Annotated in this window: 111 protein-coding genes and 2 pseudogenes (1 of these 113 only partly in view); 75 read left to right on the top strand and 38 right to left on the bottom strand. The window is 39.9% G+C overall.

All coding sequences use genetic code 11. The features are described from left to right. Positions 1–11: 11 nt before the first annotated feature. Both nudK and IF202_RS09870 read left to right on the top strand, forming a co-directional pair. A complete protein-coding gene (gene nudK / locus IF202_RS09865; protein WP_191594739.1) occupies positions 12–590 on the top strand; it encodes a GDP-mannose pyrophosphatase NudK in 579 nt (192 codons plus the stop codon). A gap of 340 nt (positions 591–930) precedes the next feature. Next, entirely contained in the window at positions 931–1,491 is a 561-nt protein-coding gene (locus IF202_RS09870) for an LOG family protein (protein WP_191594740.1), read from the top strand. An 84-nt stretch (positions 1,492–1,575) separates the two neighbouring features. Here the strand turns inward: IF202_RS09870 and IF202_RS09875 are convergent, their stop codons facing one another. Continuing rightward, positions 1,576–2,271, bottom strand: a complete 696-nt coding sequence (locus IF202_RS09875) for an aspartate/glutamate racemase family protein (RefSeq protein ID WP_191594741.1) — start codon at positions 2,269–2,271, stop codon at positions 1,576–1,578. Positions 2,272–2,294: 23 nt separating this feature from the next. Next, positions 2,295–3,650, bottom strand: coding sequence for a D-serine ammonia-lyase (locus tag IF202_RS09880; RefSeq protein ID WP_191594742.1), 1,356 nt, complete (start codon positions 3,648–3,650; stop codon positions 2,295–2,297). Positions 3,651–3,869: 219 nt separating this feature from the next. On the opposite strand from IF202_RS09880, the gene IF202_RS09885 reads away from it, so the two are divergent. The 10 genes from IF202_RS09885 (at position 3,870) to IF202_RS09930 (ending at position 15,275) form a co-directional block, all read left to right on the top strand. Then, positions 3,870–4,640, top strand: coding sequence for a M90 family metallopeptidase (locus IF202_RS09885; RefSeq protein WP_191594743.1), 771 nt, complete (start codon positions 3,870–3,872; stop codon positions 4,638–4,640). 106 nt (positions 4,641–4,746) lie between these two features. Then, a complete protein-coding gene (locus IF202_RS09890) occupies positions 4,747–5,652 on the top strand; it encodes a LysR substrate-binding domain-containing protein (RefSeq protein ID WP_191594744.1) in 906 nt (301 codons plus the stop codon). Between the two features lie 401 nt (positions 5,653–6,053). Further along, positions 6,054–6,845, top strand: coding sequence for a class II aldolase/adducin family protein (locus tag IF202_RS09895; protein ID WP_191594745.1), 792 nt, complete (start codon positions 6,054–6,056; stop codon positions 6,843–6,845). A 69-nt stretch (positions 6,846–6,914) separates the two neighbouring features. Further along, positions 6,915–8,465, top strand: a complete 1,551-nt coding sequence (locus tag IF202_RS09900; protein WP_191594746.1) for an ABC transporter substrate-binding protein — start codon at positions 6,915–6,917, stop codon at positions 8,463–8,465. Between the two features lie 68 nt (positions 8,466–8,533). After that, on the top strand, positions 8,534–9,517 hold the full coding sequence (locus IF202_RS09905) for an ABC transporter permease (RefSeq protein ID WP_191594747.1): 984 nt from the start codon (positions 8,534–8,536) through the stop codon (positions 9,515–9,517). Beyond that, entirely contained in the window at positions 9,514–10,353 is an 840-nt protein-coding gene (locus IF202_RS09910) for an ABC transporter permease (RefSeq protein ID WP_191594748.1), read from the top strand. Before IF202_RS09905 ends, IF202_RS09910 begins: the two co-directional genes overlap by 4 nt. A gap of 1 nt (position 10,354) precedes the next feature. Further along, positions 10,355–12,007, top strand: a complete 1,653-nt coding sequence (locus tag IF202_RS09915; protein ID WP_191594749.1) for an ABC transporter ATP-binding protein — start codon at positions 10,355–10,357, stop codon at positions 12,005–12,007. Then, on the top strand, positions 12,007–12,945 hold the full coding sequence (locus IF202_RS09920) for a 2-hydroxyacid dehydrogenase (protein ID WP_191594750.1): 939 nt from the start codon (positions 12,007–12,009) through the stop codon (positions 12,943–12,945). Before IF202_RS09915 ends, IF202_RS09920 begins: the two co-directional genes overlap by 1 nt. A gap of 13 nt (positions 12,946–12,958) precedes the next feature. After that, on the top strand, positions 12,959–14,215 hold the full coding sequence (locus IF202_RS09925; RefSeq protein ID WP_191594751.1) for a M20 family metallo-hydrolase: 1,257 nt from the start codon (positions 12,959–12,961) through the stop codon (positions 14,213–14,215). Positions 14,216–14,249: 34 nt separating this feature from the next. Further along, positions 14,250–15,275 carry a histone deacetylase family protein gene (locus tag IF202_RS09930; protein WP_191594752.1) on the top strand — a complete coding sequence of 342 codons (1,026 nt, stop codon included), beginning with the start codon at positions 14,250–14,252 and terminating at the stop codon, positions 15,273–15,275. 200 nt (positions 15,276–15,475) lie between these two features. On the opposite strand, the gene gloA2 is transcribed toward IF202_RS09930, so the two are convergent. Together gloA2 and IF202_RS09940 are read right to left on the bottom strand one after the other, a co-directional pair. Beyond that, the gene (gene gloA2, locus IF202_RS09935; protein WP_191594753.1) at positions 15,476–15,865 is read right to left on the bottom strand and encodes an SMU1112c/YaeR family gloxylase I-like metalloprotein; all 390 of its coding nucleotides are present in this window, start codon (positions 15,863–15,865) and stop codon (positions 15,476–15,478) included. Positions 15,866–15,877: 12 nt separating this feature from the next. Next, positions 15,878–16,195 carry an antibiotic biosynthesis monooxygenase family protein gene (locus IF202_RS09940; RefSeq protein WP_191594754.1) on the bottom strand — a complete coding sequence of 106 codons (318 nt, stop codon included), beginning with the start codon at positions 16,193–16,195 and terminating at the stop codon, positions 15,878–15,880. Between the two features lie 196 nt (positions 16,196–16,391). Here IF202_RS09940 and IF202_RS09945 point away from each other — a divergent pair, with 196 nt between their 5' ends. After that, positions 16,392–16,919, top strand: coding sequence for a hypothetical protein (locus IF202_RS09945; protein WP_191594755.1), 528 nt, complete (start codon positions 16,392–16,394; stop codon positions 16,917–16,919). A 261-nt stretch (positions 16,920–17,180) separates the two neighbouring features. Here IF202_RS09945 and ppsA read toward each other — a convergent pair whose 3' ends face one another. Beyond that, positions 17,181–19,595, bottom strand: a complete 2,415-nt coding sequence (gene ppsA / locus IF202_RS09950) for a phosphoenolpyruvate synthase (protein ID WP_191594756.1) — start codon at positions 19,593–19,595, stop codon at positions 17,181–17,183. A gap of 242 nt (positions 19,596–19,837) precedes the next feature. On the opposite strand from ppsA, the gene ppsR reads away from it, so the two are divergent. The 8 genes from ppsR to cobO all read left to right on the top strand — a co-directional run bounded on the left by ppsR (position 19,838) and on the right by cobO (position 28,366). After that, complete coding sequence (gene ppsR / locus IF202_RS09955) at positions 19,838–20,641, top strand: posphoenolpyruvate synthetase regulatory kinase/phosphorylase PpsR (RefSeq protein WP_191594757.1); 804 nt, start codon at positions 19,838–19,840, stop codon at positions 20,639–20,641. Positions 20,642–21,103: 462 nt separating this feature from the next. Then, positions 21,104–23,644 carry a ribonuclease R gene (rnr, locus tag IF202_RS09960; protein ID WP_191595153.1) on the top strand — a complete coding sequence of 847 codons (2,541 nt, stop codon included), beginning with the start codon at positions 21,104–21,106 and terminating at the stop codon, positions 23,642–23,644. A gap of 114 nt (positions 23,645–23,758) precedes the next feature. Beyond that, complete coding sequence (gene rlmB / locus IF202_RS09965) at positions 23,759–24,526, top strand: 23S rRNA (guanosine(2251)-2'-O)-methyltransferase RlmB (RefSeq protein WP_191594758.1); 768 nt, start codon at positions 23,759–23,761, stop codon at positions 24,524–24,526. Between the two features lie 10 nt (positions 24,527–24,536). Then, complete coding sequence (gene cobT, locus IF202_RS09970) at positions 24,537–25,598, top strand: nicotinate-nucleotide--dimethylbenzimidazole phosphoribosyltransferase (RefSeq protein WP_191594759.1); 1,062 nt, start codon at positions 24,537–24,539, stop codon at positions 25,596–25,598. Between the two features lie 20 nt (positions 25,599–25,618). Then, on the top strand, positions 25,619–26,404 hold the full coding sequence (locus IF202_RS09975) for an adenosylcobinamide-GDP ribazoletransferase (protein ID WP_191594760.1): 786 nt from the start codon (positions 25,619–25,621) through the stop codon (positions 26,402–26,404). Between the two features lie 10 nt (positions 26,405–26,414). Further along, on the top strand, positions 26,415–27,017 hold the full coding sequence (locus IF202_RS09980) for a histidine phosphatase family protein (protein WP_191594761.1): 603 nt from the start codon (positions 26,415–26,417) through the stop codon (positions 27,015–27,017). A gap of 100 nt (positions 27,018–27,117) precedes the next feature. Continuing rightward, positions 27,118–27,768, top strand: coding sequence for a trimeric intracellular cation channel family protein (locus tag IF202_RS09985; protein WP_191594762.1), 651 nt, complete (start codon positions 27,118–27,120; stop codon positions 27,766–27,768). After that, the gene (gene cobO, locus IF202_RS09990) at positions 27,737–28,366 is read left to right on the top strand and encodes a cob(I)yrinic acid a,c-diamide adenosyltransferase (RefSeq protein ID WP_191594763.1); all 630 of its coding nucleotides are present in this window, start codon (positions 27,737–27,739) and stop codon (positions 28,364–28,366) included. Before IF202_RS09985 ends, cobO begins: the two co-directional genes overlap by 32 nt. A 108-nt stretch (positions 28,367–28,474) precedes the next feature. Here the strand turns inward: cobO and IF202_RS09995 are convergent, their stop codons facing one another. After that, on the bottom strand, positions 28,475–29,374 hold the full coding sequence (locus tag IF202_RS09995; RefSeq protein ID WP_191594764.1) for an adenylate kinase family protein: 900 nt from the start codon (positions 29,372–29,374) through the stop codon (positions 28,475–28,477). Positions 29,375–29,671: 297 nt separating this feature from the next. On the opposite strand from IF202_RS09995, the gene IF202_RS10000 reads away from it, so the two are divergent. From IF202_RS10000 to IF202_RS10020, 5 genes are all read left to right on the top strand, one after another. Then, positions 29,672–30,163: a tetratricopeptide repeat protein gene (locus tag IF202_RS10000; RefSeq protein ID WP_235963452.1), complete on the top strand. Its 492-nt coding sequence runs from the start codon at positions 29,672–29,674 to the stop codon at positions 30,161–30,163. A gap of 70 nt (positions 30,164–30,233) precedes the next feature. Continuing rightward, the gene (locus IF202_RS10005; RefSeq protein ID WP_191594765.1) at positions 30,234–30,455 is read left to right on the top strand and encodes a hypothetical protein; all 222 of its coding nucleotides are present in this window, start codon (positions 30,234–30,236) and stop codon (positions 30,453–30,455) included. Next, a complete protein-coding gene (gene sodN / locus IF202_RS10010; RefSeq protein WP_191594766.1) occupies positions 30,445–30,948 on the top strand; it encodes a superoxide dismutase, Ni in 504 nt (167 codons plus the stop codon). The genes IF202_RS10005 and sodN overlap by 11 nt, the downstream gene beginning before the upstream one ends. Positions 30,949–31,022: 74 nt before the next feature. Next, the gene (locus IF202_RS10015) at positions 31,023–31,319 is read left to right on the top strand and encodes a S24/S26 family peptidase (RefSeq protein ID WP_191594767.1); all 297 of its coding nucleotides are present in this window, start codon (positions 31,023–31,025) and stop codon (positions 31,317–31,319) included. Positions 31,320–31,456: 137 nt separating this feature from the next. After that, positions 31,457–32,122 (top strand): YitT family protein, encoded by a 666-nt coding sequence (locus IF202_RS10020; RefSeq protein WP_191594768.1) that lies wholly within the window; start codon positions 31,457–31,459, stop codon positions 32,120–32,122. A 566-nt stretch (positions 32,123–32,688) separates the two neighbouring features. Here IF202_RS10020 and IF202_RS10030 read toward each other — a convergent pair. Beyond that, a complete protein-coding gene (locus IF202_RS10030; RefSeq protein ID WP_191594770.1) occupies positions 32,689–33,573 on the bottom strand; it encodes a hypothetical protein in 885 nt (294 codons plus the stop codon). A gap of 768 nt (positions 33,574–34,341) precedes the next feature. Between IF202_RS10030 and IF202_RS10035 the strand changes: the two genes are divergently transcribed. Together IF202_RS10035 and IF202_RS10040 are read left to right on the top strand one after the other, a co-directional pair. Next, on the top strand, positions 34,342–35,022 hold the full coding sequence (locus tag IF202_RS10035; protein WP_191594771.1) for a DUF4145 domain-containing protein: 681 nt from the start codon (positions 34,342–34,344) through the stop codon (positions 35,020–35,022). A gap of 85 nt (positions 35,023–35,107) precedes the next feature. After that, on the top strand, positions 35,108–35,761 hold the full coding sequence (locus IF202_RS10040; protein WP_191594772.1) for a hypothetical protein: 654 nt from the start codon (positions 35,108–35,110) through the stop codon (positions 35,759–35,761). A gap of 28 nt (positions 35,762–35,789) precedes the next feature. Here IF202_RS10040 and IF202_RS10045 read toward each other — a convergent pair. Continuing rightward, positions 35,790–36,173, bottom strand: a pseudogene (locus IF202_RS10045) (transposase); the annotation flags it as partial. Positions 36,174–36,672: 499 nt separating this feature from the next. Here IF202_RS10045 and IF202_RS10050 point away from each other — a divergent pair. From IF202_RS10050 to IF202_RS10080, 7 genes are all read left to right on the top strand, one after another. Then, complete coding sequence (locus IF202_RS10050) at positions 36,673–37,110, top strand: GNAT family N-acetyltransferase (protein ID WP_191594773.1); 438 nt, start codon at positions 36,673–36,675, stop codon at positions 37,108–37,110. Positions 37,111–37,235: 125 nt separating this feature from the next. Then, positions 37,236–37,643, top strand: a complete 408-nt coding sequence (locus IF202_RS10055) for a GFA family protein (RefSeq protein ID WP_191594774.1) — start codon at positions 37,236–37,238, stop codon at positions 37,641–37,643. Positions 37,644–37,913: 270 nt separating this feature from the next. Continuing rightward, positions 37,914–38,429 (top strand): P-loop NTPase family protein, encoded by a 516-nt coding sequence (locus IF202_RS10060; protein ID WP_191594775.1) that lies wholly within the window; start codon positions 37,914–37,916, stop codon positions 38,427–38,429. Between the two features lie 581 nt (positions 38,430–39,010). After that, entirely contained in the window at positions 39,011–39,541 is a 531-nt protein-coding gene (locus IF202_RS10065) for a GNAT family N-acetyltransferase (RefSeq protein WP_191594776.1), read from the top strand. A gap of 48 nt (positions 39,542–39,589) precedes the next feature. Then, positions 39,590–40,279 (top strand): 16S rRNA pseudouridine(516) synthase, encoded by a 690-nt coding sequence (locus tag IF202_RS10070; RefSeq protein WP_191594777.1) that lies wholly within the window; start codon positions 39,590–39,592, stop codon positions 40,277–40,279. A gap of 63 nt (positions 40,280–40,342) precedes the next feature. Then, entirely contained in the window at positions 40,343–40,711 is a 369-nt protein-coding gene (locus IF202_RS10075; RefSeq protein ID WP_206705456.1) for a DUF2750 domain-containing protein, read from the top strand. An 85-nt stretch (positions 40,712–40,796) separates the two neighbouring features. Then, positions 40,797–41,429: a TetR/AcrR family transcriptional regulator gene (locus IF202_RS10080; protein WP_191594778.1), complete on the top strand. Its 633-nt coding sequence runs from the start codon at positions 40,797–40,799 to the stop codon at positions 41,427–41,429. Positions 41,430–41,431: 2 nt separating this feature from the next. Here IF202_RS10080 and IF202_RS10085 read toward each other — a convergent pair whose 3' ends face one another. Beyond that, positions 41,432–44,890, bottom strand: coding sequence for a hybrid sensor histidine kinase/response regulator (locus IF202_RS10085; protein WP_191594779.1), 3,459 nt, complete (start codon positions 44,888–44,890; stop codon positions 41,432–41,434). Positions 44,891–45,080: 190 nt separating this feature from the next. On the opposite strand from IF202_RS10085, the gene IF202_RS10090 reads away from it, so the two are divergent. Next, a complete protein-coding gene (locus IF202_RS10090; protein ID WP_191594780.1) occupies positions 45,081–45,443 on the top strand; it encodes a DOPA 4,5-dioxygenase family protein in 363 nt (120 codons plus the stop codon). A gap of 347 nt (positions 45,444–45,790) precedes the next feature. Next, positions 45,791–46,273, top strand: a complete 483-nt coding sequence (locus IF202_RS10095) for an FKBP-type peptidyl-prolyl cis-trans isomerase (protein WP_191594781.1) — start codon at positions 45,791–45,793, stop codon at positions 46,271–46,273. 165 nt (positions 46,274–46,438) lie between these two features. On the opposite strand, the gene IF202_RS10100 is transcribed toward IF202_RS10095, so the two are convergent. The 4 genes from IF202_RS10100 to IF202_RS10115 form a co-directional block, all read right to left on the bottom strand. After that, positions 46,439–46,762, bottom strand: a complete 324-nt coding sequence (locus tag IF202_RS10100) for a glutathione S-transferase N-terminal domain-containing protein (protein ID WP_235963454.1) — start codon at positions 46,760–46,762, stop codon at positions 46,439–46,441. Between the two features lie 182 nt (positions 46,763–46,944). Further along, the gene (locus IF202_RS10105) at positions 46,945–47,400 is read right to left on the bottom strand and encodes a GNAT family N-acetyltransferase (RefSeq protein WP_191594783.1); all 456 of its coding nucleotides are present in this window, start codon (positions 47,398–47,400) and stop codon (positions 46,945–46,947) included. Between the two features lie 204 nt (positions 47,401–47,604). Beyond that, positions 47,605–47,808 carry a hypothetical protein gene (locus IF202_RS10110; protein ID WP_191594784.1) on the bottom strand — a complete coding sequence of 68 codons (204 nt, stop codon included), beginning with the start codon at positions 47,806–47,808 and terminating at the stop codon, positions 47,605–47,607. Between the two features lie 385 nt (positions 47,809–48,193). Then, on the bottom strand, positions 48,194–48,379 hold the full coding sequence (locus tag IF202_RS10115) for a hypothetical protein (RefSeq protein ID WP_191594785.1): 186 nt from the start codon (positions 48,377–48,379) through the stop codon (positions 48,194–48,196). 233 nt (positions 48,380–48,612) lie between these two features. Here IF202_RS10115 and IF202_RS10120 point away from each other — a divergent pair, with 233 nt between their 5' ends. From IF202_RS10120 to IF202_RS10135, 4 genes are all read left to right on the top strand, one after another. Continuing rightward, the gene (locus tag IF202_RS10120) at positions 48,613–50,793 is read left to right on the top strand and encodes a YHYH protein (RefSeq protein ID WP_206705457.1); all 2,181 of its coding nucleotides are present in this window, start codon (positions 48,613–48,615) and stop codon (positions 50,791–50,793) included. 12 nt (positions 50,794–50,805) lie between these two features. After that, positions 50,806–51,327 (top strand): hypothetical protein, encoded by a 522-nt coding sequence (locus IF202_RS10125; protein WP_206705458.1) that lies wholly within the window; start codon positions 50,806–50,808, stop codon positions 51,325–51,327. A gap of 139 nt (positions 51,328–51,466) precedes the next feature. Beyond that, positions 51,467–52,861, top strand: a complete 1,395-nt coding sequence (locus tag IF202_RS10130; protein WP_191594786.1) for an ATP-binding protein — start codon at positions 51,467–51,469, stop codon at positions 52,859–52,861. 3 nt (positions 52,862–52,864) lie between these two features. Continuing rightward, entirely contained in the window at positions 52,865–53,545 is a 681-nt protein-coding gene (locus IF202_RS10135) for a response regulator (RefSeq protein ID WP_191594787.1), read from the top strand. Between the two features lie 155 nt (positions 53,546–53,700). On the opposite strand, the gene IF202_RS10140 is transcribed toward IF202_RS10135, so the two are convergent. The 3 genes from IF202_RS10140 to IF202_RS10150 form a co-directional block, all read right to left on the bottom strand. After that, on the bottom strand, positions 53,701–54,225 hold the full coding sequence (locus IF202_RS10140; protein WP_191594788.1) for a hypothetical protein: 525 nt from the start codon (positions 54,223–54,225) through the stop codon (positions 53,701–53,703). A gap of 135 nt (positions 54,226–54,360) precedes the next feature. Beyond that, positions 54,361–56,127, bottom strand: coding sequence for a sodium:solute symporter family protein (locus tag IF202_RS10145; protein WP_191594789.1), 1,767 nt, complete (start codon positions 56,125–56,127; stop codon positions 54,361–54,363). A 5-nt stretch (positions 56,128–56,132) separates the two neighbouring features. Beyond that, positions 56,133–56,393: a DUF4212 domain-containing protein gene (locus tag IF202_RS10150; protein WP_191594790.1), complete on the bottom strand. Its 261-nt coding sequence runs from the start codon at positions 56,391–56,393 to the stop codon at positions 56,133–56,135. A gap of 191 nt (positions 56,394–56,584) precedes the next feature. Here IF202_RS10150 and IF202_RS17345 point away from each other — a divergent pair. From IF202_RS17345 to IF202_RS10165, 4 genes and pseudogenes are all read left to right on the top strand, one after another. Beyond that, a pseudogene (locus IF202_RS17345) lies at positions 56,585–56,737 on the top strand (DUF6500 family protein); the annotation flags it as partial. A 6-nt stretch (positions 56,738–56,743) separates the two neighbouring features. Beyond that, the gene (locus IF202_RS10155; protein WP_191595157.1) at positions 56,744–57,187 is read left to right on the top strand and encodes a VOC family protein; all 444 of its coding nucleotides are present in this window, start codon (positions 56,744–56,746) and stop codon (positions 57,185–57,187) included. Then, positions 57,187–57,648 carry a GNAT family N-acetyltransferase gene (locus IF202_RS10160; RefSeq protein WP_191594791.1) on the top strand — a complete coding sequence of 154 codons (462 nt, stop codon included), beginning with the start codon at positions 57,187–57,189 and terminating at the stop codon, positions 57,646–57,648. Before IF202_RS10155 ends, IF202_RS10160 begins: the two co-directional genes overlap by 1 nt. A gap of 55 nt (positions 57,649–57,703) precedes the next feature. Beyond that, on the top strand, positions 57,704–58,162 hold the full coding sequence (locus IF202_RS10165; RefSeq protein WP_191594792.1) for an MOSC domain-containing protein: 459 nt from the start codon (positions 57,704–57,706) through the stop codon (positions 58,160–58,162). A 93-nt stretch (positions 58,163–58,255) separates the two neighbouring features. On the opposite strand, the gene IF202_RS10170 is transcribed toward IF202_RS10165, so the two are convergent. Further along, on the bottom strand, positions 58,256–59,917 hold the full coding sequence (locus IF202_RS10170) for an aminotransferase class V-fold PLP-dependent enzyme (RefSeq protein WP_191594793.1): 1,662 nt from the start codon (positions 59,915–59,917) through the stop codon (positions 58,256–58,258). A 39-nt stretch (positions 59,918–59,956) separates the two neighbouring features. Further along, positions 59,957–60,427 (bottom strand): Lrp/AsnC family transcriptional regulator, encoded by a 471-nt coding sequence (locus tag IF202_RS10175; protein ID WP_191594794.1) that lies wholly within the window; start codon positions 60,425–60,427, stop codon positions 59,957–59,959. A 273-nt stretch (positions 60,428–60,700) separates the two neighbouring features. On the opposite strand from IF202_RS10175, the gene IF202_RS17705 reads away from it, so the two are divergent. Beyond that, a complete protein-coding gene (locus tag IF202_RS17705) occupies positions 60,701–62,593 on the top strand; it encodes a methyl-accepting chemotaxis protein (RefSeq protein WP_191594795.1) in 1,893 nt (630 codons plus the stop codon). A gap of 128 nt (positions 62,594–62,721) precedes the next feature. Here IF202_RS17705 and IF202_RS10185 read toward each other — a convergent pair whose 3' ends face one another. Continuing rightward, on the bottom strand, positions 62,722–64,074 hold the full coding sequence (locus IF202_RS10185; RefSeq protein ID WP_191594796.1) for a YdgA family protein: 1,353 nt from the start codon (positions 64,072–64,074) through the stop codon (positions 62,722–62,724). Positions 64,075–64,523: 449 nt separating this feature from the next. On the opposite strand from IF202_RS10185, the gene IF202_RS10190 reads away from it, so the two are divergent. Further along, positions 64,524–65,708, top strand: a complete 1,185-nt coding sequence (locus tag IF202_RS10190; protein ID WP_206705459.1) for an amino acid aminotransferase — start codon at positions 64,524–64,526, stop codon at positions 65,706–65,708. Between the two features lie 133 nt (positions 65,709–65,841). Here the strand turns inward: IF202_RS10190 and IF202_RS10195 are convergent, their stop codons facing one another. Both IF202_RS10195 and IF202_RS10200 read right to left on the bottom strand, forming a co-directional pair. After that, on the bottom strand, positions 65,842–67,452 hold the full coding sequence (locus IF202_RS10195; RefSeq protein ID WP_191594797.1) for an NAD(P)/FAD-dependent oxidoreductase: 1,611 nt from the start codon (positions 67,450–67,452) through the stop codon (positions 65,842–65,844). 202 nt (positions 67,453–67,654) lie between these two features. Then, entirely contained in the window at positions 67,655–69,106 is a 1,452-nt protein-coding gene (locus tag IF202_RS10200) for an SLC13 family permease (protein ID WP_191594798.1), read from the bottom strand. A 170-nt stretch (positions 69,107–69,276) separates the two neighbouring features. On the opposite strand from IF202_RS10200, the gene IF202_RS10205 reads away from it, so the two are divergent. Then, on the top strand, positions 69,277–69,633 hold the full coding sequence (locus tag IF202_RS10205) for a Fis family transcriptional regulator (protein ID WP_191594799.1): 357 nt from the start codon (positions 69,277–69,279) through the stop codon (positions 69,631–69,633). 36 nt (positions 69,634–69,669) lie between these two features. Here IF202_RS10205 and IF202_RS10210 read toward each other — a convergent pair whose 3' ends face one another. From IF202_RS10210 to hemG, 3 genes are all read right to left on the bottom strand, one after another. After that, positions 69,670–70,710, bottom strand: coding sequence for a hypothetical protein (locus IF202_RS10210; RefSeq protein ID WP_191594800.1), 1,041 nt, complete (start codon positions 70,708–70,710; stop codon positions 69,670–69,672). Between the two features lie 175 nt (positions 70,711–70,885). Continuing rightward, a complete protein-coding gene (locus IF202_RS10215; RefSeq protein WP_191594801.1) occupies positions 70,886–72,754 on the bottom strand; it encodes a cation:proton antiporter domain-containing protein in 1,869 nt (622 codons plus the stop codon). A gap of 49 nt (positions 72,755–72,803) precedes the next feature. Continuing rightward, positions 72,804–73,331 carry a menaquinone-dependent protoporphyrinogen IX dehydrogenase gene (hemG, locus tag IF202_RS10220; RefSeq protein ID WP_191594802.1) on the bottom strand — a complete coding sequence of 176 codons (528 nt, stop codon included), beginning with the start codon at positions 73,329–73,331 and terminating at the stop codon, positions 72,804–72,806. 491 nt (positions 73,332–73,822) lie between these two features. On the opposite strand from hemG, the gene IF202_RS10225 reads away from it, so the two are divergent. Further along, complete coding sequence (locus IF202_RS10225) at positions 73,823–74,095, top strand: hypothetical protein (protein ID WP_191594803.1); 273 nt, start codon at positions 73,823–73,825, stop codon at positions 74,093–74,095. Positions 74,096–74,193: 98 nt separating this feature from the next. Here IF202_RS10225 and IF202_RS10230 read toward each other — a convergent pair whose 3' ends face one another. After that, entirely contained in the window at positions 74,194–75,552 is a 1,359-nt protein-coding gene (locus tag IF202_RS10230; protein WP_191594804.1) for a sigma-54 interaction domain-containing protein, read from the bottom strand. Between the two features lie 242 nt (positions 75,553–75,794). Here IF202_RS10230 and IF202_RS10235 point away from each other — a divergent pair, with 242 nt between their 5' ends. Continuing rightward, positions 75,795–76,280 carry a hypothetical protein gene (locus tag IF202_RS10235; RefSeq protein WP_191594805.1) on the top strand — a complete coding sequence of 162 codons (486 nt, stop codon included), beginning with the start codon at positions 75,795–75,797 and terminating at the stop codon, positions 76,278–76,280. Between the two features lie 119 nt (positions 76,281–76,399). On the opposite strand, the gene IF202_RS10240 is transcribed toward IF202_RS10235, so the two are convergent. Both IF202_RS10240 and hisA read right to left on the bottom strand, forming a co-directional pair. Continuing rightward, positions 76,400–77,122 (bottom strand): hypothetical protein, encoded by a 723-nt coding sequence (locus tag IF202_RS10240; RefSeq protein WP_191594806.1) that lies wholly within the window; start codon positions 77,120–77,122, stop codon positions 76,400–76,402. Between the two features lie 229 nt (positions 77,123–77,351). Further along, positions 77,352–78,113: a phosphoribosylformimino-5-aminoimidazole carboxamide ribotide isomerase gene (gene hisA / locus IF202_RS10245; protein ID WP_191594807.1), complete on the bottom strand. Its 762-nt coding sequence runs from the start codon at positions 78,111–78,113 to the stop codon at positions 77,352–77,354. A 206-nt stretch (positions 78,114–78,319) separates the two neighbouring features. Here hisA and arfB point away from each other — a divergent pair, with 206 nt between their 5' ends. Together arfB and IF202_RS10255 are read left to right on the top strand one after the other, a co-directional pair. Next, positions 78,320–78,733 (top strand): alternative ribosome rescue aminoacyl-tRNA hydrolase ArfB, encoded by a 414-nt coding sequence (gene arfB, locus IF202_RS10250; RefSeq protein WP_191594808.1) that lies wholly within the window; start codon positions 78,320–78,322, stop codon positions 78,731–78,733. Positions 78,734–78,752: 19 nt separating this feature from the next. Next, on the top strand, positions 78,753–78,941 hold the full coding sequence (locus IF202_RS10255; RefSeq protein ID WP_191594809.1) for a DUF1289 domain-containing protein: 189 nt from the start codon (positions 78,753–78,755) through the stop codon (positions 78,939–78,941). A 116-nt stretch (positions 78,942–79,057) separates the two neighbouring features. Here IF202_RS10255 and IF202_RS10260 read toward each other — a convergent pair whose 3' ends face one another. Next, the gene (locus tag IF202_RS10260; RefSeq protein WP_191594810.1) at positions 79,058–79,663 is read right to left on the bottom strand and encodes a carboxymuconolactone decarboxylase family protein; all 606 of its coding nucleotides are present in this window, start codon (positions 79,661–79,663) and stop codon (positions 79,058–79,060) included. 339 nt (positions 79,664–80,002) lie between these two features. Here IF202_RS10260 and IF202_RS10265 point away from each other — a divergent pair, with 339 nt between their 5' ends. From IF202_RS10265 to IF202_RS10315, 11 genes are all read left to right on the top strand, one after another. Next, positions 80,003–81,652, top strand: coding sequence for an ankyrin repeat domain-containing protein (locus IF202_RS10265; RefSeq protein ID WP_191594811.1), 1,650 nt, complete (start codon positions 80,003–80,005; stop codon positions 81,650–81,652). Between the two features lie 862 nt (positions 81,653–82,514). Beyond that, positions 82,515–84,089, top strand: coding sequence for a cytochrome ubiquinol oxidase subunit I (locus tag IF202_RS10270; RefSeq protein ID WP_191594812.1), 1,575 nt, complete (start codon positions 82,515–82,517; stop codon positions 84,087–84,089). 1 nt (position 84,090) lies between these two features. Then, complete coding sequence (gene cydB, locus IF202_RS10275; RefSeq protein WP_191594813.1) at positions 84,091–85,227, top strand: cytochrome d ubiquinol oxidase subunit II; 1,137 nt, start codon at positions 84,091–84,093, stop codon at positions 85,225–85,227. A 73-nt stretch (positions 85,228–85,300) separates the two neighbouring features. Further along, positions 85,301–85,411: a cytochrome bd-I oxidase subunit CydX gene (cydX, locus tag IF202_RS10280; protein WP_191594814.1), complete on the top strand. Its 111-nt coding sequence runs from the start codon at positions 85,301–85,303 to the stop codon at positions 85,409–85,411. A gap of 5 nt (positions 85,412–85,416) precedes the next feature. Continuing rightward, positions 85,417–87,183 (top strand): thiol reductant ABC exporter subunit CydD, encoded by a 1,767-nt coding sequence (cydD, locus tag IF202_RS10285; RefSeq protein ID WP_191594815.1) that lies wholly within the window; start codon positions 85,417–85,419, stop codon positions 87,181–87,183. After that, positions 87,161–88,897, top strand: coding sequence for an amino acid ABC transporter ATP-binding/permease protein (locus IF202_RS10290; RefSeq protein WP_235963457.1), 1,737 nt, complete (start codon positions 87,161–87,163; stop codon positions 88,895–88,897). Before cydD ends, IF202_RS10290 begins: the two co-directional genes overlap by 23 nt. Before the next feature lie 292 nt (positions 88,898–89,189). Next, positions 89,190–90,881, top strand: a complete 1,692-nt coding sequence (locus IF202_RS10295; RefSeq protein WP_191594816.1) for a methyl-accepting chemotaxis protein — start codon at positions 89,190–89,192, stop codon at positions 90,879–90,881. 215 nt (positions 90,882–91,096) lie between these two features. Continuing rightward, positions 91,097–92,035 carry a sensor domain-containing diguanylate cyclase gene (locus tag IF202_RS17710; RefSeq protein WP_191594817.1) on the top strand — a complete coding sequence of 313 codons (939 nt, stop codon included), beginning with the start codon at positions 91,097–91,099 and terminating at the stop codon, positions 92,033–92,035. A 300-nt stretch (positions 92,036–92,335) separates the two neighbouring features. Then, positions 92,336–92,743, top strand: a complete 408-nt coding sequence (locus tag IF202_RS10305) for a GFA family protein (protein ID WP_191594818.1) — start codon at positions 92,336–92,338, stop codon at positions 92,741–92,743. A gap of 53 nt (positions 92,744–92,796) precedes the next feature. Continuing rightward, entirely contained in the window at positions 92,797–93,204 is a 408-nt protein-coding gene (locus IF202_RS10310) for a hypothetical protein (protein WP_191594819.1), read from the top strand. A gap of 218 nt (positions 93,205–93,422) precedes the next feature. Next, positions 93,423–94,019, top strand: coding sequence for a DUF938 domain-containing protein (locus tag IF202_RS10315; RefSeq protein ID WP_191594820.1), 597 nt, complete (start codon positions 93,423–93,425; stop codon positions 94,017–94,019). 106 nt (positions 94,020–94,125) lie between these two features. Here the strand turns inward: IF202_RS10315 and IF202_RS10320 are convergent, their stop codons facing one another. Both IF202_RS10320 and IF202_RS10325 read right to left on the bottom strand, forming a co-directional pair. Then, entirely contained in the window at positions 94,126–96,099 is a 1,974-nt protein-coding gene (locus IF202_RS10320) for a methyl-accepting chemotaxis protein (RefSeq protein ID WP_191594821.1), read from the bottom strand. Positions 96,100–96,290: 191 nt separating this feature from the next. Continuing rightward, on the bottom strand, positions 96,291–96,779 hold the full coding sequence (locus IF202_RS10325; protein ID WP_191594822.1) for a YgjV family protein: 489 nt from the start codon (positions 96,777–96,779) through the stop codon (positions 96,291–96,293). A gap of 219 nt (positions 96,780–96,998) precedes the next feature. On the opposite strand from IF202_RS10325, the gene lhpI reads away from it, so the two are divergent. The 7 genes from lhpI (at position 96,999) to IF202_RS10360 (ending at position 102,430) form a co-directional block, all read left to right on the top strand. Further along, positions 96,999–98,747 (top strand): cis-3-hydroxy-L-proline dehydratase, encoded by a 1,749-nt coding sequence (gene lhpI / locus IF202_RS10330; RefSeq protein ID WP_206705460.1) that lies wholly within the window; start codon positions 96,999–97,001, stop codon positions 98,745–98,747. Positions 98,748–99,106: 359 nt separating this feature from the next. Then, a complete protein-coding gene (locus tag IF202_RS10335; protein WP_191594823.1) occupies positions 99,107–100,060 on the top strand; it encodes a P1 family peptidase in 954 nt (317 codons plus the stop codon). 42 nt (positions 100,061–100,102) lie between these two features. After that, on the top strand, positions 100,103–100,507 hold the full coding sequence (locus IF202_RS10340) for a GFA family protein (RefSeq protein WP_191594824.1): 405 nt from the start codon (positions 100,103–100,105) through the stop codon (positions 100,505–100,507). A gap of 61 nt (positions 100,508–100,568) precedes the next feature. Further along, positions 100,569–101,228 (top strand): NADPH-dependent FMN reductase, encoded by a 660-nt coding sequence (locus IF202_RS10345; protein WP_191594825.1) that lies wholly within the window; start codon positions 100,569–100,571, stop codon positions 101,226–101,228. A 46-nt stretch (positions 101,229–101,274) separates the two neighbouring features. Then, positions 101,275–101,583, top strand: a complete 309-nt coding sequence (locus IF202_RS10350; RefSeq protein WP_191594826.1) for a DUF1272 domain-containing protein — start codon at positions 101,275–101,277, stop codon at positions 101,581–101,583. 92 nt (positions 101,584–101,675) lie between these two features. Further along, positions 101,676–102,122: a thioredoxin TrxC gene (gene trxC, locus IF202_RS10355; protein WP_191594827.1), complete on the top strand. Its 447-nt coding sequence runs from the start codon at positions 101,676–101,678 to the stop codon at positions 102,120–102,122. Positions 102,123–102,202: 80 nt separating this feature from the next. Further along, a complete protein-coding gene (locus tag IF202_RS10360; protein ID WP_235963459.1) occupies positions 102,203–102,430 on the top strand; it encodes a DUF1330 domain-containing protein in 228 nt (75 codons plus the stop codon). Between the two features lie 184 nt (positions 102,431–102,614). Here IF202_RS10360 and IF202_RS10365 read toward each other — a convergent pair whose 3' ends face one another. From IF202_RS10365 to rnt, 4 genes are all read right to left on the bottom strand, one after another. Then, positions 102,615–102,875: a YdcH family protein gene (locus IF202_RS10365; protein WP_191594828.1), complete on the bottom strand. Its 261-nt coding sequence runs from the start codon at positions 102,873–102,875 to the stop codon at positions 102,615–102,617. Positions 102,876–103,085: 210 nt separating this feature from the next. Next, positions 103,086–106,112 (bottom strand): DUF748 domain-containing protein, encoded by a 3,027-nt coding sequence (locus tag IF202_RS10370; protein ID WP_191594829.1) that lies wholly within the window; start codon positions 106,110–106,112, stop codon positions 103,086–103,088. Between the two features lie 69 nt (positions 106,113–106,181). Continuing rightward, the gene (locus IF202_RS10375) at positions 106,182–106,592 is read right to left on the bottom strand and encodes a YbaN family protein (protein ID WP_191594830.1); all 411 of its coding nucleotides are present in this window, start codon (positions 106,590–106,592) and stop codon (positions 106,182–106,184) included. A 68-nt stretch (positions 106,593–106,660) separates the two neighbouring features. Then, positions 106,661–107,329: a ribonuclease T gene (rnt, locus tag IF202_RS10380; RefSeq protein ID WP_191594831.1), complete on the bottom strand. Its 669-nt coding sequence runs from the start codon at positions 107,327–107,329 to the stop codon at positions 106,661–106,663. A gap of 95 nt (positions 107,330–107,424) precedes the next feature. Between rnt and IF202_RS10385 the strand changes: the two genes are divergently transcribed. The 5 genes from IF202_RS10385 (at position 107,425) to IF202_RS10405 (ending at position 112,280) form a co-directional block, all read left to right on the top strand. Next, positions 107,425–108,312 carry a flagellar protein MotY gene (locus IF202_RS10385; protein WP_191594832.1) on the top strand — a complete coding sequence of 296 codons (888 nt, stop codon included), beginning with the start codon at positions 107,425–107,427 and terminating at the stop codon, positions 108,310–108,312. A 181-nt stretch (positions 108,313–108,493) separates the two neighbouring features. Continuing rightward, positions 108,494–109,726, top strand: a complete 1,233-nt coding sequence (locus IF202_RS10390; protein ID WP_191594833.1) for an argininosuccinate synthase — start codon at positions 108,494–108,496, stop codon at positions 109,724–109,726. 232 nt (positions 109,727–109,958) lie between these two features. Continuing rightward, positions 109,959–110,855: a ribokinase gene (locus IF202_RS10395; protein ID WP_191594834.1), complete on the top strand. Its 897-nt coding sequence runs from the start codon at positions 109,959–109,961 to the stop codon at positions 110,853–110,855. Between the two features lie 33 nt (positions 110,856–110,888). Next, positions 110,889–111,830 carry a nucleoside hydrolase gene (locus IF202_RS10400; protein WP_191594835.1) on the top strand — a complete coding sequence of 314 codons (942 nt, stop codon included), beginning with the start codon at positions 110,889–110,891 and terminating at the stop codon, positions 111,828–111,830. A gap of 183 nt (positions 111,831–112,013) precedes the next feature. Then, positions 112,014–112,280 (top strand): RNA recognition motif domain-containing protein, encoded by a 267-nt coding sequence (locus tag IF202_RS10405; RefSeq protein WP_191594836.1) that lies wholly within the window; start codon positions 112,014–112,016, stop codon positions 112,278–112,280. A gap of 50 nt (positions 112,281–112,330) precedes the next feature. Here IF202_RS10405 and IF202_RS10410 read toward each other — a convergent pair whose 3' ends face one another. The 4 genes from IF202_RS10410 to IF202_RS10425 all read right to left on the bottom strand — a co-directional run. After that, positions 112,331–112,657: a hypothetical protein gene (locus IF202_RS10410; RefSeq protein WP_191594837.1), complete on the bottom strand. Its 327-nt coding sequence runs from the start codon at positions 112,655–112,657 to the stop codon at positions 112,331–112,333. A gap of 209 nt (positions 112,658–112,866) precedes the next feature. Next, positions 112,867–114,204, bottom strand: coding sequence for an aspartate aminotransferase family protein (locus IF202_RS10415; protein ID WP_191594838.1), 1,338 nt, complete (start codon positions 114,202–114,204; stop codon positions 112,867–112,869). 147 nt (positions 114,205–114,351) lie between these two features. Continuing rightward, on the bottom strand, positions 114,352–114,987 hold the full coding sequence (nth, locus tag IF202_RS10420; protein ID WP_191594839.1) for an endonuclease III: 636 nt from the start codon (positions 114,985–114,987) through the stop codon (positions 114,352–114,354). A gap of 49 nt (positions 114,988–115,036) precedes the next feature. Further along, positions 115,037–115,343, bottom strand: partial view of an electron transport complex subunit E gene (locus IF202_RS10425; RefSeq protein ID WP_235963461.1) — the end only. Its footprint extends 473 nt past the window's final position; the window shows 307 of its 780 coding nt (coding positions 474–780); the start codon falls outside the window, past its right edge — the gene reads right to left on this strand; the stop codon is at positions 115,037–115,039.

Below are 115,343 nucleotides of genomic sequence, written 5' to 3' on the forward strand. Positions count from 1 at the left end.
ATAGGAATGATATGAGCGCTAAAATTAAAAATATCGAAAAAACATTATTGTCGGATAACTGGTACACGCTCAATAAATATTCATTCGATTATCAAAAGCCTAATGGCGATTGGGAGCGACAAGATCGCGAAGCATATGATCGAGGTAATGGCTCAACGATACTCCTTTATAACGCACAAAAATCTAGTGTGATTTTGACACGACAATTTCGTCTTCCAACATTTGTAAATGGCAATGCCAGTGGTCTGTTAGTTGAAACATGCGCTGGATTGCTTGATCAAGATAATGCAGAAGATTGCATTAAGAGAGAAGCGGAAGAGGAGACGGGCTATAAGATTGATAGTGTCAGAAAAATATTCGAAGCCTATATGTCGCCTGGGTCTGTTACCGAGATATTATATTTCTTTATTGCTGAATATTCAGATGCTATGAAGGTGTCTGAGGGTGGCGGTTTAGAACATGAGCAGGAAAATATTGAGGTTCTAGAGCTCGACTTTAATGATGCCTACAAGATGATTGAGTCAGGGGAAATAATAGACGGTAAAACAATTATGTTGCTTCAATATGCGAAACTAAACAATCTTTGTTAATTTTGATGGTTGTACCTAAATTCAGATAAATAATTCGATTAAACATTGCCTCAGCTTTATAAGATGAAGAGCGTATATGAATATCAATTTAGTACATAAAACTAGCTGTCATTGTGGTGCTGTTCAATTAAGGTTGAAAATGCCTAATAGTTTAGAAGATTCAAAACGGTGTTTATATGCTATGAGTCGGATTAGAAGGTGTAAACCCTTATGAGTTGGAGCCTGTTAAAATTTACAATGGAATACATTATCCAAAAGATACGATCAAATTATAACAATTATACGGTGTGTTCGACATCGGTATGACGATCAAAGAGTAATTCTGAATTTAGGAATAACTATGAAAATCGCGGTATTTTGTGGTTCAAGTACAGGGAATAACCCTTCTTATATTAACGAAGCCAAAAAACTAGGCCTGTTTTTTGGAAAAAATGGCATTGACCTAGTGTATGGAGGAGGAAAGGTCGGGTTGATGGGGACTATTGCTGATGCGGTTCTAGAGAGTGGCGGAAACGTTTTTGGTGTTATTCCTGAATATTTGAAAGAAAAAGAAATTGAGCATACAGGTTTAACCGAGTTATTCGTTGTCGCAGATATGCATGAAAGAAAAGCGAAAATGGCTTCGATGGCTGACGCGTTTGTCGCATTACCAGGTGGCGCAGGAACACTAGAAGAATTCTTTGAAGTATGGACTTGGGCACAACTAGGTCATCATTCGAAACCGTGTGCGTTGTATAACACCAATGGTTTTTATCAGGATTTATTAGCCATGATAACCAATATGACAAACTCTGGTTTTTTGAATGAAGAATACGCTAATATGCTTATTTTAGCTGACACACCAAAAGAGCTTGTTGATTGCATTGAGGCATATCAGCCACCTCTCAAAAAATGGTCTTAGTGCCAATTTAAAGAAACCAGAACCCTTAAAGAATATTTATACAATACATCTATACATGATTTGATATTAAAAGGTTCTTGGTGGTTAGTGGCTAATTGCTCGAAGCAATGCCTCTTCGGCATGAATTGTTGCAGTATCAATAATAGGTATGTCGCAATCGGCTTGCTTTATTAGTAATGGAATTTCAGTACACCCTAAAATTACGCCTTCAGCGCCTTCAGATCTTAGCTTATTAATAATGTCAATATACTGCTTTCTAGACGCATCAGATATTATGCCACGTACTAGTTCATTCACTATTATACTGTGAATGACTTGTTGATCATCAAAAGAAGGAACGATTGTCGATATGTCTTGTTTCTTTAATCCTTCAACATAAAAGTCTTCGCCCATCGTAAACTTTGTACCCAAAAGAGCCACTTTTGAAATCGATTTCTTTTTAACGTCGAGGGCTGTCGTGTTAATCAAATTGATTAACGGAAGCGAGGTAAGATTTTGCACATCATCAAATACTTTATGCATCGTATTCGTTGCGATAAGGCCAAAATCAGCACCTGCTGTTTTTAGTTCATTTGCGACTCTGGCTAAATCTTCCGCGATTAAATCCCATCTGCCTTCGTCACGCCTCTGATGGAAGTTTTTTAGATTCACGCTGTAAATTATTATTTCTGGGTAGCCATAATTACCATATTTTTCAACATAAGAGCGCGTGATATGAAGATAATAACTCACTGTTGATTCAGGGCTTAAGCCACCAATAATACCAATTTTTTTATGCATAGATGAAATTCCATTTTTTGACATTAAACTTTTGCCTTCTCATGTCGAGCTTTTTCTAAATAAGATAACATTTCTTGTTTTGGTACCATGCCACCGCCTGTTGCCCACACTAGGTGAGTAGCGTTGCACATTTTTGTATCATCCAGTTTTAAGCGATTTCTGTACTCTGTATTGTTTGTAACAATACTGGGGCCAATTAGTCCTGCGAGTGCGGAAGGTTCTAACTGAATATGTTCATACGTATTCATATCACCTAAATGTCGGTACATACGTTTGTCAGAAAGAGTGTAATAACCGTCTAGTAGTCTTTCCATGGCTCTTCCGACGAAGCCTGATGCTCTCCCTACCGCCAACCCATCCGCAGCGGTTATGTTATCAATGCCTATGTCTTGTACTGAAATATAATCATGAAGACCTGTATGAACGCCTAACATCATACAAGGGGAGTGTGTCGGTTCTGCAAAGATGCAATGAATATGGTCTCCAAATGCCATTTTGAGTCCAAAGGCAACGCCACCAGGGCCACCACCAACACCACAAGGTAAATACACAAAAAGAGGGTGGTTTTCGTCAACGAGTATATTCATTTCATTAAATTGCGTTTTTAGTCTTTCTCCTGCTACCGCATAACCAAGAAACAGTGTTTGAGAGTTTTCATCATCGATGAAAAAACAAGTCGGATCGCTTTCAGCTTCTTTGCGGCCCTGTTCTACGGCAACGCCATAATCCTGTTCATACTCCACCACCTTAACTCCGTGTTCGCGAAGCTTGTCTTTCTTCCACTGACGAGCATCCGCTGACATATGCACAGACACAGAAAAACCCAATTTGGCACTCATGATGCCGATGGACATTCCTAGGTTTCCTGTTGAACCTACAGCAATGCTGTGTTGTTTGAAGAAGTTTTTGAACTCAGGAGATGCGAGTTTTTTATAATCGTCTGAAGTGGATAGTAGCTCTGCGTTTATAGCTAGTTTTTCTGCGTGAGTCAGTACTTCATAGATGCCACCGCGCGCTTTAATTGAACCTGATATAGGAAGGTGACTGTCTTTCTTCAGTAATAGCTTGCCAGAAATAGGTGTTTTATATTCTTCTTCTAGTTTGGCTTTTATTGTTGGAATGGGGACAGTATCAGACTCTATTATGCCATTGGTTATCGCTGTTTCAGGGAAAACGAGCGCTAAATAGGGTGCGAACCTTGTCAGTCTATCACTTGCTTCTTTGATGTCGTCAGCACTCAAACCCACATAAGGTAAAGCTTCTTTTAAACTGGTGATATTTGGGTTAAACCAGCTGACTTCTTGCAACGCTATTAACTGTGTAATCAAAGGGTATTTTTGAGTTAGCTGTTGAATAAATTGTTGATTATCCGTTGTCATTTTATTGGCCTGAATGAAGTGACATGGGCATAAAGGTATTCTCGGTGGATAGGCTAGAAAGAACAAGTTGAAACTATAGTTTATACTGAATGTTGGTTAATAAGTAATATTGGATTTAAGGTGAAAGGTAGTAGAGTTACATTGATCTTGCTACAGTTTTTTAAAAGCCTCAGAATCAGAATTAACAGCATTCACCTATCATTTAATAATGAGCTAAACATGTTCAAACGACTTAGTTATTGGCTAGAAAATAAACGCATTAAAAGAATGGCGTTTACAGAACAGCAGTGGGAATCTTCCATTGCTGATTGGCCTGTGATGAACCGCTATCAAGGAGCTGAACGTGATGCATTGCGGAATATGACCTTTCGTTTCTTGGCTCGTAAGAACTTTGCTTCAGGTGGTGGCTTTCAGTTTACTAACGATATGTGTTTGAAAATCGCAACCATGGCTTGTGTACCGATTCTACACCTTGGTTTAGATTGGTATAACGATTGGTATACCATCGTTATTTACGAAGGTGATTTTGTACCTAATCGTCCGTATCGCAGTAGTGACGGTGTAGTTCATACAGGCAGCCAAGTGTTGAGTGGTGAAGCTTGGCTAAAAGGACCGGTGATATTATCGTGGCAGGCTGTGTGTGAAACGGGTGCTCATGCTCGCCATTCTAAGGCCAGTAATGTTGTCATTCATGAGTTAGCACATAAGCTTGATATGCTTCGTGATGGCGCCAATGGCGCACCGCCTATGCATCCAGATATGCGTTCAGGTGAATGGCACGATATATTTACAACTGCATGGGACAGGCTGCAGCGTGATTCGAATAAACATCGTCGATTACCTCTTGATGAGTATGCGTTAACCAATCCAGCTGAATTTTTTGCGGTATGCAGTGAAACGTTTTTTGAAGACCCTAAAAAAATGAAAGAACATATGCCAGAGGTACATCGGCTGTTGTGTCAGTTTTACCGCCAGCTGCCTGCTTTTTAATTTAATTGGAATGATTTCTTTTAGCCTTAATTCTCAACCTTACCGATTTACTGAGTAACTTAGTGTTACATTATGACGTTGTCGTGATTTATTTATATGGAGTTTTATGAAGCGTTATCCCTCGACTACCGCACTGCGGGCATTTGAAGCAATTTCCCGTCTTGGAAGTGTTTCTGCTGCTGCAGCAGAACTTAATCTAACTCGTAGTGCGGTTAGCCATCAGTTAAATATGTTGGAAGAGGTTGTGGGATTCCCACTGACACAACGAGACGGTAGAGGCTTGGCGCTTACACAGAAAGGCAAGGCTTATGCTTTAGAGACAAAAAAAGCACTCACTATTTTGTTAGAAGCATCCCATGTTAGTGATGGTGAAGAGGTAACGGGATCATTAACGATTAGCTGCGCTCCAGGTCTTGCTAACTATTGGCTGTGTCATAAAATTGCGGCCTTTACAAAAAAATATCCTAAGTTATCGCTTCATATTTTATCTCCAAGTTTTCCTGGTGATATCTCAAATGAAGATGTGGATTTATTCATCACCTATGGCAACGGTAGTTGGCCTGAAAAATATGTTAAACAGTTGATGACGATTCGATTGTTTCCAGTGTGTAGTCCGCACTTTTTTCATCAACAAGGCGGCTTAGGGCATCCTTCTAACTTAATAAAAATGCCTCTTCTTCATCTTATGAGTAATACAGATTGGCGTGTTTGGCTCGCGGCTAATGGTGTCAGTAATACGCAGTTGGAAGGTGGTGTTGTTTTTTCGGATGCTAACTTTGTACAGTCGGCGGCGATTGCCGGTCAAGGTATTGCGATTGGCGATAATATGGTTAGTGGGGATGCGCTTGCAAAGGGGCTATTAATACGTCCTTTTGAAAAAAGCATTGAATCACCAAGAGCATATTATTTAGTTACGTCTCCAGAAAAAGTGGAACGAAAAGAAGTTTTTGCCTTTATTGAATGGTTAGAAGGCCTCATTGCAGACGCTCAATCTCGTTATGATAGGCAATGAATTATCATTATTTAGATGGCGCTAAAAGTGTGCGATCAGCTTCTGGCGTGCACTTATTTATTCTAAACACCATCAGAAAGCTTTAAAAATGAAATCGGAAATCACGTCTAAAAGCCTCTCTATCAAGTCTTAGTTATATTTTTCAGGAAAATACATCTCACTGTCTTTTATCCTTAATAAAGCCCTATTTTTGTGCATCACCTCAAGTCATTTCGAATTTACTAAACACAAGCTTATAAAATGAAGGTAATTGTCAAATAATATTGAACAATAACGTCAATATTATTCGATTGTTATTGCCTTTTTTCTGATCAAGAATCGATTAAAGGCATAAGGTTGATCTGATTTAACTGAGCCTAATTCCTATTAATAAGCATTAGCGTTTTTTTAAAGGCAGCATTATGAGTCAGCTATCAGGAACGGACTTCGTAACAGACATATATCCAAACCTCTCAGAGGAAGAACGAGTCAGAGTGGATTTAGCCGCGGCGTATCATTTGATCGAGCACTTCCAAATGAGCGACAGTATTTATACGCATATTTCAGCTCGTGTTCCTGGCGATAATGAATATTTTTTGATTAACCCTTATGGCACGCGTTTTAGTGAAGTCAAAGCGAGCCAGTTAGTCACCATTGATCTGGATGGAAAAATCATAGATGACCCATGTCAGATGGGTGCGAATCCCGCTGGTTTTACTATTCATTCAGCCATACATGCAGCACGTCATGATCTGAAATGCGCATTGCATACTCATACTGTTGCCGGTGTTTCGATTGCGTCAACACAAACTGGAATTTTACCGATTAACCAGTGGTCTTTGCAGTTTTATCACGGTGTGTCCCGTCATGCTTATGAAGGCATTGCCTTAAATTTAGAAGAACGAGAGCGTTTAGTTAATGATCTTGGTTCTGAAAATAAAATTATGATTCTAGATAACCATGGACTAATGACCATGGGAGAAAACGTCGGGGAAGCGTTTACCTTAATGTTTAATTTAGAGCGTGTTTGCAAGGTGCAAATGTCCGTTCTCGCAAGCGGTCAAGCAGTCAATCAAATTGACTCATCAGTATGTGATTTAACCTATCAGCAATATAAACAGTTCGCCGAAATGAGTCTACGTGATGGTTTTCATGTGGAGTGGTTAGCGTATCTAAGATTGTTAGAAAAAGTGTCACCGTCTTACAAAGAGTAATGCTCGTCAATATCGAAACCGGTTATTAGCCTAATTTAAATCTGAATATTTTGAACCTAGGAGAGAAATATGAAAAAAATTATTATGGGTGCTGTAATTGCTTGTTTGCCTTTTACTGCAAGTGTTTATGCACAACCTCAAAATGGCGGAACGATCAACGTCGTTGTTCAGCCTGAGCCACCAAGTTTAATGATTGGCATGTACTCAAATGGTACGACTCAGCAAGTGGGTGGTAATATTTTTGAAGGTCTAATGCGCTACGACAAAAAGCTGGTTCCTCATCCACTTTTAGCCACTTCTTGGGAAAATTCAGAAGATGGTAAAACTTGGACTTTTCATCTTAAAGAAGGCGTTGTTTGGCATGATGGACAACCTTTCACTTCAGCCGATGTTGTTTTCTCTATTGATGTGTTGTTACGTGAAACCAATGCTCGTTTAAGAACCTCTTTAGCGTTTGTTGATAGCATTACTGCACCGGATGATTTCACCGTTGTGTTCAAGCTTAATCAGCCATTTGGTCCTTTTATTCGTTTGTTTGAAGTAGGCACAACACCTATGTTGCCTAAACATATTTATGAAGGCACAGATTTCAAAATGAATCCGGCTAACCACCATCCAATCGGAACTGGACCATTTGTATTTAAAGAGTGGCAAAAAGGGTCATTTATTCATTTAGCCAAAAATGAAAATTATCATGTGAAGGGTTTACCTCATATCGAGGAGCTTTATTGGCATGTTATTCCCGATGCTGCATCTCGATCAGTCGCCTTTGAAACGGGAAAAATTGATGTATTACCGGGTGGCTCCGTCGAGAACTTTGATGTGCCACGTTTAAGTGAACTGGACAATGCTTGTGTTACGACAGATGGTTGGGAGTTTTTCTCTCCACACGCTTGGTTATGGTTAAACAACCAAGAAGGACCGACTGCAGATAAACGTTTCCGTCAAGCCGTTATGTACGCGATGGATCGTGAGTTTGCCAAGTCAGTACTTTGGAATGATTACGGCAAAATTGCTAAAGGACCTGTAGGTTCAAAAACTACTTTCTTTGATGACACTCTGCCTGAATATGAATACAACCCGAAAAAAGCCAAAGCGCTTTTGAAAGAAATGGGCTACGACGGTACACCTGTACGTTTGATGGCTATGCCATACGGCGAAACGTGGCAGCGTTGGACTGAAGTTGTTAAGCAGAATCTAGAAGAAGTTGGCATTAAAACGAAACTTGTTGCTACTGATGTCGCTGGTTGGAATCAGAAAATTTCGGACCGAGATTACGACATTTCGTTTACTTACTTATATCAATACGGTGACCCTGCATTAGGTGTTTCACGTACTTATCTGTCAAGCAATATGGCCAAAGGTTCTCCTTGGAATAACGCTGAAGGCTACGTAAATAAGCAAGTTGACCAATGGCTTAATGAAGCTGCTGTCGTTTTCCCTGACTCTAAACGAGCTGAATTATACAGCAAAGCCCAGCATCAACTGGTTGAAGATGTACCGGTTGCTTGGTTAATGGAGTTGGAATTCCCAACAATTTATAACTGTAAAGTACAAAATCTTGTTGATTCTGCCATTGGTATTAATGATGCCTTCGGTACCGCTTGGATTAAACAATAATCTAATGGGAGTAGGCCGTTAGGTCTGCTCCATTAATAAGATTTGTCATTTTAAGAGTTATCATTTTTATGAGTATTCAAACCTTACTTTATATCGCTGGTCGTTTGGTTAAAGGGGGTGTGGTGCTATTAGTCATCGCAATCTTTAACTTCTTCCTAATTCGCATGGCTCCAGGTGATCCTGCTCAAGTATTAGCTGGTGAAGCTGGTGCGACGGATGAGATCTTTCTCCAACAATTACGAGAGCAATTTGGACTTGATCAGCCACTTTATTATCAACTCTGGATCTATGTCAGTAACTTGATGCAGTTTGATATGGGGATAACGTATCGTCAACAGATGCCAGTGTTTGACCTTATTATGGAACGTATGCCGGCAACCTTATTACTCACTGGCGCGGCTTTTTTGTTGTCTCTTGTATTGGGTATTTTAGCGGGAGTTGTTGCAGCGGCGAAACATCGACAATGGCTGGATTCAGTGATCACTGTCGCGGCGTTGATTTTTTACGCGACGCCTCTTTTTTGGCTCGCCATGATGGCTGCCTTATTCTTTTCAGTTTACTTAGATTGGTTACCTAGTTTTGGTATGCAAACAGTCGGAGAAAACTTCACCGGTTGGCAGAAAGTGAAGGACATCGGCTTGCATTTGATATTACCGGCGGCCACGTTAGGACTGTTTTTTACCGCTGTGTATGCCCGCATGACACGAACTTCAATGATAGAAACCAGTCGATTAGATTTTGTTAAAACCGCAAAAGCCAAAGGTATGAAACCGTCACGAGTAACTACTCATCATATATTGCGTAATGCCTTGTTACCTGTCGTTACGTTAGCGGGACTGCAAGCGGGTCAGTTGATTGGTGGCGCAGTGCTAACAGAAACAGTGTTTGCTTGGCCGGGTATTGGTCGGCTGATGTTTGAAGCCTTATTCCAGCGAGACTATAACTTGTTGTTAGGAGTGTTCTTTATATCTTCTGCGATGGTTGTTCTCTTCAACTTGGTTACTGATGTTATCTACTGCATCGTTGACCCACGAATCGAGCTATCAAAATGAATGTAATTAAATCTCTAACACAAAACAAAGTGGCGATGGTTGGCTTTAGCATACTGTTTATCTTCGTTGTCATCGCTTTAATTGGACCTTACCTTTACGACGGAAGTCCTTGGCGTATGGTGCAAAGACCATTTTTACCGCCGTTTCAAAATAGTAATTACTTATTAGGTACGGATACATTAGGACGAGATGTATTGGCGGGCTTAATTTATGGTGCTCGAATTTCACTATTGGTGGGCTTTGTTTCAACCATTATTGCGCTGTTGATTGGTATCCCATTGGGTGCTTATGCTGGCTATTACGGTGGCTGGGTTGATGAAGTTCTGATGCGCTTTACGGAAATATTTCAGACGGTACCAAGCTTTGCATTAGCCGTTGTGCTTGTGGCTATTTTTGAACCTTCTGTTTATTCCATCACGGGTGCGATTGCCATTGTAAGCTGGCCTCCTGTGGCACGTTTGGTACGTGGTGAGTTTTTATCCTTGCGCAGTCAAGAGTATGTGTTAGCCGCTAAATTAAATGGCCAAACCAATCGCAATATTATTCTGCGTGAAATTCTACCAAACAGCCTTTCTCCTATCATAGTGTTGGCTTCCTTAATGGTGGCAAGTGCCATTTTGCTTGAGTCTTCTTTGTCCTTTTTAGGCTTGGGTGATCCAGCAATTATGTCTTGGGGTTACATGATAGGAGCTGCTAAAACGGTGATAAGACAAGCTTGGTGGTTAAGTTTTATTCCAGGTGTTGCCATCGCAATTACTGTTCTTTCTCTTAACTTATTAGGTGAAGGCTTAAACGAAGCTCTAAATCCTAAGCTGTCAGGTAATCGGGAGAACTAGTATGAAGCCTTTATTAAAAGTAGAAAACCTGAGCATTCGTCTTCCTGCAGGTGGTGATCGTGAATTTGCTATTCGTAATGTGAATTATGATCTTATGCCAGGTGAAATATTATGCGTGGTTGGTGAATCTGGATCAGGAAAATCCATGACAGCCAATGCCATTATGGGATTGTTGCCGAAAGTGATTACTGTCGATAAAGGGGCAGTCATCTTTGATGGTTATGATCTGGCTTCTTTAGAAGAGCACAGAGCAAGAACCCTACGTGGTAACCGCATCAGTATGATTTTCCAAGAGCCGATGACGGCGCTTAATCCATTGATGCGGGTTGAAGATCAGATTGCAGAAGTCTTCTTAGTTCATACCAAAATGACTCGAAAACAGCGACATGATAGAACGTTGGCATTGTTAGAGGATGTTGGCCTACCTGATCCACATAAAATGCTACGAGCTTATCCTCATCAGCTTTCAGGCGGTCAACGTCAGCGCGTAATGATAGCGATGGCGCTGGCACTTGAGCCTTCTATTTTGATTGCTGATGAACCGACAACCGCCTTAGATGTAACCACTCAAGCGCAAATTTTAAAACTCATCAAAGAATTACAGCGTAAGCACAACACCGCCGTCATGTTCATTACTCATGACTTTGGCGTGGTCGCCGAAATTGCCGACCGAGTGGCTGTGATGGAAAAAGGTGAAATGGTTGAGCTTGGAAATCGAGATGCGGTGTTGAATAACCCGCAACATGATTATACCAAAAAGCTAATTGCCGCAGTGCCGCCACTGGTGTCACCTAAGCGTGAGATAAAACCACTTCAAGTGCCTCCAATTTTGAGTGTTGAAAACCTATGTAAGACTTACCGTACTGGTGGTAGCTGGTTGTCTAAAGCTCGAATCGTAAAAGCGGCAGATGATGTTAGTTTTGAATTGCACCGAGGCGAAACACTAGGTTTAGTGGGTGAATCTGGATCTGGTAAATCAACCGTTAGTCGATGCGTTGTTCGCTTACTTAATTCTGATAGCGGCAAAATACGATTAAGTGGCAGTGAAATTCAGTCTTTAGGCACAAAAGAATTAGCCCCTTTTCGTAAGCGAATTCAAATGGTTTTCCAAGACCCTTATGCGTCACTTAATCCTAGAAAAACCATTGGTCAAATTATTGCCGATGGCCCGATTGCCCAAGGCATGCCTCGCAAAGACGCTTTTGCTAAAGCGGCAGAGTTACTGGCATTGGTGGAACTACCCATTGCGGCGATTGACCGTTACCCACATGAATTTTCGGGCGGACAAAGACAACGAGTTGGCATCGCTCGTGCGTTGGCTCATGATCCAGAAGTACTGGTGGCAGATGAAGCCATATCCGCGCTTGATGTGTCTGTTCAGGCTCAGATATTAGACCTTATAGAAACGCTCAAAAAACGACTTAATTTGGCGGTTCTTTTTGTGGTTCATGATTTACGTGTTGCGGCTCAAGTATGTGACCGAGTGATTGTGATGCAAAAAGGCAAAATCGTTGAAATGGGTGATACTCGTCAAGTTTTTGAGTCTCCAGCACATGACTATACCAAAAGCCTTATTGCTTCTATTCCAGGGGCAAATTGGCGTTCTGATACCACAGCTGTGACAGCTTCTGGAGTACAGGAGGGCGCTGCCTAATGTTGTATGGCATTGCTCACAGTAGCTTTTTGAATATGTTGCCGTATTTACCGCATTTTGATGCTTACGCAGAGGAAGTAACTGTAGTAACAAGCGATATGGAGCATGATCCAGCGCAGATTACGTTTGCCTTACTGTGGTTTCCTGATGATGACTTCTTCGAACATTATCCCAATGTCCGTGTTGCCGCATCGATTGCGGCAGGCGTCGATAGTTTACTGGCATGCCCAAGTTTGCACGATGATGTTTTAGTGTGTCGGAATAGGGACTCAGAACAAGCGTCTATTATGAGTACTTTTGCAATCTGGCACGTTATTAACCATCAAAGAAATTTCCCATTGTATCGACAGCAGCAACAAGAAAAGTGTTGGTTACGTCAGCCAATGAGAGCGCCCAGTGACGTGAGTGTCGGGGTGCTGGGTTTAGGCTTCATGGGAGAGAAAATGGTAAATGATTTATATCAGTTGGGTTTTGATGTTGCGGGCTGGCGTAAGAGCCAAAGGCAGCTAGAGAACAACAATATTCCAGTGTTTAGCGGTACAGACCAATTGGGAGACTTTCTAAAACGTACTGAAGTGCTTATCTGTGTGTTGCCACTTACCGATGACACGCGTGGAATTCTCAATAAAGCGTTATTCGACCAATTAAAGCCAAATGCTTACTTAATACATCTAGGGCGTGGTGGTCATTTACAGGCAGAAGACCTTTTAAATTCGATTGATGAAGGTAAATTGCAAGGTGCATCATTGGATGTTTTTGACGAAGAACCCTTGCCTAAAAACAATGTATTTTGGACTCACCCAAACATCATAGTAACCCCTCACACTGCGAGCGATGTACGACCAGAGGCCGCTGTTCTTAATATGGTCGAGGAAGTAAGACGATACTCTGCCGGTGAAACGCCAAAAAATAAAGTTGAAGCCGCTATTGGCTATTAAGTAGAGATTTATTATGACTGTTGAAAAATGTAACCCTGATCGGTTGTGGAACTCCATTATGGAGATTGGCCAAATTGGTCATACGGAAGTAGAAGGAAGCAAAGTCGGGGGCTGTCATCGCCTTGCTTTGACCGATAAAGATAAACAAGCACGAGACTTGTTTGTTGGCTGGGCAAAAGCGTTAGGTTGTTCTTTACGAGTGGATGCGATTGGCAATTTATTTTTACGTCGCAATGGATTAGATAACACCTTAATGCCCGTTATGACCGGTAGCCATTTAGATACTCAACCAACAGGCGGTAAGTTTGATGGTGTATATGGATGCTTAGCAGGTTTGGAAGCGCTGCGCTGTTTAGAAGAGAAAAATATTCAAACGTTAAGACCGATTGAAGTTGTGGTTTGGACCAATGAAGAAGGCGCTCGTTTCAAACCTGCGATGCTAGGATCGGGAGTGTACGCTGGGGTTTTCAAACTTAATGATGTATTGGCAACCAAAGATGAAGCCGGAATTAGCCTTGGGGAAGAACTTGATCGTTTAGGCTATAAAGAACAAACAAGCGTCGATACTCCTGAGTGCTATCAGTATTACGAATTGCACATAGAACAAGGCCCAGTATTAGAAGCCTTAGATATCGATCTAGGGATTGTTGCGGGTGTGTTAGGCATGCGTTGGTATGAAGTCGAAGTGACGGGGCGATCTTGTCACGCAGGACCTAGCCCAATGAATCTGCGTAACGATGCTTTGGTCGGGGTAGCCGAAATGATTAGCGAGCTAACAAAAATCGCCGCCAACCATAGCCATGATAGCCGCTGTACTATTGGTGAACTCAATATTCCAAATGCATCGACAAATGTATCTGCTGGCAAAGTTAAGTTTTCATTGGATCTTCGCGAAGGGCGTTTAGCAGATTTAGATGAACTGCAAACAAAGGCTTTTGAGACAATTCACCGTATTGCCTTTCATCACAAACTCGAAATTGGAATCAAAGAAACCTGGTCATTACCACCATGCCCTTTTGATGAAACCTGCTTGGTGAATATTCAACAAGCGTGTGCGGCAAGCTATCCAAATCTGAACCCTCATACCTTGATTAGTGGTGCAGGTCATGACGCTGTTTATGTCAGTCGAGTGGCACCTACCGCAATGATCTTTGTGCCATCAGAGGATGGGTTAAGTCATAACGAGCGTGAATACACGAGTCCCGAACAGCTTGAGAAAGGCTGCGATGTACTACTAAATACACTTATATTGTCTGCAAACAGCAACTGAATATAAGCATTTTTTTTATAGGGAGAACGTTGCCATGAAAGCTTTTTACCATGAGGATCAAAGTCAGCATGATCCTAAATTTTATATGAAAAACGGTCAGTCTATTCCAGCGCGCGAGACGCCAGAACGTGGCGATATTTTTCGTAAAGTTCTGATGGATCTGAATGTATCCATTAGTCCAGCGAGTGATTTTGGTTTGTCTTATATTGCCGAAGTGCATTCGCCTGATTATGTGAACTTTTTACAATCGGTTTATCCTGAATGGGAAAAGTTACCGGATGCGAGTAAAGAAATTATTCCTAAGAGTAACCCTGGGCGATACGCGGCTACCTACCCAAGTGACATTATTGGTCGGGTAGGTTGGCACTTAATGGACACTTCTTGCCCATTAGGAGAAGGAACTTGGAAAGGAATATACGCTTCTGCTCAAACCGCAACCAGCGCCGCTGATGCGCTAGCAAATAACGAATGTACATCGGCTTATGCGGTATGCCGTCCGCCGGGTCATCATGCTTTTAGTGATGGCGCAGCGGGTTTTTGTTTTTTAAATAATTCCGCGATTGCGGCACAACGTCTATTAAAAGATTTTAATAGAGTGGCCATTTTGGATGTGGATTTACATCATGGTAATGGAACTCAAGCTATTTTCTGGCAGCGTAAGGACGTGATGACTCTTTCAATCCATGCTGATCCAGCCTATTGCTACCCTCATTATTGGGGGTATGCCCATGAGAAAGGTGAAGGAGAGGGTTATGGGTATAATTTAAACTTACCGATTACTGAAGGAACAGGGGATAGCGAGTTTTTAGAAACGCTTGAAATCGCACTTGAGCAGTTAAATGCTTATGCTCCAGACGCCGTGATTCTTGCTCTCGGGCTGGATGCTTCTGAACAAGACCCATTTGCTGTACTTAATTTAACAACAGAGGGTTTTGGTCAGATTGGTAAACGTGTAAAAGCCTTGAATAAGCCAACGCTTATTGTTCAAGAGGGTGGTTATATTTCTCCTATATTGGGTGACAATTTAGCCGCAGTATTGAAGCCCTTTACCAAGACGTAGACTCGGTTCAGCTTTGTCTATCTCTGATATTAAATGACTTAAGAGAGAATGCTGCGATGGTTGCATTCTCTCTCTTTAATTTTTCTACCTAGATTCTGATATACCAAAATATTACCCATTACGAGGCGTTGTATAAGTCTGCTAGTATTTTCAGATGGGAGAATATATGTAATTTATTGTATTAATTATTAACCTCCAGTTTAAGATTCTTGCTCATACAGTTCTAATGGCAGTCCATCTGGGTCACTAAAAAATGTGAATTTTTTATTCGTGTATTCATCGACTCGAATTGGCTCAACATCAACACCCTTAGAGATAAGGTAATCTTTAACGGATTCTACCGATTCAACGTTAAACGCCAAATGCCTTAGACCTAGTGCTTCAGGGAAGCTTGGTCGATCAGGTGAACTAGGAAAAAAAAATAACTCTATTTGTCCACCATCCGGTAACTTCAGGTCGAGCTTAAATGAATCTCGTTCTTCTCGATAATTCTCAGCGATAACTTCCAGCCCAAGAATTGAAGTGTAAAAGAGCTTAGACTTTTCATAATCTGAGCAAATGATAGCGGCATGATGAATCGACTTAAGCATCTGTCTTCCTTGTTATACCCAACTATTTTCACGCACTTTATAATGTAAAACGTAATCATCAGGCTTTAATTCATATTGCTCATCTTCAGGGTATAATTTGGCAATATCAATGCTTTCTCCAGAAAATGCTTTGATACACTCTAAGTCTTCCCAGTATGTGATGAGTGTTATTTCTACTTCATTGCCTGAATCTGTATCGCGATTAAAAATTTGAGCCCCAATGAACCCTTTAGTCGCAGATGTGTCTTTTACCCCAGTTTCATAAAGATATGAAATAAAGCCTTCTTCATGCTTTTTAGGGCATTTAGCTTTCCATTCTCTCGCTATCATAAAAAAATCCTCAATTGAGAGCTAATCTTAATAAAAATCAGTGTCAATGGCTTTAACTATTAAGGTTGATTGCCCCTGAGCCTTAATACAGAAAATACAGGTTGAAACGAACCAATAAATGTTTCGTTTGTTGGTGAACTTAATTGGAAAAAATAGCGTATAAGTAACTAATTCAACTTTAAAAATTGGTGTTTAAATGCGTATCATTATTTTAGCTATCATTTTACCCTTACTATCAGCCTGTAGCACATCCTATCCAAACCAATCTGTTAAAGGGCAAATATTTCCATCTATTACAGGGCAAACACTAGAACAAAATGAGTTAAAAATTCCTGCTGATTTTGATCAAGACGTCGTGTTGCTGTTAATAGGCTACAAACAAGATTCACAGTTTGATATTGATCGTTGGCTAATTGGTTTAGACATGACAAACACCTTGGTTGATGTATATGAACTACCCACCATTCAAGGAATGTTACCTAGAATGTTTAGTACGGTTATCGACAGTGGTATGCGTAAAGGCATACCGAAAGAACTATGGAAAGGTGTCGTAACAGTTTATGAAGATGGTGAAAAAGTACAAAAATTTACCGGCAATGAAAACGCAAACAACACCAGAGTCACATTGATTACAAAAGAGGGTGAGATCCTGTATTTTTATGATCAAGGCTTTTCCGTAAGTGCATTGAATACATTGAGAGATGTACTAGAAAGCGCAAGGTGAACCCATAAATTTTAATGGTTTTCTGCCAATGCTACATTTTTCGTCTCTCTTATAAGGACATAAATTTTTTTTAGGCTTAGCTAATCAAAGGATAGATTTTGATTAGCTCTAAAATGTTCTTAGATTATTGATAGTGCTTATAAATCGAACCTAAAGAACGTTACTTTTAACGGTTACAGCCATTCTGAAAACAAAAAAAGCCCCGCAAATGCGGGGCTATCAAACTAGAGTGTGACATCACAATAAGGTCACATGCTGCTGTTACACAGCATTCTGATCTAATGAAGCGCCTTTCAACACTTCATCAAGATGCAGCCAGGTTTCGACAACAGTGTCAGGGTTAAGAGACATACTCTCAATGCCTTGAGCCACAAGCCAATCTGCGAAGTCGGCGTGGTCTGATGGGCCTTGCCCACAGATTCCCACGTATTTACCTTGTTCGCGGCAGGCTTGAATCGCCATCGTTAGCAGCTTTTTCACTGCTGGATTTCGTTCGTCGAATTTGTCTGCGATCAATCCTGAATCGCGGTCAAGTCCGAGGGTTAATTGTGTTAAATCGTTTGAACCAATTGAGAAACCGTCGAAGTATTGAAGGAATTCATCCGCCAATAATGCGTTAGAAGGCAGTTCGCACATCATGATGACTTTTAAGCCATTTTCGCCGCGAGCTAAGCCTTGTTCAGCAAGTAATTCCGTTACTTGTTGTGCTTCTTCTAACGTACGTACAAATGGAATCATGATTTGTACGTTGGTTAATCCCATTTCATTTCGAACTCGGCGAATGGCTTCACATTCTAGGGCGAAGCAATCACGGAAGGAGTCGTCGATGTAACGGGCCGCACCACGGAAACCAAGCATTGGATTTTCTTCGTCTGGTTCAAACAAAGGTCCACCAACAAGATTATGGTACTCGTTCGATTTAAAGTCAGATAACCGCACGATTACAGGTTTCTTCGAGAACGAGCACGCCAATGTCGCAACGCCTTCAACGAGTTTGTCGACGTAGAATTCTACTGGGCCATTGTAGCCAGCGATCCTGTGGTCGATTTCTTCTTTCAGAGCTGGCGTCATGTCTGCGTAGTTAAGCAGCGCTTTAGGGTGAATGCCAATCATACGGTTAATTATAAATTCCAATCGAGCCAAGCCAATGCCTGCGTTGGGTAGCATGGCGAAGTCGAAAGCGCGGTTCGGGTTGCCCACGTTCATCATGATTTTCACAGGTAGTTCTGGCATGTTGCCCACTTCCGAGGTGATGACATCGAATGGCAACTCGCCTTGATAAACAAAGCCCATGTCGCCTTGTGCACAAGACACGGTAACTTTTTGTCCGTCTTTCAAAACCTCGGTGGCATCGCCACAACCAACTACGGCTGGAATGCCAAGTTCACGTGCAATGATCGCCGCGTGACACGTTCGACCGCCACGATTGGTGACAATCGCAGATGCGCGTTTCATGATGGGTTCCCAATCAGGGTCAGTAATGTCAGTGACTAATACGTCGCCCGGTTTGATGCGATCCATTTCAGCAATAGAAGACAAAACCTTAACTTCACCCGTGCCAATTTTGTGACCAATAGCACGGCCTGTCATCATTACTTGTGACGTTTTCTTCAGGTTGTAACGTTCCATGCTTTGGGCGTTGCCTTGGCTGCGAACGGTTTCTGGTCGAGCCTGAACAATGTAGATTTTTCCATCGATGCCGTCTTTCGCCCATTCAATATCCATCGGACGTTGGTAATGGTCTTCTATGATGCAAGCTTGTCGTGCAAGATCTTGGATCTCGTCATTGGTCAACGCAAAGCGGTTTTGATCATCTAATGCCACTGGAACGATTTTGACAAATTCGTCGTCGCTACCGACTTCTGCGTATTCCATTTTTTGTGCTTTACTGCCAAGGCTTTTTCGCACAACCGATGGACGATTCGCTGCAAGTGTTGGCTTGTGAACATAGTATTCGTCTGGGTTTACCGTACCTTGTACAACCATTTCACCAAGGCCGTAAGCTGCGGTAATAAAGACAACTTCATCAAAGCCTGATTCTGTATCTAGGGTGAATAATACACCGGATGCGCCAATGTCGCTGCGTACCATTTTTTGAATACCAGCAGACAGTGACACGCCTTGGTGTTCAAACCCTTGGTGAACGCGGTATGAAATCGCACGGTCATTAAACAAAGAGGCAAATACGCGTTTGATAGAGGCTTTGATGTCTGCCAAACCAACGACGTTTAAGTAAGTCTCTTGTTGTCCTGCGAAAGAGGCGTCTGGTAAATCTTCCGCTGTGGCAGATGAACGCACAGCAAATGATGTGTCGTTAGCCTTGTCTTCACTGTCGTTATTGACAGACAAGACAGCAAAAGCGGCTTCAATTTCTTGGTCGAATTCAGCAGAAAAATGCGCTTCTTCAATCCAGGTTCGGATTTGCTCGCCAGTTTTGGCAAGAGCCTTAACGTCGTCCACGTCGAGTGCGTTGAGTGCGTCGTGAATTTTATCGTTTAGGCCGCTTTCTGCTAGGAAACTTTGATAGGCATAGGAAGTGGTAGCGAAACCATTTGGTACTTGAATACCAAGGTCTGTCAGGTTAGAAATCATTTCTCCCAAAGAGGCGTTTTTGCCGCCGACTTCACCGACATCTTCTAAACGAAGATCTTTAAACCACTTAACGAATTTGCTCACGAAGGACTCCGGTTATTGTTATAAGTTTGTTTTGTTTGGCTGGTTTGCCAACGAGACATCAAACGCTCATTCCTAGAAGTTGATAGCTTTTTTTCTAGGTAATATTGGTACTTGTCAAAGCGCTGTGTCTGAGTTCATTGTATGTAGCTAAGTGGTTTTGAATAAAATCGATTATTCGATGTAGTTTTATTTCAATCGAAAAACTAAATGTCGTTAGATAACAACAAAATGGGTAAAAACGCATGAAAGTGTATTTTGTTTCAGATGGGACAGCGATCACCGCAGAGGTGTTTGGATCGGCTATGTTGTCGTTTTTTGATGTGGCAGTAGAGACGCAAAGTGTGCCGTTTTTGACGACCAAAGATCAGGCCGAAGGATTGAAGCAACAAGTGAACTTAGAGATGGAGCAGGGTGTTAAATTACTGGTGTTTTACACCATTTCTGATGTTGCCATTCGTGAAATTATTCAGTCTTGTGATTGTCATTGTTATAACTTGTTTGGTGACTTGTTATCGCCTATCGAGAAGGCGCTTGGAGTCAAAGCACAACCAACGGCGCAAAAAGCTCACGGTATGAAAGAGGGCGTTTACGATGGCCGTATAGATGCCATTAACTATGCGTTAGCGAACGATGATGGTGTTTCGGTAAAGAACTTTGAGCAGGCAGATATTATTTTATTAGGTGTGTCTCGTTCAGGGAAAACGCCAACCAGTTTGTATCTAGCAATGCAGTATGGCATTAAAGCGGCGAACTATCCGATTACCGAAGATGACTTTTCTTCTCCTGGTTTACCTAGGGTCTTAAAAGCCCATAAGAAAAAACTGTTTGGGCTGACTATAGATGCGTTACGTTTGCAGGAAATTCGTAGCGGTCGAATGGCAGAAAGTAAGTACGCGTCAGCTCGCCAATGTCGCTATGAAGTAGACGAAGTAGAATCTTTATATCGTCAAGAACGTATCCCTTTTTTGGATTCGACAAAACTGTCTGTGGAGGAAATTTCCACCAAAGTGATGGCGGAGATGCATTTAGTGCGTCATAGACAATGAGTTTTACAGATAAACCTATCGAATAATTCGATAGATCGAGACTTTTTAGACAAAAAAAAGGTAAAAAAGTGATAAAAAGAAATTGGTTAGGCCAAAAAGGCATCAGGAGTGAAAAGGTGATCGCTTCGAAATAGAGGTAATACGCCTGTTTTGTTGTGTAATTACCAAATAAACCCCAAGAGAGTGTGCAGATAATGATAAGAGCCGCGCTTACTGGGAGAGTATTTGATGAGAATGCTCTATAATGTCAATTAATTGAACGCGTAAGCGACTTGGTTCGGGGTGCTGTTTGTAGCGATGTCTATAGAAGTACGGATCATAACGATACTGAAAGTGACACCAAAGCGCGGAACACGTTCTGAATAGTAAGATGTTCACAATTCTATTTTATAAAGGATGCATCTTATTTAAAACACCAAGGATAAATATACATTGAGTAATAAAAAAATTAACGATCCACACATGAAACGAGAAGCGTCTAAGTACGAAAATCCCGTACCGAGTCGTGAATTCATTCTAGAGTTTCTAGCTACCCAGAACCGAAGCATTGGTCATCTTGATTTATGCACAGATTTTAATCTTACAGGTGAAGACGAAATAGAAGCACTTCGCCGCCGATTGATCGCTATGTGCCGCGATAATCAGTTAACAAGTAATCGCAGTGACGAATATTCACCTATCCAAGAAAGTGACCTAATAGAAGGTTATGTCCAAGGCAATAAAGAAGGGCACGGTTTCTTATTACGTCCAAGTGATGACGATGTCTTTTTGTCTGCTCGCCAAATGCAGAATGTTATGGATGGCGACAAGGTAAAAGCACGCCTTTCTGGTCGTAGTGTAAAAGGTCGTTTAGATGGTGTTGTGGTTGAAGTGCTAGAACGTAAGCACTCCCAAATGGTTGGCCGTTACTATCTAGAAAGCGGCACTGCATTTGTTACACCAGAAAACCCTCGTATTGCGCAAGACATTCAAATCACCACAGACTCTGGTTTAACACCAAAGCACGGCCAATATGTTCTGGCTGAAATTGTGTCTTATGCAGAACGTGGTAAACCGGCTCAAGGTCTTGTTAAAAAAACCTTGGGTGACTTTATGGCGCCGGGTGTAGAAATTGAAGTGGCGATGCATCGCTATGAAATTCCTAACGAATGGCCAGCAGCGGTTGAGAAACAAGTTAAAAACTTTGTTGCCGAAGTGGCAGAAGAAGACAAAGCACACCGAGTTGATTTACGCGAAACACCATTTGTTACGATTGACGGCGAAGACGCCCGTGATTTTGATGACGCTGTGTATTGTGAGAAAACACCGGGCGGTTGGAAACTGTTCGTCGCCATTGCCGATGTTTCTCATTATGTGAAAAAAGACTCTGCATTGGATGAAGAAGCGATTGTACGTGGTAACTCTGTGTACTTCCCAGGTCGTGTTATTCCTATGTTGCCTGAAGTGTTGTCGAACGGTTTGTGTTCATTGAATCCAGATGTTGATCGTTTGGCGATGGTGGCAGAAATTTCGTTGACGACAAAAGGTAAGATGCGTGGTTTCAAATTCTATGAAGGCTTGATTCGATCTCATGCACGTTTAACCTACTCTAAAGTAGCGAAAATGATCGCGGCTGAGCCAGAAGAGCAAGGTTTAGAATTACGTGAGCGTTACTCATCTATCATTTCTCATATCGATGATTTGAATGGTCTTTATCACACATTAAGAGGCGCTCGTGATGAGCGTGGCGCGATGGAGTTCGATACAGTCGAAACTCGCATGGTGTTTGATGAAAACTCTAAGATTGAACATATCATTCCCGTTGAGCGTAACGATGCTCATAAATTAATCGAAGAATGTATGTTGTGTGCCAATGTGGCGACAGCAGAGCTTTTGATTAAAGCTGATCTGCCGGCTTTGTTCCGTGTTCATGAAGGACCAAAAGACGACCGTTTACTAACCTTGCGTACTTATCTTGGCTTGCTTGGATTAGAGCTAATGGGTGGCGCTAAACCAACGCCTGCCGATTATGCTGCGTTGTCTGAAAGCATTAAAGATCGTGCGGACGCTCGTAGTATTCAAACTATGATGTTGCGCTCTATGTCGCAAGCAGTTTATCAAGCGGATAACTTAGGTCACTTTGGCTTGAATTATGAAGCGTATACACACTTTACATCGCCTATTCGTCGTTACCCAGATTTATTGGTGCATCGTGCGATTCGTTATTTAATACGTGGTGAAGGTCGTCCAGATGTTCGACAAGCGCATCGTGTTGTGGGGAGTGAAACACTAAAAGAACGTAAGATTTACGGCTATAACCATGCGGATATGGATGGTTTTGGTGATTCCTGTTCTATCACAGAGCGACGTGCAGACGAAGCAACACGTGACGTGGAAGCTTGGTTGAAGTGTCAGTATGTAGAACAGCATCTTGGCGAACCTTTTGATGGCATTGTTACCGCTGTTACTTCGTTTGGTTTGTTTGTTGAGCTACAAGGTTTGTTTGTAGACGGTTTGGTGCATATCTCTGGGCTTGGGCAAGATTACTTTGTTCATGACATGGAGCATCAGGCGATTATTGGTGAACGAACAGGTCGTGTATTCCGCTTGGGTGATACACTAAAAGTGAAAGTCGCTAACGTTAATCTAGAACAACGTAAAATCGATTTGAGCTTAGACGATGTGGCTCCTGCGCCACGTAAAAAAATCGCACGCAATGACAAAACAGAATTGGACATGCAATTGGCTCAGTTGCCGCCAATGGAATTAGGTGGCCGCAGAAAAGCTAAGCCCGCTGTGAAAAAAGACGCTGAAAAAGGCGCTGTAGCAGGTAAAGATGCTAAAGACGGCAATGCAAAAGCGAAACCTAAGTCTAAGAAAAAGAAATTTCCTTCTAAAGGTAAGCTGCTTAGACAGAAGAAAACCGCTTCTGCTACCAATGCAAACAGTAAGTCTGCCGCTAAAAAACCAAAGAAACCGAAAAAGCCAAAGAAGAGTAATGCTAAGGCAAAAGCGAAAGATTGATTCTAGAACTTTTCACCCTCAAAACCCTGTGTTTATAGCTTGTACCTTCCAGTTATAAACACAGGACCAAAATGCTTCTAGAGCAACTGTATTTAAGAATTTATAGAGTAAATAATGTCAGATTTAGAATGGATATACGGCATTCATGCCGTGGAAAATGCGTTAACACAACAGCCTGAACGTGTGAAAGAAGTGCGTTTTCAAGAAGGCCGTGACGATAAGAAAACACAGCGTTTGATTCAACTTTGTAAAAGCAGCAAAGTGCGTTATAGCGTGTTGCCTCGTCGTGAGTTAGATCAGTTATTTACTGAAAACAAAGATCGTGTGGTTCACCAAGGTGTTGTGGCCTATACCACGATGACAAAAGCGGGCAGTGAAGCCGATTTACATACCTTGGTTGCTGGTTTAAATGAAAACGCTTTGATCATCATTTTGGACGGCATTACCGATCCTCATAATTTAGGGGCTTGTTTACGTAGCGCCGATGCCGCAGGTGCTCATGCGGTTGTGATGCCAAAAGATAACTCAGCACCGCTTAACGCCACCGTCAGTAAAGTTGCCTGTGGTGCAGCGGAAAGCATGCCTGTTTTTGCGGTGACTAATTTAGCGCGCACCATGAAAAAACTGCAAGACCAAGGTGTTTGGATTTCCGGTACTGCTGGTGAAGCCACTATGACGGTTTATGAACAAGACTTCACTATTCCTACCGCCATTGTTATGGGCGCGGAAGGCGACGGTATGCGCCGTTTAACGCGTGAGCAGTGTGATTACTTAATTAAGCTGCCTATGGCGGGTGTTGTTTCTAGTTTGAATGTTTCTGTTGCAACGGGCGTTTGCCTTTATGAAGTTGTTCGCCAGCGTGCTGTAAAAGCAAAAGGTTAAGGAGAGAGTTTTGTTTCCAACGTTTACGATTCAAGTCCCTTCGTCTGTTATTGAAGGTGAATTACAGAAAAAAATTGATAATAAAACCAAACCTTTAGGGTCGTTGGGAGAATTGGAACGCATTGCTTTTCAGCTAGGCCGAATTCAAAACTGCGTAACCCCTGATGTATCAAAAGCAAAAATGATCGTGTTTGCTGCTGATCATGGTGTTGTAGCACAAGGTATTAGCTTGTTTCCTCAAGAAGTGACACCGCAAATGGTGATGAACTTCTTAATGGGTGGTGCGGCTGTGAGTGTATTTTGTGAGCAGCATTCCGTGCCTTTGCGTGTCGTTGATGTTGGCGTCAATGCTGAGCTAGACGAGCATCCATTGTTAGGTGCGCGCAAGGTGGCTTTTGCTTCTAAAGACTTTAGCCAAGAAGCAGCGATGACAGCGGAACAAGTAGAGCAAGCGATTCAAGCTGGTGTTGAAGAAGTGGATCTTGCGATTGATGACGGTGTGAATTTATTAATGTTCGGCGAAATGGGCATTGGTAATACCTGTGTGTCTTCTTGCATGATGACCGCTTTGATTGGTATGAATGCGACCGACACAACGGGTCGTGGAACAGGATTGGACAAAGCTGGCGTTTCACATAAGGCGCACATTATTGAGCAGTCATTGAAACGTGCGGAACAGGCAACAGGTCAGCTAATGGCAGACTGGAGTGCGCAAACATTGGCTGAGCAAGTCGGTGGTTTTGAAATTTTGGCAATGGCTGGTGCTATGCTGCAATCAGCTCAGCGTCATACTGCTTTTGTGGTTGATGGCTTCATCTGTTCAGTGGCCTTACTGTTTGCTAAGAAAATGGCTCCTCATGTGACTGAATACGCTGTCTTCGCTCATCAATCGAATGAAAAAGCACATCGAATTTTATTGGATAACTTAAACGCAGAACCTATTTTGTCTCTGGATCTACGTTTAGGTGAAGGTTCTGGTGCGATTTTAGCTTACCCTTTAATTCAGAGTTCGTGTGTTTTTCTTAATCGCATGGCGAGCTTTGAAAGTGCAGGCGTAGCTGAGAGTAAATAATTAAGCTGAAAAGAGAAAATATGAACATCTCGATATTAGCCCCATATTGGCAAGGCTTTAAACGTAGCCTTGTTACCTATACTCGAATCCCATTAACAGTGGATTGGGGTGATGATATAAAGCACATCCCAGCGGTGTGCTTTTTACCATGGATTGGTATGGTTGTGGCATTACTAAGTGCTTGGCCATTATGGTTTGATTGGTCTGCCTCACTGCAAGCGTTGTTGATGATATTGACGGCAACCTTGCTGACGGGGGGATTTCATGAAGATGGGCTAATGGACGCCTGTGATGGTTTGATCGGTGGCTGGGAAAAAGAACAACGTCTGTCGATTATGAAAGATTCGCGTATTGGCAGTTATGCGGCTTTATCCATTTGGTTTTCCTTAACGCTAAAATGGCTATTGTTGAGTGAGCTTTTACAAATCATTCCAGAGTCCTTTTTGGGCATAATTTATACCTTAAGTGCATGGTGTATCGTGCATGTGATGGCGCGAATTATGCCCATTGCTCTAATGAGTCTGTTGGATTACGTCAGTACAGGGCAAAGTAAAGCCGCCAGCATGATAGCCAAGTTAAACCTTAAGCAATGGGCAATTGCCTTAGCGCCTTGTTTGGTGATTGGGGTACTGGCTTTTAATGTCTTTGATTTAATGATTACGCTGATTCTTGCTGCTGTTTTAATTTTTCTGATGAAATGGTATTTACGCAAAAAAATAGACGGTTTTAATGGTGATTGCTTAGGTGCAAGTGAGCAAATTGGTGAGATATTTGTCATCGTTTGTTTGTTGGTGTCTTATTCGTGAAACGCTTGTTATGAAATTATTTTTAGTGCGTCACCCTAAGCCTGATGTGCTGCAAGGTTTATGTTATGGCGATATGGATGTTCCACTAGCAGAAGGGTGGGAAGAAGGGGCTGAGTCATTAAGAAATGCACTATCGGCTTCTATCAAGGCATCGCTTAAAGAGGCTTCTCATGTTTGTTATCACAGCCCATTAAGCCGCGCAGCCAAGCTAGCTGACTTTATAAGCGATGGTAATTCTATCGCCGTCGATGCTTTAAAAGAGCTAGATTTTGGTGATTGGGAAGGGCATTGCTGGAAAGACATTCCACGACAGGAAATAGACCTTTGGGCAAATGATATTGTTAATGCGGCGCCCTATAATGGCGAGTCTTTGCAAATAGTGGCCAATCGAGTGTGGAGCTGGTGGTTATCGGTAAAAGACAATCCTGTTGATACTTGTGTGCTGGTTGCTCACTCTGGCGTGATTAAGGTGTTGGTGAGTCTGCTTTGCCAATGGCCACTTGCTCAGGCACATCGTATCGATGTGGGCTTTACCAGTATTACTGAATTTTCTGTGCAAGGTGATTATGTCACGTTAAAGCGTTTAGGCGCTGGTGATTGGGTTACCACTTAATCATTTCAATCGAATTTCTGTTAGATTGAATGGCTTTAAATTATTGAATGACTTTGGCGTTCGCCAAATTATCTTTGGTTTTATTGAGACAAAATAAAAAATGCTTTTATATGTTTTAGGTATGTTTGGGATTGCGGCCTTTGCAGTCACAGGCGTTATATCCTCTGGAAAAAAAGACATGGATCTTTTCAGTGTGGTGTTTCTTGGTATGGTGACGTCGCTGGGCGGCGGCACTATTCGAGACACTGTTTTATCTGTTGAGACGGTATATTGGGTCGCAGATACCTCATATTTATGGGTGGCGTTTCTTTCTTCAGTGCTTGCCTTTTTTACAGTGCGATACATGGATGATAGGCGAAAAGTTTTCCATTATGCGGATTCCTTCGGATTGGCGTTGTTTACCGTTGTTGCCACCGAAAAAGTGTTGGCGTTAGATTTTGCCGCACCGATCGCTATCACCATGGGGATTATTACAGGTGTAGCGGGTGGTATTATCCGTGATGTATTAAGTCATCGCCCACCTTTGGTATTAGGACGTGAGTTTTACGCGACACCAGCATTTTTAGGTGCCTTGTTAATGGTGCTACTTGAAAAAAACATACCATCACATGAGTTTAACTCGATTTACGCCGTGTCTTTAGTCTTTATACTAAGGGTGTTCGCTATCCATAAAGATTTGTATTACCCCAGCTGGTTACTTTACAAAAAAGAGGTACGTCATGACGAAAGCATCGATAACACAAAGCACTGAAGACGATGTGTTGGCTAAAAATGAAGCGCGTTTGCTAAAGAAAAAAGAAGTTGTCGATAAGCGTATAGCCGCAGCAACAGAAGAACGTGGTGTCACGATTTTACTTACAGGTAATGGGAAAGGTAAAAGCTCTAGTGGTTTTGGTACCATGGCTCGCGCTTTGGGACATGGTCAAAAATGCGCCGTCATTCAATTTATCAAAGGACGTAAAGCGACAGGGGAACAGCTATTTTTTGGCGAACATCCTTTGGTTGATTTTCATGTGATGGGACATGGCTTTACATGGGAAACCCGTAATCCTGAATTGGAAAAAGAAGCCGCAGAACAAGCATGGGAATTGGCTAAAAAAGTTTTATCAGACCCAAGTGTTCACTTTGTATTATTGGACGAAGTGACCTATATGTACAAATACGGTTACCTGAATGAAGGGGATTTGATCGAAGCGTTAGCTGCTCGTCCAGCGCATCAAAATGTGATGATGACAGGTCGTACGGCACCAAGAGCCCTGCTAGACAGTGTTGATACTCATAGTAAAGTGGGTAATGAACGTCATGCTTTTGCTAATGGTGTAAAAGCTCAAGTCGGTATTGAATGGTAGTTGGCTCTAAAGACTCTGATTTTATACTGAGCGACGATTACTAAAAAAGGCTAGCGGTCATCCCGCTAGCCTTTTTTAGATTTGATTCATCTATTTTAACAAGCAGATTTATTTAGAATTAGAATCTGCCATTAGAATGTCATTTAGTACTATGCGTGGCACGCCCATCGCTTTTAGTACGCCAGAAACCACTGCATTAATTGATGCGTCCAAATTGAACTTAGGGCCTGACTCTGTTTGGTCAAAAACAGGTTGGTGAGCATCAATAAGAGCAATGCGATCAGAACCGAGTTTAGTCTTCATGAAATCAACACTTGGTTGTACGTTTTCAATGTAGAACTGAAAGCGTTTGAACAAGGATTCATTGTCGTCATCTTCTCGACCACGAGCTTGAGCGCGAGACATCATTTCTTGCCTACTGATACTTAAGTGCAAGACTTTAAGGACTGGGATATCCATAGAGTCCAAGAAGTTTAGTAAATGCTCAGCCGCTCTTTGTGTTCTTGGGTAGCCATCTAAAATAAATGTCTCGCCATTAGCAAAGTTCGCTTGCTCGATATGTGCTGCGACAAAGTTTTCTGTCCAACGGTTTGGAACCAATAATCCATTCATCGTACAAAACTCAAGCCATTCAAGTTGTGATGTGAATAAATCCATACCTGTTTTTTCAAAATATTTTTCTAAGGCTGCTTGGTAAGAGCGTACTTTCGCACTTAAGGCTTCAGTCGTATCGATACAATCATAAATATTATTTTCATTACTTAATTCGTATTTTGTCGCTAATAACTCTGCGAAAGAAGGGTCTTCTTTTGCTCCTCGAAAGGTGCTGCGTAGAATTTCGCCCATGGAAAGGTGTGCTTCAGGACGGATAGACAGAGTTCGGCATAGGGCACTTGCTACTTCACCTTTACCGCAACTTGATGGACCTGTAAGGATAATGACGCCAGGCTCTCTCACTTTAATTTTTTCAACTTGAACGAGTGATGTAAATTGGTTCCCAGAGTGCATGCTTCCACCTTTTTTAATTTCTTTAAATAGCTTAGGACCAACTGAATCTATTGCCAGTAAAAAAAGTCATTTTCTTTAGCTAGTTAACTTGAATAGTTAAACGAATAAATTTTCCTTGGCTTTGGCCCTAAGTGCAAGTTTAAAAAGAAGAAATCGTCGTCTTTGTATAAAGTTTCAATATTAATTCTTAAAGTAAATGAGATTTATTCTCGAATAGGCTGGCTTTTTCTTGATTCTTTTACGATAATGATTCTCATTAGTTTTAATTCAATGTTATCAAAGATTGTGGAGGACGTTATGCAGAACTGGGAACGCTTAACAAGACAGGCTAATAGAGCCTATTCAAATCATAACTTTTCTGATGCAGTCGAGCTAAATCGAGAAGCATTGATGCAAGCTGAAAAAACATTCGATGACGATTTTTATCGCGATGCTGAGTCGGCTGTTGCCGCTGCAGCGGTTAGCTTTTTGAACATTGCTGAATCTTATACCGCATTGGGAGATTTCATTTCTGCTAACACGCAATATGAAAACGCGGTCAATTTTTTACAAGCCATTATTGTTCGTCCTGATATGGATGAAGAACAACGTAGCTTAATTATGAGAACTGCCACCCACATTCGCTTTGAGTGGGAGCTCTTTGCTCAGAGCCACAGCAAGAGTGTGACCGCGCAAAGCAAAGTATTGATGCGAGCTTTGTCTCATGCGGTGTCTAGCGCCGTATCGACTACCGTTTCAACAAGGGTTTCAAAAACAGGGTTCAATAAAGCGAAAATTGTTCATCATTAAGCTGCAAAGCTTAGTGCTTAATTAATATGTATTAAATTTTAAATTCAATATGACTCAAAAGGATAATTATATGAAATCTGTTTTTACTGTCATGTTCGCAAGTGCATGTCTTGTTATTAGCCAAATGGTATTTGCACACCCTGGTCATGACCACACGCATTGGTTGAGCAGTTTTATTCATTTAGTGACGGTACTTGCGATCGGAAGCTTGATTGTTGGTGGTGTTGTTTATAAGCAATACTTTCGTCGTCGTCAGAACTCTGAAAAGAAGGGCCTTAAAAATGATGCATAAAGTGATTAATACATTAGACAAGATAATTCATTTTAAAACGGCACAAGCCCACTGTGATATTCCTTGTAAAATATACGATCCTTCTACCGCTTTGCTCGCTGCATTAAGCTGCGTGCGCTTGATGGACCTGATTAAAGAAGTAGAAAGTAAAGAAACAACTGGCGTTGCTGATTACGCACAGATTTCTCGTGTTGTTATTGAGAAAGAGTCAGCTTGTACGGAAGTAAAGGAAGCGGTTCGTATTATTTGGGGTGATTATTTTAAAGCACCACAATTTGAGCAGATTCCAAATGCACATGATCTGGCACACAGCGTTATGCTGCAAGCGTCAAAATGTAAACAAAGCATTGATCGTACTGAAGGTGAAAAGTTAGTGGAATTGGTTAATGCCTTCGCTGAAGCGTTTTGGCTAACAAAGGGTGTGTCTACTTATCGTGCGCCATGTCCTTATCCGCCAATGCTAGATACCGTTTACCCTGATCTAAAAGCGTAAGGTAAGTCTTACTAGTCAGGTATTTCAAAGTAAATTCGAGCCCTAGTGAAAGGGAGTAAAAAAAGGAGCAAAAAATGCTAAGTCTAATCAAAGTAAAAGGTGAAAGTATGGCTCCTAATTTACACGAAGGAGACTTTGTTTTTACTTGCCGTTGGTACAAAAAGCTTACGATTGGCCACCTTGTTGTGGTCGATCATGCTTTGTATGGGGTTATTGTAAAAAAGATATTACACATCGCACCAGATGGCCAGCTTTGGCTAGGTGGTGAAAATAACAAAAGCTTGCAGTCGGAGCGAATTGGCTGGGTATCACCAAGACGAGTTCTTGGCAAAGTAATAGGGCGCATTTGTGCTTCAAAGCAACCTGCATGACAAAGTGTACATAAAATAAGACACTTTTTGAAAACAGTCGAAAAATGCTTTTTGTGTGAACATTGGTCTTGTGTTGGTTTTTCTCTAAAATCCACGCATTAATTTAATGTCTAATTATTCATACAAAGAGAAAAGCCATGTCGACAACAGACCAACCGTCAACGGAACAAATTAAAGAAACCCTGACTAAAAAAGAACCAACCAGTAACCCAAAACATACTCGCCTTGAAGACATTCAAGCAATGGTTCTTGGTACCTTAATTATTTCGTTAGGTGTAAACCTTTTCATTCAAACCGGTTTGTTATCTGGTGGGTCTGCAGGGTTGGCATTTCTTATTCAATACTCAACCTCTTTTAGCTTTGGTCAGGCTTTTTTTGTTATCAACCTACCTTTCTATGTATTAGCAATTATTCACTTTGGTTGGGAATTTACCTTAAAAACGTTTTTTGCCGTATTTTGCCTATCTGTCTTTTCTGATTTAACCGCGATGATGATTTCCTTTGAAAGCGTTAACCCGATATACGCAAGTGTGGTTGGTGGTTCTTTAATAGGGGTTGGTTTCTTAATGCTATTTCGTCATAACGCGAGTTTAGGTGGTCTGAATATTTTGGCGCGTTATGTGGCTGAGAAATACGGCATCTCAATGGGGAAATTTCAGATGGTAGCGGATTGTTGCATCGTTCTGTTGTCTGTTTTTGTCGTCGACTTCACCTTGATCGCTATTTCAATTGTCGGTGCGGTTGCGTTGAATATGATTATTGCAGTGAATCATAAACCAGGGCGTTATATGGGGAATGTTTAAGTTCTTTTGAACTTCATTCAAAGAGCTTTTTCAGGTTCCATTCAAACGCTTTGTATTCATAAGCATCTTTCCGCCCTGCTGAGCGGGGTGCTTTTCTATTAAACATAGGTCGAAATTTTAGCTCAATAAAGTCTTTTAACTTCCATTCAAACGCTTTGTATTCATAAGCATCTTTCCGCTCTGCTGAGCGGGTAACTTTTGTCCAGAGCCACAAAAGTAACCAAAAGGGCTCTTTCGAAGACCTTTAACGACTCATTTCTTTTGTATACGACAAACAACAGCATCTCGAACTGGTATGAAAGGCATGGGTTGTCTTTTTAGGTGAGAGGAAGTGCATCAAACACTGACTTTGAAACACCATAAGGTCGCGCAACGCTGTTGCGTCGAACTGACTTCTTTAGTTCTTCAAATTCAACTTTTTTACAGTGGAAATAGACAGTCTATTTTTGATTTTGTTTATTCTTTGCGCGTTTAGTCATTTAAAATAACTCACTTATGCGCGTTTATACTGGCAGTAAATGAAAAACCTATTAATAACAATAACGCGCATACACACTATTAAAATGTTATGTGCTAGTCATATACTGAATTAAATGTGTTAAAAATATCAAGTATTTATAATTTGATGCCAACAGTCCAAAAATAAGAATCCAAACCCAAGTTTTAAGCTTAAATACTCTCGAATGTGCTGAGGCTTGAAGTTGTTCAAAACTACTTTTGTAGTTTACGATAGCCGACTTTTGTTGTTCCGTTGTAAACTCCAAACTTGAAATTTTGTGATACAACTGTTTATGTTCTTCACTTGTTATTTGACTTACTTTAATTTTTGACTCTAGATCTTGAATTAATAATTTATGACGATCATTTACCGTTATTAAATCTTTCATTTTGGATTTGAGAATTTTATGTATAACTTCGTGTCTCTGTGTGCTGATTGGATCAATGATCAGGTCTGTATATACACTTTCTTGTAACCAACCTTCAAGCCTATCTTTGTGCTTGGTACGCTCATTTATTGAGTCTTTACGGTTATTATCGCGCTCTGGAGGATATTTTCTAGAATCAGTAATGGTAAACTCAAATATTGGGATATTACATAGCTCAAATTCTAACTTTTTGTTATCTTCACACTTATGTGTATTGGTAACTTCGATTACTAATTTACCACCCCATCTTTCATATTCATCGGGATATTGATCTTTGTCGAACATACATAAAATATCAGGATAAAAGACTTTACCATTCGGTAGTTTTAACTTTGGTTCTTGATATACATTCGTAAACTTAAAATTGAAAGTTTGACCTCTAGTAATAATGGTCATTTCTTTCATTGATGACAGAATATCTACAGCAATTTCATGAGAGTAAGTTTCATCATAAGATCGGTCTCCTGTTGTTGTAGCGCTTTTTGCAAATGAAAAGTGTGGGCTTTGCCCATCACGAGGGGTCAATTCGACCCTTTTGTTTGGGTTCGGGTTCCGTGTCATATACTTTCTGTATTTGTACACTGGATCCCGATATCGCATAGGGTTATCACGAATATCTAGAGCCTCTTGAATGCTAACCCCTAGATGGTTATGGTGATCGACTAGATAAATATTTGTTCTGGTGTCGAGAACATAAGCTGTTGTCTTCATTAAGTAACCTGTTCATGTATACAGTTTTATATTGCCGTACATTTAGTGCTTATTCAATAACCAATGACGGGTTTTATGTATAAAAAAACTCATCTAACTAGCAGCTATGATGTGAAGTTTAATTGGGAAAGCGACTATAAGAAATTAGTATTTTAACGACTTAAGTGATTTTGTGATTGAATTCATTAGATTGCTTAAGCTTTTCTGAAAAGCTTCCTCTTATGTATATATCACTGATGCGAGTTTGTTGGTGCCACACTTGCTTACAAAGATGACTGTCGTGTTAAATTACTGTTTGATTATTACGCAGCCAAGACAAGTTGAATACTCAATAGTAAATTCATAATATCGAGCAACGCTCAAATAGTCTGCATTAGCTGAAAGGTAAACCTCAAGCCTTAAGGAAGTTGAGCAGCCTACGATGCCGTCAGTCTGTTCTAATTTCGTTTATGCGTTAATCCGTTATTGAGAATAGAATGATCTATTGAATCTTAAGTGTATGTGAAATATGGTGGATTTATACTAATTAAACTGGCTGAGAATGAGTAATTCTACAGCCTCGTTATGTTCTACGGAGGGAAAATGATTAATATTGGTAGAAATGGCATCCAAATAGATCAAGACCCAAACAGTTGCCCTGTTTGCAATCATTTAGTATCTCCAAACAGGACTGAGATATTTAAAGAAATTAATACAGAGAATTCGAATTGGAGTCGATATTTAGAGGGGCTATACGAATGTCCATCACTCAAGTGTGGGCATCTGTTTCTTGCTCACTTTGAGAGGAAGTCTAAAAATAAAGGCACAATAGATGGCTATTTTACTTATACGCATTCGACACCTAATCACTTTAAACCAGTTGAGTTTGATGAAAGAATAGCAACTATATCTCCAAGTTTTGTTGAAATATTCAACCAATCAACAAATGCAGAGCAAGCAGGGTTGAGTGAAGTTTGTGGCATGGGCTACCGAAAAGCGCTTGAGTTCCTGATAAAAGATTACTGTGTGTCATCACAAGTTAATGATGCTGAAAAGATCAGGAAAATGATGTTGATGCAATGCATTAATCAATATATCACTGACACCAACACCAAAGCATGTGCCACTCGTGCCGTTTGGTTGGGCAACGATGAAACACACTACCAACGCAAGTGGAAAGACAGGGATATTGGTGATCTTAAACTATTGATAAACTTAGTAATTCACTGGGTCGTTAGCAGCCTAATGACTCAAGAGTATATGCAGTCGATGCAACGAACATAACAAACGCATCAAAAATCGCCCTACGGGATGGACGTCGCTGACGCTCCGCCTTTTATGCGGACGTTAAGTATCATTAGGAATTAATATGTGGCCATTTAACAAAAAAAAGAAAAAAGACCTGATACCGCCATTAGAGGAACAGTTTCCATGGCTCCCTGTTGGTGAAGGTAACCCTTTTGATGCACCACTAATGGATATCCGTAATTTCACATTGAATGCTACAAGTACAACGAGTGATCAATCAATTGCAGATAATTACTCTAGATCTAGACAGAGTAAAGGTGAAGAGTTTGTAGGTTCTGTGCCTGAATGTTCAATTAGTATCCCCTGTGACATTAACTACCCTCACAACGGGGAAGAGCTTGCTGGAGTTGTATTTAAATCTCCGGGAATGGAGGTTAAATGGGATATTTATGCCTATGGGGAATGGTTCTATTTTGTCAGGAGCTGGACTTCAGATCTCATTTATAAAGTTAGATATCAAAATGCAAATAGTACGCTCAGCCTAAAAGAAATTTACACAACCGAAGAGCTTGCATCTGACGCCGAACAAGTAGTTCATTCGCTTATGCTTACTCATGCACTAGGTAGAGTGTGGCCATTTAATGTTCCTGAGCATATCGACCCAACGGAAGGTAAAAGTATCGCTATATATATGTTTTCAAATTTTGGGTCAAAAGCCACTTTAGTTACCTCTGGAGATACTACAAAAATTCAACTCGTGACAAAAAATACTTAACAAGTGACTATGGTGTCAATTCCTAATGTTAAACCATTTTAGGATCCCACATGACACCATCTCTCACCATCGAATTTATGATCACTACAAGCTTTCTGATACAGGCAATGATGGCTACTTTTTTAGGTTTTCCAGCGGCTACCATTCGATGATAAATTTCTTTAAATTTCGGATTACATTGAATGGCTGACATCATGGCCATGTACATGGCGGTTCTAATTTTAGGTCTTCCACCACGTATCATTCGTTTGCCTTGATAGGCTCCACTTTCTCGATTAAATGGCGCTACGCCAACTAAGGATGCGGCTTCTTTATTGTTTACATAGCCGAGCTCTGGCATGTCGCTGAGTAGGTTAAACGCAACCACATTTCCAACACCAGGCACACTTTGAATAATGTCATTTTTGGCTTTGCACTATTTTACTGAGATAGGCACACTAAGAATTCAGTGTTTTCAATGGGTTAGATGATTTGGTGATTGTATTCATTAGATTGTTTTAACCTCTTAAGCTTTTTTAAAAAGCTTCTTCTCATGTCTACATCGTTGATACGAATGTGTTTGTGGCCGGCTTACTCATAAAGGTGATTGCCCTGTTAAATTATTATTTGATGATTACGCGGCCAAGAAAAATTGAATACCCAGTGGTAAATGTATTGCCTCGTTCATAGCATCGAAAAACTAAGAAATAGTCTGCATTAGCTGAAGGGTAAGATAAGACTTAAGTTTTTACGGAAACTGAGCCACTTATGACGCCATCAGGCAGCTCTAATTTCGTTTATGAGTTAATCCGTTATTGAATATAGAATGGCCTGTTGAATCTTAGGTGGATGTGAAATATTGTGGTTTTAGATTTAATAAATAAGCTGGGGATGAGTAATTCCACAGCGTCGTTAGTTATAAGGTTGTATCAGTGTACATACGTGAATATTCAGAGGGTGATTACAGTAGTATTTTAGACATTTATTCAAAATCTAAACTAGACGAACTGAAGTACGAGACCGACAAATTTGAACTGCTACCACTGGACAAAGATGAAGCACGTTACTCTCAAATTTTAGAGTCAGATGTTTACGTTTATGGTGCTACCGACGTTATCGCTTTTTGTGCTTTTAACGGTTCGGAAATACGAGCTTTATTTGTTCATCCAGATGCTCGTGGAAAAGGTGTCGGCGCTCAATTACTAGAGTTTATGCTTTCTAAAATAAACGGTGTGGCCATACTTTATGTTGCCGCATCAAATTTACCAGCGATAAAGCTTTATCAAAAATTTGGTTTCAAAATCAGTTCGGAATTTATGACTACATACAATGATGTGAATGTACTAGCCAATAAAATGGAACATTTGTAAATTTACGATGAATAAATCTTTCAGACGGGCTAATAGTCGTTGGCTTCCGATCGTTCCTTATCATTTTAGCTAATCTGTTATTAGTTACTTAATGTGTCGTTAGAAAACAGGAGCAATATCAAGTTATGTACCTTGGAAGATGTTTGTGTGGTGAAGTTGAGATAAAAATTAATGGTGACATAACCGATATTATTCATTGTCACTGTTCATTGTGCCGAAAAAATAGTGGTACGGCGTACGCTACGAATGGGTTTATTCAATCATCCGAGTTTGAATTCGTATCAGGCGAGAAGAGTTTAAGTTTGTTTTCGTTGAAGCCGGGACGAAGCCGACATTTTTGTTCGAAGTGCGGTTCGCCTGTTTATAGTTCTAATGACCAAGACCCTACTCGATTCAGAATAAGATTAGGCATATTAGATTCGGATATTAAAGAGAGACCCATTTCCCATAACTTCGTGTCATCGAAAGCGAATTGGGATGATATAGATGCAGACTTGCCAAGGTATGACACTGCTGAACCAAGTCGTCGATAGGTTTCTAGTCGATTTTATCCGCTATAGTTATTTGATTATCATCCTCTGTGTCTAAGAATCTTGATATTTCATAGGGTCATTAATTGACATAGATGTGTTTATCTATAGGATGAAAGTATGATTATAAATCTTACGAAAAAAATAGCGCGAATTATCATCATTCCATAGGAATGGTGGGATTTTTGATGCGTTGTTAATTTGTCAAACCCGCCCAAGAGGCGGGTTTTTTATTTCTGCCTCATGGGGTTAATCTCAATGAAGGAAGATATTATGAAAAAAATAGCCGTTTTTGGAAAACCAGGCAGTGGCAAATCAACGTTAAGTAAACGCTTATCCGCAGCAACAGGTTTACCACTGTACCCATTAGATTCTATTGTCTATAAAACAAATGGTGATCTGGTTGATCGAGAAACCTATGATAAAAACCATGAAAGTATCTTATCTTCAGGCAGTTGGATCATTGATGGTTTCGGTCCAATCGGATCATTTTACAAACGATTAGATGCAGCAGACACTTTAATTTACATAGACCTCTCTTACAGTGTGAGCTATTGGTTAGTCACAAAGCGATTGCTTAAAGGTCTATTCGTTAAACCCGAAGGCTGGCCAGACGGTAGCTCCGTTTTAAAAGGAAGTTTGGAAAGCTATAAAGTATTAAAACTCTGTCCGATGTTTTGGAATGATGATTTCTCTCAAAAACTAGAAAAAATGTCAGAAAATAAAATGGTATATGTGATTCGTTCAATGTCTGAATTGAATGAGTTTATAGCTCAAAAATTTGAATGATATGAATTTTAAAATCGCATAACGATAGATATATCAAAAGTACAAATAAAACATAAAACTCATAGCTGAGCTGTGGAATAAACAGTTGGATGTGTTTGGAGCTGTGTGTCTTACAAATATTACTGAAAAAATTTTGATGTTTCTGTTTAAGAGGCAATTTTTTATTTATTTTCAGACGTTATCTTGTCTCCTTGAACCTCTAAATAATTCAGTTCGACGCAATCCTGATTGCGCGACTTTATGGTGTTTCAGAGTCCTTGTTTGATGATCTTCCTTTCACCTATAAAAATGCTCTATGCCTTACTTTCCCAGAGCCCTAAATAAAATCACCTGTCTACAAAGAAAATCATGCATTAAAGATCTTAAAAAGATTTTTTTGGTTACTTTTTTATCGAATGAAAAAAGTTACACGCCCAGCAGGGCGGAAAAATGCACCCAAATCCAAAGTGTTTGAATGGAACGTGATCAGGTCTTTCAGCAGTTGAACTTAACTCAAAGAACCCATTTGAGATTAAAGATCCGTTTCCTAAGTTTTCGCCTCTCCTGTATGATGAACCAATCAAAATGCTGAGGAAACGAGTTTGGAGTTACTTAAAGTAGACAATCTCAATCCTTATCTAGAGGATTTGACAGAGTTGTTGTGTGACGCGGTTGATTCAGGCGCACCTATCGGTTTTTTACCCCCTATGAGTGAACCAGAAGCCAAAGCGTATTGGCTATCTGTTAATGATGACCTACAAGAAAATGCTCGTCAGGTGCTGCTTATTCGTGAAGACGAAAAAATAGTCGGCAGCGTTCAAATAGTGATGTCACCTAAAGCCAATGCATTGCACCGTTGTGATGTAGAAAAGCTGATGGTTCATACCCAAGCAAGAGAGCACGGTTTGGGTGGAATGCTTATGCAAGGCGTCGAGCGTGTTGCTGCATCGATGCAAAGACAGCTGTTAATTCTGGAAGTGAGAAGCGACGATATCGCTCACGACATGTACGTCAATATGGGCTATATTCCATTTGGTGAGGTGCCAGGATACACACGTAGCGCGAACGGTATGCTACACAACTCTACTTTTTTCTATAAAGAAATTGAAACCACTCATGAAGTGTTTTCTTAATGATTCTTCTTACTAGTTTTTATATGAACATAGCAATAGGCGATACTCTTGAGACTTGATTTTTATTTATCCCATGTGACAGATTTGGCACGTAAAGCAGCAAAAATTGCCGCATCAAAAAAACGTGTCACTGTGAATGGTGAGATTGTTAAAAAAGCCAATTACATGGTGCAAGAAGGCGATGTTATTTGTTTGGATGACGTTCAATTAGCTTGGCCGTCAGAAGGTTACTATGTGATGCATAAGCCAGCAGGCTATGTTTGTGCAAATCATGACCCAGAACACCCCGTTGTATTAGATTTGTTGTCTTCTCATTTAGGACAAGAATTGAACATTGTTGGTCGTTTGGATAAAGACACAACGGGACTGTTGTTGTTAACGACAGACGGTCAATGGTTGCATCGTATTACATCCCCTAAAAGTGACTGTGGTAAACGCTATCGCATGACCTTGGTTGAACCAATTAGCGATGAAGCGTTGAAAGAGTTGGAAGAGGGTGTGATGTTAAACGGTGAACGTGATCCTACTTTACCCGCGATAGCGGAACGTATTAGTGACTGTGAAATTTACCTGACGATTCAAGAAGGTAAATACCATCAAGTTAAACGTATGTTGGCGGCAGTCGGTAATAAAGTTGAGCTACTTCATCGTGACCAAATTGGTCAACTTACGCTTGATGCTGATATCCAAGCGGGCGAATTTCGTGAGTTAACGGCAGCCGAAGTTGCCTACTTCTAATAAGCAAGCTGCTGCTCATAAACAAACGACTTCTAGCAAGTAATAGAACAAGAGATTTTAATAATGAAAGAATTATCGACGGATGAACGCATTCAGTTATTGGTTGCACCAGATAGCCAACGTTTAGATTACTTTGTTGAGCAAGCTAAGGCGACGGAATTAGTTTGGAGTTTAAGTAATGAAGAAGGTTATGTGATGGTAGAAACAGACGATGGCGATTGTGTCATGGTTTGGCCTGATGCTGAATTTGCTAGCCAGTGGGCTGTTGACGATTGGGATGATTGTGAACCTGTGTCTGTGTCTCTTGAAGTCTTCAAAAGTGAATGGTTGCCAAGCCTTACGTTAGACAATGTTACGGTTGCTGTTTTTCCAAATATTGAAGATGAAGGTAAATTGTCGACAGCTGAAGAGCTGACAGCGCTGTTTGCCTAAACGAGCGTGTTTGATCGCCGTTGTGTTTTGTGTGTGGTTGTAATTTTAAAGTAACAAGATATTTTTAATAAGGACCTAACTCCCCATGAGCAAACGTCAAAGTAATCGTGAAGAAGTCTTTGTTAAAATTCTAGATGCTGCAGAAATTGAGTTTGGTTTAAATGGCTTTGCAGGTGCAAGCTTGCAGCATATAGCGAAGCGAGCAGGTTTGCCGAAACCTAATATCATTTATTACTTTCAGTCTAAAGCAAACTTATATAAGCAAGTGCTGGATCAAACCTTAATGGGTTGGAATGATCTTTTTGATCAGGCGACTATCGATGATGATCCTGCTGAGGTACTTGATGGCTTCATCCGCATTAAGCTGAAACAAAGCTTTGAAAAGGGCGTAGCTTCACGCTTGTTCGCTATGGAAGTTATTGGTGGTGCTAGTCATATTGGCGATTACTTAAAAGAAGAGTTAAGGCCTTGGTTTATGTCTCGTGTGGCATTGCTACAAGCTTGGATGGATGCAGGCAAAATGGATCAACGGGATCCTGTTAGTTTGATTTATATGATTTGGGCAACCACTCAGCATTATGCCGATTTTGAAGCACAGATATTGGCATTAAGCGGAAGCGGCGCTGAATCATTAAATAATGACGATCTAAAGCGAATAGGAGACACCATTAGCGGCATTATATTAAGCGGTTGTGGCTTAAGCCTTCCTCAAAAATAATATTACCGCTCTTCTTCTCGCAATTGATGAATGTGTTGAACCAGCGCTCGCAGTTTTGCGGGTTTGGCTGGTTTTGCCATATACGTAATATTTTCTTTCTTGCATTGCTCTACCAGTTCTGGATCTCGTAATGCAGTAATAAGTACGGCTGGAATATCTTTCTCTGCACGCGCTCTTAATTCTCTAATCAAAGATAGGCCATCTTTTTTGTCATCAAGATGGTAATCCACCAAGAGTAATTCTGCTTCTCCTTCTGCCTCTAGCGCATCATTGTAGCGATTAAAGGTACGGCTATCGCATTGCCAATGGTTGAGCAGTGTATCCATAGCCGTGAGGTTATTAGCTTCATCATCAATACACCAAACATAACAATGGGCAGGTTTTTCTTGCGGTACGTTAACTGGTTGTGGGGCTGAAACTTCAGCAACGGCGTTGCTTTGAGCCAGTGGAATGCTAATGCTAAAACAGCTTCCCTGACCAGGAGTTGAGTGGATTTCTGTGACTAATCCAAGTTGTTTTTGCATTCTTCGTACTAATCCGAGACCAAGCCCCATTCCTGGCTCTTGCGTGTTTTCCCAGCGGTAAAAATCATCAAATATTTTCTTCTGCTCAGCTTTTGGAATGCCAACGCCCGTGTCCCATACTTGTAAATAGATAAGGCCTTTTCGTGGTCGAACGCTTAATAAAACACGGCCTTTTTGAGTATATTTGACTGCATTGGAAACAAAGTTCTGAATGATGCGGCGTAAGTAAATAGGGTCCGTATGGACTCTAAACTCACGAAGGTGGGTGGATAAACGAATATTCTTACTGTCTGCAATGACACCAAATTCGGCCACAATTGGCGTGAGTATGTCTTGTAGATTACAGTCGACGAGCTTAGGTTGTATCGCCCCTTGATCTAAGCGTGCAATTTCTAACAGTGTTGAAATGAGCGCTTCGGTAGATTCTAAAGAATCGAACAATTTTTCGATCACTTGCCCAGTTTCGTGAGGGAGTTGTGTCGATTGTAATATGCCCATGTAAAGCTTGGCAGCATTGAGCGGCTGTAAAATATCGTGACTGGCTAAGGCTAAGAATTCAGTTTTAGAGGCGTTAGCTTGTTCGGCTTCAGCCTTGGCGCTTGTGAGGGCTTTTTCTGCCTGATTGCGTCGGTCAATTTCTTGCATTAGTTCATGGTTAACGCTTTGAACTTCTTCTGTACGTGCTTCTACTCGTTTTTCTAAGTCGATATTGGCCTCTTTTAGTGCTTGTTGGCTTTCAATGTGGTCTGTGACATCGGTGAAGCTTGTTACAAAGCCACCATCGGGCAATGGGTTACCAACCATTTCTATTACTCGGCCGCTGGCTCTGCGGCGTAGAAAGCGATGTGTTGTCCCTTTTCTTAAGTGCTCTAGACGCTTATTAACCAAGGCTTCTATGTCACCTACACCACATTCACCTTTTTGTGCGTTAAAGCGTATGAGTTCTTCGACGGGTAGGCCTACTTTTAGCATGCCTTCTGGGTAGGAATAGAGTGATAAATAGGTTTTATTCCAAGCCACAATACATAAGTCTTTATCTACGACGCTGATACCTTGATCTAGGTTATCCATAGAGACGAACAATAGATTTTGACTGAACTGAATCGCTTGTGTGGTTTCATCAAGGTAAGTCACCATTTCTTCTACCTTGATTTGTTTATCAACCAAGATGGAATTGATGATGGTGCGAGCAGAGGAGCCTCCTAAAACGCCCCCTAAAATACGTTCGCAATAGTCTACAAATAGACGATTGGGCGGTACGTTGGCAGGAATTGTTTGATTGTAATCTTGCTCGTAGTTCAGCAGAACTTGTTGACACTTTTGTTTGCCTAAAAAGGTTTCTAATAAAACGAAAAAATCCCCATTAGTCGCTTTGCTTTTCGGTTTGAAAAAACCTTTTTCTAGTTCTGTGGTTGGGCTAACAAAAGCCGTTGCTTGAATTCTATCTATCAGCCTTTCGGTTGATAGTAATGAACCGACAATGTAGCCAATCGTGTTAGCGAATAAACTGACGAAAGCGCCGTAACTAATAAGCTCCGAACGAGATTGAGGGTTATCTAATCCCCAATCAACATTTCCTGTCAGTGGTAGCATCATCAGTAATACCCAACACAAGAATCCAAGTGTTAGGCCAGTATAAACGCCATGAGCGTGGCCACGTTTCCAATACAGTCCGCCAATAACCGCTGGCATTAATTGCAATACTAAAGAGAAAGCTAAAACACCTGTGCCTGCTAGTGATTCATTGTTCGCCATTTTTTGATAGTACAGGAAAGACAGCATTAGTATGCCTGCCATTGCTAATCGACGAATGGTTAAGATTCTACGTCGATACAGAGGCAAGGCTTGCTGCTGCGCACTGGCTCGCGCTAGCATTAATGGCAAGATTACATCGTTACTTATCATTATGCTTAGAGCGAATGTCGCGACTATCGTCATGGCTGTTGTGGCCGATATTCCACCTAAGAAAATCAGCATTTGTAATGGAAGGCTATCGGAAACCAGCGCAAACTGAATAACGTAAGTGTCTGGGTTAATGTCACCTGAGAAAAGACTTTGTCCGGCAATGGCTATTGGTGGAATAATGGCCGCGAAAATTAATAGATAAAGTGGAAATAACCAACGGGCTGTATTGGATTGTTTACTGTGTTGATGATCTACCACGGTGACATGAAACTGGCGTGGTAAGCAGATGACGGCCGCAGCCGACATGAAGGTTTGCATTAGAAAAGGGAACGACAATAATTTCTCTGGTGTCCAAATTGATAAGTCGACTTTGTTGCTTAGTTCTTTTATGTCTAGATCTTGGGTCATGATGATGGCGACCAAACCAACAGCGACAATGGCGATGAGCTTAAACAAAGATTCTGTACCGATGGCGAGCATCATACCAGAGCGGTACTCTGTTACTTCGACTTTTCGTGTGCCAAATAGCATGGCGAAAATACCAATTAAAATGGTTGCGATAAACACAATCAAACCGGCTGAAGACTCATCTTGATTCACAAACAAAGAAAAGTTAGAACCAATGGCTTTAAGCTGTAAAGCAATATAAGGAATCACGGCGAGCATGCAAATGAGGATAACCAAGGGCGCAGTGATAGGTCGTTTGCCATAGCGCGATGAAATAAAATCGGCGATAGAGGTGATATTTTGTTTGCGGCTTACTGTGATCATTTTTCTTAATAGTGGGAAAGCAAACAGATACAAAAGAATAGGGCCCAAGAGAATGGGTAAATAGCTCCAACCTGAACGAGATGCTTCACCAATAGAGCCGTAAAAGGTCCAAGCAGTACAGTAAATGGCAAGAGATAAACTATAGACAATAGGGTGGCGAGTCAGTTTTTTTGCGATTGGACCTTCTTTGTCACCCCAAATGGCAATCCAAAATAGACCCAACACATAAAGAATGGCTAGCAGAACCCAGAAAACAGTCATTTAATAAATCACCTAAAAAGCGGCTGGAATAGCATTATTATTTGATGGTTAATGTAGCATAATCCCATTCATTATCCTCTACGACTTAGGTCTTGTAGGTAAACCGGAAAGGTTTTATGCAGAGGCTCTTGTAAGATGAGCTGAAATGTTAGACTTTTAAGTAATTCATAATTAGATCAAAGGACTTACAATGAACACTTCTTTCTCCGCCGCTGATATTAAAGCTTTCCATGCTCATCTTTATTACACAGATGACAAAGGCTTAGAAATGGCTAAAAACATTGCAGAATTGGCAGCGAGTCAGTTTGATATAAAAGTCGGTCGATTTCATGAAAAACCAGTGGGGCCACACCCAGTTTGGAGTTGTCAGCTGTCGTTCGCTTCAGATACTTTTGGCAGTATCATACCTTGGCTCATGCTAAACCGTCAGTCCTTAGATGTTTTTGTGCATCCAGTGACAGGAGACGATTATCTTGATCATACTCAAGGCATTAGTTGGTTGGGAGAATCTTATTCGCTTGATACATCATTGTTTACGCCAACAGGTAAATAAAAGAGAGACTGTCTAAGTATGATGAAAGTTCGTCAAGCAAACCTTTAAGATGCTCAGAGTATTGCTAGAATCGCACAGTGTGTCTTTCACATACCCGATTAAATTGAGTTCGATTTTATCGATCTCTGCGCCTTTTCTTTATTTAATTATTAAACATCCCTTTAAAAATCGTCGAACGCACCAAACTTCTTGCTTATACGCTAGTTATTGAGTTTATGGGACGTTATCATATATCCACAAACTATCGTTTGGGTTCGTGTTGTGGCGATGTATCGCTTATTTTTAAAACGTAAGTTTGTTCGTATCAAGCGCTCGTTCCCTTATTCATTTTTAAGCAGGAGAATATAATGCAAATTACAGAAAACGCCGTTGTCAGCATGCACTACACATTAACAGATGAGCAAGGCCAAGAATTAGACTCTTCTGTTGGTCAAGAGCCTTTAGTGTTTCTAAGTGGCGCTCAAAACATCATTGATGGTTTGGATAATGCATTACAAGGTAAAACAGCGGGTGAAAAATTAGAAGTTTCTGTTGCTCCAGAAGACGGTTACGGCGCTGTTCATGAAGAATTGATTCAAAAAGTACCTGCAGATAACTTTCAAGGTGTTGATGACATCCAAGTTGGTATGCAATTTATGGCTCAAACACCAGGTGGCGAGCAACCAGTTACCGTTATTGGTGTAGAAGACGATGGTGTTATGTTAGATGGTAACCATCCTTTGGCTGGAAAAACATTGAACTTTAATGTGGAGATTGTTGACGTTCGCGAGGCATCTTCTGAAGAGTTAGAGCACGGTCATGTGCATGGTGAAGGTGGTCATCACCACTAGAATTTATACATAGAGCTTTTTAAGTTCTATTGATAATAAACACGAGATAAATAAAAAGCGGTTTCTGTCTCCAGAAACCGCTTTTTTGTGTGAGTAACTTAACCTTGGTACTTTTCTAAAGTCAGCATGTCTAAAGTCAGAAAATCGCTGATTTTACTAAAAAACCTAAGAAAAACGTTTCTCAAGATAGCTAATAATATCTGAAGATTCATACATCCAGTTAACTTTGCCATTCTCTTCAATACGTAAACAAGGAACCGTTACTTTACCGCCGCCTTCTAGTAGCTCTGCGCGAAAAGCAGAACCTTGAGTGACGCTTCGCATTTGAATCGGAAGATTTAATTTGTGCATTGCTCTACGTGTTTTTGTGCAGAAAGGGCACGCAAAATGTTGGTAAAGAGACAAGTTTTCTAGCTCTTTATTTACTTGTGCTTGTTTTTCCTGAGTGCGCTTTAATTTTGAACCGCGAGTAACTAGATCAATAGACATAATGATACAGCCTAGTAGATTACGGATACATTTAATCAATATTTTCATTTACATAGCTCGATTATAAATATGGAGAAGTTGCAAGGTGCGGCTATTCTAACGATAAAGTATTCATTTTTTAAGCGTTAGTCTGCTACTTCCTTAATAGATGAGTTGTACTAAAGGTAAAAATCAAGGTATTTCTAAGGCGTTAATACCATAGAGATATGCTCGATGCCGTCTTCTAGGTAAGGCTCAGACACAGTGACAAAACCGTGAGACTGATAAAAATGTTCAAGACGAGATTGAGCTCCTATTTTTATAGGTGTTGTTGGCCACGCTGTAAAGTTCGCTTGTATTGCTCGATTTATCAGGTCGTGTCCAATTTTGTCTTTTCTGTGATCTTCAACCACGAGCACGCGACCAAGGCTACTGTGGCCTGGATAACTCACATCTGGCGCTATAATTCTTGTGTAGGCTATTGGGTTTAGATCTCGCATGGCATACAAGTGTTGAGTGTCTGCTAGCTTATCAATATTGTCTAATTCTGGGTAAGGACAGTTTTGCTCAACTATAAACACGTCACAACGTATTTTTAGCAAATCGTAGAGTTTATGGAGTGTTAATTCATTAAATAATTCACAGTGCCAAGTGATCATGTATTTACCCATCTAAACTTAATGGTGACTTTGAAGGGATTCTACAGGATTTAGAACAGACTTTTTAGAAAATTATTTAAAGGAAATAGAGAGGGTGATGCGCTGGTGTTGTTATTTTTTGACCATTCCAGCGAGTAAGCTATGATGTCTATTTATTAAGGCTTGATAGACGCTTACTCCGTATTTCTTGTATCTACCTTAATGCTACGCGTGCTTGAAATTGCGAGGATTAAGGCTTGATTTAATTTTAACTAATACTGTTTTAACAAACTCTATTCCTGATGCAACAGATGATGTAATGAATTCTGCACGTTCAGCTTGTGCAATAAAATTGCATTTTTCTGCTTCAGTCATGTAAGAAGTGTTAACTGAGTCAAGTAGTTCAATCATTGATTTACGGTTAGTCATAATATTCTCCTATTAGGTTTCTGTAATTGCTTTTGATGGTTAAATAATAAGCGGCGACCCAAAGAATGACAAACGATAAAAAATACAGCCATAGGTGAAAAAAACTAATCTTATATGTTTTAACGGTTACTTTGAATCAGGTTTTTACTTTTCATTAATACAAATTTTAAAGAAAGGCACAGGCGAAGCGACAGAAAAATACAACTGGAAATAACTGAGGTGTCGTGAGCGATTTTTTAATTAGGTATTACTTTCGAGGAAGGAGCTAGATTGAGTGGTTCGCTAATATTTTTATTCTCGCGACCATTCTAGTTGAATAAATCATAATATTTATTTGAGATAAATAGATGCTTATTCAATGTTTCTTGTATTTCTTAGAAAGAGACTAGGAATGCTTAAGTGTGTATGGGATTAGGCTTGCTTTAGCTTTAGAAAATATGCCTTTAATAGATTTTATTGAAGATAAAATATATTGAGCACGTTCAACTTTTGCTGCCGCAATCAGTTTCTCTGTTTCTGTTGTATTGGATGTTGATTCGATAAGTTCGTTTACCAATTTAGCTGTTGACATAATGTACTCCAATTAAGTTTTAATAATTACTTTTCGATAATCAAATGATAAGTGGCGGGTGAAAGGATGACAAACGATAAAATATATAGTCATAGGTGAGGAAAACTAATCTATTTTCTGTGCTACTCAGCTTAGTGCTAGCGCCTTGTGTCAGAACTACATAATTTGCCTACATTTGATGAATATAGTTCATACAGTTATTTCTATAGAGTCTCTTAATTTAATGGTACTTAATGATGAAAAAGACACAGCTACTTTTACTCAGTGCAATATGTTGTTTTGCGTTAAGCGCGTGCGTTGAGGGTGAAAAAGAAGATGGACAATCGACCAATGGCAATGGGTTTGTTTTAAGCAGCTCTGAGATGGTTGATGATGGTCATTTACCTGCAGTTTATACTTGTGATGGTGACAGTTTTAGTCCGCCTTTTAATTGGCATGGTGCGCCTGAGTTGACTCAATATTATGCGCTAATTATGGATCATAATGCACCTGATGGTATCCATTGGTATTGGACTTTGTACAATATTTCAGCGAATAAAAGCCAAATAAAAAGTAATGAAACACTAGGGGATATTGGAAATAATAGCGTTAACCATTTAAATGAATACACACCACCTTGCTCTAAAGGTCCTGGTGAAAAAAGCTATCATTTTACGCTTTATGCTTTATCAGCATTGGCTAAAATAAACAGCGAAAAATCGGTAGATAGAGCGACGCTACTTGAAGCCATCAAAGACATTACCCTCGACTCAGCGTCTATGACAGTAACTTATGAGCGAGAGTCCAATAACAATGATCGCCAGCTAGAAACTAGACCTAAACCACAGGTATTTCAGCTTAATCCACCAGTGTTAAACGATAGTGTTGACTCTCCTCGTTGTGATGCGATTAAAAGTTCGGTGAGTGACGCTGGTTTTGCACAAGGTGTATCGGTGACGTGTGATAACGAATATGCCTATGTGACATCTTCGACTTATCCAGATCATGAAGTCATGACTGGTATTACAGGTACTAATGAACAAGTGCCTGTTCCGGCTGAAGGTTATTCAGCTCCTATTAAATTAAACCCTGTAAAAGCAGAAAATTTCACTACGATAGATGCCGCTGTAGGTGTGGCTGTAAATGGCGTACCTGTTTACGATTATTCCTCTCAAGGAGAGTTGGATATTCATGAATATGATGAAAGGCATGACACTCTGGTGCTTGGACAGCTAGATAATTGTGGCGGACATTCCGGGCGAGGTGATGATTATCACTACCATGTATCGCCTAGTTGTATGATAGATACAATGAAGAAACAAGGAAGTGATGCCATCATTGGTTGGGGCTATGACGGCTATCCTTTGTATGGAGATAAAAATCCAGACGGCAGTGATATTGCTACTGGTGCATTAGATGTATGTAATGGCCAAGCTGATGATGAATACGGCTATCGTTATCAAACATCAGCAAAGCCGCCTTATATTATTCAATGTCTAGTGGGGGAAGTCGATACACAAAAACTACCTCGAGTATCACCTTTGAGTGGTGATAAAGACGGCATAAGAGCAGAGCTTCGTCCGCCACAAGGTGGGGTTGAGAATTTAACTCATACGGTTTCGAAGGATGGTAGTCGTACAATGCGTTATGAGTACCAAGGTGAAGAGTATTTCACAATTTATAGCCCTTCTAGCCAGAAAGAAGGTTGTTATGACTTCAAACAAAAAACCATTACGAATGGTGGTAAGGTTGAAACAGGAACATTTTGTCGAGGATCGCAATCACAACCACAACAAGCAGAACCAAACAACAAGGTAAGCCATAGCTCACCTATTTCTGGAGAGCATAATCTCAAGCTCGATGCTTGGGCCGACAATTGGTTTGCTGCTTATATTGGCGAAGAACTGTTGATTGAAGATTCAGTGTCTATTACTACAGAGCGCTCTTTTAACGCAGAGAGTGTTTCGTTTTCCGCAGACTACCCGATTGAACTTAATGTTGTACTAAAAGATTTTAAGCAAAACGATACAGGTCTAGAGTACATTGGCGCTCGAAATCAACAAATGGGTGATGGTGGTTTCATTATGCAGCTTACCGATACTGACAAAAATGAAGTTGTAGCAGTGAGTGATAGTAGTTGGAAATGTGAAGTACTGCACAAGGCTCCGCTTAACAAGTTATGTGAGAGTGAATCTAATCCTATTGCAGGGGAAGGTTACTGTACTTTTATGTCGAAAGAAGCTCCCGATAATTGGTTGCAAAATGGTTTTGATGACTCTAGCTGGAAAAATGCTACGGAACATGCCATTGCTTCTGTTGGACCGAAAGACGGTTATGACGAGATTGATTGGGATAGTAATGCACAGTTTATCTGGGGTGAAGACCTAGAAACGGATAATACAATTATTTGTAAAACTACGATTGAACAACCTTAATAGGAGCCTGAGATGGCAGTTTTTGTTAAATATAAGTTAATTCTAAACAGGTTTTTCGCCGTTCTGATATGTGCTTTTAGTTTGATTATTTTACCAGTAAAGGCGCACATGTTAAATGAAACTAGTGCCCAAGTGATTTTAAGAGACGGACAAGTTGAAATCAGTATTATCACAGATATGGTGCATTTAGTAGCGACATTACAAGATAATCAAGCTTGGTTAATGGGAGATATCAGTGAGGTTATGCCGGAAGGCTTAAGTGCTGATCAGCAAGAGCTCTTTATTAAAAAGGCCTTTGAAGAGGCTGTTTACGTGTCTGTGAACCAGAAAAAGCTAACGTTTGAGCGAGTGGTCTTTAAAAAAACAAACCATGGTCACAGCACCGAGATTGTTTTACAGGCGAGGCATTCGTTTGCAAATGTCACGGATGTGACGGCCTCTTTTCCAAAAAGCTTAGGCACCGTACATGCGAGTTTTGTAAGGCCACAGTATAAAGTCCTTAATGCTGGTGACGATGCTCATGTTGTCTTTTAAAGTAGACCTTTAAATTGAATTGTTTGTGAGTTAAGAATTAAGAGTCTATATACTCTTAATTCTTTAAATCGCTTTTATTTTTGATCGGGTGACAGTGAAATTAATACATAAGTTCTTTTTAGCTTTTTTTGTGACTAGCATGCTCCTTGTTGGTCTCATGTTTGTGTTTATTTACTTAACTTTCTCTACGGGTTTTAACCGTTTTGTAGAGCAAGAAGAGCAAAAGCATGTAAATGTTGTTAAGCAGCAACTGGTTGAACTGTATGGACAATCTAATAGCTGGCAACCAATATCACAGAACATTCAATTGTGGCGCTCTATCGTTGAACAAAAAGCAAAACCGAAAGAACTTAAAAAAGCTGATAAAGATCAGCCTCCAAAACCCAAAATAAATTCTTTATCACCTGCGTTTTTGTGGATAAACCTTCCTCCTGGCTCATTGAAAACAGGTCAACGAATCAGTTTATATAATGCAAATGAACAGGTAATCGTTGGTCGGGATTATTTAAGAGACAACCCGCAAATTGAACCTATTTTACTGAATCGCAATATTATTGGTTGGATAGGTTTTGAACCTTCTAGACTAGTAGAAAGTAGCCCCGCTAAAGCTTTTTTGACTGCGCAGTTCCATAATTATTTTATGATTACTCTCTGTGTGATCTTGCTAGCCTTTATTGTATCTATCGCCCTGTCTCGACATTTAATGAAACCAATAAGGGGTATTGTTGCTGGAACAAATGCATTAAAAAGCGGTGATTACTCAAATCGAATTACTTCTTTGACACAAGATGAACTTGGTATTTTATCGGCGAACTTTAATGAGCTTGCAGAGACTTTGGAGCAAAATCAGAAAATGCGCACGCAATGGGTGTCTGATACCTCCCATGAATTAAGAACGCCACTTACTGTGCTGCGCTCTCATTTATTGGCGGTGCAAGATGGGGTATTTGTTCCTGATGAAAAACGTATCGCTCTATTGATTAAGCAAACAGATAACCTAAGTCGTATTGTTGATGATCTTACTCAGTTGGCTCACAGTGATGCCACTATTTTAACTTATACAGATAAGTGCTTAGACATCATTCAAGTCTTTGAAGGAAGTCTAGAAGACTTTGCTTTACGGTTTAAGCAACAGGGTCTAGTGGTTCATAGTGTTGCTTTGAAAAGGGCAGGAAAGTGTATGATTAGGGGCGACAAAGAGCGCTTACATCAGTTATTTATTAATCTATTAGAGAATACTTGCAAGTACACTCACCCTGGTGGGCAACTAAACATAGTTGTTAATAAAACAGACTCTCAGATTGAGCTTGTTCTACAAGATTCGGCGCCGGGTGCTTCGCCAGAAGATCAAGACAAGTTATTTGAGCGCTTTTATCGGGTGGAAAAATCACGCCATAGAGGGCTAGGAGGGTCAGGTTTAGGTTTGGCTCTTTGTAAGCAGATAGTCGAGGCTCATAGTGGTGATATTTCACTCCACAGTTCACCGTTCGGTGGGCTAGCAGTGCAAATATGCTTACCATTATTGGAGCAATAGAAGATGACGAAACAAAAAATACTCATAGTGGAAGACGAAGAAGATATTGCCGAAGTGCTGTTGGCTTATAGCCATCAAGAAGGCTATAGCACCGAGCATTTTCAAAGTGGCAGAGGTGTGGTCGATTTTATTAGGCAAAACTCTGTAGATTTAATCCTTCTCGATATTATGCTTCCAGAGGTCGATGGTATTGAAATTTGTAAGCAAATTAGAGCATTTTCAAATGTCGCAATTATTATTGTTACTGCAAAACGACAAGAAATAGATCGGCTTCAAGGATTGGAATTAGGAGCTGATGATTATATTTGTAAGCCATTCAGTCCAAAAGAAGTGATGGCGAGAATCAAAACAGTATTAAGAAGAACGGCAGAACCCAGCGTCGATGTGCTGGAGTGTTTAGGCTTTGAATTGTATCAAGAAAGTTATCTTGCTCTATACAATGGTAAGCAAATAAACCTGACAGCCGTCGAGTTTAAGATTTTGTTACTATTGATTGGGCAGGTTGGTCGTGTATTTAGTCGGGAAGATATTATCCATCATGCCTATAGAGAAACGACAGACATTTCGGACCGTAATATCGATACTCATATAAAAAATATACGTAAAAAAATCCAAGAAGTCGAAAGCACACTTAACCCTATCGTGACTGTTTATGGTGTGGGGTATAAGTTTCAAAAAAAATAGTCAATTAACGATATTTAATCAACGATATCCAATTAACTTTGGCTACCTAGAACCGTACCTATATAAAAATAAAAAAAGACAACATAGCTAGACGATTGTCTCACTATTGTTGCCTCTCGTAGGTTGATTCTTAATTAGCTTGTGCGAAGTACTTTTTAAACTTGGTTACAGAGTGTTTTTAGAAGCAAGTCGTCTTCGTCAAGTTGGTGCCATTCCTGAGTAATATTTGCTTCGCTTTCAGAGGAAGCGCTAAAGGATTGTAAGAAATCCGTTCTTGCACCTTGAACACAGTCGATAATCTGAGGCACACGTTTTGCTACGTGGCGGCGTTCAAAGAAATATAAATCTACTAAAATAAGATTAGGGTCAATTTTGTTTTTTGCAGAATTGGCTACATCAGCCGCCATAAAACGCATTGTTTGAGGAAAAGCGTAACTCCAAGGGCGAAACACTGTTTCTTCTTGAACCGATTTTACTACAACAACACCTTCAGGTAATAAACTTGTTTGATGCTCGTACCAGTCGTATTCACCTTGAACTTGAAAACCAAGCATAGCGACACCTGCAAAAGCAGGAACCAGCCATTTTGGCGCAGTTTGTTTGGAAATTTTTCTTAAAAACAAGGCAATACCCGCGCCGCCGATACCGGCAAAAACGGTAGCAATAAGTTCCCAAAACATAAGCATTCTCTTTATTATTGGTTTTATTTTTTTAGTGAATAATCAAGCCTCCCAACCTTGGGAGGCTTGATTCTTACAGATAGTGCTTTTCTATTTTAACACTGTTCTCTTCTAGTACTGTTTTAACTCAATATCTTAATGGTCAACCGCTTCGCCAGCACCTTGAGGGTAGCGAACGCTTTCAACTAGATCTTGAATTTCTTTTGGTGGCTCTTCAGTCATTGAAGAAACTGTGAAGGCAACTACAAAGTTAATCACTGCACCAATCGCACCGAATGACAATGGAGAAATACCAAACAACCAGTTATCAGGCGTGTTAGCGAAAGACGCTGTACCTGGGATAAAGAACCAACCTAGGAATAAGAAGATATACACCAAGGTAGAACCTAGACCAGCTAACATGCCAGAGATAGCACCTACGCTGTTTACTCGTTTTGAGAAGATACCCATCATCAACGCAGGGAAGATGGATGCTGCTGCAATACCAAAGGCGAGAGCAACTACCTGAGCGGCAAATCCTGGTGGATTCATACCTAAGTAGGTGGCCACAACAATGGCGACAAACATTGAGATTCTCGCTGCTTTCAACTCCCCTTTATCACTAATATTAGGGTTTATTGAACCTTTTATTAAGTCATGACTGATGGCAGAGGATATGGCTAACAATAAGCCCGCTGCGGTTGATAGTGCAGCCGCAAGACCACCTGCTGCAATAAGACCAATAACCCAACCTGGAAGGTTCGCGATTTCTGGGTTTGCCAACACAAGAATGTCTCGGTTAACCACTAACTCATTACCTTCCCAACCACGAGCGGTTGCTTCGTCTTGGAATGCTGGAACGTCGTTATAGAACTGTACACGACCGTCGCCATTTTTATCTTCAAATTTGATTAGACCTGTTGTTTCCCAAGTCTGAACCCAATCTGGACGTTCAGCGTATTCAATCGGTTGTTCTGTTGGACCAGATGGGTAAATAGTCGTTAATAGATTTAAACGAGCCATAGACGCAACAGCTGGAGCTGTTAAATACAACAATGCGATGAATATTAATGCCCAACCTGCAGACCAACGAGCGTCAGCTACTTTAGGCACTGTGAAGAAACGAATGATAACGTGAGGTAAGCCTGCAGTACCTATCATTAGAGATAGAGTAAACAGAACCATGTTCAATTTGTTATCAACGTCAGCCGTATAGTCTCGGAAACCAAGTTCTCGTACTACTTCGTCTAGTTTTTGCAATAATGGCAAGCCAGATTCAGTGTGAGTAGAGAAAAGACCGACAGCAGGAATAAATGTATCTGTTAACTGAAGGGAAATAAACACGGCAGGAATGGTATATGCAATGATCAATACAACATATTGAGCAACCTGAGTGTAAGTAATCCCTTTCATGCCGCCTAAAACAGCGTAGAAAAATACAACAACAGCCGCGATTACTAGACCAGTGCTTTTGTCTACTTCTAAGAAGCGAGAGAAAGCCACACCAGCACCAGTCATCTGACCGATTACGTAGGTAACAGAGGCCGTAATCAAACAAGCAACCGCTACTAAACGAGCTGTTTTGCTGTAGAAACGATCACCGATAAAGTCTGGCACAGTAAACTTACCAAATTTACGAAGGTAAGGTGCTAATAACATAGCAAGCAGTACATAACCGCCAGTCCAACCCATTAAGAATGTGGAGTTAGCGTACCCGCCAGCAGCGATTAAGCCTGCCATAGAAATGAACGATGCAGCAGACATCCAGTCTGCGGCTGTTGCCATACCATTTAATACAGGATGAACACCACCGCCTGCTACGTAAAACTCTTTCGTAGATCCAGCTCGTGCCCAGAATGCGATGCCGAAGTAGAGTGCAAATGACCCACCGACAAAGAGTAAATTGATAGTAAATTGATCCATAGTCGTTACTCCTGAAGGCCAAATTCTTCATCTAATTTGTTCATCTTCCACGCATAGAAGAAAGTCAAAACGATGAATACGAGGATGGAACCTTGCTGAGCGAACCAAAAACCTAAATCAGTTCCTCCGATATGGATACCTGAGAGCATGGGTCTAAGTAAAATAGCACAACCGTAAGAGGCAAGAGCCCAAACCACAAGGCTGCCTAGAATTAGCCTCAAGTTTGCTTGCCAGTATTTTTCTGCATTAGTGTTATGATCCGACATAGTCGATCTCCTTATAATTATTTTTATTTGCACTATCTAATCTATCAGGCGTTTGTGTAATTAGAAGTCAGACTTTAGTCGCATAAGGAGGCTTTTCGTTGTTATCTTTTGTATATGAGTTTGAAATTTCTAGGTAAAAGAGAGGTTTATGGATGAATACGGCTGTTAAGGAAAAAATTCTATCTGTTTGTATGAAAAAAATAGAACAAAAAGGTGAGGGAGTTCAAGTCTCATTTTATGCATTTTTTGCGAATAAAAATGATGATCCAAAAATATTAATGGATGTTGCTCGTTGGTGGATTGAAGAGCATGAGCTGAATCACTTTGAGAAAGCGACAAAGATTTATGCCATGGTGTCTGCATTAGGCACACAATCGATTAATCAGAAGAGCAATATAAATGGCTTCAACCATTTGACACTGAGTGTGAGTGACCTCGATAGATCTTGTTCGTTTTATTGCGACCTTCTTGGGTTTAAAGGGGAAGTCCGTTGGCGAACGGGTGCATATTTATCTTATGCTAACTGCTGGCTTTGTTTGTCTCTTGGCGGGCCTAGCCCCAGTCAAGATTATAGTCATTTTGCATTTACCTTTGACGAGCTATCTATTTCAATGATTTCTCAAAATATTCGCTCCTCAGAGGTTAAGCAATGGCAAAAGAATAGCAGTGAAGGCGATTCACTCTATCTTGAAGATCCTGATGGTCACAAATTAGAATTACATTCTGGCTCATTGGAAACTCGACTTGAGTCGTTACGAAAAACACCATATGACGGATTGATGTGGTTACCATAATGAATTCAACTCCAAATGATGCCTCTATAAATAACAGTTGGGACATTCTCCAAATCACTGTGGAAGAAGCGTTACCTATCCGTCATTGTGTATTGTGGCCGAATAAAAGTATGGAAGAATGTCGCGTAGAAGACGATAAGAGCAGTGAACACTTTGGTGTTTTTATCAATGAAGAGTTGGTTTGCGTGGCGACGATTTTTATTTCTAAACGTGTTAATGACAAACAAAAAACGGCACGACTACGAAAGTTTGCAACGATCAAGGAATATCAAGGTAAAGGTATTGGGAGTTTTGTTTTAAAGCATATAATAGATTTATTACAGCAGCAGAATGTTAGTTTATTTTGGTGTGATGCAAGAGAGAATGCTATCTCACTTTATGAAAAATTTGGTATGACACCTGAGGGTGAACGTTTCTTTAAAGGCGATATCCCTTATCGAAAAATGTCAGTAGTTTTATAGCAGTATAAATGAAAAAATTAATGGTAAAAGTGGCCGTGTAAGTAGGAGTGAAAGAGTGATTCAAGCGATTTATGTGGCAAAAAAATCGAAACAAGGCCAGGTTGGAATCGACGCGGTAAAAGTCGATGCAGGAAAAGGCATTGTTGGCGATAGAAATTACGGTAAACGTAGAGAGCAAGGGCAGAATATAACCTTTGTTGAAAATGAAGCCATTGCCGCCTTTAATAGAAATTTTGGGCAAAGTATTGGGCAATCAGAGACACGACGAAATATTGTTACGCAGAATGTTCGACTTAATCAACTTGTCGGACAAGAGTTTTCTATTGGTGACGTGCGCTTTTATGGTGTTGAGCTATGTGAGCCCTGCAGTGTTTTGGGTCGCGCGTTGGCGAATGACTCGTTAACTTCGTCACAAGTGGTAAAGGCTTGGGTACGAACTGGTGGACTGAGAGCCAATGTTCTAACGACTGGTATCCTGAAAGTCGGTATGCAATTTAATTTATTAAATAGATGATTTTTTTTTTGAAATAAGTATGAATAAAAAAAACGCCTATTAGGGCGTTTTTGTATTCTGGCTATAATCCTCTATCGCTAGAGCTCAAGTGATTTAAAGGCAATCTTGAGCTAATACAAAGGTTTTAATATCTCTAAATTCGTCATTAAAAGGTTGTTTTTGCAAACTGTATTTTCCAGTTTGGCAGCTTTTAACAATATCTAATGCTTGAGCAAAGTAGTCTTCTTTCTGCTCTAACAGAGACACTTCTTTTTCTGTATCAGGTGTTTTCCATAATAAGCTAGAGAGCGACATAGGTGTGGAATATGTACCTTGAAAACACCATAAGTCGGTAGTTTGATCGTATGCGTAATACGGCAAGAGCGTCAAACCATGTTTACCAATAAAATCAATGGCGTCTAAAATGAAATTCGCTTCTGCATCATCTAAGAAGTAATTCAAATTGAATCGAACCCATCCTGGCTTTACCAGTTTTTCACCTTGTTTTATTGCTTCTTGAATACGATTTGAACGCTGTTCGTTTAACTCCAGCAGTTGGTGACCGTAAGGCCCAGCACAAGAGCAGCCTCCACGGACTTGGATACCAAATAAATCATTAAGCAGAGCAGTAACAAAGCCATGCTGCAAATAACCATGATCTGTCTTAATTCTAAATGCCGTAATAGATAAACGACTTGCTTCTTGGTGTCCTAAGCGCTCAATTAAAGGATTCTTTCTCCATCTGTTGCCTATCATCTTAACCAGTTCATGTTCACGTTTTTCTATCGTATCCGTTCCGACAGCGCTCTTAAGCTGAAACACTAATCCTGCACGAATTGATTCCACAATACCCGGTGTGCCACCTTCTTCACGACGTTCGCCTATTGGCAAAAACGTATGGTCGTTAGGTGTTACAAAAGAGACGGTTCCGCCGCCAACAAGGCTTGGTTTTTGGTTTTCGATAATGCCTTTTTTTACCACTAAAATCCCTGGTGTTCCGGGTCCTCCAATTAGCTTGTGTGTGGAAAAAAAGATCGCATCTTTAGCTAATACTTTGTCTTTACTTGGGTTCATGTTGATATCAACATAAGGTGCTGCAGCTGCAAAATCCCAGAAAGAAAGAGCGTTATAGCGATGTAAAAGCTCTGTGATTGCATCTTGGTTGCATAGAATGCCCGTGACGTTTGATGCAGCACTAAAGCTGCCAATCAAGCGCTTACCTTGATTCGCTTTGAGTTCTTTCTCTAAGTTACTAAGGCAAACGCCACCCTCTTTTGATTCTTCGATACGAATAACGTCAACGTCCAGTTCTCGCCACGGTAATTCATTGGAATGATGCTCGTATGGGCCAATCAAAACACAAATATTGGATTTCTCGGTTGGCGATAGTTGGCGTAACCCCAACTGGGTAATAAGTGTATTGATTGCGCTAGTGGCGCCACTGCCACAGAACATGACTAAGTCATCATTACTTGCATTTACCGCTGTTCGGATTTGGTCTCTGGCTTGCTCTCGAAATGCCGTAGTTTGCTGACCTGTTGCATTCGCTTCTGTATGAGTGTTGGCGTAAAGAGGAAGAACATACTGACGAATGGCATCTTCAATGAAATCTAAACTGCGGCCAGACGCTGTGTAGTCTGCGTAAGTTAAAGTTCTCACCCCAAATGGCGTCGCTATTTGGCTGTCTTTGCCAATAACACCTTGGCGAATACGATCCATGAGGGCGTTTTGATTATTATTGCTTATTTCTGTTTTTGTGATCGTTGCCGTTGGCATGTATTGTCCTTTTTGCTCCTGCCATAACAAACAAAACGTCTAATCTTTACTTATGGGTAAAGGCAACTCCGTTGTCCATTTAATCTGTTCCATGGCGAAGTTAGACGTAACGTCTGTTAAAGCAGTTGCGCTGATTAAGCGTTTATAAAATTTGTCATAAGAAGGAATATCTTTTACTAATACTCGCAGCAAATAATCGTAATCTCCTGCCATTCGATAGAACTCCACAACTTCTGGAAATTCAGCCACAATGCGGGCGAATTCAATCGCCCAATTAGCGTCGTGTTGGTTGGTTTTTACCTGAACGAAAACAGAAACTCCCAGACCTAATTTATCCGCGTCTAATAAAGCGACGTGGCGTTTAATAAATCCGGCTTTTTCGAGCTTCTGAACACGCCTCCAACAAGGGGTTTTAGACAAACCAACTTGGTCTGCCATTGCTTCTGTTGAAATACTATCATCACTTTGAATTAAGGCAAGTAGTTGCAAATCTACGTTATCTAAGTTCATTTTGTTCTCTTTATGTTGATTTTTTTAGAATATTTTTTCATATTATCTTTTTTTTACTTGTTTGTAGTCACTTGATTCCTTTTTGATATGAAAAAGGGGAATGCTGGTTTTAAAAAAACGTTATTAAAAGTAGTAATAAATATTTTAAAACGATCATTTTTCTAAATATGTCCTATATTTATTTAAGATAATTATCTGTTAGAATTGTTTTTGACCATGCGGTCAAGATTTAGCTTCTAAAATTTTAATCCATTAATAAAAGGATTCAAAAAAGTGTCTTTAAAATTACGTCTTATATACGCCTTCGTAATTGTTGTTTTAATAACAACTATTTCTATGGGGCTACTAAGCTTCTATCAAGCTAGATCTGTGATGTTAGATCGTACAACTAACACAGAACTGCCTGCTCAAATTACGCAGATAAAGAGTGAAGTAGAAAATCAAATTGAGACATTGGCAATTAATGCTGAAATTTTGGCGAACAATCCTATGATTTTGGATTGGGCGAAAAATGGCTATCCTGAATCTGGTGAAGCCACACTTGTGAGTTTATTGAATAATATGAAGGAGCGATTAGGCCTAGCCACTGCTTCTTGGGCAGATAGAGAAACGGCGAAATATTGGAATCAGGAAGGTTTTTTACGAAAGATGGATCCTGAACGTGATGCTTGGTTTTATAAGTTCACCAACTCTTCTAATAGTCAAAATGTGAGCGTTTATCGTAGTAAAACCAGTGGTGAAGTAAGTTTGTTTGTTAATTACCAAAATACCAATGGTCGTGGTTTAGCTGGCTTCGGTATGGATTTAGGTAGAATGACGGATTATTTGAATAATTTTACTTTTAACGGCAGTGGTTTTGTTTATTTGATATCTCAAGATGGCACATTAAAAGTGCATCGTGATGAGCAGTTATTAGAAAAAACCAATGTAGTGGATTTATACGGTAAAAAAGTGGGCGAAACGCTTTTGAAACAAGACGACTTAAATATAGTCATGTCTGAAAACTCCGTTTTAGCGAGTCAGTATATTCCTGCAATGGGCTGGATATTAGTAGCAGAGATTCCAAATGACGCTGTGTTTGGTGGTGTTTCATCTATGGGACGCTCATTGTTATTGATGGGTGTGCTACTTAGTATTGTTACTATCATTACTGCCTTTTTAATTGGTACGGCTCTCGTTAAGCAGCTAAGTGTTGTTGCAAGTAACCTAAAAGAAATTGGTGAGGGTGAAGGTGATTTAAGCCACCGTCTACGAGATGACGGTCCAGCTGAGTTAGCGAATATAGGAAATGGTTTTAATAAGTTTGTCAGTATCATTCATAATTTGGTTAAGCAGGTTACTCAAACAAGTCGTCAACTGAACGATGCGTCTGGGCAAATGTTAAGTTCAGCCGATAGTATGTTGAGTGATGCTAGAGAACAAAGTGAACGTACTTCAATGGTGGCATCTGCAATACATGAAGTTGAAGCCTCTGTAAGAGACGTTTCAGCAAGTGCAGCAGACGCGGCAAATACTGCAAATGAAGTAGAACGTGAAGTGAGTGCGGGGTTGAATGTTGTTTCTTCAGCAAAAAGAACAGTAGAAAACTTAGCAGAAGAAAGTGAAAAAACCGCAAAAATAATCGAAGAGCTTGCTAAAAAATCAGATCAAATTGGCGGCATTTTAGAGGTTATTCGCAATATTTCCGAACAAACTAACTTGCTTGCTCTAAATGCGGCAATTGAATCTGCTCGAGCAGGCGAACAAGGTCGTGGTTTCGCAGTTGTTGCTGATGAGGTTCGTAACCTTGCTAAGCGTACGGCTCAATCAACAGATGAAATTCAGGTCATGATTGATCAACTGCAAACAGAATCTCGCAAAGCTTTAACCGCATCGAAATCTGGGCAGGAGATAGCGAATGATGGGGTTGGTTCTATGCAGGTTGCAGAAGAATCTTTAAATAGTATTGCGCAACAAGTTAATGCGATGAATAAGACAAACCAACAGGTTGCGTTAGCGACTGAACAGCAATTATTAGCTATTGAAGATGTAGCTAAAAATGTAACAGGTATTCAAAATTCAGTAGAGACAAGTGTTACTACTGCGAATGATTTATCTGGGAACAGTAAAGCGCTGAGAGATTTGTCTTCAACATTAGATACTTTGGTTGCTGGCTTTAAAGTATAAAATGAGAACGTGTATGAATTGTTAGCTTTATGTTGGGCTTATACAGTTCAAGAAAAATTAGTAATGTGCTTTAGAGGAAACATCATTTCATGGAGGTTTAAAAGACCAACCTCCATGAAATGTAAGAACTAGATTAAAGGAACAAATTGTCCGTTTATGTAGGCTTCTCCGCCTTCAATGCTGATTTCACTAACATATTGGTCGTCCTTATGAAGGAAAAAACCTTGTTGTTCAAAGTGATTAATAAACAGTTCTACTTGTTGCTTAACATCAGGTGAATCAATTGATGTATTCATTTTTTTAGCAAGAAAACGCTCTGCAAGATTACGGATCAGTTTGTCATCGACTTCAATATTCGCATTAACCAAAGCGTTATATACCCAAAACTCTGGTATTAAAAGTTCCTCTAATGTCGGAATGTAGCTGTCATCCAATTTACTTGTTAGGTTGGCATTAAAGCTACCTTCAGGGAAAGAGCCGCTAAAGTCTGTAATATTAAATTCTGGTTGATGAGAAAAGAGTTCCTCAAGATTGTCACCGAAAAAGGAAAGCTGCTCTGTAAGGAAGTCTTCAGGTGCGTAATTTTTATCCGCTAGACCTTGACTGAAGCTTGTGTAATCTAAAAAGAATTGATTACTAAATTTAGCAAGTTCAGTCATAAGAGTTAGATCGCTTACTTGGTATTCATCATAAGCAAATTCTTTTGCAAGGTAGCCCACTTCTATAGTACCGAGCTGAGTTTCTTCATCTAACGCCATTTCAACTGACATAGCTAAACCTGATGCTGAGATGTCTTTTCCAACAGTGAATGTCTCAATGGAAATATTTGCCTTGCTGTCATAAAAACCACCTTTTATCATGGTTTCTAAGTCGGTTTCTATCTGCATAGACAGAGTGATGTTCTCTGCTTTTACAGGTTGGTCTGAGTCATCTAAACTTAGCCGAGCCAATAAACCTTCATAGGAAAGTGCGTCACTTCCTATTTTGCCTTCGCCATTATAGCCGCTAAAGGTTAGGATTTTTTCAATGTCTGTGAATGCTGGAACACTATCTTTAAATTTAATCTCGCCATCGAATCCACTAACAGCAGCTAGTTGATATAAAGGTTTAGTGTCATCCCAGATAAGAAGATCACGTTGCTCGGCACCTGCGATTTGAAGGTTAGTTTTAAATAAACCTACAATGCCTTGGTCAGCAAATAAAAGAGGACCATATTGCGTATCTAATACAAACTTGACTTCAATATTTTCGTTCGAAAGAGAAGGCTCATACAAACCAAGATCTAAACCAACTGAAATGATGTTCTTAGAGCCAAACCAAGAAGAATCAGTCGACTCAATATTGGCTATATAGCCTGGTGTTTTGTTTATTTGATCGATGAAAGTGGTTACTTGATCTTGGAATTTAGGCGCGATAAATTTAGGTGCAATAACGCAAATAGCGACAAGCGCAAAAACAATCACAGAAAATATTTTTTTCACTGGAGATTCCTTTTCATTGGGTGAATTTCGCGGGCGATAATACAGGTTATTAAGCATAAAATACAAAGAAGGTGCGTTATTTCGTCTTTATTTAAAATTATCATGCTTGTCGCTTTTAATTTAGCTAGGGTGTGTTTGACAAAATAGTGGTGGTAAACAGTATTTTTTATAACAGAAATATTTAAAAAGTAGTCTAGAGATAGTTTTTTTTGATAAAAATGAAGTGGTATAAAAGCTGCTAAGGTTGTCTGGTTTAATGGTTTTTTATCAATATTGGCATAAAGAGATAATATCGAATTAAAAAGAGACAGGTAGTGCTAATTTTTCTTTATTAATGGATTGAAAAAGCAAGGACGTGCAAGGTATTTTACGGTCTAATATATCGTTGGATTATAAAAAATTAACGACGTTTTAATTTATAGAACTCTAGTTAACAAAAGGTTAATGACATGATTTTAGATAATATTACCGTCGCACAAGCGGATCCTATTTTGTCTCTTTCTGCTGCTTGTCGTGCTGATCAAAGAAGTCAAAAAATAGACTTAGGAATCGGCGTTTACCGAGATCATCATGGTAATACTCCAGTGGTTCAGGCAATTAAAATAGCAGAGCAGTGCTTACTTGATAAACAAACGACTAAAGCTTACGTTGGATTGTCGGGAAATGAATCATTCAATGAATCTATGATCAATTTCTTGATTGCTGATGGTAACAGTAAATCTCGTGCTGTAGGTGTACAAACGCCTGGTGCCAGTGGAGCGTTACGGATATTAGCAGACGTCATTAATCTATCTACACCGGGCGCAACGATTTGGCTATCCGATTTAAGTTACGCAAACCATGCGCCAATCATGACAGCTGCAGGCCTGAAAGTGCGTTATTTCCGTTACTTTGATACAGACACCAAACTTGTAAATAGCGAAGGAATGATAGCCGATTTAAAACAAGCGGGAAGCAAGGATGTGGTTCTTTTACACGGTTGCTGCCATAACCCAACAGGTGCAGATTTAGGCTTTGAAGATTGGAAAACAATAACTAAATTGGCTCAAAAACAAGGCTTCTTACCTTTCATAGATATGGCATACCAAGGCTTTGGTTCAAGCATGCAAGAAGACGTGCAAGGCTTTCGCTATTTAGCCGAACAAGTTGAATCTTACGTGGTCACCTATTCTTGCTCAAAGAACTTTGGTCTTTATCGTGAACGCACAGGCTTGGCTATTGTTGTAGGTAAAACACTTGAGCAAAGTTTAGCGATTAAATCCCGCTTACTTGAAATCGCCCGTGGCACTTACACTATGCCACCAGATCACGGTGCTGCATTAGTCGATATCATCTTACGAGACGACAGTCTAACGGATAATTGGTTATCTGAAGTAGAAAGCATGCGCCAACGAGTAAAAGGTTTAAGAACTCAGCTTGTAAATGTACTACGAGAAAAAAGTGGTAACAGTGTATTTGACTTTATTGCGCAGCACCAAGGTATGTTCTCAGTGTTAGGTATTAGCTCAGAACAAGTGAAGGCACTAAGTGAACAGCATGGGATTTACATTGTTGGTGGAGGGCGAGTCAACATGGCTGGGTTGCAAGAAAGTCAGATTGATTATTTTGCTGATAGTCTGTTAGCTGTTAGCTAAGGCTAAATTCATTCTCTGCGAAGTGCCAAGATCAAATGAATTCCCTTCCCAATGAAGAGAAGGGGTTCATTTTTATAATGCTTATTTTTCACGAATATGATTATAGGAATAACTTTATTCAGCGTTATATTGATTAAGTATTCTCAGCGTTGATACTAAGCGCCATAGCTTCAGCAATCTTAATACCGTCGATAGCTGCTGACATGATACCACCAGCGTATCCAGCGCCTTCTCCCGCTGGGAACAAACCTTTTGTATTAATGCTTTCAAAGCTTTTAGGGTCGCGTTTTATATTGATTGGTGCAGATGTTCGAGTTTCCACACCAGTTAATAGCGCATCATCGAAGGCGAAGCCTCGGATCTTCTTATTAAACGCAGGAATCGCTTCACGAATCGCTTCAATACAAAAGTCTGGTAAGGCGTCAGCAAGGTTCGTTAGTTTGATACCTGGTTTGAATGAAGGATTAATAGTACCGAGTTCTTCCGGTGTTTCGTTTCTTAAAAATGCGCCAACGGTTTGAGCTGGTGCGTCGTAGTTACTGCCGCCCATAATATATGCATGACTTTCTAATTTGCGTTGGAATTCTATTCCAGCTAGTGGACCGCCCGGATAATCAGAAGGATCAATACCTACAACAACCGCACTGTTAGCGTTTCGTTCGTTACGGGAGTATTGGCTCATTCCATTAGTCACGACACGATGTTCTTCTGATGTTGCTGCCACTACCGTTCCACCTGGGCACATGCAGAAACTGTAAACTGAACGACCATTTTTACAATGGTGAACCAGTTTGTAATCCGCAGCGCCTAAAATTTCGTTACCTGCATTTGGTCCAAAGCGAGCGTTATCGATAGCACTTTGTTCATGTTCAATACGAAAACCAACAGAGAAAGGTTTCGCTTCTATATAAACACCTTTTTTATAGATCATTTCAAAGGTATCGCGAGCACTGTGACCAATCGCAAGGGCGATATGCTTAGAATGAAGTTGCTCACCGTCAGAGAGTGTTACCCCAGTTATTTGTCCATCTTTAATGTGCATATCATCAACGCGAGCACTAAAGCGAATTTCGCCGCCTAGTTCGATAATCTGAGCTCGCATTCTTTCAACCATGGCAACTAATTTAAAAGTACCAATGTGTGGCTTGCTGACGAATAAAATTTCGTCAGGTGCGCCAGCGGCTACAAATTCATTTAATACTTTTCGACTGTATTGTTTTGGGTCTTTTACTTGGCTATAAAGTTTGCCATCCGAAAAAGTCCCTGCGCCGCCTTCACCAAACTGTACGTTGGATTCTGTGTCGAGTACTTTTTTACGCCAGAAACCAAAAGTGTCTTTGGTGCGTTCACGAACTTCTTTACCACGTTCTAAGATAATCGGTTTGTAACCCATTTGAGCTAATACTAGTCCCGCCAATAAACCACATGGACCAAACCCGATGACGATAGGGCGCTCAGTTAAGGTTGCTGAAGCTTGTGTAACAGGGTGATATTCCAAATCTGGCGTGGCTTTAACTTGCTGATGTTCTGCAAATTGCTCTATTAAACTTTGGTTATCTGTTGTTTCTACATCCAAGGTATAAATCAGCATGATGTTGGTTTTTTTTCGTGCATCATAACCACGACGAAATACGTTAAAACTCACGAGTTTTTCGGCTGGAATATCAAGTATAGAAAGGATGCTCTTTTCTATTGCCGTGGCATCGTGATCAAGAGGAAGCTGGATGTTGGAAAGTCGTATCATAGGAGTCAATATCTAAAAATCTAGTCAATGTTTAATTGAGTGGATAATACGATATTTTGGCCAAAAAAGCTGTTATCAATTTCACACTTTATCACTCTGAGATATAGCTTTAGATATCAAACAGTATTTTTGTATGAGGGAAATGTTCATGATTTTTCAGGTGTTTTCATATCATCAAGTAACCAGCTTGCAAAAAAGTTGCCTAAAACATACCTAGTAAATCCCACCATAAAAAATTGAGAGGAATTAATATCAAAGTTGATAGTGTAAAAGTGACCAAACAAACCTTGGTTACAGCTCGTATTGATAGATTACCAATAGCAATGGCAGTAATAAGTGGAGGGGCTTGGTAGGGTAATAGCACGTTTGAGAAGGCCATAACTTGAGACATTAATACTGCATTATTAGAAAGCCCGGTTACCTCGGATAGGTGCTCAGCCATAGGTGTGATAATGGCGGGAACACCCGCAAGATTCATAACCACAGCAACACAGGTTGAAATAAAGGTCAGAAGGCTTAAATTCATTACTGCTGAATCTGGCGAGAAAGAAATAATAGTGGTGAGGTAATTCACCAAGACTTCACCAAGCCCCGAATAACCAATAATGGTACTTAGTCCAATAATGCCCGCCGCAAAAAATAACGTACTGTACTGAATATTCTTATCGATACAGGTTTTACTGGTTAGACCTAATTTTGGCCAAAGGCAAATTAGAGCAGCGGTTAAGCCAACCCAACCAGCTGAGATGTGATGAAGTGAATCTGTGAACCAAAGTGCAAAACAACCACAAAGGACTAAGAGCAAGCGTTTCTCTATTTTACTTAAAGCAGAAGGTCTAGCATTCAATTGCGGTTGATCTACTTGCGTTGTGGCGCTTGGATCTTTGTCTGGAAACAACCAAAGAATCGCAATAATAGTGATAACTAATTTACCTAACCCCATGACCGGAAAATGTAATATTAAGTATTCCCAATAAGAAAACGGCGCCGCATAAAGCGCTTCAGCCATGCCTGCTAGTAACATATTTGGCGCATTGGCCGGCAAGATAGAGAAAGCAGGTAGAAATGTACCGAATGAGGCGGCCAGCAACATGCCTTTTCTACCATTAGAGTCTTCATCATAGCCAAAATGGTCTGCTAAAGAAGCAATGATCGGAATGATCAAAACGATACGTCCTATCGCAGATGGAATCAAAAAAGCCAACCCCATTGCAAACAAGGCAAGCTTAATAATAGTACCTTGATAGCTGTTGCCGAGTATCTGGGTTAGAAAATAAGTCGCTCGTGAGTTCAGACCAGTATGGACAATAGCGGCTCCAAAAATCATACCACTGAACAGTAACCAAAATGTTGAAGACTCAAATCCAGAAAAAATAATTTCGTTTGGTGTGAGTTGAGTCGCAGTAGCAAATGCAAATAATCCCAACGCTGGCCAATAAGCAGGAATCAAAGAAGTCGCCCAAAAAGCAATACAGAAAAACAGCATGCCAGACACTAGAGCCTGTTGCATAGTTAGGTAGTAGCTAGCAATCAAACCAATCAGTAAGGTCATGATGAATATTAAATACAGTGGCCAGGTAGGTTGTGATGGTGCGCTAATGATTGTTTTGTTCACACTAGATGACACTTCAGATGAATTACTTTTCTGGCTCATTAGAGAGGTTTTCCTGATATGAGATTATCTTGCCGTTAGTGTGTCATTAAATGAAAAAAAATCCATTTTTAAAATGTTCTAAAAGATAAAAAACAGTTTTTCAATCAATAATTAGCACTGATAAGCGCAAAACGATACACTCATTTTTTGAAATTACTCTGTGTTTAATAATGAAAAAATCAGATAAGAAAATAGACAACGCCCTTCGTGAAGGGTTAACAGACGTTTGTGATATTGCTTTGGGTAGCGTTCACGGTTTCGTTTGGCTTACGCATTTAGTGAACTACAAATCGTTTCCGACCTCGTTGAAAGTTGTTTGTGTGTTTGAGTCAGACCGTGATTTGGCAAAAGTACGTGAAGACAATCAAGATGATTATTTTTATCAACTTATTAGCGAAAAACTCAGTGCCGTTAACATTCATATTAAAACGCTTCGTCAGCAAGTGTATTTTGATACTGAAGAAGCATGTGAGCGATCCCATAATGGCAAATGGAATGAACGTTTTACGTCTAAAAATATTAGGTGAGTTACATAGGGCCATTAAGCTCATCTAATTATTATTCTAAAAACCCGTTGGCAAAAAACCTTCCATTAGCTCTTTATTTTTAAAGGACTCTGCCAAACGAATTCGCTGTTGGTCTAGCTTTATGTTTGGTGCACGAGAGGCATCAACAGAACAGTTATGTTCAGATATCAGTTTTTTACCTTTTGCATCCAACATATTGGACTTTATTAATCGCGTATTAATAGAAAATTCACCAATTTGTCGTAAATCGTGTTCTCTACTAAACCGATTAAATCCATTAAAGGTAAAGTGCTTTTCTACATAGCGATCACTGAGTCCAATGAGTGTGTCCATTAGCTCATAAAGTAATTCATTAGCAGACGAGGTTTGTAAAATTAAAGTACATTCGATGCCATGTAATTCAGAAAACTCTATGTATTGATCTTGTTCTAAGTTACCCACACTGAACATCACATCAATTAGCACATTACCATTACGACGATGCATTACATCGACACATTTTATGGTTGTATGATCAAAACGTAGTGAATTCAAAATAGTTTGAACAGATTCAATGGTCAGTGTTTCTTCTTTTTCTACGTATTCAAAGAAACTACTGCAATGGGTCATTAAGGGTAAATCATGATGGCTATTAAATGGTGTACTGGTTCTTGTTCCATCAAGTGAGTCCAATATGACGAGCTCTCTTATCTCATGTTCTCGGGCTTTTTTTATGGCTAAAAAAACAGTTTGAATAATTTCAGAGGTAGGCAAGTTTGGCTCGACACGCCACTTACGGCCATAAACAATTTTTTTCGCTCTATTAGGATTATGACGTTGGTAATTTTCACGGCCAATAATGCCTATTTGTATGAAAAGGCCTTGATCATCTTCAGCGCAAAAAATTGGGTATTGATTAGAAAAAAAGATGTGATGCAGAATTGATTCAACACTTTCGAGTGTGTGGTTATAACCATAAAAATGCTGAGGTACACAACTTTGCCCGTTAGGTAAATTGACGGTAGGAGCAGAGATTAAACAATATTCACCTAGTGCAATATAGGTGTCTACATCGTGTAATATTTTATCGGTCGTCATCCAAGTCTCTACTTCAATTATCTAGTTAAAATAATGTGATATAAAATCGGGTTATAACATCATTTTGTGATAATTGTTAACCCTCAATAGTCCTTTACGCAAAAGATCCTATGTTGGATTACATTGATAACAAACTAGTACAAAAAAATTGTGTTTTTTGTTTGAGACCTGAGCATTATTCGTCTGCATCTTCTTGGATCTTTTTCATCTTCACTTTTAACTGTGGATTCTTTTCTTCAAGGTATTTACGGACACGTTTAATGAATATTTCGTTTTCGTGAGAAGGGACTCCAAGTTGATGTGCGTCTGCCACGTCAACCATAGCTATTTTATCGTGTTCGTTGAATACTTCGATCATCTTTTCAGCCTTCTTATCTGAAAAGCCCAGTGCTTGAAAAGCCGAACGCCCCATACGTAAACTACTATCGTAGTTCTCACGAATAATATCGCGACACCCATAAGACCATAAATCGTATACATGATTGTTGTCGAAGGCTCGAGCAATAACGTGTAAGTCCGGATAGTTCTCCGTCACATATTTAACCAATTTCGTGATTTGCTCAGGATCATCTATTGCGATAATTAACAGTGAAGCTTCATCTATGCCTGCAGCGTGCAATAGGTCAGGGCGTGTGGCATCACCAAAGTAATTTTTCACACCAAAGCGTTCTAATGCCATGAGTCGTTTTACATTGAAGTCAATAACCGTAGAGTTGAAATTTGCTAGACGTAAAATATGATCAATAGTGGTTCCGACTCGTCCAGATCCCGCAATAATAATTTTATTATCGTCTGGAACATCATCAAAATTACTAGAGGGTTGGTCCGCTGCAAATCGAGGTGCGACAACACGATCATAAAGAATGAACAGTAAAGGTGTTAGTAGCATTGAAAGGGCGACAACGAGAAGTAAAACGTCTGCAACTTCCTGTGAGAGTACGGCGTTACTAACCGTGAAAGACAGTAATACAAAACCAAATTCACCTGCTTGAGCCAGACTGAGAGCAAACAACCAACGGTTAGAGCCACGAATATTAAAGATTCGGCCAAGTAATAACAGGGTAAACGCTTTAACCAAAATTAAAGCGACAGTCAGTCCAACGATAAAAAGAAAATCGCTGAACAAGAGTGCAAAGTTAATACCTGCACCCACAGTCATAAAAAACAAGCCAAGTAGCAAACCTTTAAAAGGCGCAATGTCACTTTCTAATTCGTGACGATAAGGGGAGTTAGCTAAAACCACCCCAGCTAAAAAGGTTCCTAATGCAGGCGAAAGTCCAACGAATGACATTAATAGTGTGGTGCCGATAACAAACATCAATGCAGTGGCCGTGAATAACTCTCTCAACTGAGCGACAGCAATGTAGCGGAAAATAGGCGTGGTTAGAAAACTGCCACCAAGTACAACTATGGCAACGGCACCTATGGTGACTAAGGTAACTTGCCAAGATTCTAAGCCAGATAAAAATGAAACTGTCTCTGAGTGGCTTCCTGCTTCTACTGCAGAATGATTTAACGCATCAATAAGCTCAGGGGCTGCTAATAGAGGAATAAACGCCAACATAGGTATAACGACAATGTCTTGAGCGAGTAGCACGGCAAAAGAAGATTGACCACCGTCTGATTTCATCAAGCCTTTTTCTGTTAGTGTTTGAATCACAATAGCAGTGGAGGAGAGCGCCAGTACCAAACCAACCGCAAGGCTTGTTCGCCATTCTTGGTCAAATAAAATGCCCAAGCCCATCACAAATGCAGCGGTAAGAATAACCTGCCCGCCACCCAGTCCAATGAGTTTAGATTTTAATGCCCATAGCTTTTTGGGATTCAATTCTAAGCCAACTAAAAACAACATCAGGACCACGCCTAGTTCGGCGAAATGCTGAAGGGAATTAATGTCTACATCTAAAATTGTTAGTAGTGGGCTGATGATGATACCAGCGAGTAAATAACCCAGTACCGAGCCTAAGCCAAGGCGGGATGCAATAGGAACAGATATGACTCCAGCAACCAGAAAAATAAAGGTTAATAAAAGTGCGTCGGTCATTCGTTTTTGTCCTTAAAGAGGCTATGAAAATCGATAAGTAAGAATCTGATTACAGCTTGTTAATCGCTTGTGAGAATTGGCTAACACTTTCCCAGTTGGTAAATTCAATATTGGTTTTTTTGTCTGTTGGGCCTTTGGTCATCCACATGATAAAGCGAATCATATTACGGTCAAGAAAACCGTATTTTGCATAGTGTAATTTACCTGCAAAAACACCTTGTAAGCTTGGTGTCCATTCTAGTTCAGCCAAAAATTTAATGATGTAAGGATTCGTGTCTGGTTGGCATTTTTCGGGTTTTCTAGCAACTAAATTGACTGTGAAAAATGCACTCGGTTTGCTTTCAAGTAGAGCTTTATTACTGGTAATAAAGTCAGCAACTTGTTTCTGATGTTTGCCATAGCGAATGCTGGCACCGATGACTATTTTGTCATGGGCATTCAACACATTCACACTAGTTTCTTCAATAGACAGCAAAGTGACGCTGCTACCTTGCTGTTCGATATTAGCTTGAATCTTCTGGCTTATTTTTATGGTGTGGCCATCTGTAGTTGAGTAAATAATCAAAGTCTTAGACATAGTGATTCAGGAGTGCTGCCTCAGTGTATTTAGTTCAAAAGAATAGTGTATTCAAGGGAATCGTTGAAAGAGGTTCTTGTTATAAACATTCAAGGAGTTAGTGTCAAAGTTCGTTTCTGTTTGCTTGTTACCCAAAGGAGAATACTTGTAGATAAATGGCTCTTTATTAGAAGGTGTTCTTATTGTTTGCGCCTTTACAATTATTCTACGGTAACTGTTACCTAGCCATGTTGTAAAAACTACCTGATAGATTATTTTTCATAGTCTGGAAAAGATGATGATATTTATTTTATCATTTTATATCAATGGTTTATGTTTATTTAAAGAGTTGGCATAGGCTTAGCATTGTATTTATTGAAATCAATAAACACACAGAAAATACACTGTTTAAATTATTGTATTGAGTACTTGGTAAGCTGGATATATACGAACATACAGTGCCAAGACTTTAGGTCTTAAACGACAATGGAAATTAAATGGAGATTACTACTATGAATATTAAACGTACCCTTTTAAATGCAACTTTGGTTCTTGTTACTGCTGGTACATTGGCCGCTTGTGGTCAAGAATCTGATGACAGCAAAGTAGAAGATGCAATGTCTAGCGCTGGCGATACGGTAGAGCAAACTATGGATAGCGCTGGTGAAGCATTAAATGATGCAGGTAATTCTATTGAAGACACAATGACAGACGCAGGTAATGCAATAGAAGATACTTGTGAAGACATCAAAGAAGGCGTTGACGCTACTGACACAGACTGCTAATCATCGCTTGTTATAAGTGATTACTAGTAAGTGGTTTTCGATTACTGCACTAATCGAAAACCACTATTGATAACCTAGTAGCCAGTAACGGTTTTGCTTTATAACAGGTGAACACTTTCGTACTTATCTAGTTTGTTGTACAGCGTCTTAACACTAATACCAAGCTGATGAGCAGTATCGGTTCTATTGCCATTGTTTTTCTTTAGGGTTTTAAGAATAACAATTTTTTCAATGTCATCTAAACGCATTCCCATTGGGATTCCGGCTGTTTTGTCTTCGTTGGTACGGTTCATTGTATTGATAATGATGTGCTCAGGTTGAATGGTCTCATCAGCCATAATATAAGCTCGTTCGATAGCGTGTTTCAATTCTCGTACATTACCAGGCCAATGATAGTGGTTGATTTTATCGAGGCTGCTGGCGGAGAGTTGTTTGTGTTGTCCATCTTGAGTATTGCGATAGGCTAAAAAGTGTTGGGCGAGACCGCAAGCATCACCTTCTCTGTCTTTTAGATTTGGAACCAATATAGGGAATTGGGCTAAGCGAAAATACAAGTCTTCACGCAAAATCTCATCGCGAATGGCGTCGCTTGGTATACGGTTGGTTGCGGCGATAATGCGTACATTGGCGATTTTTACTTGTGGTGCACCGACAGGTTTGTACTCACCACTTTCGAGCACTCTTAATAATTTGACTTGATGTTCGTAAGGCATTTCGGTGACTTCATCTAAGAAGAGCGTTCCACCTTCAGCTTGTTCAAAAACACCTTGATGATCTTTATGGGCGCCAGTAAAAGCACCTTTAATATGGCCAAATAATTCACTGTCGATTAACTCAGGGCTTAGGGCGCCACAGTTTATGGCAACAAAAGGGCTTTCAGCTCTTTGGCTGAAAACATGCAAAGTATTAGCAATGAGTTCTTTACCCGTGCCGCTTTCGCCAATAATAAGTGCATTGGCTTTGGTAACTGCAACTTTTCGTATCGTTCGGTATAAATGATGCATAGCAGATGAGGAGCCAACTAATAACCCAAATTGATCTAAATAACTGGTTTGCGTACTTGTTTTTGTACCCGTTAAGTATTGAGAGAGATTTAACTCAGCAAACAAATCTTCAAGCGAAGATTCGATCAACTTTAAATTGTACGGAGCACGGTAGTGGAAGCCTGCCCCCTTTTTCATTAAGCGATCTAATATTGGGTCAGGTTCGCCCGTACTAAAGAACAGAAACTCTATTTGATGCAAAGCAGGGCTATTGATTAGCTCCTTCAATGCCGCATCATCTAATGAATTGATTTCGACTAAAGCCACATCACATTTTGTAGTGGTGAGTTGGTCTAGCCAATTTTCGTATTGATGGCTGATATTCAGCTCATATTGTCGAACGCTGTTAAGGGAAAGTAAGTTCGAAGCTAATAATGGATCTTGAACATGCATAAATAGCTTGGGTGAGGTCATTATCGTTTTCCACATGTGATCTTAGAATTTGTAGGCTCATAAGATCACACGCTGGTAGCTTGTTATAGGGTTGGTGAGGTGACTTTTCAGTAAGCACGGTTTTAATCATCCTTATTTGCACAAAGCTGTCTGTATTATGTAGTGAGATATTTAAAGAGTGCGTACTAAAGTTCATGTACTAGACTGTATATGTTTAGGTTGGAGTGTCAGAGTTTCCTAAGAGAAATGTTGAGGCAAATATAATGACGAATAAAAGCTATTTAGGATCAAATATGCGCTGCAAAAAAGAGCCGTATCAGCATCCTGATTCACATATCGTATGTGACATGCTCTCTATGTGTTTTGATGGTAGTTTTGCAAATTCCACTTCTCGTAAGAGAGTCCGAAATACATTAGATCAACAAGTCTTTCAAACCGTATCGCTTCTGTATCGTGGATTAGCAGAGCGCTTACTGACAAGCTTAGGAAAGTTACCACAAGATACAGGCACTATGAATCCTGAGCCTGGCTATATTGCGATTGCGTATTTGTCTGCGCTTAATGCGTCGGATAAGTATTTTTCAAACCGCGTAATGATGGTTAATTGGCAAGTAATAAAACGTATCGGGCGGTTAGTGCATAAACTGGATGATCGTTTGTTTGCTAACATGATTATTGATTATCTAGCTCGAATTCAGGTTGTGCTGGATAGCACTCAAAACCGTCGTAAAGCAGCCAGATTAGTGTAATAAGTAAAAATCAAAATAGGAATTTCGAATTTAAAAAACCTAAGCGTCTCGAGTTTTCTGGACGCTTAGGTTTTTACTAAAAGTATGTATGGAAGGTGGCTCGCGTACAGTAGGACTTGCTATTTCTTACTGCTAATTCGGTAATCTAGAGTACCAATAATAGAGCCTGAATTGTTTTGTGTGTTCACACTAAAGCTGGCACTGTTCTTTTCTTTGTTCGGGTTAACCGTTGCAATCACTTCTTCATTTACAATTAGCTGATAGGTTTCTGAAAATGTAATCAGCAAGTCTTCTGATCTTGGACTTTCAAATAGAATATTATCTTTCAAGCGAATCACACGAGCTTCGCCACGAACCCATTCCCCGACTAACGGTTGAGCCTTATAGGTTGAGTCATCATGAGTAACTGTCGCTTCGGATAAGAAAATACGAATCAAGTCACCCTTGACTGCCATTTTTTGGCGTTCAGCCACTCTTGAGTCTAATGATGCAATATCTGTATTGGTCTTACTGGTATAGCTGCGTATACGTTGCATTGTTGATTCAATTTCTTTTGTACTTTGGTCTGCTGAAATTGTTGTTTTTGGTGGTGCATCAGCGGTGCCTACACGTTTTTTAAGTTCAGTGTAATTGCTTTCAGCAAGCGCTTTTTGTGTATTGTATTGAGTTTCGATATCTTTAAAAGATTCTGCTTTCAACGTTTCAATGTTTTTTGCAGATTCAGCGTTTGCAGAAGCAAGCTCATCTTCAGTCTGAGGTTTTAAATATTGATCTAGAATAGGCATCGAGCAGGCGCTTAACATAAGCGTTGCAAGTAAAAGGCCGGTACGGAATAAAGACATTAAACAGTCCTGTAGTTAAGAAAATGTTAAAAAATAAAGTCAAAGTAAGACAAGTATAAAGTAGTAGGTTAAGTATGCGGTATGGTGGGAATGATGTCGAGCCGCAGGTTTGACCATAACCCACAGTATGCTATTAAAGAAATTGTAAAGATTGAACAATAGCGCCAAATCAGTCTGAGACGCTATTATTCATGACTTTTGTAAGGAGGAAATGCCAAAATAAGACGTATTAATTTTGTGACTGATTCCACAAAATACATTCGTCTAATGTGACGCCTTTGCCTCCAAAAATATCTAACGCACTGCCAATGGTTAAATCAACTTTTCCGTCGGACAATTCATGGACGCGCTTTAGGTCATCTAATGAGCGAGCTCCCCCTGCATAAGTGACGCCAACAGGGCTGCTTTGACCCAGTAAATGCACCAAATCTTCGTCGATACCTGCTTGCAAGCCTTCAACATCCGCAGCGTGAATAAGAAACTCATCACAATGATCGGCTAATTCCATTAGATTTTCATGGTTTACCTGTGTAGAGGTAACGGTTTGCCAGCGATCTGTTGCGATATACCAACCATCGGCTGTACGCCGACAGCTTAAGTCTAATACCAAGCGATCTGTTCCTGTCTCACGTTTGATTTTATCTAAACGATCCCACGAGAACTCACCATTTTTAAACAAGTAAGAGGTAACAATTACGTGAGAAGCCCCAGCTTTTAAATAGCTTTCAGCATTGCTTTGTTTTACACCACCGCCAAACTGTAACCCATTAGGGTAGGTGCGTAGGGCACTCAGTACTTCTTCTTCATTGCCTTTTCCTAAAGCAATAACATGGCCACCAATAAGGCCTTGATCACGATACAGTCCTGCATAATATTCTGCATTGTATTCGCTGATGAAGTTTTCTGTAGCGCCTTTATCATTCAAGCTACCACCTACAATCTGTTTAACCTTGCCTTGATGTAAATCGATACAAGGACGAAACTGAGTCACTAAGCGCTCCTAATGAGTCTAAAAATGAAATGGAAAACCATCTATAAAAAATCATACGAAAATAATCATAACTGAAAAACCAAAAAAGCAATATAGCCCATAAATACCCTAGAAACGATGCCTATAAAGTCAGAGACAAAGTAAACCTATGGCAAGCCTGTTATAATCGGTCGTTCATCTCATAATAGAATTGTAAAACTTTACCTATGTTACAAATTACTGTTGCTGTTTCCATTCCTGATCACGAAATTGAATTAACGGCCATTCGTGCGCAAGGTGCTGGTGGACAAAACGTGAATAAGGTGTCGTCAGCAATCCACCTTAGATTCAACGTAACAAATTCTTCACTGCCAGCATCTTACAAAGAAAGATTGTTAGAACTAAAAGACTCGCGCCTAACGAAAGACGGCGACATAGTGATTAAAGCGCAACAACACAGAACCCAAGAGTTGAATCGTGAAGATGCTTTAGCCCGTCTAAAGGCCTTGATTCAAGATGCCACTCGAATGCAGAAAACACGTCGAGCAACCAAGCCCACACGTTCTTCTCAACGGAAACGGGTAGACCAGAAAAAACAACAAGGTCAGAAAAAAAGCCTAAGGCGTAGTAATTGGGACTAGTTTTATGGAGGGGAAATCAATGATACCGAGCTCTGATGAAATAATAAAAAGCCCTTGTACTCGCCATTGCACGTTAAACGAAGCCGATGTGTGTGTTGGCTGTTTCCGTACGTTAAACGATATCCTAAACTGGCAAGCTTCCAGCAATGAAGAAAAAATAGACATCCTATCTTCCGCTCAACAACGCAAACAAGATTTTAAAGTTTAATCTTCCAGTATTCCTGATTTTTCCATCACAAAGTCAATCCCCGTTGCTCGATACTGTCGTTTGGCCTCGCTCGTGAAATTGACTTTGTTCTACGGTATCCTCTTTAGTTTTAACAATTAGGTATGGTTCCAGTTGTCTGGATCATCTGAATTATTGGGCGATAGACCAATAATGTCATCAACTGTATTAACTCCTAAACCAAGCACCGTTCGGTTGGCATAAGAAAAGTAACTGACCACTTGATTTATTTCTAATATTTCACCGTCATCAATGCCTGCTTCTTGTAATGCCGTAACATCGTCACGCACCATATTCGCTGGTGTCATTGTCAACTTTCTGGCGTAGTGCATAATCGCCAACTGTGAACCCTCGAAGGCTTCTTGTGGTGCATCATGAATGATAGCTTCTTTAATCTTCTCACTGCGTTCATCATTTTTTAATAGACGCTTCATGCCTGCAAAATGATGCTCGAAACAATAATGACAGCCATTAAGATGGCTGACATACACACCACAGGCTTCCAGTAACCACTTATCCGTTTTATTGCCCGAATGATGAATGACGTTTTTATAAATCGCCATATGACCTTCCATGCTGTGCGGTCTAAGGCTGTGAGCCAGCATGATGTTATCGACGTTGTTATCAGGGCCTTTCACACGGTCATAGAGTTTTTTTAGTTTTCCAGTTGCCGCTTCATAAGCAACAGTATTTATCCACGTCATGATTCATCCTATTTTAAAGTGGGTTAATGGATTGAATAAAACCATACATCAATGAGGGTTCGTTGTGACAGTAAATATTCACGCTACAGACATCACTAAGTAAAAAGTCATTCGTGTCAAAGTCTGCGACACCTTCATTGTCAGTATCTTTAAAAAAAGACGGCTGGAACTAGATTTTATAAAATCTCTTATAAAGTTTAACGAATAACTCTGATGAATAGTTATACTAAATTATTAGTAATAAAAATCACTAAATTAGGATGGCATATCAGAATTGACACTGTTTTATTATTATCGCATTATAAAAATAATTATTAGAAAAAATATGGCTAGAATAGAATGAAAAAATTATTACTTCTTTTAATATTGCTTCCGAAAATAGTATTGGCTTCTTCTTCAGTAGATTGTATTAATATGACTGCTCACTTCAACTATGCTGATGAAGGTAAGGCTGTTGATTTTGATAATATCAATTGGGAAAAATCGATTCCTGTTTGTGAAAAAGCTGCTAAAGATGACCCCAATAATTTCAAAGTCTTGTACGGTCTTGGCCGCTCTTATGACAAGAAAACCGTAGATACTGATTCTGAAGAATATCGTGAGTTATTTTATTCATATTATAAAAGAAGTTATGAACTAGGCTTTAAACATGCAGCTTATGTTCTTGCAATGTATTATATAGATGATGAAAACTGGGATGAAGTCGACTATTGGCTAGACCTGAGTATGCAAACTGGTAAGATTTTAGCAATAAATGAAAAAGCAATTTTATTATTTAGTTCTAATAATAATTACCCTAGGAAAGACTTTGGTAAAGCTGTCGAGTTGTTAAAAAGAGTCAGTGATAGTGGTAATGCCTATGTAAACTACAATCTAGGGCAGTTACATTATTTTGATAAATATGGCCTTGTAGATTACAAAGTGGCGAGAAAGTATTTTGAAAAAGCTGCCAATCTAGGTTCTGCGGACAGTAATAATATATTGGGTAATATATATCATCATGGATTTGGTGTACCTGTAGACGATAAAAAGGCCACAGATTACTTCTTATTAGCAAAAAAAATGGGTGAAACCTCTGAGTTTTATGATCAGGAATTAATTCAAAGTTCAATGAATGTGTGGCGTTCGTCAACGACAAAAGAAGGTTTTAAGTATTATGATATTTCAATTAATACATTAAGAGATCTTGCGAAAAAAGGTAATTCTCAATCATTGACGTTTCTTCAACAACAAAGAATAGGTCTCGATGTAGAGAATTATCCCCTAGATTATTTTATGGTAAAAAATCAAGGGGATAAGTTCATAAAGGTATTACATGAAAATATTGAGGCTTATTTCAACTCAGGGTCTATAAAAAATTTATCAATGGCATCAGATGCACTTGGTGATTATGCTGATCTCATGATAAAAAATGGTGTGTACAGTGAAGCTATATCGCTTCTTGAACGTTTAAATAGCAGTGATACTGACCTTTCTACTGATACCATAAAATATTATTTATCACGTATTTATACAAATCTATATATAGATTATAGAAAAAACTCTGATGCTGAAAAAGCAATGTTTTTTGCACTTCCTATTAATAACAAGGATATCAAAAATTCTCTTATTTTCACCATTTCTGATTATATGAATAATGCAGATAACTTTGATTCAATTTTGGTGTCCGCCTTAAAGAAAAACAGAGTAGCAGTGCTGGATGATCATTTAAATCGTTATGAGAATGCGTTGAAGAGAGGCATGAACGATTTAGCTCAATTGTATATAGATGATTCGTCAATCAGCATAAATGCCCAGCGTAGTGTTGACGGAGTTAGTATGTTGCATTTAGCTGTTTGGCATGGAAATTTTGATATAGTTAAATACTTAGTTGAAGAAGGAGCTGATATTAATCTAGCAGACCATGAAGATGATACCGCCTTAGATTATGCCTTACATAAAGAAGACTATTTACTTATTGGTTATTTGTCAGATGAAGGTGCGTATTAAACCTCATAATGTGTTAGAAATGTGACACCTGCACTTATGGTTTTACAGGTATTTTTTTTCAGTTATTAAAATGAAATTTTACTCAGTACTGAGTAACTAATGAAGCTGCGAGCAAGGTGAGATCTAAGGAGTGATTTATCTTTTATTTCGGAAAAACGCCTTAACAACAATAAAGCTGCGCGTTTTATATATTCCTTACCACTAAATAATCTTATTTAGTGGCTTTTACGTATTCTATTTTGGGCGGCTATTTTCTTTTTCTAAGCTATTTGCTTCAAGCCTTCTGTTTCCTGCTTTCGGATGAGATGATTCAATCAAGGCTTCTAAGTGAGCTCGAGGTATTAACTCATTCATTCAAGTTAGGAAGGTTTCTGTAAGTGTTTTAGGGCGTTTATTGTTGAGTTCGCATTCGGACTTGAATTCAAGGGCAAGTTGATGTGACATGATGAGACTCGAAGATTAAGGATGAATTATCTCGTGAGTGGGGCTTATTCGCATGTTCCTTAGACGATATCTTCAACTGTTAAAACTCTACGAACGAGTAAAAGGCTGACCTAGTACAAAATGCCATGGAACGAAAACCTCCGTAGTTTTTATAACAAGGTTTATCTTTCGCTCTATTTTTTACTCTAGCATTAGTATTCTTCCTATATATTTTCGATTCTTTTTTCCTGCTTATTTCTTTCACTCCCTTTATCTTGATCTAACGCAATGTTTTCGAATCAAACTGCACTCATAATCTGACCTTATAGTAGCCTCAAGTCGTTTGAGGCTTCGGTGGACGTTAGATAATAAGAACACTCAAGAAAGGGAAGTGTCTGCAAGCGTCTTTTTTCCAGTCAAATGAATGGGTTGAAGTCATATGATTAACGAAGCTGTAGTGGAATTATCGCGGTTTCAGTTTGCTCTAACGGTTATGTACCACTATTTGTTCGTCCCTTTAACTCTTGGGATGGCGTTCTTACTTGCAATCATGGAATCGGTTTATGTGATTACTGGCAAGCAAGTCTACAAAGACATGGTGAAGTTTTGGGGCAAATTGTTTGGTATTAACTTTGCGTTAGGTGTGACGACTGGTTTGACGATGGAGTTCCAGTTCGGAACAAACTGGTCTTACTATTCTCACTATGTAGGCGATATTTTTGGTGCACCTTTGGCCATCGAAGGTTTGATGGCTTTCTTCCTGGAATCGACACTCGTTGGTTTGTTCTTTTTTGGTTGGGATCGATTAAGCAAAGTAAAGCATTTGATGGTGACATGGGGTGTAGCGCTAGGCTCTAATTTATCTGCCTTGTGGATTTTGATTGCCAATGGCTGGATGCAAAATCCAGTAGGTTCAGAATTCAACTACGAAACCATGCGTATGGAATTAGTAGATTTTGGTGCCTTGATTCTTAATCCAGTAGCTCAGGTGAAATTTGTTCACACTGTGTCTGCGGGTTACACAACAGGTGCCATGTTCGTTCTGGTTATTTCAAGCTACTACTTATTGAAAGGCCGCGATCTTGCGTTTGCTCGCCGTTCTTTTGCCATTGCTTCTGCGTTTGGTTTAGCGTCTATCTTGAGTGTTATCCTTTTGGGTGATGAATCAGGTTACGAGCTAGGCGAAGTTCAAAAAGTGAAATTGGCAGCGATAGAAGCTGAATGGGAAACTCAGGAAGCGCCTGCAGATTTCACCTTGATTGGCTTTCCAAACCAAGAGCTGGAAGAAACCGAATATGCGATCAAAATTCCCGGGTTGATGGGGTTAATAGCAACACGTTCCCTCGACACAGAAGTGGAAGGTATTCAGGAGCTGAAAGCACATAATCGCCAACGTATTATCAATGGTATTTATGCGAATCAGTTACTTGAAAAATTGCGTAATGGTTCAACTGATCCAATCGTTAAAGAAAACTTCGAGAAAGTAAAAGACGATCTTGGCTACGGTTTGTTAGTCACTGCTTTTAATGAAGACATTAACCGAGTCTCTTCAGAAGACATCGACATGGCCGTGGAATACTCGATTCCACAAGTTGCGCCTTTGTTCTTTGCTTTCCGTATCATGGTGGGTTGTGGTTTCGTTATGCTGTTTGTTTTCGCTGCGGCGTTTTACCAAAATGCGCGTCGTCGTATCGGACAAAGTCCATTGTTTCTTAAATTCATCGTTATCTGCTTACCACTTCCTTGGATTGCCAATGAAGCGGGTTGGTTCGTCGCTGAATATGGTCGTCAACCGTGGGCGATTGGTGAAATTTTACCAGTGCACGTTGCAGTATCTAGCTTAACAGCCACTGAAATCTGGATAACAATCATTGGCTTCACTGTCTTGTATACAGCGTTCTTGATCGCTGAAATGTACTTGATGATTCGTTTTGCGAAGCAGGGACCTTCTAGCTTGCACACCGGTCGTTATGCACTTGAACAAGAAACTGCTCAGTTAAAGCAGGAGGTATAAAATGGATTACGAATTATTAAAAGTAATTTGGTGGGTATTGATCGGTGTTCTACTGATTGGTTTCTCTGTGACTGACGGCTTTGACATGGGCGTTGGTAGTTTATTAAAAGTCATTGGTGGCACAGATTCTGAACGTCGAATCATGATCAACTCGATTGCTCCCCATTGGGATGGCAACCAAGTTTGGTTTATTACAGCGGGTGGTGCTTTGTTTGCTGCTTGGCCTGTTGTGTATGCGACGTCTTTCTCTGGTTTCTATTTTGCGATGATGCTGGTGTTGGCGGCTTTGTTCTTCCGTCCAATCGGCTTTGATTACCGCTCAAAATTAGAAAACTCAAAATGGCGTAATTCATGGGACTGGGGCATTGTATTTGGTTCCGCTGTACCACCAATTATTTTCGGTGTAGCGTTTGGTAACCTGTTGCAAGGCGTTCCATTTGAATTTGATCAATATTTGCGTTCAACCTATACCGGTTCCTTTTTCGGTTTGTTGAATCCATTTGGTATTCTTTGTGGTCTGGTTAGCTTGATGATGCTAATGACACAAGGTGGTGCTTGGTTACAAATGAAAACAGATTCAGACTTGCATCGTAAAGCCTGCACCGCAACAGCAGTAACAGGCACAGCAGCGGCAGTGTTATTCATTGTTGCAGGTGTTTGGTTGGCTTACGGTATCGATGGTTATGTATTGACCAGTGTGATTAATGGCAACGAAGCAATGACACCGTTAATGAAAACAGCAGAAGTTCAGCCTGGTGCATGGTTAGCAAACTATGACAAATTCCCTGCGCTTATCCTGGCTCCCGTTATTGGCATTGTTGGTATGTTGTTCGCGGCATTAACCGCAGTGATGAAAAAAGGCGCGCTGTCTTTCTTAAGTTCATCATTAGGTATTGCTGGCATCATAGTAACTGCGGGTGGTTCTATGTTCCCATTCTTGATGCCTTCTTCAAGCTTTCCAAGCATGAGTTTGACTATTTGGGATGCGACTTCAAGCCATAACACCATGATGATCATGTTTGTCGTCGCTTGTATTTTTGTTCCTATCGTTTTGCTTTATACCTTGTGGAGCTACTTCGTCATGTATGGTCGTTTGACCAAGAAGCATGTGGAAGAAAATACGCATTCATTGTATTAATCAATAACGATCTATTTTAATCAATAATATACGTAGATAGGGCTCATTGAGGTCTATCTTGGAGGAATAAAATATGTGGTATTTCGCTTGGGTTCTTGGCGTTTTATTGGCCTGTTCTTTCGGTATTATCAATGCCGTTTGGTTAGACTTTAGTGGTTATGAAGGTGAAGAGGAGCAAAAGTAAACTAAATGACAAAGAGCAATGAAGCAAAAAAGGCACGTCGAGCTGGACGCGTAAAAACATCTGAGGCGACATTTTTAGGTGAATTAGCCGACCAGCAATCTTCAAAATATCGACTTGCCCAAGGCTTTGGTGTGTTGTTCGCGGTATCGCTCGTGTTGCAAGCATGGGCATTAGCGAATGTGTTTTCGGACATGGCGTTACACCAGTCTTTTTCCTTGTCTCTTTTGGTTATTGGTTTATTTGCTCTGCTATTACGTGCTCTTTCTAATTTTGGACGAGAGCGCATTTGCGCCAGCGCAAGCCGTGACATCCGTTATGGTTTGCGCAGTGAATTGGTGTCGCATCTTACGAAACTGGGCCCAGCTCGGTTAAGAATAGAAGAAGATGCGGCGCTTTCTACTCGTGTTTATGAACAAATAGATGCGTTAGACGATTTCTTCAGTCGCTATAAACCACAAGTGTTTATGGTGACATTACTTCCCTGCGTTATTTTACTGTCCGTTGTTTCTATTTCTTGGATTACCTTTTTTGTTTTCATGATGACCGCGCCCTTGGTGATTGTTTTTATGATCTTTGTGGGTCATAAAGCCGCACAAGCGAATCGTCGTCAGTTCAGTGTTTTAGCCATGTTATCCAATCAATTCATGGATTTGAGCCAAGGTTTAGCGGAATTAAAACGTCTCAACAAAACCCAAGAAGCCAGAGACCGTTTGTCGGACAGTGCCAGCGCGTATCAAAAAACAACCATGAGTGTGTTGATTCTTGCCTTCTTATCCACCGCCACACTTGAATTATTTGCTTCCCTTTCTATTGCCATGATTGCCTTGTACCTCGGCTTAGGTTTGTTGGAAGTGTTACCTTGGCAAGTCGGCGAGTCGCCCGTTACATTGACGCAAGCCATGTTTCTTTTGTTACTTGCGCCTGAATTTTATTTGCCTCTGCGTCAGCTTGGCAATGATTACCACGCCAAACAAAAGGCAGAAGCCGCCGCAACCGATTTGCTAGAAATACTTAATACAACTCTGTCTGATACGACAATTCAAACAGCAGAATCTGTCATGTCTGAATTAATAGAGTCTGAGGTGGTAGAGAAAGAAGCGTTTATTGGCTTTCATCAACTGAGTTGGACCGAATCAGGACATCATCGCCTTGCACCCATTACCGCTCAAATTGCTCAAGGTGAACGAGTCTGGTTGAGTGGTGAATCGGGTATCGGAAAATCCAGTTTGTTGCATCTCTTACTCGGTTTTGAAGAAGACTACCAAGGTCAGCTTTTCATTAATGGCCAAGCCTTTCAAAACATTGACTTATCCGATTGGCGTTCAAAACTGGCTTGGTTACCGCAAACTCCAGAGTGGGTGAACGGCAGTATTCGCCGTAACTTGCTCCTAGGTCTTGAAGGTAGTCAAACGCCAACCGACGAAGCCTTGCAGCAAGCATTAGAAAAAAGCCAATGCGATGATTTTATTCAAGTGTTACCAGAAGGGTTAGATACCAAGCTGACTGAGTTAGGCTCTGGATTATCAGGCGGACAAATGCAGCGTCTTTCTATTGCGCGGGCGTTATTATCAAAAACCGATGTTTGGTTATTGGATGAACCTTGCTCTGGTTTAGATAACGACACCGCAGAAGCCGTACTCGATACGTTAGAGTCTGTATCCCGAGGGAAAACCTTGTTAATCGTCAGTCATGATACTCATCCAATCACGTGGGCCGATAAACATTGGACGTTAACAAAAGGAGGTTTGAATGAGCCATTCATTAATCAATAAGAGATCAATGAATAAGTCGCCATTTAATAAAAGTGCAAAGCTCACGCTTAAAGGCCTTTTGCTAGCAAACCCTTGGGGTTTTGTTATTCCGGTTTTGATTGGCGTTCTTGCGAGCTTAGCTGGCGTTGCCTTATTAGGACTTTCTGGTTGGTTTATTTCTGCAGCTGGCTTAGCCACTGCAATGGGCGTGGGGTTAGTCTTCAACTATTTAACACCGGGTGCAATCGTGCGTGGTTTAGCGATTCTTCGTACATCGGGTCGTTATGGTGAACAGGTAACAGCGCATAACCATCTATTGGGTTTATTACGTATCTTGCGTCTTTGGGTTTGGGATCAGCGAGTCGCAAAAGATTCCGCCAACTTGCATGAACAAAGCCGAGGCGATTTATTACAGCGTCTCGTCAGTGACCTTGATCAAATCATTCGCTGGCCTTTGGTGGTTTTCCTGCCTTGGATTTACGCGTTATTAAGCTACGTCGCTGTCGCGATTTTCGCCTACTTCATCTTACCCGCGTTGCTTTGGCCGTTGGCTATTGCTGGCGTTTTTCATGTTTTTATTGTGCCTTATATTTGCGGACGTTTTGCGAGTCATGCTGTTCACGTCGGGCAAATTCTAGGGGTTCATCGTCGTAGTCGTTTTGTCAGTTTGTTTTCTGCGCTGATTACCTTGACCATTCGTGGTCATTGGAAAGACTACGCAGAACGCCTTGAACAACTGGACGAACGACAACGTAAATCCGAAATTCTTATTCAACAAGCGGTCAGCCTCGGACGATTACTCGCCTATGGTGTCACCATTGCATTATTAGCCTGCAGCTTTTATTTAATCGGTTCTTTCAGCGGGGAAGCAGGGCAGTGGCTCTTGATTGATGGCGTAAAAGGCACCTGGATGATTGGCTATGTTTTATCCTTGTTAGCCATCAATGAACTGGTGTTGCCTTTGGTGCAATCGTTCGTCGCACAAGGTCAATCTCAAGTGGGTTTACGTCGTTTGAATCAGCTGCATCAAGAACCTCTTATTCAAGAGCCACCTATTCGAGAACAACAGGCTGAGATTCACGCTAAGAATGACTCTGAGCAGGTTATCAAAATGGCGTTTACTCATTGGCGTGGTTTTCATGCTTCCAGTGAAATGGGAAACACGGCTTTAGATTTACTGATTGAATCTGGTGATCGAGTGTGGATTCGTGGCGAAAGTGGCTCAGGAAAATCCACTTTATTAGCCGCGATAGCAGGGGATTGCTTGTCATCAGGTGATGCCTTCATCAACGATGAAAAACAAGACTTATACGGCAACCAAGCCTACCAAAACAAAATAAGCTACTTGCCTCAGTCTCCGTACATTTTCCAGCAAAGCATCGGCGCGAACTTACGTCTTGGTAACTCAAACGCCACAGACAGTGAACTTTGGTCCGCATTAGACGCTGTTGTACTCGCGGACTGGGTTCAAAATCTTCCTAATGGGTTGGATACTTTACTTAGTTCGCAAGGGCGAAACTTATCTGGTGGACAGCGCAAACGTCTTGCTTTAGCCCGTTTATTATTAAGGTCTTCAGGTATTCTCTTATTGGATGAACCTTTTGATGGCCTAGACAAAGCAACTATTGAACATATCTGTTCTTCACTTCAAAACGAGTATAAGCCTGATATCTTGGTTTTAGTTAGTCACGTAGAAAGCCAGTTAGGTATTGGGGCTCGAATTATTGAACTTTAAATACATGACGTCTCCTTTCCAGTAATTTCTAAGAGGAGTTTTTTCTTGTGGTTCAATACTTTTTATAGAGAAAAAGGGTTTGTTAAAAGGTTTTTGTCTCGATTTATGATGTTTTTCAGTAGGTCAAGTCTTATACGTACCGAATCTTTGTGAATTGTTATTTTAAGAGCTGTTTTTAACAAAAGCACACGCAATGAACACATTTCTTATACTTTACAAAACTGTTATTAACCGTTGTTTTCTATACTGTTTTTGATATGAAAAATTAAAAAATGATAACAGAGAGATTTCAATGCTTAGTAACCTAAAAATATCACATAAAATATCTGTATTAACGTTGACTCAAATTATAGTGATTGTGTCACTTGGCTGGATGGCTTTGTCGCAGATGAAAAATATAGGCAAAGAAATTGTCGATATTGCAGAGATTGATGTTCCATTAGCAAACATGCTTACAAAGGTAACAGAACACCAGCTACAGCAAGTTATTTCTTTTGAGAGAGGTGCTTTTGAAGCCAGCTTGATATTAGTTGGCAAAGGAAAGCAGGAAACTGTACTGAATGAAATTCAAATATCTAAAGAATTATCTTCAAACATTGGAAAAGAGTTACATGAAGCGAATGCATTGGTTAAAGATGCAATGCAAAATGCAAAAACGGAGTTCACTAAAGAAAAGTTTTCCGATTTTAGTCAAGTATTGAAAGTAATAGAGGAACATTACACTACTCTAAGTCAAAAAACAGTGGATGTTATGGGTAAGATCGAAAAAGGTGAATTGCTAGAGAATATCGATGCTATTCATTTACTTGAAAAACATCAAACAGAATTTGATCATGAATTATTAGATGCTTTACATCAACTCCAAGCGTTTACGGCGACTTCTGCAAAACATGCAGAAGAATATGAAATAAATGCTGTTTATATGATTACGGTAGGCTTGCTTGTATCGATTTTACTTTCTATATTTTTAGGCACATTGATTGGTCGAACAATTACTAAACCTATTATTGAATTGAAAAACCAACTTGAAGATGTGTCAAATGGTGATGGTGATCTTACTGTACGTCTTAATAAAACAGGTAAAGATGAAATCGCGGCTGTTTCTCGTTCATTCGATAAGTTCGTAGAAAAACTAGCTGTAACAATGCTTCAGGTAGGGACATCTAGTGTTTCCTTACAAGAATTGTCTAAAATCTCTGTTGATTTAATGAATCAAAATGAGAAAAACATACAAGAGCAAGGCCATGAAACAGAAATGGTGACTCATGCCATTACAGAAATGAGCCTTGCAACAGAAGAAATATCACAAAATACAGCGAAAGCGTCAGGCATTGCTGAGCAAGTAAAAAACAGCGTTGAACAAGGTAAAGATAGCGCTGTTACAACGCAACGAATCATCGGCGAAATGGCTGAGGAAGTATCCAAAACCTCTAATGACTTAGAAGCACTTGCCAAAGAAACTGACAACATAGGTACTGTTTTAGAAGCGATTCAAGGTATTGCTGAACAAACTAACTTACTGGCACTTAACGCTGCAATTGAAGCCGCACGAGCGGGTGAAACAGGTCGAGGTTTTGCCGTTGTAGCGGATGAAGTTCGCACCTTAGCCCAACGTTCTCAAGAAGCGACGGTGAGTATTCAGACGTTAATCGAAAAACTACAATTGGGTGCGAAAGACGCTGTTGCAAGTATGTTGGCTGGTAATCAAAAAACAGAAGAATGTTTAAAACACAGTAATGAAACGGTTACTGTATTTAATGAAGCATTTGATGCGGTAAATAGTATTTCTGATTTGAATATACAAATTGCAGCGGCAGTAGAAGAACAGTCTCAAGTAGCCAAAGATATTAATGCCAGCGTGGGGAATATCCAGACAATCTCGATAAACACCACAAAAGGCACGCAAAAATGCTCTGAAGCTAACGGTAGTATGGCGATCAGTATTGACGAATTGAACGAAAGCATACAACAATTTAAAGTGTAAAATGTGTCATCGCTTGTGAAGGTGCTAGGCCTTCATAAGCGATACTTTGCTCAGTTATTCCTATCGCTTTCCTCTCATTTTAGAACTTTTTCCTCTTAATTTCCCCAACTGATGATGATTTTTGATCAGTAATAAAAAATAACAAAGCGATTCAAGTTAATAGTCTACAGTTGTCATTGAATATTTTATTTTATAGAAAGGAAAAGGACGTTTTAGTGGATCAATCGTATGAATTTCTTAGCTTTGTATTGGATGCAATTACAGAGAGTATTGTTGTTATTGACCCACTTGGTGAGATTAAGTACGTAAATAGAAGTTGGTCCCAATTTGGTCAAAGTAATTCCGGTACTGACACCTCAATAACAAGTAACGCTCAGAATGCATGTCAGACCTGGATAGGAATGAATTATCTTGACGTATGTGATAACGCTGCCGCTATGGGGGACGAGTTTGGTAGTGTGGCTGGGAAAGGTATTAGAGGTGTTATAAGCGAGGGTGAAGACACTTTTTACTTTGAGTATCCTTGTCATAGCCCAAATGAAAAGCGCTGGTTTACCATGCGTGTTACTCCCTTACATCTTGAATGTTTGAATTATTTTGTGATTTCACATCAAGATATTACAGACAGAAAATTAGCAGAAGAAAAGGTTATGTCTTTGGCAAAGATGGATGGGCTGATTAACATACCAAATAGACGAGCCTTTGATGAGTTTTTAGCAGATGAATGGCAACGATGTACTCGGCTCAAAAAACCAATAAGCTTAGCTATTATCGACATAGACCATTTTAAAACGCTTAATGATACTTATGGGCATCAAAAAGGTGATGAATGTTTAATCGCCTTAGGTACGTTATTTCAAACCTATGTCAAACGACCAAGTGATTTATGTGCCCGATATGGTGGTGAAGAATTCATACTGGTGTGGGGAGACACATTAATGAGTCATTCACTAAAATTGATGAATGATTTACTGCAAAAGATAGACAGTTTAAAAATACCTAACAGCGATGATATATCTAATTACCTTACCGTCAGTATTGGGCTTACGGAAATAACTCCGACAACCAGTATGTCGGAAGTCGACATTATCGCTCAAGCAGATCGTATGTTGTACGAAGCAAAACGAACAGGAAGAAATAAAGTTGTTTATTGATCTCTTTGGGGGTTAGATCATAACCCCTACTAAAGCGTTTCTTAGCCTTCCAGAGGTTTATCTTCCCCTTACTTTCATTGTTGTACTGAAACCTTATTCCCAGATTCTAGAGAATAGCCAAAGCTTTCTTTTAAACCTAAAAAATGGTCGAGCAGGCAGCTTATTTTAATTAGAGGCAATAACTTGTCCATTCGTACTAATAGATAGATAAAAAGTCTTTTAGTATCAATGGATAAGTATGTCGACAGTAGAATTAATAGACTGTGGATGAGGTGTTAGAAGACTGTAGGGATTATAGATATGAGTAATAAAGTGAATGGTGGTTGCTTATGTGGAGCAATCGAGTATCAAGTCAAAAATGATTTTAAAGCCTTCTATCAATGTCACTGTAAGCAATGCCAAGTACTTACAGGTACTGCATTTGCGTCCAATTTATTTACTCATCCAGACAACATTATTTGGGTGAAAGGTGCTGAATCAGTTTCTATTTACCAACATCCGGAACGGGATTTTGCAAAGTCCTTTTGTCAATCGTGTGGTTCAGCTGTTCCTTATGTAAACAAGTCTAAAACATCTCTAATTGTACCAGCGGGATCTGTTAAAACTGAACTAACGAAGGAGCTACATGCAAACATTTTTATATCCGAAAAAGCTTGTTGGTCAAAGTCTGATGTGTATATTAAAAGTTATGAATACTTCCCTGAATAAGGCCTTTCATAATATCTTTAGGCGGTTAGATATTTAATATGAAAAGGTAGTTTGTGAATATAATTGACAAGTTTGCACTGCAAAAACATGATGGTGAATATGAGAGCTGGCCTTTAAAGTCTTCGTTATATTATTGTGGTGAAGAGCTTGGAGTTGAAATTTCTGGCTACGTAATTGATAAACAATTCGAATTAGCAGATTACTTTCTTTTATTCATAAGTTGGGATTGCCCATTTGAAGAAACTTGTGAAGTTTATGTTCTAAATAAGCTAAAAAAAATTGTCAGTAGTTACGGCTTTAGGGCACCCTACAATAGCTATAATTTACTTACAGTTACTGAGTTGTCGAATAACCACTACAAACTGATTTTTAGTGAATTGGATCATTTTGAACTTGTGATAAATTACCCTAAAAAACACCGATTAAATAAAATCATTACAGCGAGCGTAATAGACGTATAAATTCATTTCGTCAGGGTTAAACAGGCCAAAAAATAAGTGTTTTATTTTAAAATTTCCTATCATGGTTTTATGATTTTCCATTCAAATAACTATGGTCAAGAAGGTGGCGCAGAACATTTAATGGAAATGTTAACTCGATCGTTTGAAACTAGATTGGAGGTATCATATTGTTTATCTCGATTTTTCCATCCATCTGATATTTTTGGTGAACATAGCCTATGAAAAGAAATATAGAAAAAGATTACTCTCCTTCTTGTGATAGAAATAAACAGCCAATTATCGAGCAACTTATGGTGCATTTTGAGCATTGTAAAAACGTGCTTGAAATAGGTTCAGGTACAGGTCAGCATGCTGTGTTTTTTGCTGAGCGTTTACCTCATTTAATTTGGAATACAAGCGATATGCTTGATTATCACGGTAGTATTCAGGCCTGGATGGTTGAAGCGAAGTTGAGTAATATTGTTTCACCTATCGAGTTTCATTTTGGTAAAAACGATTGGCCGAGTTTAGATATTGATGGTGTATTTACGGCGAATACCACTCACATTATGCAGCGAGATGCCGCACAACTAATGATGGAAACAGTTGCATCGAATTTAAAGTCCGGCGCTGTGTTTTGTCAATACGGTCCAATGAACGTGAATGGTAAATACACCAGTGAAGGTAATCGAGAGTTTGATCAGCACCTGAAAGAAAGTGGCTGTGGCGGCATTCGTGATTTAGCAGAGTTAATTGAATGGGCTGCGGGTATGGAGTTAGTAGAGCAGATTTCAATGCCAGCAAATAACTTTTTGCTCGTATGGAAAGTGGCTTAACTTATTCATTACTCTCGCTTGTGGCAATGAAATTTAAAAAAACCGCTTTCAAATTAATGAGAGCGGTTTTTTTATGTCTAGAACAAAGCAGATAAACGCTTATTTGTTATGAGTCCACTTTGTATTTCTGGATTTTTTTCAGCATATTGTCTGCAATAGAAGAAAGCTGAGTAGCTGATTTTGCAATGGTCTCAGCGCCTTTGCTGTTTTCTGCTGCGTGCTCATCTATCTCTCTTGAGGTGCTACTAATATCAAGAATACTTTGTAGCTGTTGTTCTGCAGAGGCTGCAACAGTTTGATTAACGTCATCAAGTTGAGTCATGTTCCCTACAATATCATGTAATACCGTATGAACATTCTCAGCCAATGTCACAGAAGATGCAGCTTGCTCATTACCTGTTTTAATTAAGCCAGATGCCGTTGCTGCACTCTTGGTTAATTCATCAATAATTGCCGAGATTTGCTGTGTCGAATCCTGTGTGCGTTTGGCTAGTGTGCGAACTTCATCTGCAACTACGGCAAAGCCTCGTCCTTGTTCACCCGCTCTGGCTGCCTCAATCGCGGCATTCAGTGCTAGTAAGTTTGTTTGATCTGCAACAGAATGAATCACATCTACCATACCGACAATATCGACAACATTTTTATTTAATCGATTTACTTCATCGTTTACTTTTTCAATGTCACTGGCTGTTTTTCTAATACCATCCACTGCTTGCTGAACAACATCTTCACCATTAACTGCACTGGCTTTTGATTCTTGGGCATAATGAGCCGATTTTTTAATGTCTTCCGTTGTCTCGGTAATACCTATTGATACTGATTCAATTAACGATGCCGAACGGGCGACACTGTCTTGCTGTGCTTTTAGGCTGCTCTGACTTTGTAATGTCGTTGTTGCAGTTGATTTACTTTCATCGGCAATATCAGAGGAATATTTCTGAAACTCACTGAAATCTACTCGCAATCTGCTAAATGTATTATTCAGAAGAGTCGCAATTTCTCCTAAGTCATCACTGCTAACAATATCAATGCTATTTGAGATGTCATGATCTGTTTCCACAAGAGACATAGTGCGCTTTATCAAAGAGGATTGAGCTTGTCTGTCTTGTAATATGCTGTAAACGATATAAGCAAATACAATCCAGAATAAGAAAAAGACTACATAGAAAATCATCCAATACACGCTTTTAGTAATAGATGATTCAGCTTTTTGCGTAATCATTTCTAACAGACTGTCTTCTGTACTTTTAAGTAAATTGATTCGTTGTGTCGCAGCACCAAACCAATCTGCTGCATTGCGATCTAATGAAGCTCCGTGACTTGCTAATACATATTGACGGAATTCTTCTACCGTTTTATTTTCAGAACTATTTTTAAAGGCTTTTAATGGAGCGCCAAAGTCTGGTGCAGTTAAATCTTCAGCCACTTCAAAATAGACATGTTGCTTCGTTAACAGTTCAGCAAAGCGGTCGAAAGACGTTGCTGTAAGTTCACTTTTTGCAAAGGCATCGCTCAATACCGCCCGCTCAATGCCAGACTGCTCTTTCGTAAAGGCAAGACTGTAAAGTGTGCTGAGTCTTTGCAGGTTTTCAAGGTCACTGGCGTAATGAGCCAGTACACTGTTGAAGTGTAATAAAAAAGTGTTGCCTTTGGTGTAATAAGAAAGGGCCTGGCCTAATGTCATTGACAGTGAATTGATTTGATTTCGAATAGAGTCTAGTGACGATAGGTGGTTTGTGAATTCAGATAAAGCTGCCGTAATAGAGTCATTAAAATCATGGCCTTCAATGAAATTTTGTAAATTAATATTTTTTTCATCGACTAACAATCGCTGCGCTTTAATTTCATTTCCGAATAGCTTACCACTAGAGCCAATAAAGCCAGCTGTCATGCCACGTTCTTTTTGTAGTTCATGCAGCAAAGCGCTTGTTAAAGTAACCACCCTAGCGTTGTCATAGGTATGTCGGGCACTACTATAATCTCGAACAGAGTTGACGAGCATCAATATCATAATCAGTAATAATACAGCGATCGGTAACAAGGATACTTTTGACAAATATTTTGATAAAATTCTTTTCATTTAAAGCACCTTTAAAAGATTTAAGAAAATCTATAAATAAATTTAAAATATGATTTTAGGCTCATTTATATACTTAAAATAGAGTATATAGGCCAATTACTTACTTCAAGTTAATATTTGTTACTATTTTAATTTAAATAGTAAGACATTAATTTTAATTAATGCTTGTTTGAAAACGTCAAACCTAAAGTTCATCGATAATAAAATCGGTAATAACCAACCAAATTACTTGCCAAAAATAACACTTCCATTACTACGCCTAAGGGCGATTCCGCAAGACCGTTATGTACTATCCAAAATACAGTCCCCAGCATCATTATTTGACGTAGATGTTTATCGTTTCTACAAAATGCCGCGACTGTTTTTAGTAGTGAACCGGAACAGGCTAAGATGCTTATGATTCCACTGTAAGTAAAAAATGCAGTGACAACAGCAAACATCATAAAGGGAATAGCGGCTTTTTGAGAGGTGATAAATATGCTTATTAAGTAGCGTAGGCTTCCTATTGCCATTAGCCCCGCACCTGTCCACTGTTGTAAAAAGAAAAAGTGGGCAGAATTAAAGGCGGCAGCGACAAAAAAACATAACAATATGATTCTACGTCTTTTGAATTGGAAAGAGGCTATATCGAAAATTATAGTGACGCATAAGAGAGCTTGAGAAATGATGAAATGATCCAAAAAATACTCCCTGTAGTGATTAATTATAATGGAATTAATCTATTTTCTCCTTTCATGGTAACGATGGAATGAAAAAGCAGGCAGTTATATGCGACATGGTACTGCCTACATACGACATGAGAAATATTAAATATGATTAAAGCTTTGTAGGTTATGTGACCGTATCTTTTTTATGACAGTATTGAATGCTATTGATGTAAGGAAAAAGGCTGTGAGACGATGACAATACCTTCTTTTTTAAGTTTATCTGGTGAACCATTTGTAGTAGGGCAAGCCAGCGGTGAGGTTCTGTCTTGTGAAACTGAGCTCAGCTTTTGGGGCGGTGTGGAGCCTGAAAAAGGTGAGATTATTGATCAGCATCATCCGCTTTGTGGTCATTTTTTACAGGGCAAAATATTAGTGTTGCCCGGTGGTCGAGGCTCGTGTTCTGGCAGTGGTGTTATTCTTGAGATGATGGTGAATGGTAAAGGGCCGGATGCAATTATTATTTCAAGGCCTGATGACATTATTACGTTAGGCGTTTGGATTGCTCAGGAGATGTTTGATAAATCGATTCCTGTTGTGATGCTGGAAGCGGATGAATTTGAGAAAATATCAAACCAAAAATACGCTTCTATTATAGGTGAAAAGGTTCAATGTTCTGAACAGCGGTTTACAACGAATTTACCTTTTGATTCTGCTTCTGAAAAGAGTTTGATATGGAATGAAATAACCTTAAGCGATTATGATCGTAGTTTACTGAATGGCGAAAAAAGCCTAGCAGCTCAAGTTGCAATGAAGGTCATTTTACATATGGCGAAACTAGCGGGTGCAAAGGCCTTGATTGATGTTAGTCAGGTCCATATTGATGGTTGTATTTATACTGGAGAAGCTTCTCTTAGGTTTGCTCAAAAGCTACATGAAATGGGTGGCGAGTTTGCGGTACCTACTTCATTAAATTCTATCTCAGTCGATTACCTTCGCTGGGAATCCCAAGGCGTTCCATCTGATTTTGGTACCCAAGCCAGTGCATTGGCAGATGCTTATGTTGCGATGGGGGCTAAAGCCACCTTTACCTGTGCGCCTTATTTGTTAGACACAGCACCTGAGCAAGGTGAGCAAATTGCATGGGCTGAATCCAATGCGGTGGTTTTTGCAAACAGTGTATTGGGTGCTCGTACTATGAAGTACCCTGATTTTCTGGATGCTTGTATTGCGCTAACAGGACGAGCGCCCTTGGCAGGCGCGCATATTAATGAATATCGAAAAGCGACATTGCAAATAACATTAAATAATCTTCCGGCAATCGACGATCTTTTCTACCCTTTGCTGGGTTATTACGTAGGTAAATTGGCTGGAAATCGAATACCTGTTGTAGATGGAGCTGAAAGTCTTGAACCAGACCTAGATGATTTGAAAGCCTTTGGCGCTGCTTTTGCGACAGTGTCGAGTGCAGCAATGTTCCATATTACGGGAGTGACGCCGGAGGCGAAAACCCTTGATCACGTTTTGGCTGACACCCACAAAGTCGAAAAGGTGACACTCTTATGTTCTGATTTATTTAAAAGTTGGGAAGAGTTGAGTGGAGCGAAACATGAAAGCAGTGATCTTATCTCTTTAGGAAATCCTCACTTTTCGTTTACTGAATTTGAAAAGCTAGCAAGGTTATGTGCAGGCAAGAGTATTGCCGCTAAAGTGAGTATGTACATCACAGCGGGTCGAGCTGTAGTTGCTCAAGCGGAAGAGGCTGGTTATATCAAAATAGTTGAGGATTTTGGCGCGGAAATTATTACTGATACCTGTTGGTGCATGATACAAGATCCCATTATTCCTCATGAGGCAAAAGTTATTTGTACTAACTCGGCTAAATATGCCCATTACGGCCCAGGTATGACAGGAAGAGCATTTAAATTTTTAGGTCTAGGTGACTGTGTTCAAGAAGCGATAACAGGTAGCGCTGCGGAGAGGACGCCTGAATGGTTAACTTAAGACATCTAATATCGAAAGATACTTGATATAAATGAGGTCAGAGTGACGTTGCATTATTTATGTTTACATTGCTGTGGCTTCATTTTTTATTTAAACCAAGTCAGCTTTTCTTTTCCTAATTTTGTCTTTTATGATGTCACATTTACTTCTTTCTTTTAGACCTAGCAGAAAAGAAAAAATCGCTTTAGTATCAATTATTAAAAATATTCAGTGTGGTATTTTTAGAGGCGATTTACTGTCGTTCATAGGAAAAAAACAGGTTTATTTTTCAGGTTGTTTTGTATTTTCGTGATTTCCATCAGTCCGCCGTGATGGGGTTAAAGTAATAGACATTAGATTTAATAGTAAGGTTTTAATTTATGCTTAATTCAATTTGTGATGTACCTGGTATTAACGTTGGTCACGCCGAAGATCTTATTGGTGGTACTGGATGTACGGTTATTATTCCTGAAGACGGTGCTGTATGCGGCGTTGATGTTGCGGGCGGTGGTCCTGGAACGCGAGAAACCGATGCGCTTAATCCAGTTAATTTAATTGAAGAAATACACGCTTTATATTTAGGCGGTGGCAGTGCTTATGGCCTTGCTGGTGCTGATGGTGTAATGCGCTGGTGTGAAGAAAAAAAACGTGGCTATGATGTTGGCTTAGGGGTTGTGCCTATTGTTCCAGGGGCTGTGCTATTTGATTTGCCAGTACAGGATTATCATGCAAGGCCAGATCGTGAAATGGGTTATCAAGCCTGTTTAAATGCGGTTGGAGATGAGGCTCGTTGTGGCAATATTGGTGCAGGAACTGGCGCATCGGTGGGGAAAGTCGGCGGTATGCATTTAGCCATGAAAGGCGGCCTAGGTACGGCAAGCCTTAATTTTGATGGCATTGTGATTGGTGCTATTGTCGCAGTTAATTGTTTGGGTGATGTGATTGATCCAACTACGGGGCAGATTATTGCTGGTGCATTAACGGAAGACAAAAGTGATTTTGTTGGGACCATGAACTTGTATAAAAAGATGGCAGCAGGCGGCCCAAATCCAAGAATGTCGAATACAACCATTGGTGCCATTGCGACGAATGCGGCCTTGACTAAGTCTCAAGCGACTAAGGTTTCCATGATGGCTCATGATGGCTTTGCTCGTGTCATCAATCCTATCCATACTCTGCATGACGGCGATACTATTTTTACACTTTCTACCGGTACGCGTAAGGCGGATGTTTCTATTATTGGTGCACTTGCTGCAGAAGTAATGGCAACGGCTGTGCTTCGTGCTGTTAAGGCCGCAAAAACGAGTTATGGTCTTAGAGGGTTGGCAGGATAAACCTTAGATCACAGATAGATTTAATAAAAAGAGCGAACTAATATGAGTCACACTTATCAAGGTTCTTGTTTGTGTAATAAAGTCACTTTTGAAGTGAATGGTTTTAGCGAAGAAGCGGCTAATTGCTACTGCACCATGTGTCAAAAGTTTCACGGAGCAGCATTTGGCACGTTGGTTGGTGTTGTTGGGTTAACGTGGCATTCTGGTGTTGAACATCTTAAGCACTACACCGCTCCAAACGGGACGATACGTACATTTTGTCAGGAGTGTGGTTCAAGCCTAGGTTTTAGAGTGAAAAATACCCCAATAGAAAAAATTGAATTGGCAATTGCTACATTCAATGATGATATTCCAGTAATAATAGATGCTCAGATTTATACAAGGTATCGATCAAATTGGTGCGCTTTACAGTCTGACTTATCTATATTTAGTGAAGATAGAAAGTAGATAAGCTGATCTGTTAATAGGATGTTATTTATATCTTAAATTCAACATGTCGAGGCTACATATGAAGTTTCTTATTTTTTTAGGTACAGTCCGCGATAGTACACCACCTAAACCTGCTCGCCTTGGCCAACGGGTATCCAACGCCTGCATTGAATGTTTAGTTAGCCAATATAGTGAACATGAAGTGGAGCTGATTGATGCCTTGGATTATCCATTAGAGTCTGTTTTTAAACCGCATTTTTCTTATTCCAAAGGTAAGGCGCCATCAGCACTTGATGAGTTGGCAGAAAAGATTGAGTTAGCAGATGGTTTTATTATGATCAGCCCAGAATATAACCACTCAATGAGCCCTGCATTAACTAATTTACTAAATCATTTTGGAAGCTCTTTGTTTTCATATAAACCAAGTGCAATCGTGACTTATTCCGCTGGTCAATGGGGTGGGATGCGTGCCGCTGTTGGTATGCGAACGTTTCTTTCAGAGCTAGGTTGTCTTTCTGTTTCCGCAATGATTCATGTGCCTAAAGCACAAGACGTGTTTGAGGCGGATGGTTCAATGGTAGTAGGAGAAGATCAGGCATCTTGGTTTGACTATTTTGGTCGAACTTTTAAACAGCTTATTTGGTGGGCTCAGGCAACGAGTGATCATAGGACAGAGGTCGATCCTCACCACGTTGTTAAGGATTTTAAGAAAACGCCATCCGATCGTAATGCACCTTAGTATGAATCGGATGTCATATTAAATTGATAATAGTGAGTAAGATTTAATGTTAGAACTTCGTCCTAACTGTGAAGGATGTGATAAAGACCTTCCTTCGACCTCTTCTGAAGCTTGTATTTGTACGTATGAATGTACCTTTTGTCGGTCTTGTGTAGAGAATCTTTTGAATAATGTTTGCCCCAATTGTGGAGGAGGTTTTTCGTCAAGACCTATACGTCCTGCAAAAGAGCATAGGAAGGGGATAAGTCTGAAAAATCAGCCCGCATCCACTAACCGAGTAAATACAAAATATACGATTCAGGAAATAAAAGAATTTTCTAATGCTTTAAAAAATACAAATCCAGAGAGCCGATAGGGCAGTAAGCAATACACAAAACATAGTCTATTATTTTGACGTTACACTCTGCTTTTAAACGATACTAAAAAATATTTATATTGAGATTTTAAATGACTGATTCATCTATCCAAATAATTTGCCCAAGTTGCAATACAAAAAATCGACTCCCTAAAAGCAAACTTAATGACAAACCAATATGTGGTAAATGCGGAAAGTCTATTCTTTCAACAAACCCTATCGTAGGTAGTGATCAAAACTTCAAACGTTATGTTACGGATAATGGATTACCTGTGGTGGTTGATTTTTGGGCTCCATGGTGCGGGCCGTGTAAACAGTTTGCTCCTATTTATGAGCAAGTAGCCGCTGAAATGTCTACTCAGGCTTGTTTTGTTAAGTTGAATACTGAGAGCAATCAAACCACAGCTGGTGGTTATAATATCCGTTCTATTCCGACCTTAATGATATTTCATCAGGGCAAAGAAATAGCGCGTATGTCTGGTGCGCTACCAAAAGCGCAACTCAAGCAATGGTTACTTCAAAACCTACCTTCAGTCTGAATAGCTTGTTATTTACATTGGTTTACTAGAACGTATTTTTAATGATGCGTTAAGTGTTTATGGTATATGGAGAATAGATAATGTTCGAAAGAATAATGGCTTTAGAAGTCAGTAATGATGAAGAATACCAAAAGTACCGTGAAAGTATGACTCCAATTCTTCATTCATTTGGCGGCCGTTTTGGTTATGACTTTAAAGTGAGTGATGTGTTGCAGTCAAAAACGAAAGAACCTATTAATAGGGTATTTACGATCGATTTTCCTAGTAAAGAAATTATGGATCAATTTTTTCTAACCCAGACTACTTGAATGTCAAAGAAGAGTATTTTAACCGCTCGGTGGCTTCCGTCACTATCATTTCAATGCATGAGAAAAATGCTTAATAGAAAAGTAACCTAATCGATTTTATTGAAAATAGAAAGTGAATGATAAGTGAGGAGCATAAAAAAGCAGATCTAATGACCTGCTTTTTTATGTGACATAGATCTTTAGATTAAGCTTTTTCAGCCGCGAGCTTTGACGCCTTAATGTAACCTTGAATTGTATCTTTTAGTTGAAGGCGCTGCTTTTTTAAATTTTCCTCTTCTACTGTAGTAGATGGAATGATTTCTTGTTCCATCTTAGCCACTTCTTTTGTTAGATGATTGTATTCATCATAAAGTTTTTTGAAGTGCGCATCGTCCATTTTTAATTGATGAATGTCGTCTTTGAACTCTGGAAATTCATTCGCTAAGCTGTGATCTTCGATTGGCATAATTGCCTCCTTATATTTATTTTCTTTCCTTAAGACTAGCCTAGTTAAGATTTTTTACTCTTGATGTCAGTCAATTTTCTAACGCTTTCTATTTTATTTCTTATTGTTTTTAGAAAACGTTTAAAAAGCCGCATTAACTGTCTGTTAATGCGGCTTATGACCTGTCTTGTCGTGCTTACCGTTATGCAATAAAAGTATCTAGTATCGTCTTTAAAAAGTAAGCACTACTCTTGGTTTGCTGCTTTTTGACAAATCTATCTCAGGAGAACAAAGCAATATACGAGAAGAGGTGATACCTTGCTCAACTAAATAATCTTTTAGATGGTTTGATCTGTCTTGTGCTAAGGTTTTGGCAATCGCTTGAGTATCAGCATCTAAAGACTTAGGGGGCGTCTCATAACCTAGATCAAGATAGCTGGTTATCCCGCACACTTTCAATTGACTGTCTTTTTTGTCTCTCATTAATGCTAGTAATTGCTGTAAAAATACATCTTGAGAATCATTTAATTGATTATCTCCTGCCTCAAAAATAAGCGGTTCTACACGGACTTTTAATAGCTGTTCACCTGCAAATTGAACAATACTAATAACATTCGCGTATGGAACAAAGGTCTGCATTAAATAGCTACTAGAAACACTGTAGAGCGCTTTTCTAACAGGTAATATCATAAAATTTGTCCAACCAAATTCTGGGTTATTTATGTCTCCAGAAAGAGGGATTTCCAAATCTATATTGTCATTGCTGTCCTTTAAAATGCCAACGGCCATATTGAGCGGAATGGCGCCAGCACTAACAACCGAACTGCTTTCTTTCCGGCCGCCTAGCTCAAACTTCCTGAGTAATACATGGGAATTGCCATCTAAAACACCGTCGTTTGAATTAAGCTTCAAGTCTAAATCTAATTGGCCAGAGTTAATTTGATAACCCAATGCATTGGCTATATATGATGAATAGGGTGGTAACTCCGCTTCTTTAATAACTAGCTCACTTTTCATGGTGAGTTTATCAGCAAGAGGCCAAATAGTGACGTCACTAGTTAGAGTTGAGTATTTCCCGTTGCGAGCTTTTAATTCGAATACGGTCGCTTGTTCTTTATCTTGGGTGTTTAGGTTTCGCAGCGATAAAGTATCTATTTCTAATGAGCGTTGTAGTGTTGGCGAAATACTATTGTCTTGTACATATATACCTGAATCACCGGTAGTATCGAAAGTGTTTAATATGACGTAATAGGGTGCTTTAAATGCTGGGTTTTGTTCTGCATCAGGTGTGCCTTCGATGATTACTTCTGCATCTGTGTTTTTTGGAGATGTTGAACCTTTTAGAGTAGGCGTTAGTGACGCTTGTTTTTTCTCTTCAACAAACACAAGGTTTTCTATGCGCTTTTCCGCATCAATCATGAGGTTCACTTTTAGTGAATTTGTGACTATGGTGTTTATTTTAGCGCCATCTTGGTTGGCGGCAATGTCCTCGATGGTGATTTTACCAATATGGCTTAAGGGTAGCAGAGCTTGCTCATCTTTTGTCGTAGTTAACGCTTCGGACAAAGTTAAACCTATTATGGCTAATTGAGTTAGGGTGAGTTCAAATGTTTCATCTTGCTGCGTAAAAGATAACTCGTTAATGTCGGCATTTTCCCATTCTGCCATACGTTTATTATCTGCCATTTTAACATCTAACATTTGGCTAGAAAAATTAATGTTAGTACCCGTTAAAATAGGTGCTGCTTGTTGAGTCTCTGGTTCGAATTGATTATCTGCTGGAAGTTGTATGTCTGCTAACAATTGCTCAACTGTTAGTTTTGCCGTTTCCAGTGAGAGAGACTTCCCATCACCTTGTAAGGCATTTAATCCTTTAATATCAATACTGAGCTTATCATTTTGAGCTGATAGAATATCTTTGCCTTTCGTTAATGAAAGGGTGTTAGATAAATTGAACAGTTCATAGTTAGCAGTGTTCTCCGCTTGTTTTACAGATAGGACTTTGCTTTGTATTTGACTGCTTAAAGAAGCGGTTATTGCTTCTTGTGGATCCATTGAAAAAGCAACGTCTGTTAGTCCTATATTTAATGCTTTGCTATCAACATCTAAGTTGTCTAAGGCTGCTAATAAGTCGTTAATTTCTAATGTTGTGTTTTCTATGTTCGCGGTAAGGCCTTGCTCATTCCGTTTTACGTCAATTGGAAGTGCAAACGCGAGCTGGCTAAATTGAATCGTTTGGTCTGATTGAGAGAAAGTAGATTGCTTAGATTGTAGGTCTAGCAGCCCAGAAGCTTCTAATTTATCCGCTGAGAAAAAATGAACAGAGGCTTTTGTTAATGCTAGTGTAGTCGCATCTGTTGTAACCCTGTCAGTGTCATTTAACTCTAAATCTAGTTCTTTTATTGTAGAGCTAAAATTCAAGTTTTTAAGCTTATAGGAGACAACACCATTCACTTGTTTTTGTTCGAATTGAAAGCGGCTGTCTAAGTTTAATTGTCCTTTGCCTGCATTGAATGGGGCTGGAATAAAGTGTTGGAAGCTTTCTATCGAAAGGCTAGTCTTGTCGATAGTGATATCGGCGTTAATAAGCTCTGGTGAATAATTAAATTGGCTGTTTAAAGATAGGCTCGCTTGATTAACCAACGCAGATAAAGTGATATCACCTTCCCACTGTAGGCCTTCACCGGATAGGTCTTTGATTTTCAGCGCTTTGAGAGATATTTCATCTAATTCAGCAGGGGCAGTTAAATTAGGCTGGCGAGATAGACTTAAACGGCTATTAGTAAAAGAAAATACCGGAAGTTCTATTTTCCAAGGTGCGCTTTCTTTTTGGTCAGATGTTTCGCTGTTTTCTTCTGTTTTAATGTCTTCTTTATTAATATATTGCGCGGTATTTATGCCCGCTACTATCCAATCATTTTCTTGTTGCGCTACCGTGATGTTAAAGCCATCAATTTCAGCTTCAGATATATGAATGGTACGAGAGATTAGTGGCCAGATTCTTACTTCAAACACCGCATGTTTTAATGACATTGTACTTTGTGTTTGGTCAGTAAGAGTAAGGTTTTTCATGTCAATTTTAGGTGGAAAAAAATCCACCGATAAGTTTTCAATGGAAAGCGTTTTATCATGTTCAGTAAAATAAGCGGTTAAGTAATGCTTGGCGATAAAAGGCGTAGCAATCCAAATAATTGTGATTAGCACCACAAGAAAAGAAAAAGGAAAAAAAACAAAGTTTCTAAAGTGTCGGCGAGTCATTGTGTGGAGCCTTTAAAATATTCCATGAAAGTTTTTTGTATAAATAGTGTTTATTGATATAGCTGAAAACTAGCAGTTTTTATCTTTGTCGTCTGTAGTATTAGTGTTTGTTTCTTCAGTTCGTAGGGGCATGCGTAATAAATAGATACTAACGCAGATACCAATTGAGATAAGTGTAATAGTTGCCCAAAAACGTGACACCATCAAAATAGAAATAAGCATCCCCGCCCACATGAAAAGGATCGCTCGATTTCGTGAGCGCTTTGGAATGCCATCAGATGATTGCCAGTCATTTACGATAGGGCCAAAAAACTTATGGTTTAGTAACCAGGAATGAAAACGTTCAGATGAGTGAGAGAAACACCAAGCGGCTAATAGCACAAGTGGTGTTGTCGGAAGCAATGGTAAGAAAATCCCAATAATGCCTGTGATCAGGGAAAACCACCCTAACAACAAATATAAAATTCGTTTTCCGTTCATGCTAATTCACACCGTCTGGATAAAGAAAAAACGAGCTTTAAATTTGAATACTCGTTTTTATTCTATGATTACTTTCCTGAGTTAAAAATAGAAGCCATATCGTCTTCTGTTTGGTTTTCAACTAACGGCCAGCCACCAAGACGTTTTAAGCGATTAACCATTTCACAAAATAGCTCGGCGGTTTTTTCTGTATCGTATTTCGCAGAATGCGCTTCAGCATTACTAAATGGAATTGCAGCCACTTCACAAGCTTTGGCTAATACGGTTTGTCCATATACTAAACCCGCCAAACTAGCAGTATCAAAGCTAGAAAAAGGGTGGAAAGGGTTACGCTTAATGTCTGCTCGTTCAATCGCGGCATTTAAAAAACCATGATCAAAGGCAGCATTATGGCCAACCAAAATTGCACGCTTGCAGTCTACAGACTTTAATTCTTTACGTACTTTAGAAAACATTTGAGACAATGCTTCCTGCTCTGGAATATCTTGTCTATCTGGGGCAAAAGGGTCGATGCCAGTAAAGTCCAATGCAGCTTTTTCTAGGTTCGCACCTTCAAATGGCTTGATCAAAAACTCGAGCGTTTCATAGATATAGAGGTCACCATTTTCATCCATTCTCAGGATACTGGCGGCCATTTCTAATAAAGCATCTGTTTTATGATTAAAGCCTGCGGTTTCTACGTCGATAACAATAGGTAGGAAGCCGCGGAATCGATCTTTAATTTCATGGTTTGACAAAAGAAGGTCCTTAAATCTGCCGCTTGATAAGCAATGACGGTATATAATAGCATCGGATCATAACACAATTGATAATGTTTGAACGAGACGTCTAAATGGGAATTACCCAACAACTTCTAATTCGTACTGTATTTTTATTGTCTGCCTGTACGCCATTTGGCCAAGCAAGTGCAATGACACACTACCAATCCGGTATTACGGATTCAGAGTGGCTGTTATCTGGCGATATTTTTTCGTGCAGCTTAACGCATCCTGTCCCACATTATGGTGAAGGCCACTTTATAAAAGAAGCTGGCGAACCTATGAAATTCATTTTGCAGCCGCGAAATGAAAAAATAGGCCCTGGTCAAGTTTATATTATTTCTCAAGCGCCTAGTTGGTCTCCGGGTGTTAAACCTGAAACATTGGATATTCTAGCTTACCCTGGGTACGGTCTTACTGTTGAAGTAGGTGGTCAAGTAGCAGAAAGAATGTTGACCAGCTTAGATCGTGGTCGTCATCCTGTTGTAGCGGGACGAGCCTGGGAAAATGAGCGTGAAACAGTTGAAGTGGGGTTATCTAATATTAACTTCGCGCCCGCTTATAATGAATTTCGTCGTTGTTTGTCCAGTTTATTACCTGTTAATTATGATCAGATCGCAAGAACCGCTGCCTTGTTTCCTATTAATGGCATAAATCTAACAGAGCGAATTAAAGCGCGCTTGGATCTGGTTGCCTTGTATGTTTCATCTGACCCTAGTGTTGGGTACATTTATATAGATGGTCACACTGATTTTCAGGGATCTCGTCGAGATAACCGTGAACTATCAAAAATTCGTGCTGAGAAAGTGACCGCCTATTTATTAGATCAAGGTGTTCCTGTAGATAAAATAGTGTCTCGCTATCATGGGGAGCGTTACCCTTCTACGACAAATAACACTAAGCAAGGAAGAGAGCGTAATCGCAGGGTGACGATTCGTTTAGAGAAATCCGACGATAGTTAATTCTTGATTATAAAAAAATTATAAAAAGAGCCTCGTTTTACTTAATTTTCTGAGTAGTACGGGGCTTTTTACTTGCTAAGCAAGAGTCGAAATCTTACACTTACACCCCCCCTTTTTTAAATCATTTGCGCCACCGTTTTACTGGTGTGGGAGCGCGAGACTGTTTAGGAGAATAGATATAATGTCTGACGTGAAGAAGGTAGTGCTTGCCTACTCCGGCGGCCTGGATACTTCGGTAATCGCGAAGTGGCTTCAAGAAGAGTATAACTGTGAAGTGGTTACCTTTACCGCTGATTTGGGTCAGGGTGAAGAAGTTGAACCAGCTCGCGCTAAAGCTCAAGCGTTGGGTATTAAGGAAATCTACATCGAAGATTTGCGTGAAGAGTTTGTTCGCGATTTCGTATTTCCTATGTTCCGTGCAAACACAATTTACGAAGGTGAGTATCTATTAGGTACTTCTATTGCTCGCCCTTTAATCGCTAAGCGTTTAATTGAAATCGCTAACGAAACTGGCGCAGATGCTATTTCTCATGGCGCAACAGGTAAAGGTAACGACCAAGTACGTTTTGAACTTGGAGCTTACGCATTAAAACCTGGCGTTCAAGTGATTGCACCATGGCGCGAATGGGATCTTACTTCTCGCGAAACGCTAATGGCGTATTGTGAAGAACATAAAATCCCAGTAGATTTTTCTACTAAGAAGAAAAAGTCTCCTTATTCTATGGATGCTAATTTGTTGCATATCTCTTTTGAGGGTGACCAGTTAGAAGACCCTTGGACAGAGCCTGAAGATGACATGTGGCGTTGGTCAGTGTCTCCTGAAGATGCGCCAAATGAAGCAACTTACATTGAAATTGGTTACGAAAAAGGTGATCCAATTTCTATTAACGGCGAAGCTATGTCTCCAGCAACTATTTTGGAAACATTGAACAAGATTGGTGGCGCGAACGGTATTGGCCGTGTAGACATCGTAGAAAACCGTTTTGTTGGTATGAAAGCTCGCGGTTGTTACGAAACACCAGGTGGCACAATTATGATGAGAGCGCATCGTGCAATCGAATCTATCACTTTAGATCGTGAAGCGATGCATCTAAAAGATGAAATGATGCCGCGCTACGCAAAAATCATCTACAACGGTTTTTGGTGGTCTGAAGAGCGTCGCATGATGCAAGCTTTGATAGACACATCTCAGAAATACGTAAGCGGTACTGTTCGCCTTAAGTTGTATAAAGGCAACGTGACTGTTGTTGGTCGTCAATCTCCAAACAGCTTGTTCGATAGCTCTATCGCAACATTTGAAGATGATGCGGGTGCATACGATCAAAAAGACGCTGCAGGCTTCATTAAATTGAATGCTTTACGTATGCGTATCGCTGCTCAAAAAGGCCGTGGTTTTTTAGACAACGATAAATAAGTAATAAGACTCGTTAAAGGCGCTCCATTCTTACAGGATGGGGCGTTTTTTTATTTACGTTTTTTATTTAATAAAATGATGAAAACTATTCAGCTAACTATCTAATTATTTGTATAATGTTGTCTATTCGGTCAGGTATTTATTCGTAATGCGTGTATTATTCTGATTAGCTTTATACAGCAAATGATAAGGCGCATAGCCAATGATTTGCTCACCCTGAAGGAAAGAAATTATGACAATTTATAACTTCGGTTCGATTAATCTAGACCACCTTTATCAGCTGGATCATTTTGTGCGCCCTGGCGAGACTATGGCATCGGACAGTTATCAGTGTTTATTAGGTGGTAAAGGCGCAAATCAATCTGTGGCCTTAGCAAAAGCGGGAGCACAGGTTAAACACGTTGGTGCTGTTAATTCGCTTGATCATGCTATTTTGAGTGAATTAAAAGATTATGGTGTGAATGTGGAGTTGGTTGAATATATTGATACGCCAACAGGGCACGCTATTATTCAGCTAACAAAAGCTGCAGAAAATTCTATCATTCTTTATTCTGGTGCGAACCATTGTCTCGAAAAATCTCGAATTGATGTGATTTTAAATGGCGCTGAAAAAGGCGATTGGGTACTTTTGCAAAACGAAACAAACCTAGTTGACTACATTGTTATAGAGGCTCATAAAAAAGGCTTAAAAGTCGCGTTTAATCCAGCGCCAATGGATGTTGAGCTAACTAAGTCTGTGTTGCCTTACATAGCGCTTTTGATTGTTAATGAAGTAGAGGCCATGGATTTAGCGGGTGTTGATTCAATTGATGCTGCTGAAAAAGCGTTACCAGAACAATATCCTGATTTGGCCGTATTGATGACATTAGGTAGTGATGGTGTGCGCTACTTTGATGGTGATGACAATCTTTATGTTTCTGCTTTCAAAGTAGAGGCAAAGGATACAACCGCTGCAGGCGACACGTTTATTGGTTTTACTATGTCTGCTATTTTGTCTGGAGCCAATATCCAAGATGCAATGAAGCGAGGCTGCGCCGCTTCTGCCATATGTGTGACTCGAATTGGCGCTATGATCGCCATTCCGGATTCAAAAGAAGTCGATGACTTTCTTTCAACTCATAACTTCTAGTTAATTAAATTACAACGATTAAGGATTCTTAGCATGGCCCGTAAAATTATTATTGATACAGACCCAGGTATAGATGATGCAATGGCGATCTTTTTTGCCTTCCAAGCACCAGAACTTGAAGTATTGGGTCTAACAACAACATTTGGTAATGTGTCAGTTGATTTAGCAACAAAAAATGCCATTACTTTGGTTGAAATTGCAAAAATCGATGTGCCTGTTGCCAAAGGTGTTGCGGTTCCTAGTGTGATCGCCCCACGTCCGCATCCTGATTTCGTTCATGGTAAAGATGGCTTCGGTAACATCAACTGGCCAGCACCGAAAGGCAAAGCAATCGATAAAAGTGCAGCGCAATTTATAGTTGATACTGTTCGTAAGTATCCTGGCGAGGTCACTATCATTGCATTGGGTCCATTGGGTAACTTGGCAGAAGTATTGAAGCTTGATCCTGAAGTGGCAAACCTAGTAGACGAAGTAGTATTGATGGGTGGCACAGCGATTGAATACGGTAATGTATCGCCAGTAGCAGAAGCCAACATAATGAACGACCCACATGCAGCCGACATTGTATTCACTGCTTCTTGGCAAGTGACTATGATTGGCCTAGACGTAACTCATCAGGTATTACTTGATAACTCTATTCTAGAGCGTATCAAAATTGCTAATCCAGTTGAGGGTGACTTTTTATACGATTGTGCTCAGCATTATATTAATTTCTACAGCAGTCGTTTTGATATGGATGGCTGTTACTTCCATGACGCTTCCACTATTGCATATGTGATGGATCCAAGTATCTTTGGTGTTGAGTTGGGCGCGGTGCGTGTTGCTTGCGAAGGTATCGGTATTGGTCAAACTATTTTCGCACCACAAGGTATGGAGTTCCCAACACCTCATTGGAACGATGTTCCTATGACGCAAGTTTGTATGGAAGTAGACAGCGAAAAACTACTGGCTTTGTTCGAGACGACTCTATCCTAATTAAACCAGTCTCAAAAGATTGGTTTTGAATAAGGAATTGTCCGAACTTTTTAAAAGTTGCTAGTAAAAGGCGTGAGACCATGTTCTTATGCCTTTTTTATTGTTTGGTCGAGCAGAATCCAATGTTCTGCGCTTATGAATGAAAAGGTTGATGAAATACCTTTTCCAAAGAGAGTTATTGAAATGAAATTATTAGTTAGAAATCTAGCCCGTGAAACAACGGAAGAAGAATTAACCGCTTTGTTTGCTGCCCATGGTACTTTGCAATCTTGTAATCTTGTTATGGACAAAGAAACTGGTGAATCTAAAGGCTTTGCTTTTGTTGAAATGCCAAAAGTTGGCGAAGCTAAAATTGCCATTAAAGCGCTTAACGGCAAAGACATTGATGGTTCTAAAGTACGCGTTAAAAAAGCAGAAGATAGTGTTACAAAAGAAGAAGACGCTGAGTAAAAATAGGCATGAAACTAGCTTATTGAGACTATAAGCTAGTCGTACATGAGTTATCCGTGCGCGTCAGCAAATTCTCTAATAAACTCTATGTCCTTGTCTGAAATCGTATGATAAGTCAGTTTGATATAGTGTTTATTATGCTCGTTAAAAATATCGAGTTGTGGATCACACAAAATCTTAAGTGTGGCCATTTTCCCTTCATGAATTGCTTTCAATTCTAGTTTTACCATTTTTGACCCTTGCAGGCCTTCAGGCGCTTCTACTTCAATTGTCTTTGTTGATATGTGTGTGCAGTGAATTGGCATCACTATGCCATTTGTTAAATATAAAGAACCCGCCCAAAAACAGCGCACATAAGGGGTATGTGTAATAGACACAGATTTATATCCTTTCCTAAGTGAAATCCAAGATTACCATTTACATTTCGTAACATAAGGCATTATAGAGTAAGAATACAGGTGAGTGATAGCCTAAGATTGACTCAAGAGAAAGAGGGTAAATACAAGAGGGATATGTGAATCAAAGTGTTGCCATTAGTATTTTTGATATAATGACAACACCTTGACTCGACAGGAGGTGTTTTAACTTAGCTATGTTTCTTAATCGTATCACCTAGTGCATTAATCATGCTGTCTATTTCAGATTGCTCTGTTATAAATGGCGGTGCTAATTGAATAGTATCTGCACCATAACGAACGTAGTAGCCTTTATCCCACATTTCCATCGCTATTTGGAATGGTCGCTTTGATGGCTCGTTGTCTACTGGGGCAATAGTAATGCCGGCTGCGAAACCATAGTTTCTGATATCGGTTACAATATCACTTGCCCCTTTTAGTTGATGGACACTGTTTTCCCAAGCAGGACTCATGTCATTAACTCGCTGGATCAAGCCTTGTTTCTTAATTTCACCTAATGATGCTAACCCTGCTGCACAAGCAATTGGGTGTGCAGAATAAGTGTAACCATGAGGAACTTCCAGCATGTATTCTGGACCGCCAGTATCCATAAAGGTATCGTAGATTTCCTGTTTAAACGCAACTGCACCCATTGGAATCACACCATTAGTTACTTGCTTTGCCATAGTGATAGCATCTGGTGTTACACCAAATGCTTCTGAGCCAGTTTTTGCGCCCATACGACCAAATGCTGTGATCACTTCATCAAAAATTAACAAAATATTATGTTGGTCACAAATTTCACGCAAACGTTGTAAGTAACCTTTTGGTGGGATAATAACGCCGCCAGAACCAGACATAGGCTCAACAATAACAGCTGCGATATTCGACGCATCGTGAAGTGCAATAAGATTTAGTAACTCTTCCGCTTTCTCTTTTCCTTGATCAGGCATGCCCTTGGTAAATTCATTCCCCGCAACCTGAGTATGAGGCAAATGATAGGACTCTAAGCCTTGACCATATAGCGTTCTGTTCGCCGGAATACCACCGACACTGAAACCTGAAATACCTGCGCCGTGGTAACCTTTTGCACGACCAATAAATTTGGTTTTAGTACCCATGCCTTTTTTACGCCAATAAGCTCGGGCAATTTTTAAAGCGGTATCGACAGATTCAGAACCGGAGCCAGTGAAGAAAATGCGATTTAAACCTTCTGGCATAAATTGCGAAATTTGTTCAGCTAGTTGGAACGACTTTTCGTGACCAAATTGGAAAGCAGGTGAGTAGTCTAATGTTTTGACTTGCTGTGCCACCGCTTCATTAATCGCAGGAACACTGTGTCCTAAACCACATGTCCATAAGCCAGACAAACCATCAAAAATTTTACGGCCATCAAGGTCTGTATAGTAATTTCCTTCAGCAGAAACAATGATTCTTGGGTCTTTTTTGAATTGACGGTTGCCTGTATAAGACATCCAGTGTGCATCAAGTTGTGCTTGTGTCAGGTTTGATTTAGCAATATGGCTCATGGCGCTCTCTCTTTAAAAGTAGAAGTCTATAAACAGAGAATGCCGAGCGGGGAAGGTTTATTAAATTTGATGTTATTTAATTTTAGATTAGCATTTAGTTAACTAAAGGGGTATCTAAAAAGTCTTAACTAAAAGGCGTAGGAAAAGTTAATCGGATGTCTTCTCTTTAAACTCGCAAAGATCTTCAATTATGCAGGCATTGCATTTAGGTTTTCGTGCGACACAAATGTAGCGACCATGAAGAATCATCCAATGATGAGCATCTAATAGGAATTCTTTGGGAACAAATTTCAGTAGTTTCATTTCAACTTCTAATACGTTCTTCCCCGGCGCAACTTTAGTACGATTTCCAAAACGGAATATATGGGTATCAACCGCCATGGCAACTTGGCGAAAAGCCGTATTGAGTACAACATTCGCTGTTTTACGTCCCACACCAGGAAGTGCTTCTAAAGCTTCACGAGTGTCAGGAACAATACTATTGTGCTGTTCCATGAGAATTTTACAGGTCTTGATTGCATTTTCGGCCTTGGCATTAAAAAGTCCAATGGTCTTGATGTAGCTTTTTAATCCGTCGACGCCTAAGGCGAACATAGATTCAGGTGTATTGGCAACAGGAAATAGTTTACGAGTGGCTTTGTTGACACTGACATCGGTAGCTTGTGCAGAAAATAAAACAGCAATCAATAATTCAAAAGGCGAACTATATTCGAGCTCGGTCACGGGGTTTGGGTTGTCAGCTCGTAAGCGAGAAAAAATCTCGTAGCGCTTTTCTTTATTCAAGGTGAGGTGCCTTTTGTTCTTAATAAGTTATTTACTAAAATTAGCATTTTTAACTCACTTGCCCAGTAACACGAACGCGTTTAGATGCACTTGGGCCATCTTTTTCTTTTTGAACGGCAATGCGCTTTTTCTCACGTTCATCTAAGTAGTTCTTGAATGCAATCAACAAACCTAAACCAATAAAAGCGCCTGGAGGAAGAACAACAAACAGCACATTTGGGTAATTGTCAAAAACCACCCATTTCCAGTTGATTGCCATATCACCAAATAGTAACTGCATGTCAGCAAATAAGGTTCCCTGACCAATCAGCTCACGCATAGCGCCTAGTGCAACCAAGATAACTCCAAAGCCTAGT

Origin of the sequence: Marinomonas colpomeniae (genome assembly GCF_014803385.1) — a bacterium.
Taxonomy (GTDB): Bacteria; Pseudomonadota; Gammaproteobacteria; order Pseudomonadales; family Marinomonadaceae; genus Marinomonas; species Marinomonas colpomeniae.

What these genes read in the sequence shown, in the direction of transcription:
- IF202_RS10390 (WP_191594833.1), top strand. Translation starts at nt 108,494, where the DNA reads ATGTCTGACGTGAAGAAGGTAGTGCTTGCCTACTCCGGCGGCCTGGAT.
- IF202_RS09925 (WP_191594751.1), top strand. Translation starts at nt 12,959, where the DNA reads ATGACTGTTGAAAAATGTAACCCTGATCGGTTGTGGAACTCCATTATG.
- IF202_RS10370 (WP_191594829.1), bottom strand. Translation starts at nt 106,112, where the DNA reads ATGACTCGCCGACACTTTAGAAACTTTGTTTTTTTTCCTTTTTCTTTT.
- IF202_RS10090 (WP_191594780.1), top strand. Translation starts at nt 45,081, where the DNA reads ATGAACACTTCTTTCTCCGCCGCTGATATTAAAGCTTTCCATGCTCAT.
- IF202_RS10270 (WP_191594812.1), top strand. Translation starts at nt 82,515, where the DNA reads ATGATTAACGAAGCTGTAGTGGAATTATCGCGGTTTCAGTTTGCTCTA.
- IF202_RS10005 (WP_191594765.1), top strand. Translation starts at nt 30,234, where the DNA reads ATGAAATCTGTTTTTACTGTCATGTTCGCAAGTGCATGTCTTGTTATT.
- IF202_RS10110 (WP_191594784.1), bottom strand. Translation starts at nt 47,808, where the DNA reads ATGACTAACCGTAAATCAATGATTGAACTACTTGACTCAGTTAACACT.
- IF202_RS10210 (WP_191594800.1), bottom strand. Translation starts at nt 70,710, where the DNA reads ATGACGACCGATAAAATATTACACGATGTAGACACCTATATTGCACTA.
- hemG (WP_191594802.1), bottom strand. Translation starts at nt 73,331, where the DNA reads ATGTCTAAGACTTTGATTATTTACTCAACTACAGATGGCCACACCATA.
- IF202_RS10170 (WP_191594793.1), bottom strand. Translation starts at nt 59,917, where the DNA reads ATGCCAACGGCAACGATCACAAAAACAGAAATAAGCAATAATAATCAA.
- rlmB (WP_191594758.1), top strand. Translation starts at nt 23,759, where the DNA reads ATGTCAGATTTAGAATGGATATACGGCATTCATGCCGTGGAAAATGCG.
- IF202_RS10235 (WP_191594805.1), top strand. Translation starts at nt 75,795, where the DNA reads ATGACGAATAAAAGCTATTTAGGATCAAATATGCGCTGCAAAAAAGAG.
- IF202_RS10225 (WP_191594803.1), top strand. Translation starts at nt 73,823, where the DNA reads ATGAATATTAAACGTACCCTTTTAAATGCAACTTTGGTTCTTGTTACT.
- IF202_RS10095 (WP_191594781.1), top strand. Translation starts at nt 45,791, where the DNA reads ATGCAAATTACAGAAAACGCCGTTGTCAGCATGCACTACACATTAACA.
- IF202_RS10295 (WP_191594816.1), top strand. Translation starts at nt 89,190, where the DNA reads ATGCTTAGTAACCTAAAAATATCACATAAAATATCTGTATTAACGTTG.
- IF202_RS10085 (WP_191594779.1), bottom strand. Translation starts at nt 44,890, where the DNA reads ATGACTGTTTTCTGGGTTCTGCTAGCCATTCTTTATGTGTTGGGTCTA.
- nudK (WP_191594739.1), top strand. Translation starts at nt 12, where the DNA reads ATGAGCGCTAAAATTAAAAATATCGAAAAAACATTATTGTCGGATAAC.
- IF202_RS10405 (WP_191594836.1), top strand. Translation starts at nt 112,014, where the DNA reads ATGAAATTATTAGTTAGAAATCTAGCCCGTGAAACAACGGAAGAAGAA.
- IF202_RS10105 (WP_191594783.1), bottom strand. Translation starts at nt 47,400, where the DNA reads ATGATCACTTGGCACTGTGAATTATTTAATGAATTAACACTCCATAAA.
- IF202_RS10000 (WP_235963452.1), top strand. Translation starts at nt 29,672, where the DNA reads ATGCAGAACTGGGAACGCTTAACAAGACAGGCTAATAGAGCCTATTCA.
- cobO (WP_191594763.1), top strand. Translation starts at nt 27,737, where the DNA reads ATGACGAAAGCATCGATAACACAAAGCACTGAAGACGATGTGTTGGCT.
- IF202_RS09900 (WP_191594746.1), top strand. Translation starts at nt 6,915, where the DNA reads ATGAAAAAAATTATTATGGGTGCTGTAATTGCTTGTTTGCCTTTTACT.
- IF202_RS10115 (WP_191594785.1), bottom strand. Translation starts at nt 48,379, where the DNA reads ATGTCAACAGCTAAATTGGTAAACGAACTTATCGAATCAACATCCAAT.
- IF202_RS09880 (WP_191594742.1), bottom strand. Translation starts at nt 3,650, where the DNA reads ATGACAACGGATAATCAACAATTTATTCAACAGCTAACTCAAAAATAC.
- IF202_RS10345 (WP_191594825.1), top strand. Translation starts at nt 100,569, where the DNA reads ATGAAGTTTCTTATTTTTTTAGGTACAGTCCGCGATAGTACACCACCT.
- IF202_RS10350 (WP_191594826.1), top strand. Translation starts at nt 101,275, where the DNA reads ATGTTAGAACTTCGTCCTAACTGTGAAGGATGTGATAAAGACCTTCCT.
- IF202_RS10055 (WP_191594774.1), top strand. Translation starts at nt 37,236, where the DNA reads ATGTACCTTGGAAGATGTTTGTGTGGTGAAGTTGAGATAAAAATTAAT.
- IF202_RS09885 (WP_191594743.1), top strand. Translation starts at nt 3,870, where the DNA reads ATGTTCAAACGACTTAGTTATTGGCTAGAAAATAAACGCATTAAAAGA.
- IF202_RS10375 (WP_191594830.1), bottom strand. Translation starts at nt 106,592, where the DNA reads ATGAACGGAAAACGAATTTTATATTTGTTGTTAGGGTGGTTTTCCCTG.
- IF202_RS10130 (WP_191594786.1), top strand. Translation starts at nt 51,467, where the DNA reads ATGCTCCTTGTTGGTCTCATGTTTGTGTTTATTTACTTAACTTTCTCT.
- IF202_RS09940 (WP_191594754.1), bottom strand. Translation starts at nt 16,195, where the DNA reads ATGATAGCGAGAGAATGGAAAGCTAAATGCCCTAAAAAGCATGAAGAA.
- IF202_RS10135 (WP_191594787.1), top strand. Translation starts at nt 52,865, where the DNA reads ATGACGAAACAAAAAATACTCATAGTGGAAGACGAAGAAGATATTGCC.
- IF202_RS10080 (WP_191594778.1), top strand. Translation starts at nt 40,797, where the DNA reads ATGAGCAAACGTCAAAGTAATCGTGAAGAAGTCTTTGTTAAAATTCTA.
- IF202_RS09890 (WP_191594744.1), top strand. Translation starts at nt 4,747, where the DNA reads ATGAAGCGTTATCCCTCGACTACCGCACTGCGGGCATTTGAAGCAATT.
- IF202_RS10400 (WP_191594835.1), top strand. Translation starts at nt 110,889, where the DNA reads ATGGCCCGTAAAATTATTATTGATACAGACCCAGGTATAGATGATGCA.
- IF202_RS10365 (WP_191594828.1), bottom strand. Translation starts at nt 102,875, where the DNA reads ATGCCAATCGAAGATCACAGCTTAGCGAATGAATTTCCAGAGTTCAAA.
- IF202_RS10385 (WP_191594832.1), top strand. Translation starts at nt 107,425, where the DNA reads ATGGGAATTACCCAACAACTTCTAATTCGTACTGTATTTTTATTGTCT.
- arfB (WP_191594808.1), top strand. Translation starts at nt 78,320, where the DNA reads ATGTTACAAATTACTGTTGCTGTTTCCATTCCTGATCACGAAATTGAA.
- IF202_RS09995 (WP_191594764.1), bottom strand. Translation starts at nt 29,374, where the DNA reads ATGCACTCTGGGAACCAATTTACATCACTCGTTCAAGTTGAAAAAATT.
- IF202_RS10125 (WP_206705458.1), top strand. Translation starts at nt 50,806, where the DNA reads ATGGCAGTTTTTGTTAAATATAAGTTAATTCTAAACAGGTTTTTCGCC.
- IF202_RS10415 (WP_191594838.1), bottom strand. Translation starts at nt 114,204, where the DNA reads ATGAGCCATATTGCTAAATCAAACCTGACACAAGCACAACTTGATGCA.
- IF202_RS10020 (WP_191594768.1), top strand. Translation starts at nt 31,457, where the DNA reads ATGTCGACAACAGACCAACCGTCAACGGAACAAATTAAAGAAACCCTG.
- IF202_RS09945 (WP_191594755.1), top strand. Translation starts at nt 16,392, where the DNA reads ATGCGTATCATTATTTTAGCTATCATTTTACCCTTACTATCAGCCTGT.
- IF202_RS10320 (WP_191594821.1), bottom strand. Translation starts at nt 96,099, where the DNA reads ATGAAAAGAATTTTATCAAAATATTTGTCAAAAGTATCCTTGTTACCG.
- IF202_RS10100 (WP_235963454.1), bottom strand. Translation starts at nt 46,762, where the DNA reads ATGTCTATTGATCTAGTTACTCGCGGTTCAAAATTAAAGCGCACTCAG.
- IF202_RS09920 (WP_191594750.1), top strand. Translation starts at nt 12,007, where the DNA reads ATGTTGTATGGCATTGCTCACAGTAGCTTTTTGAATATGTTGCCGTAT.
- cydX (WP_191594814.1), top strand. Translation starts at nt 85,301, where the DNA reads ATGTGGTATTTCGCTTGGGTTCTTGGCGTTTTATTGGCCTGTTCTTTC.
- IF202_RS10335 (WP_191594823.1), top strand. Translation starts at nt 99,107, where the DNA reads ATGCTTAATTCAATTTGTGATGTACCTGGTATTAACGTTGGTCACGCC.
- IF202_RS09915 (WP_191594749.1), top strand. Translation starts at nt 10,355, where the DNA reads ATGAAGCCTTTATTAAAAGTAGAAAACCTGAGCATTCGTCTTCCTGCA.
- IF202_RS10175 (WP_191594794.1), bottom strand. Translation starts at nt 60,427, where the DNA reads ATGAACTTAGATAACGTAGATTTGCAACTACTTGCCTTAATTCAAAGT.
- lhpI (WP_206705460.1), top strand. Translation starts at nt 96,999, where the DNA reads ATGACAATACCTTCTTTTTTAAGTTTATCTGGTGAACCATTTGTAGTA.
- IF202_RS09870 (WP_191594740.1), top strand. Translation starts at nt 931, where the DNA reads ATGAAAATCGCGGTATTTTGTGGTTCAAGTACAGGGAATAACCCTTCT.
- IF202_RS09975 (WP_191594760.1), top strand. Translation starts at nt 25,619, where the DNA reads ATGAACATCTCGATATTAGCCCCATATTGGCAAGGCTTTAAACGTAGC.
- IF202_RS10140 (WP_191594788.1), bottom strand. Translation starts at nt 54,225, where the DNA reads ATGTTTTGGGAACTTATTGCTACCGTTTTTGCCGGTATCGGCGGCGCG.
- IF202_RS10200 (WP_191594798.1), bottom strand. Translation starts at nt 69,106, where the DNA reads ATGAGCCAGAAAAGTAATTCATCTGAAGTGTCATCTAGTGTGAACAAA.
- IF202_RS10260 (WP_191594810.1), bottom strand. Translation starts at nt 79,663, where the DNA reads ATGACGTGGATAAATACTGTTGCTTATGAAGCGGCAACTGGAAAACTA.
- IF202_RS10255 (WP_191594809.1), top strand. Translation starts at nt 78,753, where the DNA reads ATGATACCGAGCTCTGATGAAATAATAAAAAGCCCTTGTACTCGCCAT.
- IF202_RS10155 (WP_191595157.1), top strand. Translation starts at nt 56,744, where the DNA reads ATGGTGTCTGCATTAGGCACACAATCGATTAATCAGAAGAGCAATATA.
- IF202_RS10315 (WP_191594820.1), top strand. Translation starts at nt 93,423, where the DNA reads ATGAAAAGAAATATAGAAAAAGATTACTCTCCTTCTTGTGATAGAAAT.
- IF202_RS09985 (WP_191594762.1), top strand. Translation starts at nt 27,118, where the DNA reads ATGCTTTTATATGTTTTAGGTATGTTTGGGATTGCGGCCTTTGCAGTC.
- trxC (WP_191594827.1), top strand. Translation starts at nt 101,676, where the DNA reads ATGACTGATTCATCTATCCAAATAATTTGCCCAAGTTGCAATACAAAA.
- IF202_RS10060 (WP_191594775.1), top strand. Translation starts at nt 37,914, where the DNA reads ATGAAAAAAATAGCCGTTTTTGGAAAACCAGGCAGTGGCAAATCAACG.
- IF202_RS10360 (WP_235963459.1), top strand. Translation starts at nt 102,203, where the DNA reads ATGTTCGAAAGAATAATGGCTTTAGAAGTCAGTAATGATGAAGAATAC.
- IF202_RS10305 (WP_191594818.1), top strand. Translation starts at nt 92,336, where the DNA reads ATGAGTAATAAAGTGAATGGTGGTTGCTTATGTGGAGCAATCGAGTAT.
- IF202_RS10240 (WP_191594806.1), bottom strand. Translation starts at nt 77,122, where the DNA reads ATGTCTTTATTCCGTACCGGCCTTTTACTTGCAACGCTTATGTTAAGC.
- IF202_RS10230 (WP_191594804.1), bottom strand. Translation starts at nt 75,552, where the DNA reads ATGACCTCACCCAAGCTATTTATGCATGTTCAAGATCCATTATTAGCT.
- IF202_RS10395 (WP_191594834.1), top strand. Translation starts at nt 109,959, where the DNA reads ATGACAATTTATAACTTCGGTTCGATTAATCTAGACCACCTTTATCAG.
- IF202_RS10035 (WP_191594771.1), top strand. Translation starts at nt 34,342, where the DNA reads ATGATTAATATTGGTAGAAATGGCATCCAAATAGATCAAGACCCAAAC.
- cydD (WP_191594815.1), top strand. Translation starts at nt 85,417, where the DNA reads ATGACAAAGAGCAATGAAGCAAAAAAGGCACGTCGAGCTGGACGCGTA.
- IF202_RS10190 (WP_206705459.1), top strand. Translation starts at nt 64,524, where the DNA reads ATGATTTTAGATAATATTACCGTCGCACAAGCGGATCCTATTTTGTCT.
- cydB (WP_191594813.1), top strand. Translation starts at nt 84,091, where the DNA reads ATGGATTACGAATTATTAAAAGTAATTTGGTGGGTATTGATCGGTGTT.
- IF202_RS10015 (WP_191594767.1), top strand. Translation starts at nt 31,023, where the DNA reads ATGCTAAGTCTAATCAAAGTAAAAGGTGAAAGTATGGCTCCTAATTTA.
- IF202_RS10150 (WP_191594790.1), bottom strand. Translation starts at nt 56,393, where the DNA reads ATGTCGGATCATAACACTAATGCAGAAAAATACTGGCAAGCAAACTTG.
- IF202_RS09910 (WP_191594748.1), top strand. Translation starts at nt 9,514, where the DNA reads ATGAATGTAATTAAATCTCTAACACAAAACAAAGTGGCGATGGTTGGC.
- gloA2 (WP_191594753.1), bottom strand. Translation starts at nt 15,865, where the DNA reads ATGCTTAAGTCGATTCATCATGCCGCTATCATTTGCTCAGATTATGAA.
- IF202_RS10145 (WP_191594789.1), bottom strand. Translation starts at nt 56,127, where the DNA reads ATGGATCAATTTACTATCAATTTACTCTTTGTCGGTGGGTCATTTGCA.
- ppsR (WP_191594757.1), top strand. Translation starts at nt 19,838, where the DNA reads ATGAAAGTGTATTTTGTTTCAGATGGGACAGCGATCACCGCAGAGGTG.
- IF202_RS10120 (WP_206705457.1), top strand. Translation starts at nt 48,613, where the DNA reads ATGATGAAAAAGACACAGCTACTTTTACTCAGTGCAATATGTTGTTTT.
- IF202_RS09980 (WP_191594761.1), top strand. Translation starts at nt 26,415, where the DNA reads ATGAAATTATTTTTAGTGCGTCACCCTAAGCCTGATGTGCTGCAAGGT.
- IF202_RS10340 (WP_191594824.1), top strand. Translation starts at nt 100,103, where the DNA reads ATGAGTCACACTTATCAAGGTTCTTGTTTGTGTAATAAAGTCACTTTT.
- IF202_RS09875 (WP_191594741.1), bottom strand. Translation starts at nt 2,271, where the DNA reads ATGCATAAAAAAATTGGTATTATTGGTGGCTTAAGCCCTGAATCAACA.
- IF202_RS10215 (WP_191594801.1), bottom strand. Translation starts at nt 72,754, where the DNA reads ATGACCGACGCACTTTTATTAACCTTTATTTTTCTGGTTGCTGGAGTC.
- IF202_RS10040 (WP_191594772.1), top strand. Translation starts at nt 35,108, where the DNA reads ATGTGGCCATTTAACAAAAAAAAGAAAAAAGACCTGATACCGCCATTA.
- IF202_RS10195 (WP_191594797.1), bottom strand. Translation starts at nt 67,452, where the DNA reads ATGATACGACTTTCCAACATCCAGCTTCCTCTTGATCACGATGCCACG.
- IF202_RS09930 (WP_191594752.1), top strand. Translation starts at nt 14,250, where the DNA reads ATGAAAGCTTTTTACCATGAGGATCAAAGTCAGCATGATCCTAAATTT.
- IF202_RS09905 (WP_191594747.1), top strand. Translation starts at nt 8,534, where the DNA reads ATGAGTATTCAAACCTTACTTTATATCGCTGGTCGTTTGGTTAAAGGG.
- IF202_RS09895 (WP_191594745.1), top strand. Translation starts at nt 6,054, where the DNA reads ATGAGTCAGCTATCAGGAACGGACTTCGTAACAGACATATATCCAAAC.
- rnr (WP_191595153.1), top strand. Translation starts at nt 21,104, where the DNA reads ATGAAACGAGAAGCGTCTAAGTACGAAAATCCCGTACCGAGTCGTGAA.
- IF202_RS10205 (WP_191594799.1), top strand. Translation starts at nt 69,277, where the DNA reads ATGAAAAAATCAGATAAGAAAATAGACAACGCCCTTCGTGAAGGGTTA.
- IF202_RS10075 (WP_206705456.1), top strand. Translation starts at nt 40,343, where the DNA reads ATGAAAGAATTATCGACGGATGAACGCATTCAGTTATTGGTTGCACCA.
- IF202_RS10160 (WP_191594791.1), top strand. Translation starts at nt 57,187, where the DNA reads ATGAATTCAACTCCAAATGATGCCTCTATAAATAACAGTTGGGACATT.
- IF202_RS10290 (WP_235963457.1), top strand. Translation starts at nt 87,161, where the DNA reads ATGAGCCATTCATTAATCAATAAGAGATCAATGAATAAGTCGCCATTT.
- sodN (WP_191594766.1), top strand. Translation starts at nt 30,445, where the DNA reads ATGATGCATAAAGTGATTAATACATTAGACAAGATAATTCATTTTAAA.
- IF202_RS10265 (WP_191594811.1), top strand. Translation starts at nt 80,003, where the DNA reads ATGAAAAAATTATTACTTCTTTTAATATTGCTTCCGAAAATAGTATTG.